This is a genomic window from Bifidobacterium sp. W8104, assembly GCF_016100735.1.
GTDB lineage: Bacteria > Actinomycetota > Actinomycetes > Actinomycetales > Bifidobacteriaceae > Bombiscardovia > Bombiscardovia choladohabitans.
Genome location: NZ_JACFRW010000001.1, coordinates 1,357,198 through 1,470,715, shown reverse-complemented (window position 1 = coordinate 1,470,715; position 113,518 = coordinate 1,357,198). Strand labels below are relative to the sequence as shown.

General features: G+C 61.2%; 111 protein-coding genes and 6 tRNA genes (1 of these 117 cut by a window edge). 30 read left to right on the top strand and 87 right to left on the bottom strand.

Annotation, left to right across the window (positions count from 1 at the left end; all coding sequences use genetic code 11):
- Together H3U89_RS05740 and trmB are read right to left on the bottom strand one after the other, a co-directional pair.
- Positions 1–55 carry the start of an elongation factor G gene (locus H3U89_RS05740; RefSeq protein WP_198180361.1) on the bottom strand. 1,967 nt of this gene lie to the left of the window's left edge, so 55 of the gene's 2,022 nt are visible here — the first part of the coding sequence; it begins with the start codon at positions 53–55; its stop codon lies beyond the left edge, outside the window.
- Positions 56–97: 42 nt separating this feature from the next.
- The gene (gene trmB, locus H3U89_RS05735) at positions 98–910 is read right to left on the bottom strand and encodes a tRNA (guanosine(46)-N7)-methyltransferase TrmB (protein WP_198180363.1); all 813 of its coding nucleotides are present in this window, start codon (positions 908–910) and stop codon (positions 98–100) included.
- Positions 911–1,058: 148 nt separating this feature from the next.
- Between trmB and galE the strand changes: the two genes are divergently transcribed.
- The 3 genes from galE to H3U89_RS05720 all read left to right on the top strand — a co-directional run bounded on the left by galE (position 1,059) and on the right by H3U89_RS05720 (position 2,338).
- Complete coding sequence (gene galE / locus H3U89_RS05730; RefSeq protein ID WP_198177371.1) at positions 1,059–2,069, top strand: UDP-glucose 4-epimerase GalE; 1,011 nt, start codon at positions 1,059–1,061, stop codon at positions 2,067–2,069.
- A gap of 72 nt (positions 2,070–2,141) precedes the next feature.
- A tRNA-Asp gene (locus tag H3U89_RS05725) sits at positions 2,142–2,215 on the top strand.
- A 47-nt stretch (positions 2,216–2,262) separates the two neighbouring features.
- Positions 2,263–2,338 (top strand) — tRNA-Phe (locus H3U89_RS05720).
- 67 nt (positions 2,339–2,405) lie between these two features.
- Here H3U89_RS05720 and H3U89_RS05715 read toward each other — a convergent pair.
- From H3U89_RS05715 to H3U89_RS05705, 3 genes are all read right to left on the bottom strand, one after another.
- A complete protein-coding gene (locus H3U89_RS05715; RefSeq protein WP_198180365.1) occupies positions 2,406–2,945 on the bottom strand; it encodes a low molecular weight protein-tyrosine-phosphatase in 540 nt (179 codons plus the stop codon).
- Positions 2,945–3,613, bottom strand: a complete 669-nt coding sequence (locus H3U89_RS05710) for a dihydrofolate reductase (RefSeq protein WP_198180367.1) — start codon at positions 3,611–3,613, stop codon at positions 2,945–2,947. The genes H3U89_RS05715 and H3U89_RS05710 overlap by 1 nt, the downstream gene beginning before the upstream one ends.
- Positions 3,614–3,702: 89 nt before the next feature.
- Positions 3,703–4,578 (bottom strand): thymidylate synthase, encoded by an 876-nt coding sequence (locus tag H3U89_RS05705; RefSeq protein WP_198180369.1) that lies wholly within the window; start codon positions 4,576–4,578, stop codon positions 3,703–3,705.
- A gap of 142 nt (positions 4,579–4,720) precedes the next feature.
- On the opposite strand from H3U89_RS05705, the gene H3U89_RS05700 reads away from it, so the two are divergent.
- The gene (locus H3U89_RS05700; RefSeq protein ID WP_198177367.1) at positions 4,721–5,134 is read left to right on the top strand and encodes an OsmC family protein; all 414 of its coding nucleotides are present in this window, start codon (positions 4,721–4,723) and stop codon (positions 5,132–5,134) included.
- A gap of 72 nt (positions 5,135–5,206) precedes the next feature.
- Here H3U89_RS05700 and H3U89_RS05695 read toward each other — a convergent pair whose 3' ends face one another.
- From H3U89_RS05695 to manA, 4 genes are all read right to left on the bottom strand, one after another.
- Positions 5,207–6,253 (bottom strand): universal stress protein, encoded by a 1,047-nt coding sequence (locus H3U89_RS05695; protein WP_198177366.1) that lies wholly within the window; start codon positions 6,251–6,253, stop codon positions 5,207–5,209.
- 170 nt (positions 6,254–6,423) lie between these two features.
- On the bottom strand, positions 6,424–7,164 hold the full coding sequence (locus H3U89_RS05690; RefSeq protein WP_198180371.1) for a C40 family peptidase: 741 nt from the start codon (positions 7,162–7,164) through the stop codon (positions 6,424–6,426).
- Positions 7,165–7,246: 82 nt separating this feature from the next.
- Positions 7,247–8,158, bottom strand: a complete 912-nt coding sequence (locus tag H3U89_RS05685) for a CHAP domain-containing protein (RefSeq protein ID WP_198177364.1) — start codon at positions 8,156–8,158, stop codon at positions 7,247–7,249.
- 293 nt (positions 8,159–8,451) lie between these two features.
- The gene (gene manA / locus H3U89_RS05680) at positions 8,452–9,837 is read right to left on the bottom strand and encodes a mannose-6-phosphate isomerase, class I (protein WP_198180373.1); all 1,386 of its coding nucleotides are present in this window, start codon (positions 9,835–9,837) and stop codon (positions 8,452–8,454) included.
- A gap of 139 nt (positions 9,838–9,976) precedes the next feature.
- Between manA and H3U89_RS05675 the strand changes: the two genes are divergently transcribed.
- Positions 9,977–10,264, top strand: a complete 288-nt coding sequence (locus tag H3U89_RS05675; RefSeq protein WP_045935671.1) for a hypothetical protein — start codon at positions 9,977–9,979, stop codon at positions 10,262–10,264.
- Here H3U89_RS05675 and H3U89_RS05670 read toward each other — a convergent pair.
- Entirely contained in the window at positions 10,197–11,414 is a 1,218-nt protein-coding gene (locus H3U89_RS05670; protein WP_232345554.1) for a sensor histidine kinase, read from the bottom strand. The genes H3U89_RS05675 and H3U89_RS05670 overlap by 68 nt on opposite strands.
- 201 nt (positions 11,415–11,615) lie before the next feature.
- Between H3U89_RS05670 and phoU the strand changes: the two genes are divergently transcribed.
- Positions 11,616–12,293: a phosphate signaling complex protein PhoU gene (phoU, locus tag H3U89_RS05665; protein WP_198180375.1), complete on the top strand. Its 678-nt coding sequence runs from the start codon at positions 11,616–11,618 to the stop codon at positions 12,291–12,293.
- Positions 12,294–12,485: 192 nt separating this feature from the next.
- Here phoU and H3U89_RS05660 read toward each other — a convergent pair whose 3' ends face one another.
- The 4 genes from H3U89_RS05660 to lysS all read right to left on the bottom strand — a co-directional run bounded on the left by H3U89_RS05660 (position 12,486) and on the right by lysS (position 16,938).
- Positions 12,486–13,226 (bottom strand): phosphoglyceromutase, encoded by a 741-nt coding sequence (locus tag H3U89_RS05660; RefSeq protein WP_024626731.1) that lies wholly within the window; start codon positions 13,224–13,226, stop codon positions 12,486–12,488.
- A gap of 67 nt (positions 13,227–13,293) precedes the next feature.
- The gene (gene menA / locus H3U89_RS05655) at positions 13,294–14,241 is read right to left on the bottom strand and encodes a 1,4-dihydroxy-2-naphthoate octaprenyltransferase (RefSeq protein WP_198180377.1); all 948 of its coding nucleotides are present in this window, start codon (positions 14,239–14,241) and stop codon (positions 13,294–13,296) included.
- Positions 14,242–14,307: 66 nt separating this feature from the next.
- Positions 14,308–15,288, bottom strand: a complete 981-nt coding sequence (gene menA / locus H3U89_RS05650) for a 1,4-dihydroxy-2-naphthoate octaprenyltransferase (RefSeq protein WP_198180379.1) — start codon at positions 15,286–15,288, stop codon at positions 14,308–14,310.
- Between the two features lie 21 nt (positions 15,289–15,309).
- On the bottom strand, positions 15,310–16,938 hold the full coding sequence (gene lysS / locus H3U89_RS05645) for a lysine--tRNA ligase (RefSeq protein ID WP_198180381.1): 1,629 nt from the start codon (positions 16,936–16,938) through the stop codon (positions 15,310–15,312).
- Positions 16,939–17,067: 129 nt separating this feature from the next.
- Here lysS and H3U89_RS05640 point away from each other — a divergent pair.
- Positions 17,068–17,141: transfer RNA gene (locus H3U89_RS05640), tRNA-Pro, on the top strand.
- A gap of 122 nt (positions 17,142–17,263) precedes the next feature.
- Here the strand turns inward: H3U89_RS05640 and H3U89_RS05635 are convergent.
- The 4 genes from H3U89_RS05635 to H3U89_RS05620 form a co-directional block, all read right to left on the bottom strand.
- Positions 17,264–18,163 carry a ribokinase gene (locus H3U89_RS05635; protein ID WP_045935675.1) on the bottom strand — a complete coding sequence of 300 codons (900 nt, stop codon included), beginning with the start codon at positions 18,161–18,163 and terminating at the stop codon, positions 17,264–17,266.
- 176 nt (positions 18,164–18,339) lie between these two features.
- On the bottom strand, positions 18,340–19,023 hold the full coding sequence (gene rpe, locus H3U89_RS05630) for a ribulose-phosphate 3-epimerase (RefSeq protein ID WP_045935676.1): 684 nt from the start codon (positions 19,021–19,023) through the stop codon (positions 18,340–18,342).
- 12 nt (positions 19,024–19,035) lie between these two features.
- Complete coding sequence (locus tag H3U89_RS05625) at positions 19,036–20,037, bottom strand: LacI family DNA-binding transcriptional regulator (RefSeq protein ID WP_198180386.1); 1,002 nt, start codon at positions 20,035–20,037, stop codon at positions 19,036–19,038.
- Positions 20,038–20,152: 115 nt separating this feature from the next.
- Entirely contained in the window at positions 20,153–21,727 is a 1,575-nt protein-coding gene (locus H3U89_RS05620) for a PTS transporter subunit IIC (RefSeq protein ID WP_198180388.1), read from the bottom strand.
- Between the two features lie 404 nt (positions 21,728–22,131).
- On the opposite strand from H3U89_RS05620, the gene H3U89_RS05615 reads away from it, so the two are divergent.
- The 3 genes from H3U89_RS05615 to H3U89_RS05605 are packed head-to-tail and all read left to right on the top strand — an operon-like array spanning position 22,132 to position 26,435.
- The gene (locus H3U89_RS05615; protein ID WP_198180390.1) at positions 22,132–24,165 is read left to right on the top strand and encodes a DUF4037 domain-containing protein; all 2,034 of its coding nucleotides are present in this window, start codon (positions 22,132–22,134) and stop codon (positions 24,163–24,165) included.
- Between the two features lie 12 nt (positions 24,166–24,177).
- Entirely contained in the window at positions 24,178–24,834 is a 657-nt protein-coding gene (locus H3U89_RS05610; RefSeq protein WP_198180392.1) for a DUF4125 family protein, read from the top strand.
- Positions 24,835–24,878: 44 nt separating this feature from the next.
- Positions 24,879–26,435, top strand: a complete 1,557-nt coding sequence (locus tag H3U89_RS05605; RefSeq protein ID WP_198180394.1) for an alpha/beta hydrolase family protein — start codon at positions 24,879–24,881, stop codon at positions 26,433–26,435.
- A gap of 346 nt (positions 26,436–26,781) precedes the next feature.
- On the opposite strand, the gene H3U89_RS05600 is transcribed toward H3U89_RS05605, so the two are convergent.
- Entirely contained in the window at positions 26,782–28,707 is a 1,926-nt protein-coding gene (locus H3U89_RS05600) for a PspC domain-containing protein (RefSeq protein WP_198180396.1), read from the bottom strand.
- Positions 28,708–28,820: 113 nt separating this feature from the next.
- Here H3U89_RS05600 and H3U89_RS05595 point away from each other — a divergent pair, with 113 nt between their 5' ends.
- Together H3U89_RS05595 and H3U89_RS05590 are read left to right on the top strand one after the other, a co-directional pair.
- Positions 28,821–30,134, top strand: coding sequence for an ATP-binding protein (locus H3U89_RS05595; RefSeq protein WP_232340467.1), 1,314 nt, complete (start codon positions 28,821–28,823; stop codon positions 30,132–30,134).
- Positions 30,135–30,233: 99 nt separating this feature from the next.
- Positions 30,234–30,935, top strand: a complete 702-nt coding sequence (locus H3U89_RS05590; RefSeq protein ID WP_198177349.1) for a LuxR C-terminal-related transcriptional regulator — start codon at positions 30,234–30,236, stop codon at positions 30,933–30,935.
- Between the two features lie 8 nt (positions 30,936–30,943).
- Here H3U89_RS05590 and H3U89_RS05585 read toward each other — a convergent pair whose 3' ends face one another.
- Entirely contained in the window at positions 30,944–31,663 is a 720-nt protein-coding gene (locus H3U89_RS05585; RefSeq protein WP_198180398.1) for a hypothetical protein, read from the bottom strand.
- A 105-nt stretch (positions 31,664–31,768) separates the two neighbouring features.
- Here H3U89_RS05585 and H3U89_RS05580 point away from each other — a divergent pair, with 105 nt between their 5' ends.
- The gene (locus tag H3U89_RS05580) at positions 31,769–32,446 is read left to right on the top strand and encodes a Type 1 glutamine amidotransferase-like domain-containing protein (protein ID WP_198180400.1); all 678 of its coding nucleotides are present in this window, start codon (positions 31,769–31,771) and stop codon (positions 32,444–32,446) included.
- Positions 32,447–32,474: 28 nt separating this feature from the next.
- Here the strand turns inward: H3U89_RS05580 and H3U89_RS05575 are convergent, their stop codons facing one another.
- From H3U89_RS05575 to H3U89_RS05545, 7 genes are all read right to left on the bottom strand, one after another.
- A complete protein-coding gene (locus H3U89_RS05575) occupies positions 32,475–34,034 on the bottom strand; it encodes a ClC family H(+)/Cl(-) exchange transporter (RefSeq protein WP_232345746.1) in 1,560 nt (519 codons plus the stop codon).
- A gap of 127 nt (positions 34,035–34,161) precedes the next feature.
- Positions 34,162–34,761: a YbaK/EbsC family protein gene (locus H3U89_RS05570; RefSeq protein WP_198180404.1), complete on the bottom strand. Its 600-nt coding sequence runs from the start codon at positions 34,759–34,761 to the stop codon at positions 34,162–34,164.
- Positions 34,762–34,771: 10 nt separating this feature from the next.
- On the bottom strand, positions 34,772–35,269 hold the full coding sequence (locus H3U89_RS05565) for a hypothetical protein (RefSeq protein ID WP_198177344.1): 498 nt from the start codon (positions 35,267–35,269) through the stop codon (positions 34,772–34,774).
- 180 nt (positions 35,270–35,449) lie between these two features.
- Positions 35,450–35,534 (bottom strand) — tRNA-Ser (locus tag H3U89_RS05560).
- 93 nt (positions 35,535–35,627) lie between these two features.
- Positions 35,628–36,914, bottom strand: a complete 1,287-nt coding sequence (serS, locus tag H3U89_RS05555) for a serine--tRNA ligase (RefSeq protein WP_045935687.1) — start codon at positions 36,912–36,914, stop codon at positions 35,628–35,630.
- A gap of 174 nt (positions 36,915–37,088) precedes the next feature.
- Positions 37,089–37,964 carry an L-serine ammonia-lyase, iron-sulfur-dependent, subunit alpha gene (gene sdaAA, locus H3U89_RS05550; protein ID WP_045935688.1) on the bottom strand — a complete coding sequence of 292 codons (876 nt, stop codon included), beginning with the start codon at positions 37,962–37,964 and terminating at the stop codon, positions 37,089–37,091.
- Between the two features lie 12 nt (positions 37,965–37,976).
- Positions 37,977–38,654, bottom strand: coding sequence for a serine dehydratase beta chain (locus tag H3U89_RS05545; protein WP_045935689.1), 678 nt, complete (start codon positions 38,652–38,654; stop codon positions 37,977–37,979).
- Between the two features lie 220 nt (positions 38,655–38,874).
- Here H3U89_RS05545 and H3U89_RS05540 point away from each other — a divergent pair, with 220 nt between their 5' ends.
- From H3U89_RS05540 to rpiA, 4 genes are all read left to right on the top strand, one after another.
- On the top strand, positions 38,875–39,969 hold the full coding sequence (locus H3U89_RS05540; RefSeq protein ID WP_198180406.1) for a diacylglycerol/lipid kinase family protein: 1,095 nt from the start codon (positions 38,875–38,877) through the stop codon (positions 39,967–39,969).
- A gap of 62 nt (positions 39,970–40,031) precedes the next feature.
- Positions 40,032–41,705, top strand: coding sequence for a phosphoglucomutase (alpha-D-glucose-1,6-bisphosphate-dependent) (pgm, locus tag H3U89_RS05535; protein WP_198180409.1), 1,674 nt, complete (start codon positions 40,032–40,034; stop codon positions 41,703–41,705).
- 89 nt (positions 41,706–41,794) lie between these two features.
- Positions 41,795–42,790: a ribonuclease H family protein gene (locus tag H3U89_RS05530; protein WP_198180411.1), complete on the top strand. Its 996-nt coding sequence runs from the start codon at positions 41,795–41,797 to the stop codon at positions 42,788–42,790.
- Positions 42,791–42,897: 107 nt separating this feature from the next.
- On the top strand, positions 42,898–43,596 hold the full coding sequence (gene rpiA, locus H3U89_RS05525; protein WP_198180413.1) for a ribose-5-phosphate isomerase RpiA: 699 nt from the start codon (positions 42,898–42,900) through the stop codon (positions 43,594–43,596).
- Positions 43,597–43,731: 135 nt separating this feature from the next.
- Here the strand turns inward: rpiA and H3U89_RS05520 are convergent, their stop codons facing one another.
- Both H3U89_RS05520 and H3U89_RS05515 read right to left on the bottom strand, forming a co-directional pair.
- Entirely contained in the window at positions 43,732–43,821 is a 90-nt protein-coding gene (locus H3U89_RS05520) for a 30S ribosomal protein bS22 (protein ID WP_004268639.1), read from the bottom strand.
- 67 nt (positions 43,822–43,888) lie between these two features.
- On the bottom strand, positions 43,889–44,539 hold the full coding sequence (locus tag H3U89_RS05515; protein ID WP_198177336.1) for a hypothetical protein: 651 nt from the start codon (positions 44,537–44,539) through the stop codon (positions 43,889–43,891).
- 90 nt (positions 44,540–44,629) lie between these two features.
- On the opposite strand from H3U89_RS05515, the gene radA reads away from it, so the two are divergent.
- From radA to H3U89_RS05495, 4 genes are all read left to right on the top strand, one after another.
- Entirely contained in the window at positions 44,630–46,039 is a 1,410-nt protein-coding gene (gene radA, locus H3U89_RS05510) for a DNA repair protein RadA (protein ID WP_198180415.1), read from the top strand.
- A 124-nt stretch (positions 46,040–46,163) separates the two neighbouring features.
- Positions 46,164–47,027 (top strand): ABC transporter substrate-binding protein, encoded by an 864-nt coding sequence (locus tag H3U89_RS05505; protein ID WP_198180417.1) that lies wholly within the window; start codon positions 46,164–46,166, stop codon positions 47,025–47,027.
- A gap of 25 nt (positions 47,028–47,052) precedes the next feature.
- On the top strand, positions 47,053–47,910 hold the full coding sequence (locus H3U89_RS05500) for an amino acid ABC transporter permease (protein ID WP_198177333.1): 858 nt from the start codon (positions 47,053–47,055) through the stop codon (positions 47,908–47,910).
- Positions 47,907–48,674: an amino acid ABC transporter ATP-binding protein gene (locus H3U89_RS05495; RefSeq protein WP_198180419.1), complete on the top strand. Its 768-nt coding sequence runs from the start codon at positions 47,907–47,909 to the stop codon at positions 48,672–48,674. The genes H3U89_RS05500 and H3U89_RS05495 overlap by 4 nt, the downstream gene beginning before the upstream one ends.
- 21 nt (positions 48,675–48,695) lie before the next feature.
- On the opposite strand, the gene ribF is transcribed toward H3U89_RS05495, so the two are convergent.
- The 5 genes from ribF to nusA all read right to left on the bottom strand — a co-directional run bounded on the left by ribF (position 48,696) and on the right by nusA (position 55,637).
- Positions 48,696–49,829, bottom strand: coding sequence for a bifunctional riboflavin kinase/FMN adenylyltransferase (ribF, locus tag H3U89_RS05490; RefSeq protein WP_198180421.1), 1,134 nt, complete (start codon positions 49,827–49,829; stop codon positions 48,696–48,698).
- Positions 49,830–49,948: 119 nt separating this feature from the next.
- Positions 49,949–51,052 carry a tRNA pseudouridine(55) synthase TruB gene (truB, locus tag H3U89_RS05485; RefSeq protein WP_415873564.1) on the bottom strand — a complete coding sequence of 368 codons (1,104 nt, stop codon included), beginning with the start codon at positions 51,050–51,052 and terminating at the stop codon, positions 49,949–49,951.
- Positions 50,991–51,494, bottom strand: coding sequence for a 30S ribosome-binding factor RbfA (gene rbfA / locus H3U89_RS05480; RefSeq protein ID WP_198180423.1), 504 nt, complete (start codon positions 51,492–51,494; stop codon positions 50,991–50,993). The genes truB and rbfA overlap by 62 nt, the downstream gene beginning before the upstream one ends.
- A gap of 129 nt (positions 51,495–51,623) precedes the next feature.
- A complete protein-coding gene (infB, locus tag H3U89_RS05475; protein WP_198180425.1) occupies positions 51,624–54,395 on the bottom strand; it encodes a translation initiation factor IF-2 in 2,772 nt (923 codons plus the stop codon).
- 183 nt (positions 54,396–54,578) lie between these two features.
- Complete coding sequence (gene nusA, locus H3U89_RS05470; RefSeq protein ID WP_198177329.1) at positions 54,579–55,637, bottom strand: transcription termination factor NusA; 1,059 nt, start codon at positions 55,635–55,637, stop codon at positions 54,579–54,581.
- 140 nt (positions 55,638–55,777) lie between these two features.
- Between nusA and H3U89_RS05465 the strand changes: the two genes are divergently transcribed.
- Entirely contained in the window at positions 55,778–56,590 is an 813-nt protein-coding gene (locus tag H3U89_RS05465) for a hypothetical protein (protein ID WP_198180427.1), read from the top strand.
- 251 nt (positions 56,591–56,841) lie between these two features.
- Positions 56,842–56,991 (top strand): hypothetical protein, encoded by a 150-nt coding sequence (locus H3U89_RS05460; protein ID WP_198180429.1) that lies wholly within the window; start codon positions 56,842–56,844, stop codon positions 56,989–56,991.
- A gap of 183 nt (positions 56,992–57,174) precedes the next feature.
- Here the strand turns inward: H3U89_RS05460 and H3U89_RS05455 are convergent.
- From H3U89_RS05455 to H3U89_RS05415, 9 genes are all read right to left on the bottom strand, one after another.
- Positions 57,175–57,260 (bottom strand) — tRNA-Ser (locus H3U89_RS05455).
- Positions 57,261–57,368: 108 nt separating this feature from the next.
- Complete coding sequence (locus H3U89_RS05450) at positions 57,369–58,331, bottom strand: tRNA pseudouridine synthase A (protein WP_232345552.1); 963 nt, start codon at positions 58,329–58,331, stop codon at positions 57,369–57,371.
- Positions 58,332–58,409: 78 nt separating this feature from the next.
- Positions 58,410–59,054 carry a 50S ribosomal protein L17 gene (gene rplQ / locus H3U89_RS05445; protein WP_198180430.1) on the bottom strand — a complete coding sequence of 215 codons (645 nt, stop codon included), beginning with the start codon at positions 59,052–59,054 and terminating at the stop codon, positions 58,410–58,412.
- Positions 59,055–59,180: 126 nt separating this feature from the next.
- On the bottom strand, positions 59,181–60,176 hold the full coding sequence (locus H3U89_RS05440; RefSeq protein WP_015022327.1) for a DNA-directed RNA polymerase subunit alpha: 996 nt from the start codon (positions 60,174–60,176) through the stop codon (positions 59,181–59,183).
- Between the two features lie 75 nt (positions 60,177–60,251).
- The gene (gene rpsK / locus H3U89_RS05435; protein WP_015022328.1) at positions 60,252–60,650 is read right to left on the bottom strand and encodes a 30S ribosomal protein S11; all 399 of its coding nucleotides are present in this window, start codon (positions 60,648–60,650) and stop codon (positions 60,252–60,254) included.
- Between the two features lie 80 nt (positions 60,651–60,730).
- Positions 60,731–61,108 (bottom strand): 30S ribosomal protein S13, encoded by a 378-nt coding sequence (gene rpsM / locus H3U89_RS05430; protein ID WP_015022329.1) that lies wholly within the window; start codon positions 61,106–61,108, stop codon positions 60,731–60,733.
- 132 nt (positions 61,109–61,240) lie between these two features.
- A complete protein-coding gene (gene rpmJ, locus H3U89_RS05425) occupies positions 61,241–61,354 on the bottom strand; it encodes a 50S ribosomal protein L36 (protein ID WP_015022330.1) in 114 nt (37 codons plus the stop codon).
- 25 nt (positions 61,355–61,379) lie between these two features.
- On the bottom strand, positions 61,380–61,598 hold the full coding sequence (infA, locus tag H3U89_RS05420) for a translation initiation factor IF-1 (protein WP_015022331.1): 219 nt from the start codon (positions 61,596–61,598) through the stop codon (positions 61,380–61,382).
- Positions 61,599–61,782: 184 nt separating this feature from the next.
- Positions 61,783–62,244, bottom strand: a complete 462-nt coding sequence (locus tag H3U89_RS05415) for an Hsp20/alpha crystallin family protein (protein ID WP_045935704.1) — start codon at positions 62,242–62,244, stop codon at positions 61,783–61,785.
- Between the two features lie 384 nt (positions 62,245–62,628).
- Between H3U89_RS05415 and gdhA the strand changes: the two genes are divergently transcribed.
- Positions 62,629–63,975 carry an NADP-specific glutamate dehydrogenase gene (gdhA, locus tag H3U89_RS05410; RefSeq protein WP_024626778.1) on the top strand — a complete coding sequence of 449 codons (1,347 nt, stop codon included), beginning with the start codon at positions 62,629–62,631 and terminating at the stop codon, positions 63,973–63,975.
- 89 nt (positions 63,976–64,064) lie between these two features.
- On the opposite strand, the gene H3U89_RS05405 is transcribed toward gdhA, so the two are convergent.
- The 31 genes from H3U89_RS05405 to H3U89_RS05255 all read right to left on the bottom strand — a co-directional run bounded on the left by H3U89_RS05405 (position 64,065) and on the right by H3U89_RS05255 (position 91,707).
- Positions 64,065–66,743 carry a glycoside hydrolase family 2 TIM barrel-domain containing protein gene (locus H3U89_RS05405; protein WP_198180431.1) on the bottom strand — a complete coding sequence of 893 codons (2,679 nt, stop codon included), beginning with the start codon at positions 66,741–66,743 and terminating at the stop codon, positions 64,065–64,067.
- The gene (locus H3U89_RS05400) at positions 66,740–70,105 is read right to left on the bottom strand and encodes a DUF5107 domain-containing protein (RefSeq protein WP_198180432.1); all 3,366 of its coding nucleotides are present in this window, start codon (positions 70,103–70,105) and stop codon (positions 66,740–66,742) included. Before H3U89_RS05400 ends, H3U89_RS05405 begins: the two co-directional genes overlap by 4 nt.
- A gap of 284 nt (positions 70,106–70,389) precedes the next feature.
- Positions 70,390–72,402 (bottom strand): ABC transporter ATP-binding protein, encoded by a 2,013-nt coding sequence (locus H3U89_RS05395; RefSeq protein ID WP_198180433.1) that lies wholly within the window; start codon positions 72,400–72,402, stop codon positions 70,390–70,392.
- Positions 72,395–74,200 (bottom strand): ABC transporter ATP-binding protein, encoded by a 1,806-nt coding sequence (locus H3U89_RS05390; RefSeq protein WP_415873565.1) that lies wholly within the window; start codon positions 74,198–74,200, stop codon positions 72,395–72,397. The genes H3U89_RS05395 and H3U89_RS05390 overlap by 8 nt, the downstream gene beginning before the upstream one ends.
- A 333-nt stretch (positions 74,201–74,533) precedes the next feature.
- Positions 74,534–75,106 (bottom strand): adenylate kinase, encoded by a 573-nt coding sequence (locus H3U89_RS05385; protein ID WP_198180435.1) that lies wholly within the window; start codon positions 75,104–75,106, stop codon positions 74,534–74,536.
- 246 nt (positions 75,107–75,352) lie between these two features.
- Positions 75,353–76,681 carry a preprotein translocase subunit SecY gene (secY, locus tag H3U89_RS05380; protein WP_198177319.1) on the bottom strand — a complete coding sequence of 443 codons (1,329 nt, stop codon included), beginning with the start codon at positions 76,679–76,681 and terminating at the stop codon, positions 75,353–75,355.
- 184 nt (positions 76,682–76,865) lie between these two features.
- Positions 76,866–77,330: a 50S ribosomal protein L15 gene (gene rplO, locus H3U89_RS05375; RefSeq protein ID WP_045935711.1), complete on the bottom strand. Its 465-nt coding sequence runs from the start codon at positions 77,328–77,330 to the stop codon at positions 76,866–76,868.
- Positions 77,331–77,332: 2 nt separating this feature from the next.
- A complete protein-coding gene (gene rpmD, locus H3U89_RS05370) occupies positions 77,333–77,518 on the bottom strand; it encodes a 50S ribosomal protein L30 (RefSeq protein ID WP_015022341.1) in 186 nt (61 codons plus the stop codon).
- Positions 77,518–78,279: a 30S ribosomal protein S5 gene (rpsE, locus tag H3U89_RS05365; RefSeq protein WP_024626785.1), complete on the bottom strand. Its 762-nt coding sequence runs from the start codon at positions 78,277–78,279 to the stop codon at positions 77,518–77,520. The genes rpmD and rpsE overlap by 1 nt, the downstream gene beginning before the upstream one ends.
- Entirely contained in the window at positions 78,276–78,647 is a 372-nt protein-coding gene (gene rplR / locus H3U89_RS05360; protein WP_029678064.1) for a 50S ribosomal protein L18, read from the bottom strand. Before rplR ends, rpsE begins: the two co-directional genes overlap by 4 nt.
- Before the next feature lies 1 nt (position 78,648).
- Positions 78,649–79,188, bottom strand: coding sequence for a 50S ribosomal protein L6 (gene rplF, locus H3U89_RS05355; RefSeq protein ID WP_198180436.1), 540 nt, complete (start codon positions 79,186–79,188; stop codon positions 78,649–78,651).
- Between the two features lie 16 nt (positions 79,189–79,204).
- Positions 79,205–79,603: a 30S ribosomal protein S8 gene (gene rpsH, locus H3U89_RS05350; protein WP_024626787.1), complete on the bottom strand. Its 399-nt coding sequence runs from the start codon at positions 79,601–79,603 to the stop codon at positions 79,205–79,207.
- A gap of 80 nt (positions 79,604–79,683) precedes the next feature.
- Positions 79,684–79,869: a type Z 30S ribosomal protein S14 gene (locus H3U89_RS05345; protein ID WP_015022346.1), complete on the bottom strand. Its 186-nt coding sequence runs from the start codon at positions 79,867–79,869 to the stop codon at positions 79,684–79,686.
- Position 79,870: 1 nt separating this feature from the next.
- On the bottom strand, positions 79,871–80,443 hold the full coding sequence (gene rplE, locus H3U89_RS05340; RefSeq protein WP_024626788.1) for a 50S ribosomal protein L5: 573 nt from the start codon (positions 80,441–80,443) through the stop codon (positions 79,871–79,873).
- Complete coding sequence (rplX, locus tag H3U89_RS05335) at positions 80,440–80,775, bottom strand: 50S ribosomal protein L24 (RefSeq protein WP_015022348.1); 336 nt, start codon at positions 80,773–80,775, stop codon at positions 80,440–80,442. The genes rplE and rplX overlap by 4 nt, the downstream gene beginning before the upstream one ends.
- Before the next feature lies 1 nt (position 80,776).
- Positions 80,777–81,145, bottom strand: a complete 369-nt coding sequence (gene rplN / locus H3U89_RS05330; protein WP_015022349.1) for a 50S ribosomal protein L14 — start codon at positions 81,143–81,145, stop codon at positions 80,777–80,779.
- A gap of 79 nt (positions 81,146–81,224) precedes the next feature.
- Positions 81,225–81,491 (bottom strand): 30S ribosomal protein S17, encoded by a 267-nt coding sequence (gene rpsQ, locus H3U89_RS05325; protein WP_015022350.1) that lies wholly within the window; start codon positions 81,489–81,491, stop codon positions 81,225–81,227.
- Positions 81,492–81,493: 2 nt separating this feature from the next.
- The gene (gene rpmC, locus H3U89_RS05320) at positions 81,494–81,757 is read right to left on the bottom strand and encodes a 50S ribosomal protein L29 (protein WP_015022351.1); all 264 of its coding nucleotides are present in this window, start codon (positions 81,755–81,757) and stop codon (positions 81,494–81,496) included.
- Positions 81,757–82,176: a 50S ribosomal protein L16 gene (gene rplP, locus H3U89_RS05315; protein WP_015022352.1), complete on the bottom strand. Its 420-nt coding sequence runs from the start codon at positions 82,174–82,176 to the stop codon at positions 81,757–81,759. Before rplP ends, rpmC begins: the two co-directional genes overlap by 1 nt.
- Positions 82,177–82,179: 3 nt before the next feature.
- The gene (gene rpsC, locus H3U89_RS05310) at positions 82,180–83,025 is read right to left on the bottom strand and encodes a 30S ribosomal protein S3 (protein ID WP_198180438.1); all 846 of its coding nucleotides are present in this window, start codon (positions 83,023–83,025) and stop codon (positions 82,180–82,182) included.
- The gene (gene rplV / locus H3U89_RS05305; RefSeq protein ID WP_024626790.1) at positions 83,025–83,384 is read right to left on the bottom strand and encodes a 50S ribosomal protein L22; all 360 of its coding nucleotides are present in this window, start codon (positions 83,382–83,384) and stop codon (positions 83,025–83,027) included. The genes rpsC and rplV overlap by 1 nt, the downstream gene beginning before the upstream one ends.
- 21 nt (positions 83,385–83,405) lie before the next feature.
- Positions 83,406–83,684, bottom strand: coding sequence for a 30S ribosomal protein S19 (gene rpsS / locus H3U89_RS05300; protein WP_015022355.1), 279 nt, complete (start codon positions 83,682–83,684; stop codon positions 83,406–83,408).
- A gap of 15 nt (positions 83,685–83,699) precedes the next feature.
- Complete coding sequence (rplB, locus tag H3U89_RS05295; RefSeq protein WP_015022356.1) at positions 83,700–84,530, bottom strand: 50S ribosomal protein L2; 831 nt, start codon at positions 84,528–84,530, stop codon at positions 83,700–83,702.
- Between the two features lie 35 nt (positions 84,531–84,565).
- Complete coding sequence (gene rplW / locus H3U89_RS05290) at positions 84,566–84,868, bottom strand: 50S ribosomal protein L23 (protein ID WP_015022357.1); 303 nt, start codon at positions 84,866–84,868, stop codon at positions 84,566–84,568.
- Between the two features lie 5 nt (positions 84,869–84,873).
- Positions 84,874–85,548 (bottom strand): 50S ribosomal protein L4, encoded by a 675-nt coding sequence (rplD, locus tag H3U89_RS05285; RefSeq protein WP_198177317.1) that lies wholly within the window; start codon positions 85,546–85,548, stop codon positions 84,874–84,876.
- A 4-nt stretch (positions 85,549–85,552) separates the two neighbouring features.
- Positions 85,553–86,206, bottom strand: a complete 654-nt coding sequence (gene rplC, locus H3U89_RS05280; RefSeq protein ID WP_015022359.1) for a 50S ribosomal protein L3 — start codon at positions 86,204–86,206, stop codon at positions 85,553–85,555.
- Positions 86,207–86,222: 16 nt separating this feature from the next.
- Positions 86,223–86,531 carry a 30S ribosomal protein S10 gene (gene rpsJ, locus H3U89_RS05275; RefSeq protein ID WP_006295278.1) on the bottom strand — a complete coding sequence of 103 codons (309 nt, stop codon included), beginning with the start codon at positions 86,529–86,531 and terminating at the stop codon, positions 86,223–86,225.
- Positions 86,532–86,816: 285 nt separating this feature from the next.
- On the bottom strand, positions 86,817–89,582 hold the full coding sequence (gene adhE, locus H3U89_RS05270; protein ID WP_232345550.1) for a bifunctional acetaldehyde-CoA/alcohol dehydrogenase: 2,766 nt from the start codon (positions 89,580–89,582) through the stop codon (positions 86,817–86,819).
- Positions 89,583–89,909: 327 nt separating this feature from the next.
- Positions 89,910–90,401: a 30S ribosomal protein S9 gene (rpsI, locus tag H3U89_RS05265; RefSeq protein ID WP_015022361.1), complete on the bottom strand. Its 492-nt coding sequence runs from the start codon at positions 90,399–90,401 to the stop codon at positions 89,910–89,912.
- Between the two features lie 20 nt (positions 90,402–90,421).
- Positions 90,422–90,871, bottom strand: coding sequence for a 50S ribosomal protein L13 (gene rplM / locus H3U89_RS05260; protein WP_198180442.1), 450 nt, complete (start codon positions 90,869–90,871; stop codon positions 90,422–90,424).
- A gap of 203 nt (positions 90,872–91,074) precedes the next feature.
- A complete protein-coding gene (locus tag H3U89_RS05255) occupies positions 91,075–91,707 on the bottom strand; it encodes an AbrB family transcriptional regulator (protein WP_198180443.1) in 633 nt (210 codons plus the stop codon).
- 108 nt (positions 91,708–91,815) lie between these two features.
- Between H3U89_RS05255 and H3U89_RS05250 the strand changes: the two genes are divergently transcribed.
- Positions 91,816–92,478, top strand: a complete 663-nt coding sequence (locus tag H3U89_RS05250; protein WP_198180444.1) for an IMPACT family protein — start codon at positions 91,816–91,818, stop codon at positions 92,476–92,478.
- 130 nt (positions 92,479–92,608) lie between these two features.
- Here the strand turns inward: H3U89_RS05250 and H3U89_RS05245 are convergent.
- Positions 92,609–92,695, bottom strand: a tRNA-Ser gene (locus tag H3U89_RS05245).
- Positions 92,696–92,921: 226 nt separating this feature from the next.
- Between H3U89_RS05245 and dinB the strand changes: the two genes are divergently transcribed.
- Positions 92,922–94,193: a DNA polymerase IV gene (gene dinB / locus H3U89_RS05240; protein WP_198180448.1), complete on the top strand. Its 1,272-nt coding sequence runs from the start codon at positions 92,922–92,924 to the stop codon at positions 94,191–94,193.
- On the opposite strand, the gene dapC is transcribed toward dinB, so the two are convergent.
- The 7 genes from dapC to H3U89_RS05205 all read right to left on the bottom strand — a co-directional run bounded on the left by dapC (position 94,177) and on the right by H3U89_RS05205 (position 103,312).
- Entirely contained in the window at positions 94,177–95,343 is a 1,167-nt protein-coding gene (dapC, locus tag H3U89_RS05235; protein WP_198180450.1) for a succinyldiaminopimelate transaminase, read from the bottom strand. The two genes, dinB and dapC, sit on opposite strands and share 17 nt — an antisense overlap.
- A 70-nt stretch (positions 95,344–95,413) precedes the next feature.
- On the bottom strand, positions 95,414–95,731 hold the full coding sequence (gene fdxA / locus H3U89_RS05230; RefSeq protein WP_015022367.1) for a ferredoxin: 318 nt from the start codon (positions 95,729–95,731) through the stop codon (positions 95,414–95,416).
- A gap of 57 nt (positions 95,732–95,788) precedes the next feature.
- Positions 95,789–97,312 carry an amino acid permease gene (locus tag H3U89_RS05225; protein ID WP_045935721.1) on the bottom strand — a complete coding sequence of 508 codons (1,524 nt, stop codon included), beginning with the start codon at positions 97,310–97,312 and terminating at the stop codon, positions 95,789–95,791.
- 216 nt (positions 97,313–97,528) lie between these two features.
- Positions 97,529–99,145 (bottom strand): UxaA family hydrolase, encoded by a 1,617-nt coding sequence (locus tag H3U89_RS05220; protein WP_232345548.1) that lies wholly within the window; start codon positions 99,143–99,145, stop codon positions 97,529–97,531.
- 495 nt (positions 99,146–99,640) lie between these two features.
- On the bottom strand, positions 99,641–101,083 hold the full coding sequence (gene uxaC, locus H3U89_RS05215; RefSeq protein ID WP_232345546.1) for a glucuronate isomerase: 1,443 nt from the start codon (positions 101,081–101,083) through the stop codon (positions 99,641–99,643).
- A 154-nt stretch (positions 101,084–101,237) separates the two neighbouring features.
- On the bottom strand, positions 101,238–102,248 hold the full coding sequence (locus tag H3U89_RS05210) for a LacI family DNA-binding transcriptional regulator (protein WP_154312782.1): 1,011 nt from the start codon (positions 102,246–102,248) through the stop codon (positions 101,238–101,240).
- A complete protein-coding gene (locus tag H3U89_RS05205; RefSeq protein ID WP_198180461.1) occupies positions 102,245–103,312 on the bottom strand; it encodes a LacI family DNA-binding transcriptional regulator in 1,068 nt (355 codons plus the stop codon). Before H3U89_RS05205 ends, H3U89_RS05210 begins: the two co-directional genes overlap by 4 nt.
- Positions 103,313–103,556: 244 nt before the next feature.
- Here H3U89_RS05205 and H3U89_RS05200 point away from each other — a divergent pair, with 244 nt between their 5' ends.
- Positions 103,557–105,200: a mannitol dehydrogenase family protein gene (locus H3U89_RS05200; RefSeq protein WP_198202416.1), complete on the top strand. Its 1,644-nt coding sequence runs from the start codon at positions 103,557–103,559 to the stop codon at positions 105,198–105,200.
- 81 nt (positions 105,201–105,281) lie between these two features.
- Positions 105,282–106,409 carry a mannonate dehydratase gene (locus H3U89_RS05195; protein ID WP_198180463.1) on the top strand — a complete coding sequence of 376 codons (1,128 nt, stop codon included), beginning with the start codon at positions 105,282–105,284 and terminating at the stop codon, positions 106,407–106,409.
- Positions 106,410–106,659: 250 nt separating this feature from the next.
- Here H3U89_RS05195 and H3U89_RS05190 read toward each other — a convergent pair whose 3' ends face one another.
- The 3 genes from H3U89_RS05190 to H3U89_RS05180 form a co-directional block, all read right to left on the bottom strand.
- Entirely contained in the window at positions 106,660–108,186 is a 1,527-nt protein-coding gene (locus H3U89_RS05190) for a tagaturonate reductase (protein WP_332460547.1), read from the bottom strand.
- A gap of 92 nt (positions 108,187–108,278) precedes the next feature.
- On the bottom strand, positions 108,279–108,944 hold the full coding sequence (eda, locus tag H3U89_RS05185; protein ID WP_198180464.1) for a bifunctional 4-hydroxy-2-oxoglutarate aldolase/2-dehydro-3-deoxy-phosphogluconate aldolase: 666 nt from the start codon (positions 108,942–108,944) through the stop codon (positions 108,279–108,281).
- A gap of 92 nt (positions 108,945–109,036) precedes the next feature.
- Positions 109,037–110,041: a sugar kinase gene (locus tag H3U89_RS05180; protein WP_198180465.1), complete on the bottom strand. Its 1,005-nt coding sequence runs from the start codon at positions 110,039–110,041 to the stop codon at positions 109,037–109,039.
- Positions 110,042–110,053: 12 nt separating this feature from the next.
- Between H3U89_RS05180 and H3U89_RS05175 the strand changes: the two genes are divergently transcribed.
- Positions 110,054–110,248, top strand: coding sequence for a hypothetical protein (locus H3U89_RS05175; RefSeq protein WP_198180466.1), 195 nt, complete (start codon positions 110,054–110,056; stop codon positions 110,246–110,248).
- A 31-nt stretch (positions 110,249–110,279) separates the two neighbouring features.
- On the opposite strand, the gene H3U89_RS05170 is transcribed toward H3U89_RS05175, so the two are convergent.
- Positions 110,280–111,512, bottom strand: coding sequence for an FAD-binding protein (locus H3U89_RS05170; RefSeq protein ID WP_198180468.1), 1,233 nt, complete (start codon positions 111,510–111,512; stop codon positions 110,280–110,282).
- Between the two features lie 313 nt (positions 111,513–111,825).
- Here H3U89_RS05170 and H3U89_RS05165 point away from each other — a divergent pair, with 313 nt between their 5' ends.
- On the top strand, positions 111,826–113,157 hold the full coding sequence (locus tag H3U89_RS05165) for an O-acetylhomoserine aminocarboxypropyltransferase/cysteine synthase family protein (protein ID WP_198180470.1): 1,332 nt from the start codon (positions 111,826–111,828) through the stop codon (positions 113,155–113,157).
- Between the two features lie 164 nt (positions 113,158–113,321).
- On the opposite strand, the gene rpmG is transcribed toward H3U89_RS05165, so the two are convergent.
- A complete protein-coding gene (gene rpmG, locus H3U89_RS05160) occupies positions 113,322–113,489 on the bottom strand; it encodes a 50S ribosomal protein L33 (protein ID WP_015022386.1) in 168 nt (55 codons plus the stop codon).
- Positions 113,490–113,518: the final 29 nt, after the last annotated feature.

Sequence of the window (113,518 nt, the reverse complement as noted above, 5' to 3'; positions counted from 1 at the left end):
TGGTCTTGCCGGCGTCCACATGGGCCAGCATCCCCACCACTATCCTCTTGACCATCGGGGCCTCCCTCGCTCTTCATGCCTATGCGCAACTCTACGGTCAGTCTGCCGAAACCTGATAAGTCAGGTCGTGAATGGCCCGGCCGGCCCGAATCCCCTTGCGCTCGAAGTTGGTTACGATTCTGCCTTCGAACCGCTCCGACTCCATGAACATGGCATGAGGCAGGGATTTGGCCTGATCAGCCGTCCCCTTGCCGACATGCCGGGTGGGCAGACTGACTGGCAAAGTGCCCAGGTTTGTGAATTTCGGATTGCCATCCATCACCTCATGCACATGCAGGGCATAATCCTCGATGTCGGTTGCGATTCGCCAGATGCCGCCTGGCACCAAGCACTTCGCCAGATCTCCAGCCAGAGCCGGCTGGACCAGACGACGCTTGTGGTGCTTCATCTTGGGCCAGGGGTCGGGGAAGAAGGTCCAGACTTCGTCAATCAGTCCAGGATCCATCAGGGCCAGAAGGTCCGGGGCGTTGACCTGGGCAAGCCGCAGATTATCCAAGTCGGATTTACCGGCCATCAGCATGGTATGGGCCAACCCCGGCTGATAGACTTCCAGGGCCAGGTAGTTCCGATCGGGGTGCTCCCGGGCGCTGGCCACGACGTTCTCTCCCTGGCCGGATCCGATCTCGACGATCAGCGGCGCATCCCGTCCCCAAGCCGACCTGACCATTGCTGCATCACAACGCAGATCCCCGGCAACCGTCAATGAACCCTCAGCCTGGCCCAAATCGAGCAGGTATCTGGGGGAATACTGAGCCCAAGCCCTCGCCAGCCGGCCGTTCAGCTTCTCGGACCGCCTCACATAGGAGACGATTGACCTCATGGGGGCCTTGCTCTGTCTTTCTGCACTCATCACAGCTCATATATATCCTAGGAAGCGGATACAAGCGGGTACAAGAGTCACATGTGCCCGTGATATACTCAATCTAGAACAAAAAACAACAAAAGATTGCAAAACCGAACAAGCTCGTACGTCCGGTTTCAACAGGAAAGGCATGCAGATGTCAGTTTTGGTTACAGGCGGCTGCGGATACATCGGCGCCCATGTGGTCCACGCCCTGCAGGAGGCCGGCAAGGAGGTCGTCGTGGTCGACGACCTCAGCTATGGCAAGCCCAGCCGGATCGGTGATGCCCGTCTCTACGGCGCCGACGTGGCCGCACCGGGGGCCGACCAGCGTCTGGCTGAGATCATCAAGGAAAACAAGGTCGACTCGGTCATCCACTTCGCAGCACGCAAGCAGGTGGGCGAATCGGTGGAGAAGCCCATCTGGTACTACCGGCAGAATCTGAACGGCATGATCAACGTCCTGTCGGCCATGGCAAAGACCGACGCCAAGAAGCTGGTCTTCTCCAGCTCTGCCGCAACCTACGGCGAGCCTCCGGTCGACGTGGTCCCCGAGGACGTGCAGCCCATGGTCCCCATCAACCCCTACGGCCAGACCAAGCTGGTCGGCGAGTGGATGGCCCGGGCCTGCGAGCAGCCTTACGGCATCCGCTTCTGCGCCCTGCGCTACTTCAACGTGGCCGGCTGCGGGCCGGTCAGCCTGGAGGACCCGGCTGTCCTCAACCTGATCCCCATGCTCTTCGACAGGCTGCGGCAGGGCAAGGCACCCGCCATCTTCGGCGACGACTACCCCACCCCCGACGGCACCTGCGTGCGCGACTACATCCACGTCTCCGATCTGGCAGACGCCCACATCGCCGCCCTGGACTATCTGGACCGCGACCAGCGCCGCTACGATGCCTTCAACGTAGGCACTGGCCAGGGCACATCCGTTCGCCAGATCGTGAACGAGGTCAAGAAAGTGACGGGTCTGCCCTTCACCGAGGCCATCAAGCCCCGCCGCGCCGGCGACCCGCCGCACCTGATCGGCGACCCCACCCGGATCAACACCGAGATGGGCTGGCATGCCAAGTATGGCGTCGAAGAGATCGTCGAATCAGCTTGGAAGGCATGGCAGGCCAACCCCGCCCACCACATCGACACCGATGGCTGGCAGCAGCAGGACTAGGCAGCGACGCGCCGGGGCTTGCATTCCTCCGGCGCTCATGTAAACTTTCCTCTTGGCTGTTCGAGCAGCCTCGGCTCCGTAGCTCAGTTGGTTAGAGCGCCGCCCTGTCACGGCGGAGGTCACCGGTTCAAGTCCGGCCGGAGTCGCTGGGAATGGTCTGGCCCGGTTTGTCCGGGTCTTTTCGACTGTTCATGGCTCTGTAGCTCAGTTGGTAGAGCGAGCGACTGAAAATCGCTAGGTCAACGGTTCGATCCCGCTCGGAGCCACCAACCATTAAGCCCCTGAGATTCGTGAGGAATCCAGGGGCTTAATTGATATTTGCCATTCATCCATCGTTCAGAACAGTTGACGCACCACCCAGTCGACGATGTAAGGCGCAGTGTGCTCGATCTGATCGATGGCCACCTCGAACTCACGGGGGCCACCATACCAGGGGTCCACCAGGTCGATTTGGCTCTCCCGGCCCGGCGCCGGCCTGGGCAGATCCGGGTCGAAGCTACGGTACAGATGAACGGCGGATCGCTTGCCTGAGGGCAGCAGACGCAGCAGGGCGCGCATATGGTCGGCCGTCATGGGCAGCAGCAGGTCGGCGTCTTCGGCCTCCTCCCGGGTGATCCGGTGGGCGAAGTGGTCGGGCGGCACCTCATAGCCCCGCTCGCGCAGCACCTTCTGGGCACGCCGATCTATGGGGTTGCCGAATTCCTCGTCGCTGACCCCGCTGGATTCCACCCTGACCTGGTCCTCATCCAGTCCGCGATCTTGGAAGAACTTGCGCAGGATGACCTCAGCCATGGGTGACCGGCAGATGTTGCCGGTGCAGACGGTCATGACGTTGTAGGGAGCCCGTGAGGCCTTTCCTTCAGAATCCTGACCCATCAACGCACCTTCCCATAGGTGACGTACCGGAACCGCGGGATGGCAGCCGCCTGGTCTGGTTTGGCCGGGGTCATCCACCGGGTCTTATCACGCACCTGCCAGAACCGCTTGTTGACCAGCTCCTCCATATCGGGCACAAAGACGTCGGCCGGAGTCTGCAGGTCCAGGTCGGTCACGTAGGCCGCATCCGCCAACGGAAAGAAGGTGCTGAAGACCCCTGCCCCGCCGATGACCCATATTTCACTGCGATCCATCCCATCGTCGGGAATGGCTTCCTGCCTGGCCAGCTCCAGAGCATCGTCGGCCGCAGATACCACGGTAGCGCCGGGTGCATGGAACCCTGGGTCGCTGGACAGAATGATGTTGTCCCTCTTGGGCAGGGGCCGCTCCCCCATGGACACCCAGGTCCGCCGCCCCATGATGACAGGATGGGATACGGTCAGCTCCTTGAAGTGCCGCATGTCCTCGCTCAAATGCCAAGGCAGGGCATTGTGGTAACCGATGGCGCCGCGCCGGCCGTCAGTGGCCCGCGCCTGCGCCCAGATCATATTGACCGATGAGCGGCGGCCTATCTCTTCTTCCTGATGCCGCCATTCCTCATCGCCTAGAAGCCCGGCCTGACCGGGCTCGGGTTCGTGATAGCCGCTGCGACTATTGTCATGCTCCATCTGTTGTGTTCACTCCTCATGGTGAGTAGATATACGAGTACATTCTAATCTTCGGATTCGACGGTGCCCGTATTCGGCCCAGCGCACCATCAGACCGCCACCGGGGCCTTGATGGCGGGATGGCACTGATAGTCCACCACCTCGAAGTCTTCGTACTGGTAGGAGAAGATGGAGTCGGCCTTGCGGATGCGCATGGTCGGGTAAGGATAAGGTTTGCGCGACAGCTGCTCCAGAACCTGCTCCACATGGTTGTCGTAGATGTGGCAGTCGCCGCCGGTCCAGACGAACTCCCCAGGCTCAAGATCGGCCTGCTGGGCCATCATCAGGGTCAGCAGGGCGTAGGAGGCGATGTTGAAAGGCACCCCCAGGAACATGTCGCAGGAGCGCTGATAGAGCTGGCAACTCAGCCTGCCATCGGCCACATAGAACTGGAAGAGCGCATGACAGGGCGGCAGGGCCATGCTGTCAATCTGGGCTGGATTCCAAGCGGTGACTATCATTCGACGGGAGTCCGGGTGGGTGCGTATCAGATCCAGCACCTTGGCGATCTGGTCGATGGTGTGATGGGGGTCCTCTGGGGTCGGAGCGGGCCAGCTGCGCCACTGGACCCCATAGACCGGACCCAGATCCCCGGTTTCCGGGTCGGCCCATTCATCCCAGATATGCACGCGGTTCTCCTGCAGCCAACGCACATTCTGCGATCCCTTCAGGAACCAAAGCAGCTCGTAGGCGATGCCGCGGAAGTAGACCTTCTTGGTGGTGATCAACGGGAAGGAATGCGACAGGTCGAAGCGCATCTGCCGCCCGAACAGGGATATGGTCCCTGTGCCCGTCCTGTCGGACTTCAGGGTGCCCTCGCGCAGGATGGTGCGCACCAGGTCCTCGTAGGGGGTGGGGATGTCAGAGTCGGGACGCTCGGGGATGCGTGTGCGAATACGTTGCAGTTCTTCGGAAGTCAAGGCCATGCGGCCATACTATCAAGTCCTCGGTCAGCTGAGCGCGCCCCGGTGACGAATCGCCGAGTCCGGGTTAGATTGGAGGAGCAGGTCCGGCCACAGGGTCGGATCCGAATGACGCACCCAGCCGGGTGTGGACAAGGAGGAACAGATGGGCAAGAGACTTTGGGTCGAACGCGACGAGGACGGCACCTGGAACGCCTATGGCGACAACGGTGCCCACATCACCTTCGGCAAGGGCGAGGATCAGTTCAACCCCGGCGACCTGATGAAGATCGCTCTGGCCGCCTGCGGAGCCCTTTCCAGTCAATTCGCCGTGGAGAGCGCCCTGGGCAAGGGCAAGGGGGCGAAAATCGTGGTGGACGGCACCTATGACGCCGACGATGACGCTTACCTGAGCTTCGACGAGCAGGTGGACGTCGATGCCACTTCGGCCAGGCTGGCCCAGGATGATGCAGACAAGCTGGAGGAGCGGGTCCGTCGCCATATCGCCAAGTCCTGCACCGTGGCACACACCTATCAGCGGGAGACCCCGGTAAGGATCTCCGTCAAGGTTCGCCACTGATCCGACAGGACAAGAAGAGAGGAGCGGGGACCCCCAGGTTCATGGAACTTCGTGGGTCCCCGCCCCTTGCCCTTACTCCTTGTGTTCGGGGTCGATGGTCGACTCCAGGTCAGCCAGCTGCTCGGGCTTGGCCGAATCCACAGAGACCTGCTCCACGCCGGTGATCTCAGCCACGTCAGTGCTTTCAGCCGCCTCGGCTGCGGCCTTGAGCCCGGACTCCTCGGCCTCCACGTACTTGCGCGGCACCACGTAGACAGGACTGACGGCATGCTGCAGGAGCCCCTGGCTGGTCGATCCCAGCAGGAGCCCGGTGAAGCCGCCGCGGCCACGCGAACCGACCACAACCACGTCGTGTGTCTTGCTGGCCTGGGTCAGGGCCTCCACAGCCGACCCCGGCACCACGGTCTTGTTGATGCGCAGATCGGGATAGGTCTTCATGAGCGGAGTGATTCGGGTATTGAGGTCATCCAGGTAGGAGTCCATGACGCTGCGCTCCTCGGCCGAACCCGTGCCGGTCAGTCCGGAGATATTGGGCACTGCCGACATGACATCCAGTTCTGCATTCCAGCTGTCGGCGAAGGCGGCGGCGATCTGCAGGGCCTTGAGCCCCCACTTGGACTCGTCGGAACCCACGGCGACCCGCTTGATGTCGTTGCTCAGATGCATCAGTTTGCCGTCGTCGTCGGTATAAGGAACGACCACGATAGGGCAGTAGGCATAGGCGGGCAGGCTGGAGCTTGTGGTGCCCAGCAAACGCTCAGCCAGGCCGCCCTTACCCCGGTTTCCGATGACAATCAACCGGTAGTTGCGGCTCAGTTCCACGAAGACCGATGAAGGATCCCCTGTCACAATCAGTGTGGCTGCACCGACACCTTGCTCATCGGCGATGGCCTTGGCCTTGGAGAGAATCTCCTGGGCGTCGTTGTGAGCCGCAACGTCGTCTCCCATGGTGGTGTAGGTCGCATCGAAGGAGACGGCCGCATACGAGGGAAGGGAATATGCGCAGACGATTTGCAGGGTCAACCCTGCATGCTTAGCGTAGTTGGCGGCCCACCACGCCGCCTTGTAGCTGGCATCCGAGCCATCGACGCCTACCAGAACAGCCTTGTCGTTGCTCATCCGACGACCTCCTTTGAACTTGGCGATGACAAACCGACACCGCTCTTTCTGTCAGAATATCGCATGCAGTCCTGATCAATAAGTTGGCAAGGGCCAACACGCGAGGAACTTCGACGCTGAATATGCAAAACGCCCCCGTAGGGGCGTTGAGCCTGCACAACAACTATGCCTTAGACCAGACGACGATACTCGAAATCCCGATAAAGCTTCTGAACTGTTACGGTCCGACCGGGACGCGGGGCATGAATCATGCGGCCACCGCCGACATAAATGCCCACATGACTACCATCAGAGGTCACCAGCAGGTCGCCAGGAGCAGGATCCGTGACCGGTACACCCACTGAACGTTGCGCATCGGCCGTGCGGGGCAGGCTGATGCCGAAGTGGGCGAACACATACTGGGTGAATCCAGAGCAGTCGAAGCCCTTGGCTGGATCGGTCCCGCCAAACACATAAGGAATCCCCTGGAACTGAAGGGCGTAGTTGACCACATCGGCACCCGTGCCGGAGACCGGCGCATCAACGACTGTGCTGGCGGTGCTGGCACGAGCAGCCGAACGACTGACCTGCTGTGCGGACTGACGCTGGCTGGATGCAGCCTGGGCCTGCTCCTGCGCCTGCTCCTGGGCCTGCTGGGCCCTGGCTTCAGCATCCTTCTCGGCCTGAGACTTGGTGGCAGGAACGTTCAAAGACTCAATGCCACCCCAGCTGCTGTCCTTTTCGACGGTGGTAGCCGTCGACTCGGTCAACAGGTCGGCACGCACCTTGCTGCCGGGGGTGAATGAACGCGACGAAGTAACTACGGCTTCACTGCCGTCACTGGCCTGGGCCACGGCGGGTATACCGATGGAAAGCATGCCACAGATTGTGGCAGCTGCCATCATGCTCACATACTTGCGTGTTTTTTTCATCGGGCACAATTCTATCACGTATCGGGAACAAGAACTAGCTATCTGAGGACATGATCCGCACAGCCAGGAATCAGTACCGGATTCAGTAGTGGATGTAGCTGAAAGCGTGCACATTGGACAGGGTGCGAGAGTAGGTCTTTCCGTTCATGACTGCACCACATTCTGAGGTGACGATAGAGCCGTCGGGATTGATCTTCTCAACGATGGCCACATGGCCGTAAGTGGAATCCGAACCCTCCTGGCCGGCCTGGAAGACCACGATGTCACCGACATTGCGCGGCGTGTTGTCCACCCAATAGCCCAGGGAGCGGGCAGAGCCGGACCAATCCTTGGCATTGCCCATGTGTGAGCCCACCGGCAGACCCAGCTGGTGACGCCGGACGTAGGCCCACCAGGTGCACTGGCTGAACTCGTAGACATTGCCCGCATCCCCAGTGGCATGGTTGGGATTGAACCCTGAAGGCAGGACCGATCGGTTGGCATCCATCAGCACAGCCACGACCGGATTGTTGGCCAGGGATTTGGACATCTGTCCGGCATCGAGTTCGGATTCGCCCAGCTCCCAGCTGCCCTCATTGCGTTGAGAAGCCGTCGGCAGGGGCTGACGGTAATCAGAGCGGGAGACCCTTGCACCACCATTTGCGTCAGAGGAGCCGGCAGAGGAGGAGGGGGTGACCAAATTGATTGCGACACTGTCGGCCAAAGGCAGGGACCAGTCGTTGCGAGCCTGATTGACCGCCATAGAGGAAGCGGCAGCACCGACCAGGACAGTCAGGGCCGAACCGGTCATGATATGGGAGCGACGGGCTGAGGCCTTGGCCGCCAGACGAATGGAACGACGGGTTCGAGGGGCCACCTCGTTGAGCTTGGCCGCCAGGGCATCATCAAGACCCTCAATGCCCTCTGCCTGGGTTACGCCTGACGATCGGCCGGTCGACCAACTGCCGACACCTGCGCCTCGCTTGGCCGAAGCCCTGTGCGCAGCATGCTTCATCTAGAATCACTCCCGTTTATGTTCCGACGCGACTTTCGTGCCGTATCACGAACCATCACAAGGGAACACCATAACGCAAGTGAGAACCCGGGCCAAATGACCTGGATTGTCCATACTGGTGTACTCAAGCATGGCTTCGGTGGTCGCTCATCTTCGACAACCACGGAATACGCTAGGATTATACGGACATGAGGCGGACATGAGCAAACCGGCATGCGTGCCGACCGCCACGGCGTGTCCCCCGGTTTTGAACCCCGCCTGGTCCACCCTGAGCGAACCAGGCTCACACGAGGTCAAACCGGGGTCGAAGCCAGGAGGAAGGACCCGCCAGCCTCGACGGAATCTTCAGGCATGGTGATGTCGACACGACCATCCTCGGAGGGAATGAAGAGGGCCTGTCCCTGGTCCAGCAGGCAGGATTGGTCGGCGGCCGCACAACGGATCCGCCCATCAGTGCAGACGATGATGCGCGGTCCCCTGCGGGGAATCATCAGGTGGCGAGGCCCCAGACGCTCTATCAGATCCCCATAGCGCTGCTGAAGCCTGTTGAGCAGGGGCCAGGTGGCGCCGCCCTCCTCCACATGCCCGTAGACCAGCATGTACTCGTTGATCTTGGGCCGGTAGGTCACCATATTGTGCATGATCAGGGTGGCGATCATGGAGCTGGACGGATCGATGGGGGCTGAAGGCTGGCAGTCCAGGCTACGCAGGAGGTTGGGAATGTCCCGATGCTTGGGGGTCATGCCGGCCCTGAGCACATTGTCGGAGTTGGTCATGATCTCTGCCGCAGTGCCATGGATGTATGCATGAGGAGTCCCGGCGGGGATATAGACAGAATCACCTTCCTCCAGGTCCACGGGATTGAGCATGAGCAAGCAGAGCACGGCGGGGTCATCCGGAAAGGCCCGGGCCGCACACAGGGCATGGTCCAGCACAGATCCCGCCCGCCTGGAACGCAGCCGCCCGGCAGCGGCCTCCAAGGCTTCCTCCAGGCCTCGGGCCGCCTCTGGCTCGGCAGTCACGGCGGCGTGGAAGGCCCGGAAGATACGTCGGCGGGAATCCGGCCAGATCAAGGAGGAGACCGGCATCATGGCATCAGCAGAGGCGAAGCGTGCCGGAGGGACCCCTAGGTGGAAGGTGCGGGCGGTCAGCGCCTCGGTCATCAGCTCGGCCAGGGGGTGATCCACGGCGCGCAGGAGGGTCAGCTGCGTGGAGATGGTTGCGAAGCCCACACAGGCCTGGAAGGGCTCCAGGGCCACCACCATCTCGTTCTTGGCCAGACTGTCATGAAAGGAGCGGCTGGGATCGTCGTCAGCCACCCCCAGGGCATTCTCACGGTTGAAGCCGGCGCGAGCCTCAAAATCCAGCGGATGCACCTGCAGGGACAGAGGGATGCGGGCCGAGATGATCTTGAACAGATAGGGCAGGGTGGGGCCGAAGAGGCGGGAGTCGCGCTCACCCAGCATTGCCATGGGATTGCGACGAATGGCCTCGGTCAGCGGTATGAGCGACCCGTCGGGCAGGGTCAGGGGCGAGGGGGATTCGGCGTGCCCACTGAACCACATCTCCGCCAAGGTATCCCCCTGGCATCCCTCCGGCTCATGCAAATGGAACATGCGCTGCAGTCGGTCATGTGAGCCCCAGGCGTAGTGCTTCTCCACAGCTTGGATCGGATACACGCACTCCCCTTTCCACGGGAAATCCCTCCATGGGCCGGTGCATACGAACCCACCAATCTCCGTCATAATATGACACGGGCCGAAGCCTGGGCAAGGCGTGGGGGTCACCGCATGTCATTGCAAACGGTACAGTGGGGGTATGAAGCTGGCTCCCATTTTCGACCCGGATGCCCGAAGGCCATCGCCTCGGCCCGTGCAGGTGGACCTGCGACGCATCTTCCTGTTCGGTACCGGTGCCTGGATTCTGGCTCTGGTCGTGGTGGGCATCCTGGCCCTGACCGGGATGACGGTCACCAAGCCCCTGATTGTCTGCCTGTCCGGGGTTGGCGTGGGCATTCTGCTGATGATCTGGGAGCACTTCAATCGTTGGGATTATCGCCGTCTTGCCCAGCAACCGGACCCTGAGCCAGAGGAAGCATCAGTGTGAAGGTGCTCCCCTCTCCCGGCGCGCTCCAGACAGTGACCGAGCCATGGTGGGTCAGAGCGACATGCTTGACGATGGCCAGCCCCAGACCGATGCCTACGGCAGTCTCTTCATTCTGGTTGTCGGCCCGGTAGAAGCGCTCGAAGATCCTGCCCTGGTCGGCCTTGGATATGCCTCTGCCGTGGTCGACCACCCTGATGATTCCGTAGCGCCCATCCTTGGAGGGCTGTGCCACCAGGGAGACGGTAGAGCCCGAAGACGAATAGGAGACAGCGTTCTCCACCAGCTTGGCCAGGGCCACTCTGATCTGTTGCCCGTCGCCATGAATCGTCAGTGGCTGGTCGCATCGCCAGCGCAGGGTCACATGGGCCTGGTCGGCTCTATCCTGCTCATCCCGTACCACTGCACGTATCTGCTCAGCCACATCAAGCACGTTCTCCCTGCTGGGTTTGATCCGCTCTTGAGCCCGGATCAGCAGAAGAAGATCCTTGAGCACATGCCCCAGATATGCGCTGTAACGCTGGACCGAGGAGGCATCCTTGGAGACGCTGCGCAGGTGGCTGCGAAGCAGTTCCGGATCATCCCCCTCCAGGTGGGAGGTGGTTTTCAGCTGCGCCGCCAGCTCCTCCAGTGCCTGGACCGGCTTGAGCATCTGCTCGGATACATTGGTCATGAAGGCGTCCCTGGTCCGAACAAACCTGACCGAATCGCTCACATCATCGATAAGCACCACCACCAGGGACTGGTCGATGCGACCCAGGGTGACCTTGAGCCAGTTCCTCCTGGACACCGCCTGGGCCTGGCTAATATCCCAATCATCGGATTCCCTGCTCTCAGCTGCGGCATCCAGAGCGAATTCGGTAGGCGTTCTAGTGATCAGGTTAAAGCTGCGTCGACCGCCCGAGCGGCGCACCTGCGCGATGGCTTCGATGATCCTCGGATTGGAGATCTCGTCGTTGCTGACGATTCCCAGCCTGTAGGCATCCGGGCTGGAGCGGACAACCTCGTCATCGCCATCGACCACAACCGTAGCGGCGGGGATCAGCGCCAACAAGGCCTGGGTCGAGCCCTCCAAAGCCTCGCCATCAGCCTGTTCGCCATCCCTGCTTCGGTTGCCCACAAGGCTGCGTAGGCGGTCCATGAACCGTCTCATAAGGACTTCCCTCCAGTCCGGCGCCGACCCCGGACACTGCTACATCAACCAAGTCTTATCGGCCGTTCCGGCTTTATTCTCGCATATCCGACAGTGATTGGCGCTCCAAAGGCCCGACATTCTTCGGGTCTGACTTTTTCTTGCCATCCTGGTCACATAGACTGGAGTCATATCGTTGACCGAGGCCGAAAGGGAAGAACAATGCGTGTGATTTTCAACGAGGAGCTGGGGCTGGTGGCCGACGATCTGGATCGGATGGCCGCCAAGGTTCGCGATGCCATCAAGAAAGCCGGGCGATCCCTGATGGACTGCGACGTGGAGACGGCCCAGGAGGTCATCGATGGGGATGCTGAGATAGACAACCTCCAGGCCAGCATCATCGATCAATGCATCAGGCTCCTGGCCAAGCAGAGCCCCGTGGCCACTGATCTGCGAGTCGTGGTCTCCACGTTGAGCCTGTCGGCGACCTTTGAACGCATGGGGGACCTGGCCAGGCACATCGCCGAGACCGCAAGGCGCTCCTATCCCGAACCGACCCTGCCCGACGAGGTCATCCCCCTGTTCAAACAGATGCAGGACTTTCTGGATGTCATGGCCGATCGTCTGGTCGAGATGCTCTCCGACAGGGACACGACCATAGCCGAACAGATCATCGTCAGCGATGACCAGATGGACAAGCTCCATCAGCAGACATTCGGCTATGCCCTCTCAGACGACTGGAAGGGAACCAGACAGCAGCTGATCGACCTGGTCCTGGTGGCACGGTTCATGGAGCGTCTGGGAGACCATGGCGTTTCGGCGGCCCGGCGCGTGGTCTACATCGTCTCGGGCTTCGACCCCTCCAAGGATCCCAAGGATCTCGACCTCGATCTGGACTGAACGGACGGCAACCGTGCGGCCCGTCACCTGACCGTCAGTCAGGTGACGGGCCGTTTTTTACTTCTCCAACGGCCAGGAATAAATACGAAAGGCGGTGCCTTCCACAAAGGGGGAAGACACCGCCCAATCAGCTTGGGATACTCTGCATCCAAAGCCCGATTCACATCATCGGATAGATCTATCCGAGGAATCTCACTTCTGGCCCTGGGCCGCCACAGCAGCAGCACCGGCTGCGGCTGCCTCCGGATCCAGGTACTCGCCGCGAGGCTTGATGGGCTTGAAGTTCTCGTCCAGCTCGTAGACCAGTGGGATGGCCGTGGGGATGTTGACCTTGGCGATCTCATCCTCAGTCAGGTTGTCGAGCATCTTGACGATGGCCCTCAGGGAGTTGCCGTGGGCGGCAATCAGGACGGTCTTGCCGGTCTTGAGCTCAGGAACAATATCGCTCTCCCAGTAGGGGGTGACGCGCTTGACCACGTTGGCCAGCGCTTCGGCGCGGGGCACAGGGGCTCCGGCATACCGAGGGTCATGGGACTGCGAGTATTCGTCGTCAGGATCGATCTCGGGCGGCGGGGTGGCATAGGAACGACGCCAGAGCATGAACTTCTCGTCGCCGTACTTCTCGCGGATCTCGGTCTTGTTCTTGCCCTGCAGAGCCCCGTAGTGACGCTCGTTCAGCCTCCAGTCGCGCTTGACGGGGATCCAAAGGCGGTCAGCCTCGTCCAGGGCGATGTTGGCGGTGTTGATGGCGCGGCGCAGCAGCGAGGTGAAGACGATGTCGGGCAGAACACCCTTATCCTTGAGCAGCTTGCCGCCCTTACGGGCCTCCTGCTCGCCCTGCTCGGTCAGCGGGACGTCCACCCAGCCGGTGAACTGATTGGTGTTGTTCCATGCGCTCTGGCCGTGCCTGAGCAATACTAGTTTGTAGGTCATAGTGAAAATTCTAAGACCTAAGAGGGACTGTTTGGCGGACCTACGGCTCCCCCTGTAGAGCGGCCACTCAGAGCAGGCAGACACCCAGCCAGCAGAACCCTGTCAGCAGATCCGTATAGCCCGATAGCGCGAACGCCCTGCTGAACCGGTTCCGACAGCTGGCTACTGTGGTGGCGATGGCCAGGGCCAGGACGGGCAGCAGGCAGAGCAGGCGGGGCCAGGCGTCCGCAAGGGAGCCGTCGGACAGGGACCACGACTCGAACACGCCCAGAATCACAGCCAGGGCATAGCAGGACCCCATCAGAATCAGCGTGCCTTTGGCTCCGATGAATGAAGACAGCGTGTACTTGCCGGCCAGAGGATCCGCATCGATGTCCCGATAGTTGTTGATCTCCAGAACAGGAATGCAGATAAGACCGCCAACCAAAGCGCCGATGAAGCCATGGCGGTCGATGCCGCCGGTCTCCAGGTACTGGGTGGCCAGCACGCCCACCAGGCCGAAGAAGATCATGATGCTCAGCTCGCCCATGGCCCTATAGCCGTAAGGGTGTTTGCCTCCCGTGTAAAACCAGGCTCCCAGCAGACAGAAGATGCCAACCAGGATCATCCACCAGTGGCCGGTCACCCAGCAGAGGATCAGTCCGGACAGGCAGGCCATAAGGATGTTGAGATAGGCGGACAGCAGGACCTTGCGAGGTTCCACACCACCGGCCACCCCACGTCTAGGCAGATCGGGCACCGAGCCGTCAGCGCCGGCGCCCGAAAGGCTGCTCCGGCCTTCGTCAGTACCTCTGATGCCGTCAAAGTAGTCATTGGCCAGATTGCAGGTGCTGTGGATGAACACAGCCGTCAGACAGCATAGGAGGGCGATCAGCCAGAAGCGCGCATCCGGACCCAGCCCTTGGTTGAACAGCTGCCGGAGGGACACCGCCGTGCCGATCAGCACCGGCGTGGGCGAGCAGAGCAGGGCCGAGGGCCGCAGTGCGTCCTTGTATTCCCGAAGTGTGATGAACATGATTGCCTGATTATCCACCAAATCGCTCGAAAGTCGGACTGCCTTCTTATGAGGGTATCAGGATTTTCACAGCTGCAGGAGCAGGCCCGCCGACCAGCATAGGGCGGAGACCAGGGTACCCTTGCCTGCCATGCCGAAGGCCTTGGGCACCTGGCCACGGGCAAAGGCTCGACAGATCAGCAGAAAGACAGCGGCCACAGGCAGGAGGACCAGCACAAGAGGGAAGCCGGGCAGGCCACGCCTCATGACAGCCGGAACGAACTGGATCAGACCCAGAACCAGGCTCAGGATGTAGACCAGGTAAATGGAAATAGCCGCTGCGCGCGCCCCCACCAGAACCGCATATGTGTGCTTGCCGGATCGGCGGTCGTCATCCAGGTCCCGGTAATTGTTGAGCATGAGCAGGCCCACGGCATTGAGCCCGCAGACGCAGGCACCCAGGATGCCGGCGGTATCAACCCTATTAATGAGAAAATACTGGGTGCCCAGGGTGGCCACCAGACCGAAGAAGATGAATACGCTGACCTCGCCCAGCCCGTGGTAGCCATATGGATGCGGGCCACCCACGTAACACCAGCCGGCGACCAGGCAGCAGACCCCGACCAGGATCATCCACCAGTGACCGGTCAATGCCATGACGGCCAGACCCATCAGACAGGTGAAGGCCGCCGAGATCATGGTGGCGTACAGCACCTTCCTGGGTGGCACGCCGGCGGCCACCAGACGTCTGGGCCTGCCGGAAGCGGCCTCCTCGCCTCCACGGCCGGAGTCGGTGCCGCGAACACCATCGGCGTAGTCGTTGGCGAAGTTGGCTGCGATCTGCATGGACAGGGCGAGCAGGACCAACAAGACCACGATCAGAGCCAGCCGTCCCGGCGTGGCCGCCTTCAGGGCAGGGTCGGCAGGCGTGGGCGAGCAGGAGCTGGTGCACTGTTCCAACAGCCGTGACCGCTCCAGGAGTGCAGCCGAAGCGCCCACGCAGACAGGCGCCACCGATGCAGGCAGCGTCCTGGGACGCATACCATCCATCCAAAGCCTGATATTCATGACCGTCCCTCCCCTGTTATCTCAGACCAGCGGCTTGACCAGGGGGAAGGTGATGGTCTCGCGGATGGATGCACCGGTAAGGGCGATCAGCAGACGATCGATGCCCATGCCCATGCCGCCTGCGGGAGGCATGCCCACCCCCAGGGCCTCAAGGAAGTCCTCGTCAATGTCCATGGCCTCGACATCGCCGCGGCTGGCCATCTTGGCCTGCTCGACGAACCGCTGCCGCTGGACCACCGGATCGTTGAGCTCCGAATAGCCCGTGGCCAGCTCGAACCCGCGCACGTAAAGGTCCCACTTCTCGACCACGCCCGGCTTGGTGCGGTGGGCCTTGACCAGGGGCGAGGTCTCGACCGGGAAATCACGCACGAAGGTCGGCTCATACAGCTTGTCCTGCCAGAAGTGCTCCCAGAGGTGCTCGACCAGCTTGCCGTGGTTCTCGGCCGGCTCCTCCTCCAGGCCCAGTTTGTCAGCAATGGTCCGAAGATGGTCCACGCTGGTCTGCGGGGTGATCTCCTCGCCCAGGGATTCAGAAAGGGACTCATACATGCTGATCTGACGCCAATCGCCGCCGAAGTCGTATTGGCTGCCATCCTTCAGGGTCACCTTCAGCGATCCCGACGTGGCCAGTGCAGCCTTCTGGATCAACTCCTTGGTCAGCTGCCCGATGGTGTCATAGGTGCCGTAGGCCTGATAGGCCTCCAGCATGGTGAACTCCGGGGCATGGGTGGCATCCACGCCCTCATTGCGGAAGTCGCGGTTGATCTCGAAGACCCGCTCAATGCCGCCGACCAGGCAGCGCTTGAGGAAGAGCTCAGGGGCGATGCGCAGGTAGAGGTCAATGTCGAAGGCGTTCATATGCGTGGTGAATGGCCGGGCCGCGGCGCCGCCATGCACGGTCTGAAGCATGGGGGTCTCGACCTCCATGAAGTCGTGGTCCTCGAAGGTACGCCTCAGGGAGGAGACGGCCTTGGAACGGCGGCGGACCATGGCCCGCACATCCTCATCGGCGATCATGGCCAGGTAGGGCTTGCGGGTGCGCTGTTCCTCGGTCAGTTCCTTGTGAAGGGCGGGCAGGGGCTGCAGGGCCTTGGCCGCGATGTTCCACTCAGTAGCGAAGACGGAGAGTTCCCCGGTCTTGGAGGCGACCACACGGCCACGCAGGTAGAGGTGGTCGCCCAAGTCGACCAGCTGCTTGAAGCGCTTGAGAGAATCAGCGCCGATCTCACGCTTGGAAACCATGCCCTGGATGCGCGTGCCGTCGCCTGCCGCCAGCTGGACGAAGCAGAGGCCGCCGCCGTTGCGCAGGAAGAGGACCCTGCCAGCGATGCCAACCACATCCTCGGTCTCCTGGCCAGGCTCAAGGCGGTCCTGATACTTACGGCGCACATCCTCAATGCGATCGGTCACATCCAGATGGACCGGATAGGGCTCAATGCCCTCCTTGAGCATGAGAGCCCTCTTGGCCACACGCATGCGCACCTGTTCGGGATGGCCTTCAGCGCTGTCCGTCAGGTTGCCGGGATCAATGGCGTCATCCAACTGGGCGCCCTGATCGATCTTCTCCGTGATGGCCATATCCTGGTCGAGCAGCGCCTGAGCACGCTCGACCGTAGTCAGACGAGGGGTTTCTTCCGATGAGTCATTCATAAACTGCTATTTTACGCATGAGCCGGTACTTGGCCCCGGGTACCCGCCGACCGGCAAGCGGTTGAACGGTCGCGCCGCGCAGACGATGGCGTTTGGCCGACGGTACGTGTATTATATAGAACGTTGTCACGGGGTATAGCGCAGCTTGGTAGCGCGCTTCGTTCGGGACGAAGAGGCCGGGGGTTCAAATCCCCCTACCCCGACAAATGCGATAAGAGGCCGGCAGATAATGCCGGCCTCTTCCTTATCCCTCTTAATTTTCTTACCGCATTTTTCACTGCGCGTGATTACTCGTCAAACTGCATGCAGCTGTGCTTGGCTTCGGTCAGCTCATATCGGCCAAGGTGGGGAAGACCTGATGGTTGCCCACACGACTGACCTTGATGGCGGCCGCCTTGTTGGCAAAATTCACCGCCTTCAGAAAATCCCCATGCTGGGCATAGTTGACCGCAAGGGCGCCGGCAAAGACATCACCGGCACAGACGGAGTCCAGTGCGTGGACCTTGACTGAGTCGATTTCGTAGATCTCCCCCTCATGCAAAACCACGCTCCCATCGGCACCCAGCTTGACGATGACGGTCTTCGGCCCCATGCCGGCTATGGCTTTGGCAGCCTTGACCGCCTCCACCTTGTCGGTCACATGAATACCGGTGATCCGCTCGGTCTCCTGCTGGTTGGGCGTGACACAATCAGCATATGCGAGGGCCTCGGGGAAGAAACCATCCGCCGGAGCTGGGTCGAGGATGATATACATGCCCTTGCGTCTGCCGGCTTTCAGGGCCGCCAAGACGGACTCGCGACTGGTCTCCAGCTGCATAAGCAGAACCGGAGCCTCCATCTGATCCAAGGCTGTATCCACTTCTGCGGCCGTGATGGTGTCATTGGCGCCAAGCGTTCCCACCATGGTGTTCTCGGAGGTCTGATCGACCTGGACGATGAATGTTCCGGTCCCCTCATTGCCATTGCGCATGACGAACTGGGTATCGACTCCCCAATCGCTTAAATTGTCAAGCATCTGCTTGCCTGCGCCGTCCTCACCGACCGCGCCCAGCATGGCCACCTTGCCTCCCAACTTGGCTGCAGCCACGGCCTGATTCGAACCCTTCCCGCCCGGCAGCATGGTGATGCTCCTTGCTGTAGCCGTATCCCCGCGTCTGGGATAGCTGGTCACCAGGGCCTTGACATCCAGATTGATGCTGCCCAGTACTATGACGTCATAATGCATGATAATCTCCTCAAAATTGGTATGAATTTGCCGCTATCAGGCAAGGCTTCGCCTCACGCAGCGGCTCTCGGCCTTAGCGTGTGATGTGTTTTACAACTGGTTTGGGCTCAGTCGGCAAGCATGCTGATGCGCAATAATCGGCTCATCAGTAACCGATCGAGAACAAGAAACGGATGTCAGACCTCTTGCGGGCCCACCGCCTCCTTGAAGAGTTCGCGCGTGGCGCGGACATTCTCAGCCAGGCTGCGGCCTTCGCGGAATATGGCGCTGGTGCCTCCGATGAATCTGGTGGCTCCTCTGCGCACGCATTCAGGAATGGTCTGCCGGCCGATGTTCCCATCCACCTCAATGGGGATATTCATGCCTCTGTTGCGGATTCGATCGGCCAAATCACTGATTTTGCCGTACATGGGCTCGATGAATCGCTGCCCTGCGAAGCCGGGATTGACCGTCATCAGAATCACATAATCCGTGACGTCGTATACGTAGTCCAACACGTCCAGCGGCGTAGCCGGGCTGATGGCCACACCGGCCTTGAGACCTGCCTTATGGATTGCCGTCAGAGTCCCCTGCAGGTTTCTGGTGGACTCTGCATGAATGGCGATTCCGGAAGCCCCGGCCAGAGCGAACATGTCAATATAGCGTTCCGGCCGCTCCACCATCATGTGCAGATCCAGCGGCTTGTCGGTAATGGCCCGCACCTTGTGTACGAAGTCGGGACCAAGGGTGAAGTTCGGAACGAACGATCCGTCCATCACATCGATATGGTAGAAATCAACACCCGCCGCATCGAGCTCCCTGACATCACGTTCCAGATTGCCCAGATCGGCGCACATGAGCGATGGCCCTATTTCCAGCATTACATCTCCTATTTACGCGCCCCTTGTCTGTGAGCTGTCACGAATGACAAGGTGCGGTTCGATTGAACGTTTCTGCGGCTTCCCTTTGCTGGACACTATGCTTTCGAACAAATCCATGATCTGCTCGCCTATGTCCTCGGGAAGCTGATTGACCGTGCTCAGACGCGGCACGGAATATTCAGCCAGTTCAATGTCGTCATAGCCAAAGACCCGCATATCCTGGGGTATCCGGATTCCCAGGTCGGTACAGGCCCTCATGGCTCCGATGGCCATAATGTCATCAGAGCAGAAGATGCCATCCACGGACCCTGGGTGATCCTCAAGGAAACCCTTTGCTGCCTGGTACCCTCCGGCCAGGGAGAAGGAAGTCGTCAGTTTGGCAACCGGCTTGGCCCCTGCCTCGGTGATCGCCTTCAGGTACCCGGCATACCGATCCTCAGAGCTTTTTTCCTGCCCAGGTCCTGATATGAACATGAGATGACTGCAGGAACCCTGTTGGATCAGATACCTGGTGGCCTTGTACCCTCCCGCTCGGTGGTCCACATATAAGGCCGAATACGGATGGGAGAAGCATGCCCGATCCATCGTGAGCGTGAAGATGCCTTGGTTGTTGAGCTTGGTCAGATCCTCCTCATCAACGAACAAGGAGCTGATGATGGCACCGCGGACTCGGATGCCCTCCATAAACCGCAGATAATAATCGACCTTATCGCGTTCATCCCTGCTGTTGCATAGATATATATGGAGTCCCCGCCGGTCTGCGGCCTGTTCTATCCTCCCTGACAAATCAGCAAAGTAGGGATTGCCCAGGTCGGGAACCAAGAGAGCGACCAAATCCGATGACTGCTCGGACAGGGTCCTTGCCACGAAGTTCGGCTGATATCCAAGCTTTTTGACTATGGCGTTGACCTTGCTTATTGTCGCATCGCTGGCCCCTCCTTTCTTGTTGAGAATGCGCGACACGGTTGCTGTGGAAACACCGCTCAGCTCCGCAATATCCCTAATCGTCACCATCAGTCGATCCTTATATCTTTGCGATGGAGGGCCCTGCATGGGATGGATTCCCTGGGCCTAACCGGTTACTTCAGGTTAAACCGGAGACGTGATTTCAGCGAGGTTTCCAGGACTTCTATAGACCGGAGGCATCACCCCCGATTCCAGCTCCTTCCGGCTCGCCCGAGCGCTTGCCGGCAGGAGGCAAAGAAGGTGATGAAGATTCCTCGGCTGCGGCTACTCCACTCTGTGCGAAAACCGAACCAGCCCCAGAGGCGGCATCGAGCTGGTCAACAGCAACCGAACCGACACTGATTCCTGCTGCCGCCTCCCTGCGAAGCCTCCTGATATACCAGGCGAAAAGTGCAATGTAAGCCAACAGAGCCAGCAGAGCCAGACCGATGGTTTTCAGATCGAGGGTACGAACCGCATTGCCGATCAGCATGGCCAGCATCTTCTCCAGCGGATCTGAATCCACGGCCGAGAACATCTCGTTCTTGCCCAGCCCGGCGGGGAAGACTCCCATAGCCTTCGAAGTCTGGGTCAGGAAGGGCGATATCAGGCTTGCGGCCCAAAGGAAGAGGGGAATCATGATGGTTCCTATCAGGGTCATTCTCACCACCTTGCCCCTGGCTCCGATAAGGAGCGAGGGCGCCAGTACGGTGAGGATAATCCCTCCGAGAGGCAATACCGAATTGCCGGGAAGGATCATGGCAATCAGGAGCAGGATGGGCGCCAGGATATTGGCCACAGCCCAGAGCTCGGCCCGGGAGGCCAGGATGGGCCAATCAATGGCGATATACAGCTTGCGCCCCTTCATGCGACGCTCCATGAAAGAGGTGACCCCCTGGGATAGGGGACCGATAGCGGGAGCGAACCAGTCCCCTACGACTCCGAATAGCTCCAGGCAGACACCGGAGGAGAATGCCAGTGCGCAGATATGGGCGGCATCCTGGCGACCCAGAAGACCCACGAATACGCCCAAATATGCGCCTATGGCCCCCTTGCTTCCCAGAAATCCGATCTTCTTGTTCAGGGTCTCGGCATCGAAGTCGAATCGATCGATGAAAGGCAGGACCTTGCTGATCAGACGGTCGAGGAGGACAACCACTGGAGTCACAAGCAGGGCAGGGTGTGCCGTGGTGGTGATGTTGTCCTGATCATAGCCAAGCAGATCATCAATGGTGGGCTTCATGGCATCAGCGTTGAAGAGCATCAAGGCGTAGATGAAGACCACGAAAACGGACATGAGGAAGAAGTTCCCGCCGGCACTCCAGTTGATGAGAAGGCCGAGTATGGATACATTCCAGATGTTGAACAGATCGACGTTCAGGGTGTTGGTGAGTTTCAAGGCCAGCATGACCAGGTTGGTCACGATGCAGATAAGAGCGAAATAGAGCGTGTACAACGAGCTCCAGGTGATGACGGCGATAGGTGCCCATCCCAGATCCGTGACCGACAGCTGAAGGCCGGTATAACGCACGAAAGCCTTGAGAGCCGGACTGAAGGTGTTGGTCAACAGCCCAATGACCGCACTCATGCCGGTCAGGGCCATGGCCATTCTCAAACCGCCTTCAAACGCCTTGGACAGTTTGACGCCGAAGGCCAGCGACAACAGGGTGATGATGAAGAACATCATGGCCGCGCCGCCCAGACCTATGAACCAATTGAAACCATGGTCCAGGGCCTGCACAACTGAATCGAGATTCATGGTGCTGCAATACCTCCTTGTACGACAACGATTGCGTAACCGGTTACTCAAAGTCTTATACCATTCGTCGCGATCGTGCAAGCAGCTGCTTGGTAAAAATGCCAATCACGACAGGCTCTGCACTTGATTTTTCATTGTCATTGCAATGTTTTATGGATATTCAGGAAATCGCGACACCATTTGGACAAACCGTCGTTTCCGCCTTTGACGTCATTGCTTATCCCGCTAGATTACGAAACCGATTACTCTTCGTCCACGGATAACCGATGTCACTGACTGTGAGCAAGCCGACCCGGACCCGCAGTTCCCCGCAGAAGTTCAAGCCGTAGAATGGATATGAATAATCGACGCATCGTATGATCGCGTGCATCACGATTCCATCATTGATGACGAGCGGAGGCCACATGGACGAGGTCGGTTGGCAGGACAGCAAGCCGAAAGAGCCTCAACAGTCCTACATGCAACCGGACGGCAGCTTCGGCACCCAAGCCTTCCTGGACGGACTGGATGCCATCTTCAACGCCGGCAAGGCCCGTGATCAGGCCGAACCCTACCTGCAGCAGGCGCTGGTGGATGCGGAGAATGCGGGCGACGACGCCGGGCTACTGACCGTGCTGAACGAAACCATGGGCTTCTACCGGTCCCAGGGACGCCACCAGGAGAATATGTGGATGATCCAGCGCGCCATCGAACTGGCCTCGCGCATGCGCATCGAGGGGTCCGAGGCCTGGACGACCACCCTGATCAATGCAGCCACAGGTCTGCGGGCGGCCAAGAAGTACGACCAGGCCGAAGACCTCTACCGGCAGGCGCTTGCCTCCGCAGCCAAAACCCTTGGGCCCAAGGACCGGCGGCTGGCCGCCCTGCACAACAACCTGTCCATGCTCTACAGCGAAACCGACCGGCCCGACCAGGCCGAACAGGAGCTGCGCCAGGCCATGGACATCCTGGAGACTTCCAGTACTGATCCTTCCCGGGATCTGGATCTGGCCTCCACCCACACCAATCTTGCCCTCCTGCTCATGCAGCGCAAGGACAATCCGCAGGCTCTGCGAGAGGCCTGGGACCAGGCCCGCGCAGCCCTGGACATCTATCGAACCGGCCACCTGGAAAATAGCGCACACTATGCCTCGGCCCTGGCTGGCTTTGCCCAGGTCTGCTACATGACCGGGCGCTTCGGCCAGTCGGCAGACACCTACCGAAGGGCCCTGGCCATCATCGAGGACCGGTACGGCAAGGGCAGCGACTATTACCAGATCACCAAGGCCAATCTGGACCAGGCCCAGGCCGCCGCGGAAGAAGCCGGGGACAAGGACCAATCCAAGCAGGCCGACGAAGCAGCATCCAGCCAGCCGAAAGCCAGCTCAGATCGGACCCCGGCCAGAAATCACAGCAGTGACAACGATCGGCATGGCTCCCATCCGGATATTCAGGGACTGGACCTGGCCAAGGCCTACTGGGAGCAGGTGGGCCGTCCCATGCTGGAGGAACGCTACCCCCAATATCGCGGCCGGATCGCCGTAGGCCTGATGGGCCATGGATCGGACTGCTACGGCTTTGACGATGCCATCTCCCGGGATCATGATTTCGGCCCCGGCTTCTGCCTGTGGCTGACCAGCGAGGATTATCGGGCCATTGGCGATCAGCTGCAGAAGGAATACGAGGCCCTGCCCACCGAATTCATGGGGTTCGGCTCACGAACCGACAGCGTCAGAGCAAAGGGAGCCGACCGCCGCGTGGGTGTCTTCGAGATCGGCGCCTTCTTCGAATCCCTGACCGGCTACCGGCAGGCGCCCCCGGAAGATCACCCCCACGAGTGGCTGCTCCTGGACGAGGCCACGCTGGCGGCGGCCACCAATGGCAGGATCTTCGCGGATCCTCTGGGACAGATGCTGGCCACCCGGCAGGGGTTCAAGGCCATGCCCGACGATGTGCGCTTCTGCCTGATCTCCCGCCGGCTGGGCATGATCGCCCAAGCAGGCCAGTACAACCTGCCGCGGAGCCTGCAGCGTGGCGACGGGGCTGCAGCCATGCTGTCGATCAACGAATTCATCAAGGCCTGCGCCTCCCTGATCTTCCTGATCAACAATCCGCTGACCGTCGGGTATCTGCCCTATTACAAGTGGACCTTCGCGGCCCTGCGGCGGCTGAGCAGACGAATGGCCACCAGGCTGGCCGACCTGACCGAGCAGCTGGAGGACATCCTGCGCCTGGCATCGGCTGCCTGCTACGGAGGGCAAGGCTTTGGCGAGGGCGGCAAGGGAGCCCGGCCGGCCGCCGAACGCGTCACCAAGCTTGTGGAGTCCATCTGCGCAAGAATCGTGGAAGAGTTGCAGGCGGAGGGCTTGACCAACAGCCCGGAAACCTTCCTGGAGTGGCAGCGCCCCTATGTCGAGGCCCACATCTCCAGCGACGATCCGGTTCTGCACAGCATCTGAAAGGAGCCAAGGATGGCTAACGACGAGCAATGTCAGGATGAGGAATCCCTGCGCGAGCGGATCGTCCGCCACGAATGGGAGCAGTTCCAGCAGGTCAACAACGAGGGTGGTCCAGCCAACTGTCAGGGCAACTGGCCCATGTTCCACCAGATGCGTCTGAGCCAGTTTCTGACCTGGCCGCACCCCCTGCTGACCAGCTATGCGGACGACCTGGACCAGGCCGACAAAACGGGGCGCAACCTGTTGACCGAGAAGTACGGGCGGATGATGGAGTCCACAGCCCCGGACCAGTACCACAGCAGCATCGCCCCCTACCTGCCCAGGCTGGGCCTGGAGCGCCAGGAGCGCCAGGAGCGCATCATCGACCGGCAGGTGGCCTGGGCCAAGGACTTTCGCGAGCGATACCCCCGCCTGGGCCAGGAGATGCGGGTCCTGCGCACCAGCGAGGACACGCCGGAGGCCACCTCCTTTGAGACCTATCTGCGTGGCGAACTGGGCACTTATTCGGCACGGACGCTGGATCTTTACCAGTCCATGGTGGACCGGATCGCGGCCCGGGGCGGCAACCTTACCGAGGAAACCATCCTGGCCACGGTGCAAATGAATGGCTTTGAGACCCTGGACGAAGCCGAGCAGGCCCAGGACAGAGCACCTGAACCACAATCATGAGGCCCATCTGACCAACCAGTCGCGCGGTCGGGTAGAGTTGACGGGTGCAAAAGCTGAAACGGGCGGGTTTCACCGCCGCCTCCTTTGTGGTCATCCTGCTGGTCATGCTCCTTTTGGGTCAAGCCATGACGCCGGGCTGGCAGGTGGAACCCTACCGCGACCATCTGCAGGTCCCGACCCGGTCCACTGCCATCGCCTCGAGCCTTGGAGCCACCACCCCTGAGGGCACCCACCCCGTCAGGGAGCGGAAGATCGGCATCACCCTGGATGGCGGGGTTCGCATCCAGGCCATCATCAGAGAGCCAGGCGACCGAAAGGGCACCGGACCAGCCTGCCTGTTCATCCATGGCGCCGGAACAGGCAAATCCTCCGAGGTGTACGGCGACCTGGCTTCAGCCATGGCCTCAGCCGGCATCACCACCCTGGTGCCTGACAAACGTCTGGACACCTACACAACCTTCCACCGCGACTATCAGGCCATGGCCGCCGACTATGGGCGTTCCCTTGACCGTCTGCGCTCCTGGCCCGGTGTGGATCCAACCAAGGTGGGCCTGTACGCCGAGTCCGAGGGCACCTGGATATCGTCCATCATGACCGCCAAGGACCCAAGCATCGCCTTCTCCATCCTCACTTCGCCCCCCGTCTACCCGGGACGACGGCAGATGGCCATGGCGGCCACCAGCTACTTGGATCTGATTGGCGCACCCAAGGGGATCCGCAAGGTGATACCGCGGCTCATGGGCATGGACCTGTCCCTGCTGGGCCTGGAGTACGCCGACTTTCCCTCCCTGCCCTATTTGGATCAGCTGCGGATGCCAGTCATGGTCAACTTCGGCACCATGGATGTCTCCATGCCAGTCGAACAGGGTGCTCGCGAGATCATCCGCAGGGCGCATGAAAGCGGCAACGACAACGTGACCCTGCGCTACTACCCCACCAACCATCAGATCCGCACCGGCAGCAGGCTTGCCAAGGCCGGGTTGCCCCTGGAACCCAGATACACCCATAATCTGGAAGACTGGATCAACGCCGTGGCACTGGGCACCCAGGCCAACCAGTGGTCCACTCCCATGATCGCCGGCAGCCAGCCCCATCAGCTCAATCAAGTGCCCGACCACACGAATACAGGGTTGATACCTTCGCTGACCGCCCTGTTGACCCTGATGGCCAGTGGCCCCATTCTGCTGGCTGCCGCCCTGGTCTCTGCCCTGATTGGAGCCTTGGGCTCACATCTGCGTGCTCGAGGCGATCACGGCCGACAATCAGGTTTCAGCAAAGGCCTGACCGGACGGCTCTGGTCGTTAGGCCTGCTAGCCGCAGGACTTATGACTGGCCTGCTGACCTATGCCTTTACTGTGGTCCGCAAGGCGCTTGGCCTTATGCATCTGTCCTCGATGACGGCATCATGCTGGTCCCTGTTGTCCGTTCTGTGTCTGGTATTCATCCTGCTCCTGGCGAGCACCCTGACCTCTATCTTCAACCGAGCTGACGGCAAGCCGGCTGTCGCCGGGGCTGGCCACTGGCTGACCCTGACCCTGACCCTGCTGGGGTCTCTGGCCATCCTTGGCAGCCTGATCTTCTGGAATATCCTGGTCTTTTGAGATAGAGCGGGTGCGCCTTGCCGATGCCAGCCAGGCTAATACAGACGCGCCAATCAGCACTACGCCCAGGCCGGCAAAAATCAATGGGATAACCCGCTGCCAGGGTACGACTATGGTCAGATCCGTACCGTAACGCAGAAAGACCAATCCTAGAGCCAACATGGTCAGAGCCAAAAGTCCAACCAGGGCGCCAAAAATGATGGTAGGTAGGCTGGGCCCGCTAGGACGGACCGGCTCCGGCGGCTGCATCCGAACCTGGTATATCGGGGGTGGGGATTCAACCGGCATGGCCTTGGTGATGCGTTCCTGACGATCCATCGGCTGGTCTCCATCTGGTTGCTGCGTATCAGTCATCTTCCTGATCCTCCCCAAACTGCCATGGATTGTAGCTGTAATCCCAATAATCATTGATCAAGCCGCTGTAGAGCTGCGCCCGCTTTGGCTGGGTAGCACTCCCCTGGGCTTGCACGGTGACCCGTGCACCGGCCATGAGATTGGCTTCGACAATCAATTCGGGCTCGTCGGGCATATGCCACTGATCCTCCTTGGACGCTCGCAGGGCTTCCTCCCAATCGCGTCGTTCAGCTGATGACGACGTATTGCCCCACCACATCCAGTTTCCTTGTTCCGTCTCGGTTATCCAGTCAGCCGCCCCTGATCCTAAGACCCTGTAGAGGTCGGCGTGTTCCCTATAGGACAAGCTGCATCCCTTAGGTATGAGCAGGCGAACGTCAGCATAGGCCACAGCCAGGCGGACGGTGCCCGTCGGGCAGCCTGAGACTGTGCTCACCGCATCATCCATAATCTGAACACGATGGGTGCCGTGTTCCCGCTCATAACCAGTCAGGTCAATGACGGCACTTCCCTGATCCTGCGGGTCTCCGACCAGCGCGGTGCCGCGGCGATAACGCCTCATGTCCGCACTGTCCGCCCCCAACAAACGCCCGTGGTTATTGCCGTTAACCTGAACTGTGGCGTAGTCGGCCAAGACCCTGCGGTTCTGGGTTTGCTCAATGCCTGGTATGGCCGAACCGGTAGCCAGAATCAGGACAACCAGGCAGGCCATCAAGGCAATGGGGGTCAACCCTCCAGACCTGCGGCCCATCAAGCCCAGGATCAGTATGACCACGCCAAGTGCCAGCGTGACGCCTCCAGCCCAGATTAGAGCGTAGGCCAAGGTCGCATTCAATCCGCGATAGGGGTTCGTGGCCATCCACCAGACCCCTGCTCCGGAGACCAGGATCAGTCCCGACAGAAGACTGACCAGCATAGGTCCGGCGGGACGACGCCTCAGCCGGGGCGGAACCGACGGACCCTGACGGGCTATTCCCGGCCCTGTCGAGAATGACCCGGCTGTGCCATAGCCCGGCCAGGCACTGAATCCATACGACTGATTCTTGTTCCCAGCAGGTTCTGCAGGGCCTTCTGCCCCCGTCCAACCTCCGGGAGCTGCACCAGCGCTGGGATTGCCCCCATCTTGCGTATTATTCGAATCGCTGCCGGCGTTTGCCGAATCCTCTGTCTCAGAGATGGGTCCAGGAGAGGCTACCTCCCCTTGTTGCTCCGAAGTTCCATACGAATCGGAATGCTCTGGCTGATCCTTGAGTCCTTCCGAGCTCGCATCACTTGCTGTCTGTGCATTGCTTCGCGTCCCTGTGTAATCCTGGTATCCCTCATACCCCGAAAAGCTAGGGTACTCAGGCTGATTCGAATACCGCTGCGAACCTGTGCCATTCGGCCGTTCCGAATACTGCGATCCCATCACCCACGGATCGCCCGAAACCGGCCTGCCGGCATCCGGCCCAGCCCAGTACCCTCTTTGATACTCCAGGGCCTTGTTGCGGCTCCACCGGATGAGCAGATACAGGATCAACGCACCCAAAGCCAGGGAAAAGATTCCGACTCCCAGGGAAAAGATTCCGACTCCAGGAATCAGGATTGCCAGCAGCCAGTAAATGATGATGCCCACCATGGAAGCGTGCCAAATCCCGTGAATCAGCTCCTGGGCGATAATGACCCCACGCCGGTCCGGCAAGACGAACCAGGCAAAACCGTAGAAGGCAGCACCGGTGCCGAAGAGAAAGACCGCCAAAATCATCAGCGCTCTGACCAGGGTCACGCTCCAGCCCAGCCGACGGGCCAAGGCTACGCAGACGCCGCCGATCCATCCCTGGTCGCGGATCAGATAGGACTCCCTGCAGGCGCGGAAGAACTTGTCGGACTTCCACCGCCAGCCGTTATCAGGGCCATTGCCGTTCATGTCGCTACTCATGTCTTCATTACAACACCCAGCGAGCGCAAATCTTATGGGGGAACACCCTGATTCAACCCTGATTTCTTCCCCTTACTGCCTTATCGGCACCGTCCGAAAACGATAATGGAAGCATGAACGCAACCATGCAGGAAGAACAAACGCTGAAGGAACCGCCTCCTCTGCACCCTGCGCGCATGCCCCTGATGAGGCCGCACAAGGGCAGGATCCTGTGCGGAGTCTGCAAGGGCGTCAGTTTGCACCTGGGTATCCCCGTCTTCTGGATACGCCTGGTCATGGTTCTCCTGGCTCCCAAAATGATCACCTGCGTGGTCTACTGCTTTCTTTGGTTGACACTTCCCCAGGGCGATCCCACCCAGGGAGTCCAACCGCATGATCCGCGGTCAGCCCCGCTGGCGCCCAGCATCCTTACTGGGCAACCAGGTCAGAAGGAGGATCACAGCATCACTCCCGGGCGGGTAACCAGACTGCTGGCAGGCCTGGGCATCATCCTCCTGCTGACCGCGGTCATTCTGCTCAGCAGCGGTATGCGCCCCGCCTTTGTCGTCCCCTGCCTGCTTTTCTGCGCCGGACTTGTCCTGGCCTGGGTGAGGCCGGAGAACCAAGGAACCGGCTACCACCTGCCGGCCCTGATCGGAAGCCTGGCCCTGATCCTGTCGGCTGCGGTAATCTTCCTGCTGTCCACCCAGGAATTGCATTGGGCGCTGACCCTGATAGTCCTGGCCGGCCTGCTTCTTGTAGGCGTAACCGCGGTGGTCGTGCCCTGGGTCGGCTCAATCATTAGCCAGCTGGGGGATGAACGCGCCATGAAGGAACGCGAGGAGGAGCGGGCCGATATGGCAGCCCATCTGCACGATGGCGTTCTGCAGACCCTGGCCCTGATTCAGCTGCATGCCGACGACCCGCATACCGTCTTCACCCTGGCCCGATCCCAGGAGCGAGATCTGCGTAACTGGCTCTACCAGGAACGCACCCCCTCAGACCGGTCCGTCAGCACCGGGCTGAGCCAGATAGCCGCACAGGTGGAGGACGATTCAGGCAAGCCAATCGAGGTGGTCACCGTGGGGGACGCCATGCCCTGCGCCCAGACCGATGCCCTGCTCAACGCGGCCCGACAGGCCCTGGTCAATGCCGTCACCCACGGCGGTGAACCCATCTCCCTATATTGCGAGGCCCGCAGGAATCAGGTTGAGGTCTACGTGCGCGACCACGGTTCGGGTTTCGATGTGGATGCGATTCCGGCTGACCGTCTGGGAATCCGCGAGTCCATCATCGGCCGGATTCGGCGACGTGGTGGCAGGGTCGAGATCGTCTCCCGTCCTGGTTGGGGCACCGAGGTCAGAATGCACATGCCGCTGTCCGAGGCCAGCCAGCATCAGGAGGGCAAGGTTGGTCAGCGTGAAAAAGGGACCGATGCCCAGCAATGATAGGATGCATGGTGAACCATTCATTCACAGACGCATGCCGGTCCGATCCCACCCACACTTGAGGACCCCGCGTCGGGAAAGGCGGGCTGAACCACGCCCATGACCACGACTGCAGCAGAGCTCCATCAAGCCAAGGATGGGTCCGCAAACATCCGCGTAGCCGTCGTCGACGACCATGAGATGTTCCGCACCGGCGTCATCACCACCCTACAGCCGCATTTTCACATCGTGGGTCAGGCGGCGGACGTGGAATCCTCCATCCTCATGGTCGGGCAGACCCGTCCCGACGTGGTTCTGCTGGATGTGCACGTGCCGGGTGGCCAGGGCGGTGGAGGTGCCGAAATTCTGAGCCGTTCCCATCCCCTCTCCCCCCGGTCGGTCTTTCTGGCCCTTTCCGTATCCGACTCACCCAGGGACGTGGGTTCGGTCATCCGTGCCGGAGCCCGTGGTTACGTGACCAAGACCATCTCCGCCAAGGATCTGGTCTCTTCAATCCGCCAGGTGCACGAAGGATACGCCGTCTTCTCACCCAAGCTGGCCGGATTCGTGCTCTCCGCCTTCCAGGAGGACGAGGTCGCAGATGCCGGCCTGGCAGAAGACGACGAACTGGACCGGCTCTCCGCGCGCGAGCAGGAGGTCATGCGCCTGATCGCCCGGGGCTACACATACCGCGAGGTGGCCTCCGAGCTGTTCATCTCCATAAAGACGGTTGAGACCCACGTCTCCAACGTCCTGCGCAAACTTCAGCTGTCCAACCGGACCGAACTGACCCGCTGGGCCGCAGACCGCCGCATCGTCTGAACGTCCACTCAGCAGGCGATGCCCCGCTGACGAAGATGCTGGCGAAGACTGCTGATGTCCTGGGCAAGAATTCCATCCATGCCTAGCCTGTCAGCTATAGCCACATGTTCAGGGTCCGCATCAACGAAAATCGTATGCCCGGGGCTGATAGCGAATCGGCGTAGGGCCAGACGATAGAAGAGCGGATCGGAGAGGTCCAGATGCTCTTTGGATGAGATGAGCGTGCCTTTCAGCGCAGAGAGCGGCGAAAGGACCTCGGATATCGCTGCGATCAGCTGACTGGTCGTCGCCGCCAGGCCCCAAAGGGTCAGGCCAGCTCGCCGCAGATCCCCCAGCAGCTCCGATGCACCAGGAAGAAGGCCTTTCACTGCCAGGGTGTAGTTTTCCAGACAGACGCGGACCACCCAGGCGACCGCAGGCCCGTGGGTGGTTTCATAGTCGGCCAGTGCCTGCTGCGGGTCCACACCCAGATTGACCTGTCTTCTGACACAGGTGAAGCCCCAAAGGTCCTCCGGGTCCAGCACCATATCGATCACCCCGTCAGGGTACTGCCCGACCAGGGCTCTGCGCGGATCCCAATCCACCAAGGTCCCAGGCAGAGCGAGGAGGATACTTCCGCCGGGGGCTGCGAGATCGGGACGGTCGTCGCTGAATATATCTTCGCCTGACAGGTCGTCCGATACGCCTTGACCGGATCCCTGCTGTAACTCCCGATGCCGCCTTGCCATGCCCCCAGAATAAACATCTGGACCTACAGGGCCTACGGCAGAATCCAGTCGGCACGCGGTCAATCACTATGCGGAGACCAGTGCATAGATATATTGAAGCCAGCAATGGCCGGATCCCACGCTTCCGACCTGCCCAGGGCGGAAGTCCCGCCCGTCACGAAAGGAGCCGTCATGCGTCGGCTGCTGCTCACGTCCTCATTCTCCGCTACCGCTGGCAGGCTGCCCACCTTCCTCGAAGGCTCGCCCAAGAACCATACGGTGGCCTTCATCCCCACGGCCAACCTTCCCCAGCGTTCGGATGGTTATGTCCAGGATGCTCGCCGGGCTTTCACCGACATGGGCTGTCAGATTGACGATCTGGAAGTTTCGACCGCCGATCCGGAGACCATACGCCGGAGCCTGGAGGAGGACGACCTGATTTATCTGTCCGGAGGCAACACCTTCTTCCTGTTGCAGGAGCTGCGTCGCTCAGGCGCTGCGGATCTGATCAGACAGCAGGTGAACCAGGGCAAACCCTATATCGGCGAATCGGCTGGCGCTGTGGTGACCGGTCCCGATATCGGCTTCCTGGATGCCATGGATCCACGCTCGGCCGCCCCGGATCTGGACTCCACTACTGGGCTGGGTCTAGTGGACTTCCGCCTCCTCCCCCACCTTGATTCCGAGCCCTTCGCCGAGGTGACCAGGAAAATTCTGGACCACTACGGCGATGATGGTCCCATGGTGGCCATCAGCAACAGCCAGGCCGTGGCTGTCCACGGGCAGTGCCTGACCATTCTTTAGAGAAAACTCCAGTTTAGAAAAGTACCTGTTAGCGACAGAGGCCTTCCATGACCCGGCGGGCCTGATCCAAGCTATCGCCCGGACAGAGCAGGATGACACCGTCTCCCGCGAGCAGCCGCAGGTCGCCTGCGGGAATCAGCCGATGCTCGCCCCTGCGCAGACCGACCACAGCACATCCGTGCGGCCATGGGACCTGCCCCAGCAGACGACCAGCCGCTGGGCTGCCATGCTCTATGGGGAACTCCACAGTAACCCTGTCAGGAACCTGGACATCTGGAGCATGCCCCCGGCGGTAACGCTCCAGCAGAGCCTCGTATATGGGCTCGACACGCAGCAAATCGGACACCATCAGGGCCGTGAAAGCACATAGGGCCACGGGCAGCATATGAACCAGAGAGCCAGACATCTCCACCGTCAACAGAATGGACGTTATAGGAGCCTTGACCGAGGCCGTCAGGGTGCCTGCCATGGCACAGACCGCGCAGACCGGAATGATTCGAGCGGGCATTCCCAGGGCGGCCGCACCCATCCCGCACAGGGACCCGGTCAGCGTACCGACAGCCAGAATGGGCATGAAGATGCCACCGGGGGCGCCACTGCCGAAGGAACTGGCCGTAAAGAGCATCTTGACCAGGAGCAGAACCAGCAGGTTGACGGCCACCGACCAGGCCACCTCGCGAACGCCTTCCGCCTTGCCAATCAGGTCCTCGCCGCCACCCAGGACGGCAGGCAGCAGCAATCCTACCGGCAGGGCCAGGAATAGGGAGATCACCGGTCCCAGCTTCGAGGGCAGGTGGTTGTAAAGGCTCTGCGCGCCCAGCAGCAGACGGTTCATGGCAGCTCCCACCAGGCCGGCCACCAGCCCAAGGGGGATCATCAGCAGATACTGGGCGATGGTCAGCTGGGGCATAGCGGTGAAGTCCAGGACCGGACGCAGGCCGAAGCGGTTCTTGGCGATGAAATCAGCACTCAGGCAGGCCATGGCCGCCGAAAGAAGAATCATGGGAGAAAAAGACCTGTGGATCTCCTCCAGGGCGAAGACCATCCCCGACAAGGGCGCGTTGAATGCCGCAGACAGACCGGCAGCCGCGCCGGAGGTAACCAGGCAGGTCTCCTCCACACGGTCTCGGCGCAATCCTCGGGAAACGAGCTGGGAACCGGCCGCGCCGATCTGCACCGAGGGCCCTTCGCGCCCCAAAGACAGGCCGAACATGCCGCAGGCCAGACCACCCAGGAACCGTACACCCAGCACAGGCAGGGCAGACATGCGCATGCCGTGGATGACCACGCCCTCCACCTGTGGAATGCCGGAGCCCGAGGCCATAGGAACCCGGTGGACCATCCAGGCCAGGGCCAGTCCTACCAGCAGGGCGGCCAGCAGCCAAGGAAGAATCATCAGGGGCTGGTCACGCATCTGCGCGTAGGCCCATCGAGCGAACCTTGTGCCATAACCGATGCCCTGCCGGTAGAGCACCACCAGCAATCCCACCAGCAACCCGCAACAGGCAGCTCTGAGAGCCACCAGCCACCGGCTGGCTCGACCCGGCCTGGTCGCCTGCACAGGGTCGGAACGATGGGTCTGATCCATCTCATCTGCCGACGGCTTTCTCCAAGACAGGTTCAGCCTCACAGGCCTGCTCCTTCCCTCCTTTGCGCACAACGGTTTCCAGCTTCTCTCAGGGCAGAGACCAGGAGCAATGGCTGAGTCGACGGCTTCAACTCTCAGACATTATGAACACCCGGGATACCAGCTTCCGAGCAAGATCCGCCAGGCAGGAGCCGGGCAAGCAGACGGACACATAGTCAGAGCCCAAAGGCAGTGCTGTCTGTTCGTCTGTTGCCGTCAGATTACCGTCCAGGACGACGGTGTCCACCTGGCCGCGATGGCCCACAAGATCCAGCAGCGAGACCCGACCCGGCACCGTATCCAGACACTGGCGCAGGGTGGCGGCCGAGGCCATGTGCAGCCTTCGGCATCCGACCACTGCCCGCACCTGGCGCAGATCAGGCCGCTCTATGCCCTTGGCCACCAGGAGTATCAGCAGACCTCCAGCATCCTCCAGCAGCAAGAACTTGGAGAGGTTTTCTATAGAAAGCCCCAGCAGGTCAGCAATGCCCAGCTCCATGCCCTGGTCAATGGTGTCCAAGGGCGGGTGTTGAGCGACTCGCCAATTTGTTCTCAAACCATCCAGAAGCTCTCGCACCGGCTGGGGAACCATCCTGTCCCCCGAGCCTAATGACCCCTTATCCATACCGGCTGAGGCGTCAAGCTCTGCTCTGGCTGCAGGATCGGTGCTGCCATTGCCTGGTCTCATGGACGCCTCGTCAGTCGTTGGCCACCTCTGAGTCGGGCTTCAGCTCCTTCTCCTTCTGGCCTATCCGCTTTCTGTCTATGCGATAGTAAGCGTTGAAGAGACCGCCGGAGGTCAGCAGAACGATCAGAAGGACCAGCAGCCATATGTTCTCTTCGGCATCGTATTTCTCAAGCAATTCATAAGAGGAGGAGATCATCTTCAACCAGCCTGCGACCGACACGAAGTACCAGGCGGTCGCCTGGTCGAGGAAGCTCAGCGCCCGTCGACGTTCTGATCTGGTCCTGGTAGCCTGACGGAGAATTTCGTGCCCGCGTTTACGTTCCAGCTGGATCTTGACGATGGGCACCAGCCACCACCAGGGCGAGACCTCATCCCAATTCTTGCTGAGCTGATCAAAGTCGTCCAGGAGCTCCTGATATTCCTGCAGCTCCATCAGCCCCTGGAAGAGTGGGAATGTGAAAAGCAACCAATCTCCGATCAGAGAGACAATGGCGATGAATTGATCCACGACCCGACCTTTCCCTTGCAGAGTCGGCGCCCAAGGGTCGGCTCGCGTGATTACTCATGGCTACCATCCATCATTGTAGGCACCAGGTAGCCACCAGGTTCCAGCCCAAACCGCTCTGCAAACAGGGGATTTCAGCGAATACAGGAATGCCCCGGAATGAGCTCCGGGGCATCCACCAGGCGGACAGGGCGGGATTCGAACCCGCGGTGGCTTGCGCCACAACGGTTTTCAAGACCGTCTCTTTCGGCCGCTCAGACACCTGTCCATAAGACGTGCCGATCAGGCACGTCACTCATCATACGACATCAAGGTTGGTCCAACCACCAGCGGAATGTCGACCAATTTCGGCAGAGGTGGCTCAGGCCTCCCAGGTCTTGGGCTCGATGACCTCCTTGCCGCCCACATAGGAGCGCATGGCCTCAGGGATGACGATGGAGCCATCGGCATTCTGGTGGTTCTCCAGGATGGCGACCAGCCAACGGGTGGTGGCCAGGGTCCCGTTCAGGGTGCTGACAGGACGGGTGGAGCCGTCCTCCAGCCGCTCGCGCTCGTTGAGGCGGCGGGCCTGGTACTCGGTGCAATTGGAGGTTGACGTCAGCTCGCGGTAGCGACCCTGGGTGGGCACCCAGGCCTCGCAGTCGAACTTGCGCGCAGCCGAGGATCCCAGGTCTCCTGCGGCGGTGTCGATGATCCGGTAAGGCACGTCCACCTTGGCCAGCATCTCCTGTTCCATGGCCAGCAACTGCTGGTGTTGGTCGCGGGAGTCCTCCTGCTTGCAGTAGACGAACATCTCCACCTTGTCGAACTGGTGGACGCGGATGATGCCCATGGTGTCCTTGCCGGCGGAGCCAGCCTCCCGCCGGTAGCAGCTGGACCAGCCGCAGTAGCGCAGCGGACCCTTGCTCAGGTCCAGAATCTCGTCCTCGTGCATGCCGGCCAGGGAGACCTCGGAGGTGCCCACCAGATACTGGTCGTCGGGCTCACGCAGGCGATAGATCTCGTCGGCGTGGGCATTGAGGAAGCCGGTGCCGGCCATGACCTCAGGCCGGACCAAGGTGGGGGTGATCGTAGGAATGAATCCATGCTCCATGGCCTGGTCCACGGCCATGGTCAGCATGGCGATCTCCAGCCGGGCCACATCCCCGCGCAGGAAGTAGAAGCGGGATCCGGAGACCTTGACGCCCCTGCGCATATCGATGCCGGCCACGCCCACGCCCAGGTCCAGGTGGTTCTTGGGTTCGAAGCCCTCCTTGGCGAAGTCGCGCGGAGTGCCGATCTTCTTGACCACCACGTAGTCGTCCTCGCCGCCCTCGGGTGCCTCGGGCTCCACTACGTTGCTGAACTTCCACATCAAATCGGTGTACCTGGCGTTGGCCTCGTCGGAGGCTGCCTTGCAGGCGTTCACCTTGTCCGACAGGCTCTTGGTCCGGGCCAGAAGGTCGGCTTTCTCATCAGGAGACGCCGAGCCCATGCGCTTACCGAGCGACTTCTGCTCGGCCCTGTAGCTCTCGTAATCCTGGAGTGCGGCCCTGCGCTCGCTGTCCGCCTTCAGCACTTCGTCGACGAGTTCGACCGATTCGCCGCGTTTGCGCTGTGATTCACGGACAACATCCGGATGTTCCTGAATGAACCTGATATCTAACATATCTGAATTCTATGACTTTCAGGGGACACGAAAACCGGCCCCGCACACCTCTTTCCGGGCCTTATGACCTCTGCTGCAACCGGTCCGGCCGCCGACCCAATCGAAAAGAGCAAGAAGGACGGGAAGACGGACGGGAACCGATCGTCCCTGATATGTATATGCGCCTGGCCCGCATCACTTGCCGAATACAGTCTTACGGAACCGTTTGCCGGTGGGGGTGCCCGCGAGCCCGCCGATGCCGGTCTCCCTCAGCGATGAGGGCATGCTCTCGCCGATGGACTTCATGGCTGCAATGACCTCATCGGGCGGGATCCTGCTGACGCCACCCGACAAGGCGATATCAGCAGCGATCAAAGCGTTGGCAGTGCCGATGGCGTTGCGGTTGACGCAAGGCACCTCCACCAGCCCAGCCACAGGATCGCAGACGAGGCCCAGCAGGTTGCTCATGGCTATGGCGAAGGCCTGGGCACTGGAATTGGGATCGCCCCCTGCACCCTCAACCGCTGCAGCAGCGGCCATGCCGGATGCGCTGCCAACCTCGGCCTGACAGCCACCTGTGGCTCCGGAGATCATCGCCTTATTGGCCGTAACCAGTCCGAAAGCCCCTGCCGTGAACAGGCAACGGATCAGCCCATCGTCATCCAGCCCCAGTCGGTTCCTGAGCACGGTGAGCACTCCGGGCAGGGTCCCGGAGGAGCCGGCCGTAGGGGTAGCACAGATGATGCCCATGGCCGCGTTGACCTCATTGGTAGCCATGGCGGCCTCCACGGCCTGCAGGATGGCATCGCCGCTCAGGCTGGTTCGTGTCTTCCGGTAATGCTCCAGCAGAGCCGCCTGACCACCGCTCAGCCCAGTCTTGGAAAATACGCCATCGCCCTGGGACCCCCTGGCCACGGCAGCCTGCATGACCTGCAGGTTCCTGGCCATTCTCTCCCAGACCTGTTCGCGGGTCTGGTGCGAACGTCGCACCTCCTCGTCAATGGCCACTTCGGATATCGACGAGCCGCGCCCTTCGGCCATACTCACGAGTTCAGCGATCGAAGTGAACATGCGCCATGCCTCCTAGTCGATATAAATCATCCGGGACGAGTGACCCGCGATCTGCCTCTGTTGCTGCGCGGACAGCGGATTGTCCAGGTCGAACTCGTACACCGCCATGCCGGCCGGACCTTCGGGCTCATACCTGGTCTGCTTGGTCACGCCCTCTTCCCGAAGCAGATCGCGTATGCGCTCCAATCGCCGACCGGCGCTCTTTTCGGATTCATCCAGTTCCACCAGCAGGATGGGCAGAAGCCCGGGAGGAGTGATCAGGCAGCCGTCCAAGTTGATGCGCCGTACTTCAATGGTCCCGCCCCCGATGGAGCAAGCCGCGTAAATCACCCGCCCGGCTGGGCCCTGCAAATCCAGGACAGCGGTATTCGGATGGTCGATGGGACTGGGCTCATCCTCCTCGTGGAAGGTCAGATCCATACCCTGCCTGCGGGCGATGCCGATGGCATCAGGCACCCGGGGGTCATCCGGGGCAAAACCCAGCAGGCCACTGATAATGGCATAGTCGGTACCGTGGCCGCTGTGCGTGCGGGCGAAAGAATCATAGTAATGAATATCAGCACGGCTGGGAACGCCCTCCACAAGAGTATGGCCAACTCGCCCAATGGCCACTGCCCCAGCCGTATGCGAGCTGGAGGGGCCAATCATGATGGGACCTATGATGTCGAACACGCTCTTGTACTTATCCATGCCTGCCTCCTCTCTCCATACCCCCTGGCTTTCCCGGACTTCCAGCGCACGAAGCCGTTGCAACTCCAGACCGAGGGGACCACATGAACCGAGTGCCATCTTAACTTCACGGTTTTCACTACTCAATCAGCTCATACTGTCAGCGTGATTGCTGTAGAGGGTTCGTTCACGTCGGACACGCCCAGGGGCTTCGGGTCGGCACGGCGCGCAAAATAGAGTCATGCCAATTCCAGCGGTCGTCATCCTCGCCATCCTGGCTGCGGCGGCCATTGCCGTCACTGCGGTGGTGCTGATCGTCCGCGCCCAAAGACGGCACAAGTTCGCCATGCAGATCCTGGCCCGGGACGACGACCAGCTCAGCTACGCTTTCGTTATCAACCCCTCCAAACCCCAGGCAGCCGCCGCCCGCGAACGCATTCAGCAATACTGCCGGGACAAAGGCATCCGCGAATTCAGCTTCATCGAAACCCAGCTGGATCGGGATGGAAGAGCCTGTGCGCGCATGGCACTGGAGCGTGGGGCCAACGTAGTCGTTGCCGTGGGCGGGGACGGGACAGTACGCACCGTAGCCAGCGCCATGGCCTCCAGTGACCATGTCATGGGCATCATCCCCATCGGTACCGGAAACCTTTTCGCGCGGAACATGGGCATTCCCGTAGGCGATCTGGACGCCGCCCTGGCCGTGGCCACATCGCACGGCTCCACCCAGGTGGATGTGGGCCGTATGGCCCTGCTAGACGCAGAAGGTGAGGAACAAGGCCATGGTCACGCCTTCCTGATCATCGCCGGCATCGGCTTCGACGCCCTGATGATTGACGACACCGACCCCAACCTGAAGAAGACGGTCAGCTGGCTGGCCTACTTCATCAGTGGCGCCAAGCATCTGTTCGCACCCAAGTACACGGCCGACATCGCCATAACCCGGCCCGACCAGGTCACACAGACCAACACCTCAGTGACCTTCCGCACCTTCATGGCCGGCAACTGCGGGGAGATTCCAGGATTCTCCCTGATGCCCGACGCCTCCTACGACGATGGCATCCTGGACTTCGAAATCATCGACACCTCCGCCGGCCTGATCGGCTGGGCCAACCTCTTCGGGGATGTGATGCATCAGACCATCACCCGCAAGTCCAATCAGAGCCCCCTGTCGACCAACTCCACCATCGTCCAGCTGCAGGGAACAAAGGCGGAGATTCGCCTGGAGAAACCAGCCCTGGCTCAGGTGGACGGCGACATTCTGGGCGAGACCTGCCACATAGCACTCAGCGTGGAGCGCCAGGCCCTGGACGTGCGGGTACCCCAGTCCGACTGAGACCGAAACAGCCTGTTGCCCCTCTGTCTGCTTTCTCATGCCGGGGTGGCATGATGGGAGCCATGACAGCACAGAATGCGGGCAAGCCTGCCAGCCCAGAAGATCTGATCAACGTCGACGATCTGATCGGCAGATACTACGATTCCATCCCAGACCCTTCCACGCCCTCCCAGCGGGTGTCCTTCGGCACCTCCGGGCATCGTGGCTCCGCCCTGACCACCTCCTTCAACGAGGCCCACATCGTGGCCATAAGCCAGGCCATAGCCGAACAGCGGGCCAAGGACGGGGTCACCGGACCGCTCTACCTGGGCCGCGACACCCACGCCCTCTCCCTGCCCGCCTGGAAGACGGCCATCGAAGTCCTGACCGCAAACGGGGTACGGGTGCGCATCGATGCCAATGATGACTACACACCCACACCCACCGTATCCCAGGCCATCCTGACGCACAATCGGGCGGCCGACGGCACCCAGCGCTTCTCCGGCAAGGACCTGGCTGACGGCATCGTGGTCACCCCCTCCCACAACCCGCCCACCGACGGCGGATTCAAGTATGACCCGCCCACAGGTGGTCCGGCTCCGGCCGAAACCACCAACGCCATAGCGCAACGGGCCAATGAACTTCTGGGCGACTACAGGCGGGTCAAGCGTATTCCCTTTGAGGATGCCATCAAATCCGAGCTGGTGGAGCGCTTCGACTACCGGGAACACTACGTGGCCGACCTGGGCAATGTCATCGACTTCGACCTGATCAGATCCTCCGGGGTCCGTCTGGGCATCGACCCGCTGGGCGGCGCCTCGGTCAACTACTGGCCGCTGATCAATGAAAAGTACGGCCTGAACATCGGCGTCGTCAACCCGGAGGTGGATCCGACCTGGCGGTTCATGACCATCGACCACGACGGGAAGATTCGCATGGATCCCAGCTCCCCCTATGCCATGAAAGGGCTGGTGGATCGCCTCAACGCCGGGGCCTGGGACTCCTACGATCTGGTGGGCGGCACCGATCCGGATGCTGACCGGCATGGCATCGTCTGCCCTGGGACCGGCGTCATGAACCCCAACCATTACATCGCCGTCTGCGTGGAATACCTCTTCTCCGGTAACCGACCCGGATGGCCCCAGGGCGCCGGCATCGGCAAGACCCTGGTCTCCTCCTCCCTGATCGACCGCGTGGCTGCCTCCATCGGCGCCAGGCTGATCGAGGTGCCCGTGGGATTCAAGTGGTTCGTCGACCCCCTCTTCAAGGGCGAGGTGGCCTTCGGTGGCGAGGAGAGCTCAGGGATGAGCTTCCTGCGCCGGGACGGCCGTGTCTGGACGACCGACAAGGACGGGCTGATCCCCGACCTCCTGGCTGCCGAGATCACAGCCAAGACCGGAAAGAACCCGGCCCAGCTCCACCAGGAGCAGGTGGAGCGCTTCGGCCAGAGCTGGTACAAGCGGGTGGACACCCCAACCACCTTGGAGCAGAAGCAGAAGTTCACCCAGCTGAACGACGACGATGTAACGGCTTCCACCCTGGCCGGCGAGCCCATCACCGCCAAGCTGACCGAGGCCCCGGGCAATGGGGCCAAAATCGGAGGCATCAAGGTGACCACACAGAACAACTGGTTCGCCGCCCGCCCCTCCGGCACCGAGAACATCTACAAGGTCTACGCCGAATCCTTCGTTTCACCTGAAGCCCTGGACCAGGTTCTGGACGACGCCGACCAGGTGGTCGCCAAGGCCCTGGGCTGAACCGCAGACAAGACCACCCGTCTTCCCCCCCCCCCGCATCAGTCATCACTGGCGCGGGGGTTCTCTATTTTTCTGCTTAGACTGGAACCATGACCAATGACAAAAATCTGGTCGTCTCGACCGACGGCAGCGCACTGAGCAATCCCAATGGCCCCATGGGCTGGGCCTGGGCCGATCAGGAGGGCGGCGACGCGGATGCAGGCGGCGCCAGCAACGGCACCAATCAGATCGGCGAACTATGCGCCGTCCTGCAGGCCCTGCGCGCCCACCCAGGCGAGCGCCCTCTGGTCATCGAAACCGACTCACAATACGCCATCAACTGCTCCACCACCTGGGTGCCCGGGTGGAAGAAGAAGGGGTGGAAGAACTCCCAGGGCAAGCCGGTCAAGAATCGCCCGCTTATTGAAGCCATCGACCGGGAGATCCAGGCCCGGCAGGGATCGGTCAGGTTTGTCTGGGTCAAGGGCCATGCCGGCAACACTTTCAATGAGAAAGTGGACACTCTGGCCCGCGGCTACGCCACAGCTGCTGGCAAGGGCAACCGGGAAGGCTGTCTGCCTATCGAAGGCTGGCGTTCACTGTTGGCCTCCCCCTACGCCAAAGGCACGCAGGTACCGCCCGCAGTCAAGGATGAGCTGGACGGAGGGCCCCAAGTTCTGGACGAGCTGGGTCGCAAGAAGGCCCGCCTGGATCAGGAGGAGCAGAAGGACCTGGCCGAAACCGCCGTCGAGTCCGAGGCTGTGGATGCGGAGCAGGCCGAATCTGTGGAAGCAACGGCAGCCGCAGGCAATGGCACACCCGACCCCGACATGGCCGATGGTCAGGAAGACGAAGTCGCGCCGGCTTCCAAGGACACCTCGGACGCCGATACGGTTGACCGGGAGACCAGGAACTCCGGGGCTCGGGGACTGAGAGCCAGCGGCCGCATCCGCATCACGCCGCCCCCATCCGGCAGCAGCATGTTCACGGGACAGGACCTGCATATCGTCGGCAGCATCGATATAGATGCGGACATCGACCCTGACGGCTACGTGACCATCCAGGAGGCGCCTTTCCGCCTGCACGCCATCGAAGTGGAGGATTGAGCGGCTCCTGGACCGTCAGGGGCCATCGTCTACACTGGAGTGAACCTGAACCAACAAGACCCGCAGACATCAGCTGTTGAGCGCATGGCGGGCATGAAGGAGCGTGTATGGACAAGACCGAGCAGGACAGACTGAAGAAGGCCGCCGGCATCGAAGCAGCCAAGCTGGTCGAGAATGGCATGACCGCCGGGCTGGGCACCGGATCCACGGTCCGGTTCTTCGTGGATGAACTGGGACGGCGCGTCAAGGAAGAGGGCTTGGAGTTCACCGGCGTGACCACCTCCCGGAGGACCAAGGAACAGGCTGAAGGCTACGGAATCCGCATCGTCGACATCGACCAGGTGGACCACATCGATGTCACCATCGACGGGGCCGACGAGGTCGACAAGGACTTCAATGGCATCAAGGGCGGCGGCGCTGCCCTGCTCTGGGAGAAAATCGTGGCCGTCAACTCCCGAAGGATCGTCTGGATCGTGGACGAGTCCAAGGTGGTCGACACCATCGGCCGCTTCCCCCTGCCAGTGGAGGTCATCCCCTTCGGCGAGCGCCACGTTCTGGATCGCTTCAAGGAGCGCGGCTATCACCCGGTCCTGCGGATGGACGGCCAGGGGCAACCGGTTCTGACCGACGAGCACAACCACATCATTGATCTGCATCTGGATCGAATTGATCACCCGCAGGATCTGGCCCAGGACCTGATCACCACCGTGGGCGTCGTGGAACACGGCCTCTTCCTCAACATGGTCGACACGGTCATCGTGGGCGATCCCAACGGACCCCGGGTAATGACCAACGCCAACAAGTAATCGTCAGCGAACCTCTTGCCTCCCGGCTGGAAGCTTCCGACTGCCCAAGACGACCGGCGATGATATACATGAAGCCCCCCGCGTCCATTCGATGCGGGGGGCTTCGTCGGCCCTGATGGGCCAGAAGTCATAAAGTTACTTGCGCTGGTGACGAGTCTTGCGCAGCAGTTTGCGGTGCTTCTTCTTGCTCATCCGCTTGCGGCGCTTCTTGATGACAGAACCCATCCGAGCCTCCGATCCTTAGTTACCTGGAAGTGTCCAACTTGCTTATCGTACACCGCTTACGGGACGACTAGAGCGGGAAGGCCTTGTAGAAGGCCTCCAGCGCAGTCCGCTGGCCCTGGGCACGGAAGACCACGGTATCATTCTGCCAAATGACCAGCACCTTGTGCTCGTCGTCGCCATCCGCCTTCTCCAGGTAGGATCCGGTGACCGTGCCGCCGCTGCGAACATTGCCCGCGGCCAGCTCCTTGCCGGACATGCCCGTGGACTGGCTGTCATAGAGCGCCTTGGCATCCTCGCTCCTGGACCACTGAGCCAGGTGAAGGGTCACATCCCCGCCCGACCTGCCGGTGGAATAGACCAGGTTGTACTCCTCGATAGGCGTACGGGTGCTCCACTCGCTGTCAGAATCCGCTTTGACACGGGCGAACTCTCCCACCGTATCGGGCATGGCCTTGAGCAGCTCGGAAGCCGAGCCGGGCAGGGGCACCGCCGTGGCCTTGGGGCTGCTGGCTTGCGAGGGTTGTGAGGATGTGGAGGCCGGGACCTGGGCAGTGGGCTCTTGGCTGCGCACCGCCCAATGAGGCCAGACAAAGGCCGATAGGAGCACCAGGACCACCACCGCCGCCAGGGCGATGACCAGACCGATCCGTCGACGGCGTTGCCTGGCATGCGCGGAGGAGTCGGAGGAGGACACGGGTGCAGAAGGATTGTCAGCCATGCCTCCATTCTCTCATGGGCAGGGTGTCGGCACTGCGAAGATGCCGTAAAAGCCTGGTTCCTCGTCCCTGAATCCCGATAGCGTGCAGGTATGGCCAAGACGACGACGCAATACGTGTGCACGGAGTGCGGGTGGACCGGCGGCAAGTGGTTCGGACGCTGCCCGGAATGCGGCCAGTGGGGAACCATCGAGGAATTCCATGAAGCCCGTGTCGTAGGTGCAGGCGGGGGGCTGTCCGCATCCGGCGGCAGCCATACGGCACCTGCTCCCCCGAAGAACGGCCTGGCCCGGCCCATCACACGGGTGGGCACGGACCAGGTGAAGCGCATTCCCACAGGATTCGAGGAGTTCGACCGGGTCCTGGGCGGGGGCATCGTACCCGGGTCGGTCATCCTCTTGGCCGGCGAGCCAGGCATAGGCAAGTCCACCCTCCTGCTGGAGACCGCCGGCCGAGTGGCCGACCGGGGCGGCCAGGGAGGCAAGGTGCTCTACATATCGGGCGAGGAGTCCCAGGCCCAGGTGCGGATGCGGGCCAGTCGGGTGGGAGCGCTCAAGGATTCGCTGTTGCTGGCTTCGACGACCGACCTGGCCACGGTGCTCGGGCTGATTGAGCGCGAGAAGCCGGCACTGGCCATTGTGGACTCCGCCCAGACCATCGTCTCCAGCCAGGTCGACGGCATCTCCGGGGGTTCCACCCAGGTACGCGAGGTGGCCATCAGCCTGATAGACATGGCCAAATCACACGACATCCCCATCCTCCTGGTCGGCCACGTGACCAAGGACGGCTCCATTGCCGGGCCCCGGACCCTGGAGCATCTGGTCGATGTGGTCTGCCAGTTCGAGGGCGACTCCCAGACCGCACTGCGCCTGCTGAGAGCCGTCAAAAACCGTTTCGGCCCCACCGACGAGGTCGGATGCTTCGACATGGGCGAGCAGGGCATCGAGGAGGTCAGCGACCCCACAGGGCTCTTCCTTTCCACGACCGGACAGGAGGTGGAGGGCACCTGCGTGACCTTCACCTTGGACGGCCACCGCAGCCTGCCCATCGAGATCCAGGCCCTGGTCACGTCATCTGTTCTGCCCACGCCCAGACGCAACACCAACGGGATCGACGCCAACCGTCTGGCCATGCTGGCCGCGGTGCTCTACCGTCACGGCCGCGTCAACCTGCTGACACGGGACCTGTATGTGTCCACCATCGCCGGCGGGCTGGCCAAGGAACCCGGATGTGACCTGGCCATCGTGGCCGCGCTGGCCAGTGCAGCCAAGTCCCGGCCCATCCTGCGCACGACCTGTGCCATGGGCGAGATTTCGCTGACCGGGCAGGTCAGGCCTGTGCCTCAGCTCAACCACCGTCTGCAGGAGGCCGCCCGTCTGGGATTCACCCGGGCGCTGGTCCCGCCCGACCGGCATTCAGGAGGCCGAAAACCCATCCAGGGACTGGAGGTGGTCGAAGTCACCTATCTGGCCGAGGCCCTGGAGGCTCTGGGACTGGTCTGAACCCGGTGGCAGCTGGTCCCCTACCGCACCCTATGGCACCCGCCTGCCGACTCGTTAACCTGCCGGACTAGGATGGAGTCGCTGGAAGACCGACACCCATCACCATCGCGAGGAGCAGATCAGTATGACCATCTTCACCAGGAAAACCATACGCAGGCTGACGGCGGCCGCACTCACGACAGTCACGCTCATGGCCGGCGCGGCCTGTGGCTCCTCATCGAGCAACAGCGGGCAGTCGGCAGACAAGCAGGACATGACCCAGCAGACCATCAATCCCGGCACCCTGACCATTGCCACCGGGGACCCGGCCTACGCCCCCTACGTGCAGGACAACAAGCCCGAATCCGGCAAGGGATACGAGGCGGCCGTGGCCTATGCAGTGGCAGAGAAAATGGGCTTCGACAAGGCGCACGTCACCTGGACCAGGACCACCTTCGACGCCGCCATCGCCCCGGGAAGCAAGGACTACGACCTGAACATCCAGCAGTTCTCCATCACCCCGGAGCGTCGGCAGGCTGTGGACTTCACTCCCAGCTACTACAACTCCACCCAGTCTCTGGTGGTCAGAAACGACTCCCCATACGCCTCCGCCACCTCCCTTGCCCAGATCAAGGACGCCAAGATAGGAGCCATGGTCGGCTCCACCTCCTACGAGATGGCCCACAAGCTGGTCAAGCCCGACATCGACACCTTCAACGACGACGTGGCCTCATCCCAGGCCTTGGACGCCAATCAGATCGACGCGCTTGTGGTGGACACCCCCTCGGCCGTGACCATGGTCGATTCCAAGCAGGTCAAGAACGCCAGGATCCTCGGGCAGATCAAGGGCTCGCAGGACCCGGAGGGCATGGGCATAGTCCTGCCCAAGGGCTCCAAGCTGACCCCGGCTGCCTCCAAGGCCGTCACCGCCCTGAAGAAGGATGGGACCTTGGACAAGCTGCAGAAGCAGTGGCTGCACGTATACACCTCCCTGCCTATCCTGGGCTGAGAGAAGAAAGGAAACCTTGTCGTTCATGGCCACCTCGGCACAGGACGCGGTCAGCGATATCCAACGGGAGCGGGAACGCTACGGCCGTCGACAGAATCTGCGCTCAGTGGGGATCAGCATCGCCAGCACCCTGGTGTTGGCCCTGCTGATTGCTCTGGGGCTGCACGCCTCACCCGGCTGGCCCCGAGTCAAGCAGTCGTTTTTCTCCGGAGCCTACTTCGCCCAAGCCTTCCCCAAGGTCCTCCAGGGACTCTGGCTCAATCTGGAGGTTCTCTTCTTCGCGGTGATCGGCGTGGCCCTGCTGGGCACCCTGCTGGCCATGATCCGCACCAGCCGGAACCCGCTGCTCTTTCCCCTGCGGGTGCTGGCCCAGGTCTACACCACGATCATGAGGGGCATCCCCATGATCGTGGTCCTCTACCTGATCGGCTTCGGCATCCCCGGCCTGGCCATCTTCAACCGGATTCCGGCAGCCCTGCTGGGCACAGTGGCGATCATCCTCTCCTATTCGGCCTACATAGCCGAGGTGCTGAGAGCCGGCTTCCAGGATGTCGGTCCCTCCCAGAGGGCGTCGGCACGCTCACTGGGCCTGACCTCGGGGCAGACCATGCGTCTGGTAGTCATTCCCCAGGCCCTGCGCAAGGTGGCTCCGGCACTGATGAACGACTTCATCTCCATGCAGAAGGACGTGGGGCTGATTTCGGTTCTGGGTGCCGTCGACGCGGTCAGGGCGGCCCAGATCATCGTGGCCACCTCCTACAACTTCACCCCTTACGTGGTGGCCTCGGTGCTCTTCATCGCCACTTCGGTCCCGTTCATTCTTCTCAACGACTGGTATTCCAACCGGCTGCGCAAGCGCGAACAGAGCGGAGGCATGGTATGAGCGAACAGGCAGGCGCCAATCAGAACCAGCCGGTGCTCCGTCTGGAGGATGTGCGCAAGACCTACCCGGGGGGCAACAAGGTCCTGCGCGACATCTCCATGACCATCATGCCCCATGAGACCGTGGCCCTGCTGGGCCCGTCCGGGTCCGGCAAGTCCACCCTGATGAAGTGCATCAACCTGCTGGAGACCGTCAACGACGGCAGAATCTGGCTGGGTGGCACCGACATCACCGATCCCAGGATCAACCAGGATGCCTGCCGGGCCAGAATCGGCGTGGTCTTCCAGCAGTTCAACCTCTTCCCGCACATGAACGTTCTGAAAAACGTGACGCTGGGAGCCATCAAGGTCCACGGCATGCCCAAGGACCAGGCCAGGGAGCGGGCCCTGGAACTGTTGGACCGGATCGGCATGAGGAAGAAGGCCGGAGCATACCCCGACCAGCTCTCCGGCGGCCAGCAGCAGCGGGTGGCCATCGTCCGAGCCCTGATGACCGACCCGGAGCTGCTCCTGCTGGATGAGATCACCTCAGCCCTGGACCCCATGCTTGTGGGCGAGGTACTGGCCATGGTCTCGGAGCTGACCGCCGGCGGCACCACCATCCTCATGGCCACCCACGAAATGAGTTTCGCCCATCACGCAGCCAACCGGGTGGTTCTGCTGCTGGACGGTGTCATTGCTGAGAACGGAACTCCGCAAGAGGTCATGGACGAGTCGGAGAATCCGCGCACCAGGGAGTTCTTCAGCCACTTCCGAGGGCTGTGACTTCCCAAGTACCTTCAGCTTTCAGTTGGCGGAAAACGCTCTTCCTGCAGCCTTGGTCAGTTCCAGGGTGCGATCGGCATCCAAGGCCAGCTGTCGTTTGAGGGGTTCCTCGCCAGCATACCGTTTCTGACCGCGCAGACGGCTGAGGAACTCCACTCGTACCCGGTGACCGTACAGGTCCACCCAATCCGGCCGGACGGCATTGGCCTCCAGGATTCTCGGCATCTGCTCTCCCGGAGCCAGGAAGGTCTCCTTGGTGCCGATGGAGATGGCAGCAGGCATCCGCCAGGGCGAACCCTGAGCCAGCCGACCCTCCCGGCCCTCCGGCGTCGCCATCGGATCCGTAGACAGTCCCAGGTCGACCAGCCAGCCTGCATAGACTCCATCCGCGGGCATCATCCCCTGGCTGTCGGGAGCGAGATTGGCAGTCGGAAATCCCAAGCGGCGGCCCCGCTGCTCCCCGTGGACCACCGTGCCTTGAACCATGTGCGGCCGACCCAGAATTTCCATGGCCGCATCCACATCGCCGTCCAGAATCAACCGCCGAAGGTGGGAACTGCTCCAGGCTCGCACCCGACGTCGCTCCAGACCGTCAGCGTCAGGCAGGGTGCAGTCGCCTGGGCCCTGGTCGTCCACAACTTCCAGGTTGAACAGTCCAGTGACCGCCAGATCACCTATGGCCTCGATGTCACCGACCCGCCCTGCGCCCATCTGCGCATCGCGGCCCAGGACCAGCGTCCGCATGGCCAGTTGCTCGGTAACCTGCTTGAGGAAGAACCTATAGGACTTGGCTGCAAAGGCCAGCGTGTATCGCACTACCACAACCTGATCCAGCCCCAGCTGGGCCATGAGTCGCAGACGCTCCTCCAGAGGCATGATCTGATCAGGGTCATGGCGAATCAGGTCCAGGGACGGCTCAGTCATGTCATGGCTGTCGGCGTAGCTATGAATCAGTTTGGGACTGGGGTCGAATACCAGAGCCATAGGCCGGTCCTGGCCCTTGGCAGCCAGCTCCACCACCCGGCGCAGGAGGGCCTGATGCCCCCGATGCACACCATCGAAGACACCGATGGCAATCACGCTGGACCGGGCCCCCAAGGTTCCCGGCCACCTGACAATGCCCGACTCATCCGGGCTGACCTGGCTGACCTTCATCCGCTTCCCATCACTTAGCCATGACGGCACCCGTACCCGGGCGCCGAAAATTCCTTAAGCACTGTATTCCCACAGTCGCGCCCTGGCAAGACCCTGAGACCAAACCCGAACCGGCACACTCAGGCCCCGGGGTGAAAGACCACATCCGGCTTGGCCCCACCTCGTGAACTGGGCACCAGGATAGCGGCCAGCCGCTGCCTGTCCTCTGGCCCGGCCAGGGCGGCCGTAGGTCCGGCGACAGGCAGATCCAAGAATCCTCCGTTAGCCACTCTGGCGGCCTGGTCGGCATCCAGGTTCAGGACAGGCATGCTCATACGTGCCGCCTGCGCCAGACTCAGGGAGCCATCCAACATCCCCTCCCTGTCGCGGTCAGGGACCATACGACTGCGGACAATCGTCTGACCCTGTCGGTTCCGGTATGTATGGGGGACCACATGACCGCCCACAACCTTAGATTTGAGGTCGGAATCCTCCAGGTCGAACGGACCTACACGTATCCGTCTTAAGGCGGTCAGGTGGCCACCCAAATCCAGCCGCTCGCCCAGGTCGCGAGCCAGGGCCCTGATGTAGGTGCCACTGGAGCAGGTCACCTCCACATCCGCATCGACCACCCTGGCGCCCTGGTCGGGCAGATCCACACGGCGAAAGTCGAGCAGACAGAAGGATGCAATCCGAATGCGGCGAGGTTCCAGCCTGACCTCCTGGCCCGCACGAGCCAGGTCATAGGCCCGCCTGCCCTTGACCTTGATGGCGGAGAAGGCATCGGGCACCTGGTCGATCCAGCCGGTGAAGCAGCGATCAATCAGATCCTGCAGACCCTGGGCTGTCAGCTCGTCCACCCCCTGCGCAGCTCCTGGACGCACCGGGAGCAAATCCCCGTCCGCATCGTCCGTGGTCGTGCCCAGTCCCAGGCGCATGGTGGCCCGGTAGGTTTTGTCATGGCCCACGATGACCGTCAACAACCGCGTGGCCTGGCCGAATCCAAGGACCAGCAGGCCGGTGGCCATGGGATCAAGGGTCCCGGCATGGCCCACGCGACGCATGCCGAGGCCAGAGCGGACGGCGGCCACCACGTCGTGGCTGGTCACACCGCTCGGCTTGTCAACAAGGATAATGCCCGAGGTTGGCTCATCATGGCCAGAATCCGCCAGGTCCGATAGCTCAGCGGTCGGCTTCATCCACATCCTCCGCCGCAGGTTCATCAGGGACGGGGTCGGACTCATCGGTCTCTTCTTCGTCGTCATGCCGATATGGATCGGGATCGCCGGCATAGCTGGCATTGACCCGTGCCTTGGCCATGGCCTCGTCCCGGCGACGGGCTGCAGTCAGCACATCCTCAATCTCGGTAGCCTCGGCAGGCACCTCATCGTAGATGAAGCGCAGCGTAGGCGTCAGCCGCAGACCGGCCCGGGCACCGACCAGGGTGCGCAGCCTGCCGGAGGCCTGCCGCAGGGCTTGCTGGGCTCGCTTGCGTTCCCCGGCCTCGTGTCCGGACCGGCCCAGCTGGGTCCAGTAGATCTTGGCTATCTGTAGATCGTTGGTGACCCGAACCTCAGTGACGGTGACCCCTGCCAGGCGCTTGTCGTGCATCTGGGACTCCAGCGCAGAGGCCACGACCCGTTGTATCAGGGCCGCTATGCGTACAGCGCGGGGATTTCCAGCCATCATGATTCCTTTCTCGAACCGTCCATGACCAATCTTCGCATTCATGGACATCCGCCCCGGCCAGGGAATACCCGGACCGGGGCGGATCGCCACGGACCATCCCACGCGCGGTCGGATGGTCGACAGGCTCTACTTGCGTTCCACTTCCCGCATCTCGTAGGTCTCGATGATGTCGCCCACCTCGATGTCGTTGAAGGAGCCCAGGTTGATGCCAGCCTCGTATCCTTCGGACACCTCGTTGACGTCGTCCTTGAACCGGCGCAGGGAGGAGATCTCCAGGTCGTTGATGGTGACCACCCCGTTGCGGGCGATGCGAGCCTTGGTGCCCCGCTTGACGGTGCCGTCCTGGACCATGACGCCAGCGATGTTGCCGAACTTGGAGGAACGGAAGATCTCACGAATCTCGGAGTGGGAGGTGGTGACCTCCTCGTACTCCGGCTTGAGCATACCCTTGAGTGCAGCCTCGATGTCCTCGATGGCGTTGTAGATGACCGAGTAGTACTTGATCTCCACGCCCTCGCGGTCGGCCAGATCCTGAACCTGCCTGTTGGGACGGACATTGAAGCCGATGATGACGGCCTTGTCGACCGTGGCCAGGTTGACGTCGTTCTGGGTGATGGCGCCCACGCCCCGGTGGATGACCTGGATCCCGACCTCGTCGGAGACCTCGATCTTCATCAGGGAGTCTTCCAGGGCCTCGACCGAGCCGGAGGAGTCGCCCTTGATGACGATGTTGAGCATGTCCACCTCGGACTTGGCGAACTGCTCCTTCAGGCTCTCCAGGGAGACCACCTTGCGGCGCTTGGCCAGCTGAGCGGCGCGGGCCGAAGCCTCGCGCTTCTCGGCGATCTGACGAGCGGTGCGATCGTCGGGCGCGACCAGGAAGAGGTCGCCGGCCGTGGGCACCGAGGTAAGACCGAGCACCTGGACGGGCGTGGAAGGACCGGCCGCATCCATCTGCCGACCGTTCTCGTCCAGCATGGCTCGCACACGGCCATAGGCCGATCCAGCCACAATGGCATCGCCCACATGCAGGGTACCCTGCTGGACCAGCACAGTGGCCACAGCTCCGCGTCCCTTGTCCAGACGGGCCTCGACCGTGGCGCCGCGAGCGTCCATGTCGGGGTTGGCCCGAAGGTCAAGATCGGCGTCGGCGGTCAGCAGTACGGCCTCCAGGAGCTTGTCCACGTTGGTGCCCAGCTTGGCGGAGATGTCGACGAACATGGTGTCGCCGCCATACTCTTCGGATACCAGACCGAATTCGGTCAGCTGGCCACGCACCTTCTGGGGATTGGCTCCCTCGACATCGATCTTGTTGACAGCAACCACGATGGGTACATGGGCGGCCTGGGCATGGTTGATGGCCTCCACGGTCTGCGGCATGACGCCGTCGTCCGCGGCCACCACCAGGACAGCCACATCGGTCAGCTCGGCACCACGGGCACGCATGGCCGTAAAGGCCTCGTGGCCAGGGGTGTCCAGGAAGGTGATCTTGCGATCCTCCCCGTCCAGGGTGACCGTGGCCTGGTAGGCCCCGATGCGCTGGGTGATTCCGCCAGCCTCCTGGGTGGTCGTGTTGGTCTTGCGGATGGTGTCCAGCAGCCGGGTCTTGCCATGGTCGACGTGGCCCATGACCGTGACCACCGGAGGCCTGGGCTGCAGGTTCTTGTCGTCCTGGTCCTCGCGTTCTTCGTCCAGGTTGATGTCGAACTGCTGAAGAAGCTCCTTGTCCTCCTCCTCGGCGGAGACGATGCGGATCTTCCACCCGATCTCGTCGCCCAGAATCTGGAAGGTGGCCTCATCCAGGGACTGGGTGGCCGTAGCCATCTCGCCCAGGTGGAAGAGCACCGTGACCAAGGCAGCGGGGTTGACGTTGATCTTGTCAGCCAGGTCGGCCAGGGTGGCGCCCTGGCGCAGCTTGACGGTACGCCCATTGCCTGCTGGGATGCGCACGCCGCCGATGACGGGTGCCTTCATCTCCTGGAATTCGTGCCTCTTGGCCATCCGGTTCTTGCGGGCCTTGGAGGACTTGCCTCCCTGGCGACCGAATGCTCCAGCAGCGCCGCCGCGACCGCGACCACCACGGCCTGAACCGCCGCGGAAGCCACCTGATGGTGCCGACGAAGCGCCGCCGAAACGACTGCCGCCGCCCTGATGCGTCTGCTGGCCTGGACGGTTATGGCCCCACTGCCCTGGACGGGCGCCCTGCCCGGAACGGCCGCCACGACCGTTACGGAATCCGCCCCGGCCCCTGCGTGAGTCGTTGACGGTGGGCCGGGCCATAGGATGCGGCCTGGGGATATCCGAAGGCATGGGGGCCTTCATCCCCTGCTTGCGGCTGAAAGGATTGTTGCCTGGACGAGGCGTGGATGCTCCCGGCCGTGCACCATGACGCGTCGCCGCAGCATTGGAACCGCCGGGACGACCGTTGTTGCGTGAGCCCTGGGGGCCGGGCCTGCCCATGGCTGAAGGCTTGGGCCCACGGGACTGGTTGCGCGGCTCATGCTCGTTGCGGTTGCCCTGAGGGGCACCAGGCTTGGGGAAGTGGCCACCAGGACGCTGCTGACCCCGTGGCGCCTCGCCGCCGGCCGAGGGCCGACGGTTCTGTCCAGGCTTGGGCCCAGGTGTGGATTGCTGGGTGCCGCCGGACTGCGGGCGGCCATGCTGACCCTGGCCGCTTCCATGATTAGGGTTGCCGGGGCGGGCATTTCGTGCAGCGGCCTGACCGGCGTCGCCCTGTCCCTTCTGAGGGAAAGCGTTCTTGAGTCGACGAACCACAGGGGCCTCGACAGTGGAGGATGCGGACTTGACGAACTCGCCCATGTCCTTCAATTTCGCCAGAACAGTCTTGCTGTCTACGCCAAATTCCTTGGCCAGCTCATACACGCGTGCTTTGGGCACTTACTTTCTCCTTACCGGACCGCGCATATGACCGGCGCGATCACTCTTTCATGACGGCGAACATATCCTGTCTCATCGTGCGACCATGATCGTGTTACCTCGTCTCTGTGCCGGGGCCGACGGCATGAACCTCCGGACTCGGGATACCGGGTCCAGCATACTCGCGTCGTCGGATGTTTGCTCTCAGGCGTCTTCACCAGCAGCCGAAGCCGATTGCGCCTGCAGTTCACGCAGTTTTTGCTGGTGAGCCTCCTCGGACTCGATGCCAATCTTCCATCCGGTCAGCTTGGCGGCAAGACGGGCGTTCTGGCCCTCTTTACCAATGGCCAGGGAGAGCTGGGCATCCTTGATGAAGGCGATGGCCGTGCGGTTGGACTCGCTGACGATCTGCACCTGGCGGACCACGGCCGGAGACAGGGCCGCAGCCACAAATTCGGCGGGATCCTTGGACCAGTCCACAATGTCGATCTTCTCAGGTCCCAGGTTCTCCATGACGGCACGGACGCGAGCGCCGGCAGGACCGATCAGCGCGCCCTTGGGATTGACCCCCTTGGCGTTGGCACGGACCGCGATCTTGGTTCTGGCACCGGCCTCACGGGCAATGGCCATGATGGAGACCGCACCGGAGACCAGCTCGGGCACCTCCCGCTCAAAAAGGCGGCGAACCAGCTCCGGGTGGGAACGTGACACGATGATTTCCGGCCCCTTGAGCCCACGGGAGACATTGACCACGTAGACGCGGATCCGCTGGCCGTGCCGGTAATGCTCTCCAGGCACCTGCTCGCGGCGGGGCAGAATGGCCTCGACATTGTCCACGGCCACATGCACATTGCCGGGATCGCTGGCATCCTGCTGCACGATTCCGGTGATCAGATGGCCCTTCTGGCCCGAGAAAGCTCCGAAGACCCGCTCATCATCGGCCTGTCGGAAAAGCTGACGGATGACCTGGCGGGCCGTGGAGGCTGCCAGCCGATCGAAGTCCTTCGGTGTGTCGTCGTATTCCTCGCCCAGATCATATCCCGGTTCGGGTTCTTCCGGCGTGGGCTCGCGAGCAATCTCGTCCTGCGCCCAGATGGTAAAAGTCCCCGCACGTTCGTCCAGCTCCACACGTGCGTGTTTGGCTGCATGAGGCGACTTCTGGTAGGCAAGAAGAAGAGCCTCGCCCAGTGCTTGATCCAAGGTCTCGGCATCAATCCCTTGTTCGTGTGCCAGCTGATGAATTTCAGCCAGGTCCAGTTCCATGTCAAGACCTCCTATGAAGTTATTCAGACCGTGCTTCTTTTAGTCTGCAATGCCTACTATTCTAGCCTTTCATGCAGACACTGCCGGTTCCTGAACACCAAGGGTGGGCGAGTCGTCGGCCAGCGATCCTGGCAAGACGAATGAGGGCCGGCATCGCAGTTCTTCTGCTGGCTGTCACCATCTCAGGATGCGCGCCCTCGGCGGTGCATGTCAGCCAGCACGACCCTGACAATCTCCGTCCCACAGCCTGTGAGCAGGCATGGACGCGAGCCCGGCAGTCGGAACGACTTCAAAAAGATCAGGCAAACAGCCGGGCCCAGGCCTGGATCCAAGCGGCCCGTGAATGCCCTGCTCGCCTGGACGAAGCCACGGTACACGCAGCCCAGGCTTTGGCAGCCTCCCAGGACGGACAGGCCAATCGTCAAACAGCCACGTTGAGGCTGGTCCAGGCTGCGCAGCAGTTGGATCCACTGGCCAAGGCACTGCCAGTCGAATTGGCTGATCAGGCCATTACAGGTGAAGATCGTTCCGGGTTCGAACTTTCGGTGCTCGCAGCGCGCAAGACGGATGCCGCGTGGATGCTCACCCTGGCCGATGCGCACACTGCGGCTGCGCAGATTCTGGTTGGTCACGCCAAGCACGATCCCCGGCAGGGGGTCTATCCCACCACTGATCTGCTGGCGCACCCGGATGAGTGCATCGACCCCGCCAACGGAATACAGACTCCTACCCCTGCCCTGATCGAGATGGATACGGCCCGGACCCTCCTGGCCGTGGGGAAGAAACTGAACGGCTCCTCGGGCACCATACGAACTGATGCCAGCCAGAACGCGAAAAGCCACCAGCAGGCCACATCGGCCCTGGTCGACATGATCGTAGCCCACATGTCCATGGCCATGAACCTCGGCTACCCGGCCACGTCGTCAGCCCTGCTGCAGGCACCAAAGCACTAACGTCCAGGCCGGGCCACCCCATCCGTAGGTTGCACTGATCGCACTCGCAGGTTTCCTCATATGCATATACGAGCAACCCTGGCAACTCATGCCCAAAACCTGACCAATCGTGAAGATCGACCATCAAATAAAACAGATTCACTATTACTTACTGCGCAAATTTCACAAACATTGAGGGTGGCGTCAAAATCTCAGGTGGTGATATTATAGAACGTGTTCCACAGGAACATTCCCAAGGAACGCAGGGGGGTATGAACCCGTGCAATGCAGGAGGCGACCTGGTGCTGGCCACCACATCGCCTTCTGCATTGGACGGTCTTTTCATCTGCTCGGTATCGCGGCTCATGGCCAAGCCGGACCAAGTAGCCAAAGAGGGCATACGGAGGACCAATCCCGTCTGACAGTCCATAAATCAAACGACGAGTGTCATTTTCTCAGTTCCCCGCAAAAAGCCGGTCTTACATGGACTGCATACCGGCAGCGATTACGAAACTTGATGCTCCAAGTGAGCCACTGCAACTGAGCAAGGCGGCAACAGGATCAAACATAAAAGACCCCGACCGTCGGGCCGGGGCCAATGAGGGCGGTTGAGGCGAGATTCGAACTCGCGGAGGGAGTTGCCCTCACACGCTTTCGAGGCGTGCTCCTTAGACCGCTCGGACACTCAACCATGGTCGTTGCCCGACACTGCCGAACAACAACTTTTCTATTATGCCACAGAGTCCCTACCTGGCAAGCGGCGTGGCGCAGTCAACCGTCACCGCGAACGACCCTGATGTCAAAGTGTACGGCGGGCTCGGATGGCCTGCGCCCGTTCAGCAAGCTGGTCATCAGGCGGGTAGGCCACATGTTCCAGAGTCAGGCCCCGAGCATCTATGGGACCGGTGGAGCCTTCACGCAGGGGGTGGGCCACCTTGTCGGCGAACCATTGCACGGACCGGCGTCCCTGGCCCACCTGAATGCAGGCCGCGACCAACGAGCGGACCATGTTATGGGCAAATGCATCGGCTACAATCCGAAAGACGGTAAGCCCGGACTCCATGAAGTGCGGAAGGTATCCGACCGCACTCCGCCCTGGATCAGCCCCGAACAGATTTATGGTGGGAACCTGGTCCCAGTGTGCTGCCAAGACCTTGCGGATGGTCGTGCCGCCGGGGTTTGGTCTGGCGAAGGACCCGAAGTCATGCAAGCCGATGCACTCCGCTGCAGCCTCGTTCATGGCTTGCAGATCCAGGCTCCCCTCCAGGTCCAGCACATAGCCCCGCATGCGTGGATCCCCCGGCTGACCCCCCTGGCTGACACGGTACAGGTAGGTGCGCTCCAAGGCAGAGAAGCGGGCATCGAAGCCGGTAGGGGCCAATCTGAGACCGAGCAGGACGATGTCAGCAGGCAACAGGTGCCGGAGACGGCGTTCCAGGGCCGAAGCACCATCGACCCCCATATGTCCCCTGCAGGCCTCGAGCACAGTTTCAGGAATATCCAGGTGCGCCACTTGATGAGATGCGTGGACCCCGGTATCGGTCCTTCCCGCCACGACCAGTCTTGGCTCCCAGACGACTTGTCTGTGGGCAATCCCGCCTTGTGATCTACGCACCCCAGTGATCAAGGACAGGGCATGTTCGATGCAGCCCTGGACCGTGCGGAGTCCTGGCTGCCGGGCCCAGCCATGGAAGCCACCTCCGTCGTAGGCCAGATCCATGCGCAGCCTGACAAGGGACATCTTCCCTTCCTGATCCTCCATCAAGACCTCCCTGGCGCCAATGACAAACGGGGCCGGAGAGCCATGCTCCCCGACCCCGTCATCGAATGCAATGACCGATTACTCAGCGGCCTTCTCGACATCCTCGGCCACGTCGGCATCTTCCTCGGCCTGGGCCTCGGTCTGATCCGCCTTGTCAGCGGTCTGCTCCAGATCCTCGGCGGCCTTGTCGGCCTGGGCCACGTCCTGATCGGTTTCATTGGCCTCGACGGCCTGGTCGACAGCGTCCTTGGCAGCGCCTTCGGCGACGGCGGCATCGGTGGCTGCGGCCACCTCGGCGTTGTCGTCCTTGGCGGCCACCTTGGCAGCGGACTCAGCCTCCTTGACGACGGCCTTCTTGGCCGACAGGGGCTCGGTTACCAGCTCGATCACAGCCTGGGGGGAGTTGTCTCCGCGGCGGGGCGCGATCTTGGTGATGCGGGTGTATCCACCCTCACGCTGCTGCATCTGTTCGGCGATCTGGGTGAACAGGATGTGGACCACGGACTTGTCACGGATGACACGCATGACGCGGCGACGGGCGGACAGATCCCCGCGCTTGGCGAAGGTGATCAGCCGCTCGGCCAGCGGACGCAGGCGCTTGGCCTTGGGCAGGGTGGTCGTGATACGGCCGTTGGCGAAGAGGCTTGTGGCCATGTTGGCCAGCATCAGCCGCTCGTGCGCCGGGCTGGAGGCCAGACGTGGGCCCTTGCTAGGTTTTGGCATTGGATTATCTCCTTACGGTCCGGGAGGACAGGTGGGCATACGCCCGAACATCCGACTTCCCGGCATTTCTGTCAGCAGGCGACGGAACCCTTCCCCCTCGCCCGCTCATACGAAGGCTGCTACCCTTCACTCGTCATCAGGCGAGAAGAAGGTGCCTCCCTCGAGATTATTGGTGTCGAAGCCCAGCGGGGAGGCCTTCAGCGACAGCCCCATGCCCTCAAGCTTCTCCTTGACCTCGTCGATCGACTTCATACCGAAGTTGCGGATGTCCAGCAAATCCTGCTCGGTATGCGAGACCAGCTCGCCGATGGTATGGATTCCTTCGCGCTTGAGGCAGTTGTAGGAACGCTGCGTCAGGTTCAGGTCCTCAATCGGCACGGACATCTGCGGATCGGCCTCTTCCACCACAGGCTCGGGTCCGACCTCCACGCCCTCAGCCTGGGTGTTGAGTTCGCGGCAGAGGCCGAAGAGCTCAACCAGGGTCGACCCGGCGGATGCCACCGCGTCACGCGGCGAGATGGCGGGCTTGGTCTCCACATCCAGGATCAGCTTGTCGAAATCCGTGCGCTGCTCGACACGGGTGGCCTCGACCTTGTAGCTGACTTTGAGCACAGGAGAGTAGATGGAATCGACCGGGATGCGGCCAATCTCATCGTTGTCCTGCTTGTTGAGCTGGGCCTGGACGTATCCACGCCCACGCTCCACCGTAAACTCGATCTCCAGCTCTCCATCCTCGGCCAGGGTCGCGATATGCAGATCAGGATTGGCCACGGTGACGCCGGCCGGCGGGGTGATGTCCCCGGCGGTGGCCTCGCCCTTGCCGCTCTTGCGCAAATACATGACCACGGGCTCGTCGTACTCGCTGGTCAGCACGATGCCTTTGATGTTGAGCAGGATCTCAGTGACGTCCTCCTCCACACCTGGCAGCGTGGTGAACTCGTGCAGGGCACCCGAGATGCGGACCGAGGTCACAGCCGCACCGGGTATGGAGCTCAGCAGGGTACGACGCAGGGAGTTGCCCAGGGTGTACCCGAATCCCGGCTCCAGGGGCTCGATTGTGAAACGGGAGCGCTGGGCATTGACGACTTCTTCAGTAAGAGTCGGACGCTGTGCAATAAGCACTGTTGCTATCCTTTCAGCTCCGACCGGTGGTGCACTCACCGGTCTTCGCGGGTGGATTCATGGGTTTTCTAGTGCTCAGACGCGACGGCGCTTGGGAGGACGAACGCCATTGTGTGCCTGTGGGGTCACATCGGAGATGGAACCGACCTCCAGGCCTGCGGACTGCAGGGAGCGGATGGCGGTCTCACGGCCCGAACCCGGGCCCTTGACGAAGACATCCACCTTCTTGACCCCATGCTCCATGGCCTTGCGGGCTGCGGATTCGGCGGCCATGCCCGCTGCGTAAGGAGTGGACTTGCGGGAGCCCTTGAAGCCCACGTCACCACCTGAAGCCCAGGCCACTACAGCACCGGAAGGATCGGTGATGGAGATGATGGTGTTATTGAATGTTGACTTGATATGCGCCTGCCCGACCGGAACCGACTTGCGATCCCGACGACGAGGCTTGCGCGCGGCCTGCTTTGCTGCTGCCATTGATCCTCGTTTCCTTGTCACGAATAACTGATTGCTAGTACGAACCATCGGGGACCCTCATCCCCGCTTCGCATACGGCCTTACTTGGTCGCCTTCTTCTTTCCGGCGACGGTGCGCTTGGGTCCCTTGCGGGTGCGGGCGTTGGTCTTGGTCCGCTGGCCGCGCACAGGCAGGCCCCGGCGGTGGCGCTGGCCCTGGTAGCAATTGATCTGGATCTTACGGCGAATATCAGCGTCGATCTCACGACGCAGATCACCCTCGATCTTGTAGTTTCCCTCGAGGTAATCACGCAGCGTAATGAGCTGCTCGTCCGTGAGATCCTTGACGCGGGTGTCCGGATTCACTCCGGTCGCGGCAAGTGTTTCCTTGGCGCGAGTACGGCCCACACCGAAGATGTAGGTGAGAGCTATCTCTATGCGCTTCTCGTTGGGGATGTCGACTCCGGCAAGACGTGCCATTGCGATTCCTTTTTGTTCTACGCAGGTCGTGCACCGAGTCTTCCGGTCTCCCGGCCCGGGCCTGCGCACCCGGGGTTCAGCCTGTCGGCTGTGACTCAGCGCCTTTGGTGTTCGTTGCCGCTGGGAATCCGCTCAGCCCTGGCGCTGCTTGTGGCGTGGGTTTTTGCAGATCACCATGACGCGGCCGTGACGACGAATCACGCGGCAGTTCTCGCAGATTCTCTTCACACTAGGGCTGACCTTCATGGTTTTCCTTTGCTTGTGTACCTTGTTACTTGTACCGGTACGTAATCCGTCCGCGGTTCAGATCGTAGGGACTCATTTCGAGCACCACCCGATCCTGGGGCAGAATGCGAATGTAATTCTTACGCATCTTGCCGGAAATGGTGGCCAGCACCAGGTGCTTGTTCTCGAGCTCGACGCGGAACATCGCATTGGGGAGGGCCTCGACCACACGCCCTTCCACCTCGATCACACCATCTTTTGCCATAAGCCTTCTATCCGATCCTCGGCCGGTTACACAGCGCGCCGAAAGACACGCCAAATGGCAAGTATAGCATTGATGGGCCCAAAATTGGGCAATAGCGTGTTGACACGACAAAAGGGCCGTCTGAACGGCTGTCGCTCAATCAGTATAGCAGTCGTTCAGACGGTCCGATAAGGACCCGAATTCCTCAGTCCTCGATGGCGATGTTCTGCGTGTTGTCAGCCGGCTCGATGCTGGTCTTGGGCAGGGTCACCTCAAGGGTGCCGTTGGCATAGTGGGCATGAATGTCCTCCTGACGGACCTTGTCGCCCACATAGAAGCTGCGGGAGCAGGACCCGGTGTAGCGCTCACGCCGAATCCACCGTCCCTGGTCGTCCTTGTCGCCCTGGTCACTGTTCTTCTGGGCGGAGACAATCAGGTAGCCGTCCTCCAGACGCAGACCGATGTCCTTCTTGTCGAAGCCGGGCATGTCGATGGAGAGCTGGTACTGTCCGTCCTTCTCACGTACATCCGTGTTCATCAGGGGGCTGTTCAGCGCGTTCTTGGCGCCCTGACCCTGCCGACGCCCGTCACGCCAGTTGTTGAAGAAGGGATCGTCGAAGAAGTCGCCGAAGATCGAATTGTTCATCAATGCGGGAAACATAGCCATAATCGCATCTCCTGATTCTGTAAGTCAATAGTTTTCGCAGACCGGAACCCCAGGCGGACATCCTGACCTGTCCTCCCGGGCTCCCTGCCCTTCACTTTGTCCAAACCGCAGGCCTCGGGTTCCATGCCCGATGTTCACCCAAGGAATAAAAGTTGAGTCATAGAGACTCAACTTTCGCTAGCAGCCTTGATTGCTCATCCTTGCTCTCTCATTCTTCGGGCCTTGAACGACCACATGTCAGACATTAGGGGCCAAAATTCTTGTGACGTAACTTTGAGGCATTTACCATAGAATAAGATTCCGCCAGCCCCCGTAGGCTCTTGAGGGCGGACCCAATCGTGTGTGGACCGGACGGACCGGCCATTCCTAGTCAAAGGAGCTCAGATGCTCACCAACGAATACATCAAGCGCGTCTACCAGCAGGTTGAGAAGCGCGACGGCGACCAGCCGGAATTCCTGCAGGCTGTGCGTGAAGTTTTCTCCAGCCTGGAGCCCGTGGTGGAGCGGCATCCCGAGTATGAGGCCAACGGCGTGCTGGAGCGCCTGGTCGAGCCCGAGCGTGCGGTCAAGTTCCGTGTGGCCTGGACCGATGACCAGGGCCATGTCCAGGTCAACCGCGGCTACCGGATCCAATTCAATTCGGCCATCGGCCCATACAAGGGCGGCCTGCGCTTCCACCCGACCGTGACCGAGTCGGTCATCAAGTTCCTGGGCTTCGAACAGATTCTGAAGAATTCGCTGACCGGGCTGCCCATGGGCGGCGCCAAGGGCGGGTCCGACTTCGACCCCAAGGGCCGTTCGGATGCCGAGGTCATGCGTTTCTGCCAGGCCTTCATGACCGAGCTGCAGCGCCACATCGGGCAATTCACCGATGTGCCGGCCGGCGACATCAACGTGGGATCGCGCGAGATCGGCTACCTGTTCGGCCAGTACAAGAGAATACGCGACGAATACTCGGGCGTGCTGACCGGCAAGGACCTGACCTTCGGCGGCTCCCTGGCCAGGACCGAGGCCACGGGATACGGCCTGTGCTACTACACCCAGGAAGCCCTGCAGACGCTGCGCAAGGATTCCTTCCAGGGCAAGACCGTCGTCATCTCCGGTTCGGGCAACGTGGCCATCTTCGCCACCGAAAAGGCCCAACAACTGGGTGCCAAGGTGGTGACGGCATCTGACTCCAACGGATACGTCTACGATCCCAACGGGATTGACCTCGACGTCGTCAAGGACATCAAGCTGGGTCACCGCGGCCGAATTCGCGAGTATGCGGACCGCGTGGACTCCGCTGAGTACCACGAGGGCTGCAAGGGTGTCTGGACCGTACCCTGCGACATCGCCCTGCCCTGCGCCACACAGAACGAAATCGACGAGGAATCCGCAAAGACCCTGGTCGCCAACGGATGCACCGTGGTCTGCGAGGGTGCCAACATGCCCTCCACCCCCGAGGCCATCCAGGTCTACCAGGATAACAAGGTGCTCTACGGGCCCGCCAAGGCGGCCAATGCCGGCGGCGTGGCAGTCTCCGGTCTGGAGATGAGCCAGAATTCGCTGCGCCTGCAGTGGACCTTCGACGAGGTGGACCAGCGGCTCAAGGACATTATGACCGGGATCTTCCAGAAGTCCTACCAGGCCTCCAAGGAATACGGGCATGAGGGCGACCTGATGCTGGGCGCCAATGTGGCCGGCTTCACCAAGGTGGCCGATGCCATGGTGGCCCAAGGCATCCTCTGAGATAGGACTCAGCCCATCCGGACAGAAGGGGCCCGACCTGCAGAAATTGCGGGTCGGACCCCTTATTGCACTTTGGCGGACAGCGGGACTCAGGCGACCAGCTGGTCGATGACCTCGGGATCGATCCGTTGGCGCGGGTTGAAGTCCTCGGAGCCCAGATACCGATAGATGCTGGACTGAAGGGCCCGAGCCTCCGGATATTCGGTCAGATTCTGCAGGCCCATGGAGGAGAGCAGAAGCCGACCCCTGCCGCAACGGCATTCCAGCAGCTGCGTCATGGGTCGCAGGTAGGCGTAGCTGTCCATCTCGGTGATGATGGACTGGTAGCGCTCGGGCAGGATGATGGCCCGCTGGGTGGCCATGGGCCACCACTGCCAGTCAGTGTGCGAGTCGGTCGGAAAATCTGCGAAAACAGGGTGGTCGGACTGAATGAGCTGCCCCATGGTGCCGCTCTGTTCCTTGAACGTTCCCACCGACCAGAAGTCCGTGGAGAAGTGAGCCTGAACGGATCTGGGCAGGGACTGGGGTGTGGAATCGGGACTCAGATAGACCGTGCCCCCCTGATCCAGGACCCGACGCGCCTGCCGGTCGAACCTCCTGGCCTCGTACAGACCGTCCGGCCGGTCAGGCTGGCTGTCCTGGTAGACCCAGACCGGATAGACGTTGGTCACACCGTCGAGCTCCAGACTCAGACGGCAGCGTTGGTTGCCTCCAACTCCGTCCAGAGGTAGTTCGAAGGCCCCCAGTTCGGTCAGCTTGCCCACCGGACATGTGACCTGACGGAAGACACGCTCCTGATCAACCCCCCGGCCCTGCAACCGCAGCCGCAGATCACCCTGCAGCGTACGTCGGCCGTAGTTGGCCACCTTGACCGTCCCTGAGAGCTTCTCCCGGCTGGTATAGGCGTAGCGGTCCATGACTGCCAGCGGCAACTGGTCGGTGAAGAAGGACCGGAAGCGTTCAGGGCGGGCGAAGGGAAAGCGCTTGGGGTGTAGATGGGCATCCATCATGCCCACCAAAGCCGTGCCTTGTCCGGGGAAGTCCTGAAGACCCAGCAGCGATAGCCCGGACATGGAGGGGGTTCGCAGGACGGACTCCACCTCCTCCCGGTAGCAGATCCGCGACAGTTCGCCTGTAGCGGCCACCCAGTCCAACCAGGTACGCCGGTCTAGGCCCGATTCACGAACCCTGTCACGGATCATTTCGTAATTGTCAGGACGGGTGACCCCGGTGAACTCTTCAATCTCCCGGAAGTCAGGCAGCACCTCATACTGCCCTACCTCGAATCCATAGACCGGCACCTCGCACTCTTTGCGGACTTCCTGCATGGAGTCCTCGAAATTGTGGGCAGTGCCCGGATGAACCGCGTTGGTGGACCCACGCATGTTGGCAAAGCAGCAGCGCAGGTCGTGGCCCTTATAAGACTCAGAAGTGTAGACCTCGTTGCAGCCGTCGCTGCCAAGTTGGCCATAGTGCGGGTTGGAGGAATTGGCATAGAGTCGGGTATCGTCAATGCTCCGGGCATCCTCAATCAGCTGAGCCATGCGCTGGTGACCGGCCGCATCCGCCCACAGCTCGTTGCCCAGGGTGAGCATGACGAAGGAGGGATGGTTGGCCAGGAAGAGCAGTGTCTGCTCCAGTTCGGTGCGATAGTAGCGATAACTGACATCCTCCTGGAAGGCATGATGGCAGTCCCAGTGCGAAAGCTCGGGCTGCATCATCATCCCCATCCGGTCCGCCGCGATGAAGGCTGCCTCAGGAGGGCAGTGTGAATGGAATCGGACCACATTCACTCCGTATGACCGGTAGGCCTTCAGAATATGGATCCAGGAGCCCACGTCCATGGGCGGGAAGCCGGTCTGCGGAAACTCAGCGCAATTGGCCTCGCCACGCAGGAAGAAGGCCCTCCCGTTCAGCGCCAGTCTCCCCTGCTGATCGGCCGAGAAGTCGCGGATGCCGAAATCCGTGCTGACCCGCGAGAGCACCCTGGCTCCGTCAGGCGTCAGGAGTTCAACTGTTATGCAGTGCAGACAGCCCTGGTATTCGTCCCAGCGATTCGCCCGGGCATCAAGCTGCAGATCGGACCAGGTCAGTGTTCGCCGCCCGGGTTCCAGGTCCGCAGCGACCTCCAGAGGCTGGGCCAGCGCATCGGAAGAGAGCCTCAGGCGACCATGGAATCCTTGTCCCGAATCCACATCGGCCTCTACGGTCAGCGCATCACCATGGGGGTAGGCACGAACCCTGTCTATAAAGGTATCCTCCTCCACACGCAGGTCGATGTTCCCCAGAAGCCCGTTCCAGTTGGTCTGGGTGTGGTCAGTGGCGGTCGAGGAATCCAGGATGGCGTCGTGGGGCATGCCCTGGTAGGCGTTGTCGGAATCCACCTGCAGCAGGTCATCGCCCTTCAGCAGCCCAGTCAGCTCGAAGACATGCGGCGTGTTCAAGGTCTGGGGGCGATAGGGCTCAGCCGGATGTTCGCCGACCCTGACCTCCAGGCGGCGAGCGCGCTCCACCTCGAAGAAGATCCTCCGCCCCGGCTGTGGGGTCCATCGGATCTGCCGGGACAGCCTGACCGTCCCTTCAAAGGTATGCCGCCTGGTCAGCCGAGAACCGATGGGGCCGGGCTTGTCACTGCCATAGTTGGCGGACAGCTCCTGATCATCATGTCCGAGTCCGTTGGTGTCCAACGTGCCTGGCAGCAGGACGGTCCCCTGCAGCTCAGACGGGGACTCAACCCACCAGGCTCCGGTCAATGCCACCTTGGTCATGCTTTCCTCCCGGTAAGAATTGCCCTGTGGTCCAATTCATCAGTGAACAGCCCGGCCTGAATATGGCCGGCATCCAGTTCCAGCACCTGCTTCAGGCACTCCCGAGCCTGATCGATCTGCCCTGTGCCGATGCGCGCCAGGGCCATCAGGTAGAGGCAGTGGACCCGGTTCATACGGGTATAGTCCGCATCGAAGGTCAGGAAGTCGGGCAGGGAGACCGCGAAGTAGTCCTTTTCCACGTGGTCGTCCAAGTGCTGCTCGCCGAAGTCCAGCAGCCGGTAGTAGCAGGCGTTGGCCGGACCCTGCTCGCCCAGGGCCTGATGGGCCAGCCCCTGGAAGAGGACCATCTCAGCGGGTTGGTCGTTGTAGTAGAGCGACTCCCCCACCTGCCCCGAGCCCAGGCAGGCCAGACGGAACTCCTGATTCGCAGCTTCCTGGTCACCTGCTGATCGTCTGACCAGCCCAAGGTAGTAGTGCAGATCGTTGTCCTTCTGACCTTCCAGTTTGCCTTCGCCCAGGTTCTCCGGATAGGTCATGGCTCGCTCCAGCAGATCAGCAGCGCGGTCCCAGTCCTTGGCCGCCATGGCGTCTTTGGCCATCAGTTTCAGGGAGATTCTGTATTGGGCGGTGATCTTGCCCTCGCCGCCCTCCCAGGGATGGAAGTGCCGGCCGCTCATCAGCCGATAGGCCCGTTCGTAGCCGCCAGTCTGATTGAGCAGACTCAGGTATTCGATGTACAGATCGTCCCTGCGGGCCACAACCTCCGGATGCTGCTCGAATTCTTTCAGTCGCCGGGCAAAGCTCCAGCCCATCAGCCTGTGGAGCTGATCCCGCTCCAGAAAGACCCGGGCATCTTCGGGATCCAACCGGCAGGCGGTCTCGATTGCCTGATCGGCGGCCTGCCAATCGTGTCTCTTGTTGCCATAGGCGATGGCCAGGTTGCGGTGGACGGTGGCGAAGTCGGGGTCCAGTTGCCGGGAGTGCTCCCAGAGCTTGATGGCCCGGTCCGTCAGAGACTTGTCGTAGTAGAGGCAGCCCAGATAATAGGCTGCCTTGGGACCGTCGACCAGGGTCATGGCCGTGCGCAGGGGGGCGATATCATCCAAGGAATTGGGGAAGCAGTAGTCCGAAGGCGCGGCCTCAGCGGCTTGGAAGGCCTGAAGGGCCTGATCCTTCCGACCCAGCAGGTGCAGATACCAGCCTTGATAATACCGGACCATGGGCTGCTGCTGATCGGCCTGGCCCAGCAGCTGCAGCGCCTCCTCATAGGCGCCGAATGCCGCATAGTCTCGTGCCGTCCGCAGCAGGTTGAGGTAATCCCCGCGCATCAGGCTGGACAGCTCGTCCGGATCACCGCCTGCCAAGACCCGCTCGTAGCCGGATACGAAGTCGAACCGATCCAGGGCAAGATTCTCGCGGACCACTTGGTCCGCCTGATCCTGCCTGCCCAGCCGACGCAGCAGATAGGCCTTGAGCCCACGAGCCCTGATGTTGTCGGTGTTGCGGGTCAGGGCACGCTGGACGAAGTCCAGAGCCTGCTCCAGCTGGCCGCGACATGCCGTGATGCAGGCCAGGCAGAAGAAGGCCCGTTCCTTTTGCGCATCATCCCAGGTGGCCTTGTAGAAGGCGTCGTAGGCCTGGTCCATTCGTCCCTGATAGCTCAAGGCGAGGCCCAGATTGTAATGGGCCTCGGAATCATAGGGTTGGCTGTTACGCCAGGTCAACCGCCTGATGGCCGTGAGGAAGTGCCGCTCGGCTCCGGCGAAGTCGCCGCGTCGAAGCAGGAGTCGGCCGTAGGCGTTGTTGATGCGGGCATCGCCCGGGTCACGCTTGAGCCCCTCCAGGTAGTAGGGATCAGGCCGGTAGGTGGCGTGGCGGTACTGTTCCAGGTGCAGACCGGTCAGCAGCAGTTCCTCGTTGGTGGCGATACGTTCCGGCCGATCGGCGGCCTGTGCCGGCTCGGGAATCCTTCCGCCGGCGGGCGGCTGTGGACGATAACTGACCAGAAGCCGTCCTTGAGCGTCCTCCACCCGGGCTGTCAGTGCAGTGGCCGGACGATCACCTGTCTCGAATTCGGCCCTGACCTGATTGTCGGGGCCGAGGGTGCCCTGCCACTGGTAGAGGATGGATCCGTCATCTGCAGCGACCTGGACACGCGCATCCTTTTGAACCCGTGTGGCGTAGACGGTGACTCGCCCCTGCCCGGCCTTCAGTCCCTGGGCCTCGATCCCCTCATGCTCTCCGCCAGCTCCGAAGGTCTGCTCGGGGCCGACCTCCAGGTTCAGGGCCGCATCCACGCTGGCGTTCTTGACCAGCCCCACCTGCTTGTAGGGCATGAAGTACTGGGTGAAGGTCTTGCCCTCGTAGGGCTTGAGCCAGGTGAAGTCCGGCTGGTTGTCGGTGAAGACCCCGGTCATCAGCTCCACGTAGGGGCCGTCGGCATCGGTCAGATTGCGATCCCAGGCGTGGCCGAAGTCCCCGCAGCCCCAGGTCCACTGCTTCTTGCCCGGGGAGATGTGATGGTCAGCCACATGCAGAATGCCCGCCTGCCGGGAGAAATCGTAGCCGCCGACGAAGTCATAGTCCGAATGGGCAGCCATATAGGAGGTGGGCACCGGCACGTTCTTGTAGCGGCTGATATCCACTCCCTGGGAATAGTCGTGCTTGTAGTAGGTCCCCGTGGCGATGGGATAGCGGGAGACGTCGCGCTTGCCGTGGTCCATGACCGCAGTGACATCTGGCGGCATGACGGTCCTGGTGTGCTCGTTGACCGCCACGGCCGGGTTGGCCCACCAGAGGAAGGACTGCGGCAAAGGCGTGCCGTTGTAGAGCCGGGCCGAGATTTCGATGACGCTGAGCCCGGGATGCAGGGCGATGGTCGTGGTGACCTGGGTGCCGTATATGCGGTCGGTATCATGGCAGACCACCGCCTTGCCACCGTCCGGTAGGTCCTTGAGCGTGCAGTCCACCGGGAGGAAGGTGCTGGGCCGGTGGTGCTGCGGCCAATTGAACTCTATGCCGCCGGAAATCCAAGGGCCGGTCAGGCCCACCAGGGCAGGTTTGATGACCCGGTTGCGGTAGACGAAGTCATAGTCGTTGGTCTTGTCCCGGGCATACTGGATGCGTCCGCCCAGCTCAGGCAGGACGGTCACCTCCAGGTATTCGTTCTCCAGAATGACCGCCTTGTAGTCCTGATCCTTGCATTCATCCGAGATGGTCTCGATGACCGGGTAGGGATAGACCCGACCCGAAGAACCCTGGTAGACTCGATTTTCAATAAATTGCGGATTCTTGTCCGGTTTTCCGATCCCGTAGGTTGGAATCGTCAGCTCTGTGACTTTCACTGTGACGCCCATGGTCATCAGCCCCTTGTCTGCTCAGCAAAACTGTATATATTTGCTCTCAGTCTATAGTCGGAATCGGCCCTCAGAACTGCATAAATTGTTTGAAAATATTAAAAAATTGCTACTGAGTCCTATGACTGACCGGCACTTGTTCAGCTCGGGGCGACAGCTGAGAATGGACGGAGGCATACACATGAAAGGGGGTCGGCCCATCAAGGACCGACCCCCTAGGCTGGCATTCGCCTTGCGCCGGGTCATACCTTTCGGCGCCCTCCTTTGACCTTCGGCAATCCCGGAGAACCCTACTCCAGTTCCAGGGCTCCGGTGTAGAGCTGGTAGTACTCGCCATGTTTGGCTATCAGCTCATCGTGATTGCCGCGCTCGATGATTCGCCCGTGGTCCAGGACCATGATCACATCGGAGTTGCGAACCGTGGAGAGCCTATGGGCGATGACGAAGACCGTCCTGCCGCGCATCAGCGCGTCCATGCCCTGCTGGACCACCTCCTCGGTTCGGGTGTCGATTGAGGAAGTGGCTTCGTCCAGAATCATGGCCGGAGGATCCGCCACCGCCGCCCTGGCAATGGAAATCAGCTGGCGCTGACCCTGGGACAATCCGCTTCCATCACCTTCAAGAACGGTCTGGTAGCCCTGGGGAAGCATGCGGATGAAGCTGTCGGCGTTGGTCATCCTGGCAGCTTCGATGCACTCCTCGTCCGTGGCGTCCAGGCGCCCATAGCGGATGTTGTCCAGGACGGTGCCCGTGAAGAGGTTGACATCCTGAAGGACGATGCCCAGGGAGCGGCGGAGGTCAGGCTTGCAGATATTCCTCACATCGATCCCGTCATAGAGGATCTGCCCCTGCTGGATGTCGTAGAAACGGTTGATCAGGTTGGTGATTGTGGTCTTGCCGGCACCGGTGGCACCGACCAGCGCCACCTTCTGCCCGGGCTTGGCGAACCAGGTGATATCGTGCAGGACAGGCTTGCTCGGGTCGTATCCGAAGCTGACATCGGTGAATCGCACATCCCCCTGGAGGAGGGTGTATCTCCCGTCAGGGGAGGTGACGGCCTGATCCTTGGCCTTCAGGGCCACATCACGGGCATCACCGGGAAGCTTTATGGCGGCCTCCAACGAGCGCCTGCCGTCGTCATCCGCCTCGCGCTTCCAGGCCCAGTGCCCTGTTTCGTGATCGACGGGGGTCATGGTCCGGCCGTCCGAGGCCAGTTCGACACTGACCAATCTGACCGTACCCTGGTCGGACTCGGCAGGCTGGTCCATCAGGTCGAAGATCCGGGAGGCGCCGGCCAGGGCCATCATGACCATGTTGAATTGCATGGAGACCTGGCCGATGGGGTTGATGAAGGAGCGGGAAAGGGTAAGGAGGGAGACGATGGTTCCCAGGGTCAGCGGCCCCGCCCCTGTCAGTCCTACATTGCCCATGCCCGCAATGCCGGCCAGCCCACCGACGATGGCCAGGATGACATAGAGCAGGTAGCCCATGTTGCCCACGACCGGCATGGTGACATTGCCGTAGGTGTTGGCCTGGGCCGAGGCCTGGAAGAGCTTCTCGTTCCTCTCCGCGAAGACCTTGGCGGTGGCATCCTCATGGTTGAAGACCTTGACGACCTTCTGCCCGTTGACGGCCTCTTCGACGAAGGCGTTCACCTGGCCCAGATAGCGCTGCTGGTGAACGAAGTACCGGCCGCTTCGGGTGACCAGAACCCGGACCACCACAATCAGGACCGCCGCGAAGACCAGGGTCAGGACGGTGAAGGGAATGGAGAGCCAAAGCATGGAGATCAGGGCCGCCAGAGCGGACAGGACCGAGGAGACCATCTGCGGGAAGGACTGGGATATGGCCTGCCGGAGGGTATCCGTGTCGTTGGTGTAGCGGCTCATGGTGTCGCCGTGCTCATGGGTGTCGAAGAAGCCGATGGGCAGTTCCTGCTGGTGGGCGAACATCTGGTCGCGGATCGTCTTCAGGGTGCCCTGCTCGACCTTGACGATCAGCCAGTTCCAGAACCAGGAGCAGAAGGTCCCCACCGCATAAAGGCAACCCATCAGAATCAGGGTTCTCATCAGCGGTCCCCAGTCAGGGTTGTCGGCCCCGACCAGCGGCAGGATGTAGTTGTCGATCAGCGGCTGGAGGAAGAAGGCCGATGCCGCCTGAGCCCCGGCGCTGATGATGATGCAGACAACTATTACCGCCAGCTGCCAGCGGTAGGCCAGCAAGTAGCTCAGGATGCGACGGGTCGTTCCCGGCGCGGCCTTGTCCAGGCGGGGCTTGCGGTCCTTGAATGATCCGTCACTCATGGTCCTTGTCCTCCTCGCTCTGGTTCCTGGTCTGTGATTCGTAGATGGATCGGTATTCCTGACATGTTCCCAGGAGCTCCTGGTGGGTGCCCTTGTCGAGAATCCTGCCCTCTTCCAGGACCACGATCATGTCGGCATCCTCTACAGAGGCCAGACGCTGGGAGATGATGATCTTGGTGGTGTCGGGAATCTCCTGACTGAAGGCCCGGCGGATCAGCTGGTCGGTCTTGGTGTCCACGGCGCTGGTCGAGTCATCCAGAATCAGGATGTCAGGCTTCTTCAGAAGGGCCCGTGCTATGCACAGACGCTGTCGCTGGCCGCCGGAGAGGTTGGTGCCGCCCTCGTCCAGGTAGGTCTGATACCCGTCAGGAAACTCCCGCACGAAATCGTCGGCCTGGGCCAGGGTACAGGCTCGCACCAGCTCGTCGTCCGTGGCCTCAGGGTTGCCCCAGCGCAGATTCTCGGCGATGGTCCCGGTGAAGAGGACATTCTTCTGGAGCACCATGGCCACCTGATCGCGCAGGACGGTCAGGTCGTACTGACGCACATCCACCCCGCCCACCTGGAGGGACCCCTCTGTCACGTCATAGAGACGAGGAATGAGCTGAACCAGACTGGACTTGGAGGAGCCGGTCCCGCCCACGATGCCTAGGGTGGAGCCCGAGGGAACGTCCAGATTGATATGGCTCAGAACGGGGCGTTCGGACCGGTCCGAGTAACGGAAGGTCACATCCTGGAAGCTGATGGATCCATCGGCCACCTTCATGATCGGATTGGCGGGATCATGCACGGTGCTGACCTCGTTCAGCACCTGGCAGATACGCTCGGCGGAAGCCTGGGAGATGACCACCATGACCACGATCATGGAGACCATGTTCATGGCCATCATGATCTGGATGGCATAGGTGACCAGGGCGGTCAGATCGCCCGTGGTCAGCCCCAGGGCGGCGTTGTTCCCCGAGGCCACAATCTGGGAGGCGCCCATCCAGGATATGACCAGCAGAGAGGCGTAGATGCAGAAGTTCAACAGCGCCGGGTTCAGGCTCATGATCCGCTCGGCCTTGCAGAAGGCCCGGTAGATGGCCAAAGAAATCCCGTTGAATTTGCGCTCTTCGTAGTCCTCCCGGTTGTAGGACTTGACCACCCTGATGCCCTGGAGGTTCTCGTCCACCACATTGTTGAGGTGGTCGTAGGTGTGGAAGACGCGCTCGAAGATGGGGTGAACCAGCAGGGACAGGCCTATCAGCCCGAAGCCCAGGATGGGGATGGCAATCAGGAAGACCAGTGATATGGGCCTGGAGATCCTATAAGAAAAGAGCCAGGCCACGATGACCATGATCGGCGCCCTGACCCCGACCCTGATGACCATCTGATAGGCATTCTGCAGGTTGGTCACATCAGTGGTCAGCCTGGTGATGATGGATCCGGTGGAGAAGCGGTCGATGTTGGTGAAACTGAAGGACTGCACCTTGTCGAACAGATCGCTGCGGACATTCTTGGCCAGGCCGGAAGAGGCGATGGCCGCATACCGTCCGGACATGAACCCGGAGAAAAGCGAGACGGCGGAGCAGGCCAACAATATCAGCCCGAACTTGAAGATGGCCGGCATGGACCTTCCCGAGACCCCTTGGTCGATCAGGGAGGCCATGATGGTCGGAATCACAATCTCCAGAACGCTTTCAAGAAAAACGAAGGCCGGAGCCAGAAAGCTCGCCTTCCGGTATTCGCGCAGGGAGCGCAGGATGGTTCGGATGGTATGCTTCGGACGCGCTGGTTCCTGTTTTTCCGATCTGACCACGGATGCAGTAGACCCCTTCAAGTGGACCTCTTCTGTTTCTGTACTGATTTCTCTATCTTTTACGGCCAATCACCGACATGCAATACCCTCGAAAGAGGGTCTGAATGCACCTAGGCTATCATCCTGTCCGCCAGGGTTGGGCGGACGGGTGCGGATTTCCGCCCTCCACAAAAAGAAGCTGTCACGCCCCTTGGGGTCATGCAGCTTCTTTGCTCCAGTTGGTCTTGCCAGCGGGTCCTGCCTGTGTGCTCCGAACAGGCATGCGTGGCCCTGCTCATTGACCGGAATCGTTGATTGAGCCAGTGACAGACCCCTCGCCTGACAGGCTATGAATCAGCGCTTGTCCAACCGGGCGATAATCTCCTTGGAGATCTGGTCGACCTCACCCTGGCCATCCACTGCGACCAGAAGGCCACGGGACTTATAGGTGTTCAGCAGGGGGGCAGTCTCCTTGGCATAGATATCCAGACGCTTGGCGATGGCCTCGGGGGTATCGTCTGCCCGCCCCTCTTCCCTTGCCCGCTTGGCGATGCGCTGCATGAGCACGTCATGGTCGGCATCCAGGGCCACCACAGCCGTCAGCGGAGTGCCAAGCTCCTGGAGCATCTTGTCCAGCGCCTCGACCTGGGAGGCCGAACGGGGGTAGCCGTCCAGAATCCAGCCCTGGGCTGCGTCGTCCATGCCCAGGCGGTCCTTGACGATCTTGTTGGTCAGCTCGTCTGGAACCAGCTCACCCTTGTCGGTGTAGGCCTTGGCCTGCTTGCCCAGTTCGGTTCCATTCTTGAGGTTATAGCGGAAGATGTCGCCGGTGGAAATGGCCGGAATCCCGTAATACTTGCTGAGCAAGGCCGCCTGCGTGCCCTTGCCAACACCTTGAGGTCCCATGATCAACAGTCGCTGTGCCATTCCCTATCCTTTGCTCGATATTCTTTTGCTCTTAGCTCTCCGGCCCCAGACGGCCTTGGCCGTCTTAACCGCGCAGAACCCTCATTTACGTATGCTAGCGGCTACCTGGCCCAATACAGGCAGCACCCACTAAACCCATGCAAACAGTTTTCCTGACACATAAAGGCCGACCCCTGCCACCAAGGGCCGGGGCCGGACCTTCAAACTGTTTAGCCTGAAATCACTCACGGGTGTTCGGCAGAAGAGTCAGCCTTCCTTGTGCTCACCCTCCAGCAGGAAACCGGTGTACTGGAACTGCTCGGTCTGGGCCCTGGCCTGTCGCAGGGTATCCAGGCCCACACCGGCGATAATCAGGATGGTGGTGCCGCCGAAGGGCAGCTTGGAGTTGATCTTCAGCAGCATGATCAGCACCGTGGGAATCAGAGCGACGAAGAGCAGATAGATGGCGCCAACCGTGTTCAGCCGATTCATCACGTATGACAGGTACCGGCTGGTGGCCCGTCCGGCTCTGATGCCCGGAATAAAGCCGCCATACTCTTTCATGTTGTCGGCCGTCTCATCAGGGTTGAAGGTGATGGAGGTGTAAAAGAAGCAGAAGAAGACAATCATGACCGAGTAGAGCACGATGTACCAGACCGAGGTCGTGTTGGCCATGTTGGCATCGATCCACTTGACCCAGCTCTGATCGGAATTGCCGAACTGGGCAATTAGGGTGGGTATAGCCAAAATCGAGGAAGCGAAGATCGGGGGAATCACGCCTGACATGTTGATCTTGAGCGGCAGATAGGTGGAGGATCCGCCGTACATCTTGCGGCCAATCATCCTACGGGTGTACTGGACGGGAATACGGCGCTGAGCCAGTTCCACGTAGTCGACCAGAATCAGAATGACCAGGAGGACGGTCACGACAATGCCGAACTTGACCCAGTCGCCGTCCTTGCCGTTGGTCCCCCAACCGATGTTCCAGAGCTGGGGCAGGAAGCCGGAGCAGATGGAGATGAAGATCAGGACGGACATGCCGTTACCGATGCCCTTGTCGGTGATCAGTTCGGCCATCCACATAATCAGACCGGTGCCGCCGGTCATGATCAGAACCATGACCCCCATATTCCACCAGGAGCTATCAGGGATGACATGCTGTTGGCAGGCACCACCGAAGAGCGCACCCTGGTTGGCCGTAACCAGAATGGTCGTGGACTGCAGCACCGCCAAACCAATGGTCAGATACCTGGTGTACTCGGTCAACTTGGCCTCGCCTGACTGGCCCTCCTTGTGCAGAGCCTCGAAGCGAGGAATGACCACGCGCAGCAGCTGTACCACGATGGATGCAGTGATGTAGGGCATGATGCCCAGTGCGAAGATGGACAGCTGCAGCAGAGCTCCGCCGGAGAACAGGTTCACCAGGCCGATGAAGTCCTCATTGCCAGCCGTGGTGATGCACTTCTGCACGGCGGGATAATCCACGCCTGGGGTAGGTATGAACGACCCGATGCGATAGATGATGATGATGCCAAGGACGAAGAAGATTTTCTTCCTCAACTCCTTGGTCTTGAAGGCCTGGATTAACGTCCTCACCTAAGTTCCCTCCCTACGCGCCCGCGCGTTGGTCCCGGTGCATCGCACCTTCTTGCTCCGACCAGCTTAGCCGATGGCTCCGTCAAACCCGACGGCAACCAGGCCGGAAACGAGTTCCGGCCCCCGCCCGCTTGGAGCGGGGAGGGCCGGAATCATCTGCCTTGCGGTCTGTCCCCTATGAGTATCAGTCCTCGGAGACGGACCCGCCTGCGGCTTCTATCTTGCTCCTGGCCGAGGCCGAGGCCTTGACGCCTTTGAGGGTGAAAGCGGCCTTGACGTCACCATCACCCAGGACCTTGACGGGGTGGCCCTTGCGGACCGCTCCCTTGTTGACCAGATCCTCGACGGTGACCTCGCCACCCTTGGGGAAGAGCCCTTCCAGAGCACCCAGGTTGACCACCTGGTACTCCTTCTTGAAGGGGCTCCTGAATCCGCGCAGCTTGGGCAGCCGCATGTACAGGGGCAGCTGGCCGCCTTCAAAGCCCGGACGGACCTGGTAGCGGGCCTTGGTGCCCTTGGTGCCACGACCGGAGGTCTTGCCCTTGGACCCCTCGCCACGACCCACACGGATGCGGTCGCGCTTGGCGCCCGGAGCCGGACGCAGGTCGTGCATCTGCAGGATGGTGGGCTCTTGCTTGTCGCTGGCCATAATCAGTCTGCCTCCTCTACGTTCACCAGGTGGCGGACCTTGTCGGCCATCCCCCGGTAGACGGGGGTGTCCTCACGCAGGACTGACTGGCCGATCTTGTGAAGGCCCAGAGACCTGACGTTCTCCTTCTGGCGGTCGGTGGCATGAGCCACGCCCTTGACCAGGGTGATCTTGATCTGCTTGGTCATCACTCACCTGCCTTCGACTGCTCGTCAGCCTTGGCCTTGGCCTCTTCGCGCTCCTTGCGCTCGTCGGCGATTCCGGCGGCACGTGCGCGCAGGAGGGAGTCGGGGGCGACCTCCTCCAGAGGCAGACCACGGCGTGCCGCGATCTCCTCGGGCTCCTCCAGCTGCTTCAGGGCAGCTACAGTGGCCCGTACCATGTTGACGGCGGTGGCCGATCCCATGGACTTGCTCAGGATGTCGGTGATGCCGGCGCACTCCAGGACGGCGCGGACCGGACCACCGGCAATAACGCCGGTGCCGGGGGCTGCAGGCCTCAGGAGAACCGTGCCGGCCGCGTCGTGGCCGATCACCGGGTGGGTGACGGTGCCGCGGATGCGGGGGACGGTGAACATATGCTTCTTGGCATCCAGCTGGCCCTTGGAGATGGCTGCGGGGACCTCACGGGACTTGCCGTAGCCGACGCCCACGGTGCCCTTGCCATCGCCCACAACCACCAGAGCCGCGAAGCTGAAGGTACGGCCTCCCTTGTGGACCTTGGAGACTCGGTTGATGGTCACGACCCTGTCGAGCATGTCGTCACGCTCGTCGCGGTCACGACGACCACGACGGCCATCCCTACGGCCGTCACGGGAACCGCCCCGACGACCGCCGCGGCGATCATCGTTCCGGTCGTTCCGGTCCCTTCTGCCACCCTGGCTGGACTGAGCGTTTGTGGAATCTTCAGTCACCTGGGTTGTTTCCTTTGTCGTTTCGTTGTCGCTCACAGTGCCAAACCTCCCTCACGGGCGCCTTCCGCAACCGCTGCGACCCTTCCGTGGTACTTGTTGCCACCACGGTCGAAGACCACGGTGGTGATGCCGGCCTTCTTGGCCTTGGCCGCGATCTGCTCGCCCACCTTGCGGGCAGCCTCGGTCTTGGTGCCCTTGAAGGAGCCGTAGTCCGAAGCCATGGTCGACTCGCTGACCAGGGTGACGCCCCTGGTGTCGTCGACAATCTGGGCGATCATGTTGCGGTTGGTCCGTGTGACCACCAGACGGGGACGCTCTGCCGTGCCGGAGACGCGCTTGCGCAGACGGGCATGGCGGCGCAGACGGGCGATCTTCTTGCCTTTGCCTAGTATCGAGACCGTCATATCACTTACCAGCCTTTCCAGCCTTGCGCAGGATGTGCTCGTCGGCGTACTTGATGCCCTTGCCCTTGTAAGGTTCGGGCGCACGCAGGGCGCGGATGTTGGCCGCGGCCTGGCCTACAGCCTGCTTGTCGATGCCGGAGACGACCACTTCGTTGGCGTTCGGCGTCTCGAAGGTGATGCCCTCCGGGGGGTCGACAGTGATGGTGTGCGAGTAGCCCAGCGAGAACTCCAGGGACTTGCCCTTGGCGACCACGCGGTAGCCGGTGCCGACGATCTGCAGGTGCTTGCTGTAGCCCTTGGAGACGCCTTCGACCATGGAAGCCACGATTGAGCGGCTGAGCCCATGCTTGGCCTTGGTGGTGCGGTCCTCGTCGGCGGGGGTCATGATGATCTCATTGCCCTCGACCTTGCCGGTGATGCCCTCAGGCAGCGTGTATCCGTCCGAGCCCTTGGGGCCCTTGGCGGTGAATTCCTGGCCATTGAAGGCCACCTCCACACCTGCCGGAACGGCGATGGGGAGCTTACCAATATGCGATGCCATGTTCAGCTCTCCTTTCTCACCATACGTAGGCGACGATTTCGCCGCCGATGCCCCTGTCGAGGCATTCCTTCTGGGTCATCAGTCCCGAGCTGGTCGAGATGATGGCGATTCCCAGCCCGCCCAGGGGCATGGGCAGGGAATCCGACTTGGCGTACCGGCGCAGACCGGGCTTGGAGACGCGCTTGATTCCCTGGATGGACTGGCGTCCATCGGGACCGTACTTGAGCGTGATCTCCAGATCCTGCCCGACGCGCGCTTCCTTGGCGCGGTAATCGGCGATGAAACCTTCGCGCTTGAGGATCTGCGCGATGTTCGCCTTGAACTTGGAGTACGGCATATCGACTGTTTCATGCTTGGCCGCACTCGCATTACGCAGACGTGTCAGCATGTCTGCGATGGGATCTGTCATTGTCATGTGGGCTTATGCCCTTCCTCGCCGTGGTTTCCGCCGCCGGGCAGCAAACTGCCGCGACCGCGGACCTTCAGCGTCGATCTTTACCAACTGGACTTCGTCACACCCGGCAGCTCGCCGCGATGGGCCTTCTCACGAAGGCAGATGCGGCACAGGCCGAACTTGCGATAGACGGAATGGGGACGACCGCAGACCTGGCAGCGCGTGTATCCACGCACCTTGAACTTCGGCTTGCGTGCCGCCTTGTTTCTCAGAGCGGTTTTTGCCATATCAGTTCTCCTTGAAGGGGAAGCCCAGCTGCTTGAGCAGCGCCCGGGCCTCCTGATCGTTCTTGGTGGAGGTCACCACGGTGATATCCATACCACGCTGGTGATCGATCTGATCGGGATCGATCTCGTGGAACATGGACTGCTCCGTGAGACCGAAGTTGTAGTTGCCCTGGCCGTCGAACTGACGGTCGCTGATTCCGCGGAAGTCGCGGATACGGGGCAGAGCCAGGGTGAGCAGTCGATCCAGGAACTCCCACATACGCACGCCGCGCAGGGTGGCGAAAGCTCCGATGGCCTGTCCCTCACGCAGGTGGAACTGCGCCACGGACTTCTTGGCCTTGGTGATCTTGGGCTTCTGGCCGGTGATGGCCGTCAGGTCCTTGACCGCGCCCTCGATCAGCTTGGAGTCACGTGCCGCTGCCCCCACGCCCATGGAGACCACAACCTTCTCGATCCTGGGCACCTGCATGGGGTTGGAGAACTTGAACTCCTTCTCCAGCTCGGGCACGATGCTCTCACGGTACTGCTGCAGCAAACGAGGGACTGCCGGTGCTTCAACGGTGGTATCGCTCATGACAGCTCCTTGCCTGACTTCTTGGCGAAGCGGGTGCGCACGACCTTGACCTTGCCGTCACGCGCCTCCTCCTTGATGTTCACGCCGATGCGGGTCGGCTTCTTGGTCTCTGGGTCGATGACCATCACGTTGGAGCGATGGATGGGCGCCTCGGTCGGGACGATGCCCGACTCCTGACCCTGCTGGGTGGCCCGCACATGCTTCTTGACAATCTGGATACCCTCGACGATCAGGCGGTCATTGGGCAGAATCCGCAGAACCTTGCCCTCCTTGCCGCGATCCTTGCCGCGGATGACCTTGACCTGGTCGCCTGTCTTGATCTTGGCTACCACTTCAGATCACCTCCGGTGCCAGGGACACGATCTTCATGAAGCGCTTGTCGCGCAGCTCACGACCGACCGGTCCGAAGATACGAGTGCCGCGGGGCTCACGACCTGTGCCGAGGATGACCGCCGCGTTCTCGTCGAACTTGATGTAGGAGCCGTCATGACGACGATGCTCCTTGACCGTACGGACGACGACCGCCTTAACGACCTCGCCCTTCTTGACCGACCCGCCGGGAATGGCATCCTTGACGGTGGCGACGATCACATCGCCAATGCCGGCATAGCGTCGCTTCGACCCGCCGAGCACGCGGATGGCCAGGATCTCCTTGGCACCCGTGTTGTCGGCGACCTGAAGCCGCGATTCCTGCTGAATCATTGATTCTCCTTAGCCGCGCTGGTTCTCCGCAGACACCCCGCGCAAGGGCGGGATGAAATGCGGAGCCTGGCCGAACTTGTTACTTGGCGCGCTCGACGATGGAGTCGAGACGCCAGCGCTTGGTCTTGCTCAGAGGACGGGTCTCCATGATACTCACGAAGTCGCCCACATGGGCCTCGTTCTTCTCATCATGGGCCTTGACCTTGCGGTTGCTGCGGACGACCTTGCCGTACAGGGGGTGGGTCGAACGCTGCTCCAGCTCAACGGTGATGGTCTTGTCCATCTTGTCGGACACGACGTAGCCGCTGCGAACCTTGCGGAAGTTGCGCTCCTGCTTGTCAGCCATGCTTACTTCTCCTCAGCTTTGCTCTCGGCCTTTGCTTCGGCGGGCTCCTGGCTGATGCCCAGCTCGCGCTCACGCAGGACGGTGTACATCCTGGCGATGTCGTGCTTGACGGCCTTGAGGCGGGAGGTGTTCTCCAGCTGACCGGTGGCCGACTGGAAGCGCAGGTTGAACAGCTCTTCCTTGGACTTCTTCAGGAAATCCTCGATCTCCGCATTGGTCTTTTCATTCAGATTCTTGATGGAATACTCGGCTGTTCCGACTGACATCAGATGTCACCGCCTTCACGTGCAATAATCCGGCACTTCATGGGAAGCTTGTCAGTAGCGCGGCGAAGGGCCTCACGGGCCACATCCTCGCTCACGCCGCCGATCTCGAAGAGCACCCGGCCGGGACGGACGTTGGCCACCCAAAACTCGGGTGCACCCTTGCCGGAACCCATTCGGGATCCCAGGGCATGCTTGGTCAGCGGGCGATCCGGGAAGACCGTGATCCAGACGCGGCCGCCACGCTTGATGTACCGGGTCATGGCGATACGGGCCGCCTCGATCTGCCGGTTGGTCAGGTAGGCCGGAGCCAGGGCCTGGATGCCGTAATCGCCGAAAGCGATCTCGTTGCCGCCCTTGGACATGCCCGAACGACCCGGACGATGCTGCTTGCGGTATTTAGTCCTCTTTGGGATAAGCACGGCTCACTCCTTTGCTTCGGTTGCGACGGGGGCCGAAGCGGTCTGCTCCTGAGCCGCCGCCGGCGGCGCGGCCACACCGCTGTTCTGCTTGTCTGCATCCTGCTCGCGGCGGGTGCGTCCCTCGGAGGGACGGACGCCACGACGGGGACGACGATCGCCGCGCCGACCGGGCCGGTTGTTCTGCTGAGCCTGCTGCTCCTCGAACTGACGCTCGGTCATGTCGCCCTTGTAGATCCAGACCTTGACGCCAATGCGGCCGTAGGTGGTCCTGGCCTCGAAGAAGCCGTAGTCGATCAGGGCGCGCAGAGTCTGCAGGGGCACACGGCCCTCACGGTAGAACTCCGAGCGGCTCATCTCGGCTCCACCCAGACGACCGGACAGCTTGATCCTGATGCCCTTGGCACCGGCCCGCATGGCATCCTGCTGAGCCTTGCGCATGGCTCGGCGGAAGGTGACGCGGTTGGTCAGCTGCTCGGCGATGCCCTGAGCGACCAGCTGGGCATCGATGGAGGCGTTCTTGACCTCGAAGATGTTCAGCTGGACCTGCTTGCCGGTAATCTTCTCCAGCTTGGCGCGCACACGCTCGGCCTCGGCTCCGCGACGGCCGATGACGATGCCCGGCCGGGCGGTGTGGATGTCGACGCGCACACGGTCACGGGTCCGCTCGATGACGATCTTGGAGACGCCTGCGCGCTCCAGATCCTTGTTCATCTCCTTGCGGATCTTGTCGTCCTCAAGGACGAAGTCACTGTAACGCTCCCCCGCCTTGTTGGAGTCGGAGTACCACTTGCTGCGGTGCTCCTCGGTGATGCCGAGTCGGTACCCAAACGGGTTGATCTTCTGCCCCATTATCGGGCTCCTTCCTTGTCGGCCACCACGACGGTGATGTGGCTGGTCCGCTTGTTGATGCGGGCCGCACGACCCTGGGCGCGGGCACGGAACCGCTTCAGGGTGGTTCCCTCGTCCACGTAGGTCTCCCGGACCATCAGCTCGTTCTCGCGGAAGGGCTGGTTGGCCTTGTCCGCCTTGACACGAGCGTTGGCGATGGCGCTCTCCAGGCACTTGCGGACCGGAACGGCCGCGTCCTGGGGGGCGAACTTCAGAATGGTCACGGCCTCGGTCGCCTGCTTGCCTCGGATGAGGTCGACGACGCGGCGAGCCTTGCGAGGCGTCACGCGAACGTGACGTGCAATTGCCTTAGCTTCCATGTGTCTCTACTCTCCCTCGCCTCAGCGGCGTGCTTTCTTGTCGTCCTTCACGTGACCCCTGAAGGTCCGTGTGGGGGCGAATTCGCCGAGCTTGTGGCCGACCATGGCCTCGGTGACGAAGACCGGGACATGCTTGCGGCCATCGTGCACAGCGAAAGTGTGCCCGATGAAGTCCGGGGTGATCATGGAACGACGGGACCAGGTCTTGATGACGTTCTTGGTGCCCTTCTCGTTCTGCTCGTCGACTTTCTTCTGCAAGTGGGCGTCGACGAATGGGCCCTTCTTGATGCTACGAGTCATCTTTCCGACACTCCCTTACTTGCGGTTCTTACCATTTGGACGACGACGCACGATCATCTTGTTGGAGGCCTTCTTGGGCCTGCGGGTGCGGACCTCGCCCTTGCCCCAGGGAGACACTGGCGGCTTGCCGCCACGGGTGCGTCCGCCATGCGGGTGGTCGACCGGGTTCATGGATTCACCACGGGTGATGGGCCTGCGTCCCATCCAGCGTGCACGTCCCGCCTTGCCGAGCTGGACGTTGGCGTGGTCATTGTTGCCGACCTCGCCCACCGTTGCGCGGCAACGGGAATCGACATTGCGGATTTCACCGGAGGGCATACGCAGCTGGGCGTAGGCCCCGTCCTTGGCCACCAACTGGACGGCAGCACCGGCCGAGCGGGCGATCTTGGCGCCGCCCAGGGGCCGCAGCTCAATGGCGTGGACGATGGTGCCGGTGGGGATGTTGCGCAGAGGCAGGTTGTTGCCGGGCTTGATGTCGGCCTGGGGACCGGTCTCGATGACGTCACCCTGCTTGATGCCCTGCGGGGCGATGATGTAGCGCTTCTCGCCGTCTGCAAAGTGCAGAAGGGCGATGCGGGCCGAGCGGTTGGGATCGTATTCGATCTCAGCCACCTTGGCGGGCACACCGTCCTTGTCCCAGCGACGGAAGTCGATGAGGCGGTACTGGCGCTTGTGTCCGCCGCCGCGGTGCCGGCTGGTGACGCGGCCATAGGAGTTGCGTCCGCCGGTCTTGCTCAGCTTGCGAACCAGCGACTTCTCGGGCTTGGAGCGCGTGATTTCGGCGAAGTCCGAAACCGAGGCGTTGCGACGGCCCGCGGTCGTCGGCTTGTATGTACGGATAGCCATAATCTAGTTCTTCCTTAACTTTTCTCGGCTAGCCTTCAGTTGTTGGTACCGAAGACATCAATCGACTGGCCCTCGGCCACCTTGACAATGGCGCGCTTCTCGGCGGCGCGACGACCCCAGCCCGTACGGGTCCGGGTCCGCTTGCCCTGCCGATTCAGGGTGTTGACCGATGTGACCTTCACATTGAAGATCTGCTCAATGGCCTGCTTGATGGCGACCTTGTTGGCATCAGGGTCCACCACGAATGTGTACTGGCCGCGGTCCGAGTTGGCATAGCTCTTCTCGGAGACGACCGGACGCAGAATGATGTCGTGTGCTGGCTTGTGAATAGCTGCCATGAAAATCAGGCCTCCTTGACGGTCTCGGACTTGGCGCCGCCCTTGACAGCCAGGAAGGCATCGAAGCCATCCTTGCTGAAGACGACATCCTCGGCCGTGACCACATCGTAGGTGTTGAGCTGATCGGCGAAGAGGACATGAACGGTGGGCAGGTTCCTCACGGAGAGCCACTCGTTGATGTTCTCACGGGACAGCACGACAGTGGTGAATCTGTTGTCGACCAGGGGCAGCAGGGCTGCCTTGGCGGCCTTGGTGGACGGGGTCTCGCCAATGCCGAAGTCGACCACGTGCACGCGTCCGGCGTTGACCCTGTCGGACAGGACGTAGCGCAGGGCTGCGGCCTTCATCTTCTTGGGGGTGCGCTGGGAGTAATCGCGTGGCTGCGGGCCGTGGACAATGGCGCCACCGGTCCACTGGGGAGCGCGGATGGAGCCCTGACGAGCACGTCCGGTGCCCTTCTGCTTCCAAGGCTTGCGGCCGCCGCCGGAGACGGTGGACCGGGTCTTGACCGAGTGTGTGCCCTGGCGGGCTGCAGCCAGCTGGGCGACGACAACCTGGTGGATCAGCGGCACGTGCGAGCGGACATCCTCCTCGGCAATGCCGAAGATCTGCTCGGGTGCTTCCACGGTCCCGGTGTTCTTGCCCTGGGCGTCGGTGATGTTCAGAGTCAACTTAGCCATGGTTTCAGGCTCCCTTCACTGCCGAACGAACCAGGACGATGGCGCCGCGGGGCCCGGGCAGGGCACCCTTGATGGCGATGACGCCCTTCTCGGCATCTGCGGAGACGATGGTCAGATTCTGGACGGTCGAGGTGTCGTGACCCATGCGGCCGGCCATCCGCTTGCCCTTGAGGATGCGGCTGGGCGTTGCGCATGCGCCCACTGAACCGGGACGGCGCTCGTTCTTGTGCGAGCCGTGGGTGCGGCGGTAGGACTTGAAGCCCCAACGCTTGATGGTGCCGGCAAAGCCCTTGCCCTTGGTGGTGCCGGTCACGTCGACCTCGCTGCCCTCGGGCAGCAGGTCCAGGCCCAGCTCCTGGCCGGGCTGATAGCTGTCAGCATCGGCGGTGCGGACCTCGACCAGGTGACGACGCGGGGTCACTCCGGCCTTGGCGAAGTGGCCAGCCAGCGGCTTGGTCACCTTGGTGGGGTCGATCTGCCCGTAGCCGATCTGGATGGCCTGGTAGCCGTCCTTCTCCTGGTTCTTGACCGCGGTCACCACGTTGGTGGACACGTCCACCAGGGTCACCGGGACGAAGAAGCCGTTCTCATCCCAGACCTGGGACATGCCCAGCTTGCGGCCCAGGAGAGCCTTGCGGTTCCTCTGCTCTTCAGCCATGCGGTTTCCTCCTCCCCTACAGCTTGATCTCAATGTTGACGTCCGCCGGCAGATCGATGTGCATCAGCGAATCCACGGCCTTGGGCGTGGGATCCACGATGTCGATCAGGCGCTTGTGGGTGCGCATCTCGAAGTGCTCGCGGGAGTCCTTGTACTTATGAGGAGAACGGATGACGACATACACGTTCTTCTCAGTCGGCAGCGGAACGGGGCCAACCACAGTTGCGCCCGCGTTCGTCACCGTCTCGACGATCTTCTTCGCCGATTGGTCGATGACCTCATGGTCATAGGACTTTAGCCTGATGCGGATTTTCTGTCCCGCCATTGCCGTCCGCCCTTTCTAGCGATCTATGAACTGATTACCCAGTCTGTTTCGAGGGCACGGAACGACGGCCACAGGAGACATTCCTCCCGACAGGCCTCAGCCGGATCCATGCGCAGCCGTGGAAAATCCCGTGGGGATGGGACTCCTCGCTGCACCCGCTATTGTGATTGACAAAATGCGAGCCCAAAACAGGCAACTTTCTTATTAAAGCACGAGGGTTCCCCTAGAAGAATCCGGGCGTGTCGCGCCGCTCCCAGGGGAACCCTCGGCTCAATTCCGGTCCTGTCAGGCCCGCTGGGAGGCCTCCTGGACCACATCCTCGCCCTGGCGGGCAACCCTCATCCGGTGGCCCTCCTCCTGGCTGAGCCCATAGTAGGCGGCCACAGCTATGTCCTTCATGTCCTCAATCAGCGGAATGCGGGGGTTTGCCGGCGTGCACTGGTCCTCATAGGCCCGCATGCCGATTTGATCCAAGGACTGCCAGTAGAGGTCCTCGTCCACTCCGGCTGCCTGGAAGGAGGCATCCATGCCCAGGCGCTCGTCCCTGTAGGATTCCACGGCACGTGCCAAGAGCTCCACACCCTCCTCGGGAGTAGCGGATTCGATGCCCAGCACGTGGGCCATCTGTCTGTAGCGCTCCGGGGCCACATACTCGCTGTACTTGGGCCAGCTGGTCGGCTCGTCCGGGATCCGCCCGTTGTAGCGGATCACATAGGGCAGGAGGATGGAGTTGGCCCGCCCATGGGCCACATGGCAGAGGGCTCCGATGGTATGCGCCATGCCGTGGCACATGCCCAGGAAGGCCGAGCCGAAGGCCATGCCAGCCATGGTCGCCGCATTGTGCATCTTCTCCTGGGCCCGCACCTTGGCCTCGCCGCCGGCGGTGCCCACGGCAGACTCCAGGTTGTCCCAGATCAGCTTGGCGGCGTGCAGGGCCATGGCGTCCGTGTAGTCATTGGCATAGACCGAAACGAAGGCCTCCATGCAGTGGGTCAGGGCATCGAAGCCCGAGTCACAGGCCAGCCTCTTGGGCTGGGTGCGGGCCAGTACCGGATCCACGATGGCCACGCTGGGGGTCAGGGCGTAGTCGGTGATGGGGTACTTGTATCCGGTCTTATGGTCGGTGATGACCGCGAATGGGGTGACCTCCGAACCCGTGCCCGAAGAGGTGGGAATGCAGACTAGCCTGGCCTTGGTGCCCAGGGGCGGAATCTTGAAGGCCCGCTTGCGGATGTCGAAGAACTTCTCCCGAACATCGGCGAAGGAGATCTCCGGATGCTCATAGAGCAGCCACATGATCTTGGCCGCATCCATGGGGCTGCCGCCTCCCACGGCGATGATGGTGTCGGGACCGAACTCATCGCGCATCATGGCCGCGCCACGCTCCACCGTCTCGACGCTGGGCTCCGGCTCTACGTAGTCGATGATGCGGAAGGTGACCGGCTGGGACCTGGCCCGCAGCTGATCGATGATCTTGTCGACGATCCCCAGCTGCTCCATGACCTTGTCGCAGACGATGACGGCCCGGCGGATGCCGAACATGTCGCGCAGGTAGCGGACGGAGTTGGGCTCGAAGTAGGTCTTGGGGGGCACCTTGAACCACTGCATGTTGTTGTTCCTCCGCGCGATCCGCTTGATATTGATCAGATTGACCGCCTGGACGTTGCCCGAGACCGAGTTGCCGCCGTAGGAGCCGCAACCCAGGGTCAGGGAAGGGGCGATGGCATTGTAGATGTCGCCGATGCCGCCCAGGGAGCTGGGCTGGTTCCAGACGATCCGGCAGGCATGCATGCGCTGTCCATACTCACGCACCAGCCTCTCATCGTCGGTGTGGATGGCCGCCGTATGTCCGGCACCATAACGCAGCATCTGCTGGCAGAGGGTGAAGCCCTCCTCCTTGTTACTGGCCTTGAGCACGGCCTGAACCGGTGCCAGTTTCTCCAGGGTCAGGGGTTCCATGGGGCCGACCTGGTCGCATTGGGCGGCCAGAATGGTCACATCCTCGGGTATCTTGAAGCCGGCCCGGCGGGCGATGAACTGGGGGGACTTGCCCGGAACCTCGGAGTTGAGCCTGGGAGCGGGCGCATCGGCACCGGCATGGGCCCGCACGCCGAACATGTACTCCTCCAGCTTGACCTTCTCCTCGGGGTTGACGAAGTAAGCCTTGCGCCTCTTCATCTCCTCGATCACCCGGCCATACACATCCTGATGGGCGATGATGGCCTGTTCTGTAGCGCAGATCATGCCGTAGTCAAAATGCTTGGACAGGATCAGGTCGTTGACGGCCCGGGGCACGTTGACCCTGCGGTCCACATATGCCGGGGCATTGCCGGCACCTACGCCCAATGCCGGCTTGCCCGAGGAATAGGCGGCCTTGACCATGCCGGTGCCCCCGGTGGCCAGAATGGTGGCTACCCCGGGGTGCTGCATGAGGGCCCCGGTGGCTTCGACCGAGGGGTGCTCGATCCACTGGATGCAATCGCGCGGAGCGCCCGCCTCGATGGCTGCGTCGCGGACGATCCGGGCCGCCTCCACCGAGCAGCGCTGTGCGTAGGGGTGGAATCCGAAGACGATGGGGCAGCGGGTCTTCAGGGCCAGCAGCGACTTGAAGATGGCTGTCGAGGTGGGGTTGGTCACCGGGGTCACGCCGGCTACAACTCCCACCGGCTCGGCCACCTCGATGATGCCGTCCACATCGTTCTCGCTGATGATGCCCACGGTGCGCTGCCTGGCCAGGTAATTGGTCACATGCTCGCAGGCAAAGATGTTCTTGGTGGCCTTGTCCTCCACCAGGCCGCGCCCGGTCTCCTCCACGGCCATCTGCGCCAGGGGCAAGTGCTTGTTCAGGGCCGCGATCGAGGCCTTGGCCACGATCCGATCCACCTGTTCCTGGTCGAGCTCCTCAAAGGCACGTAAAGCCGACTGCGCACGGACGACCAGGTCATCCACCTCCCTGCGTGCCTGCTCACTGCTGTCGGCCCGAGCGCCTTCCCTGCCAGCTCCCGGCTCCTTCACTTGATGCTCATGCTTCTGCTTCTGCGTTCCAGCCAAGATATTGGCCCTCCTCATGTTCCGCGGATGCCGATGAGGGCCGGCAGAAAGTCTCAGACGGTCCCAGACCGTACCGGTCCACGAAAGACATCCGTCATAACGTGACGAAAGTCACAATATAGACCAGAGGGGGCACCATTGAGCCCCAGGATGAGCGAACGTTCGCTTGACGCGTGTCGTGTGGGAATTCGTGGCTTTCCTGGTCATTTTCCGCACCGCAACGTGCGTTTTGGCGTTCGCTTCAGACTGGGCCGTCCAGTCATGAATCCGGGCATGAAAAATCCCCAAGGTCCGTGAGGACCTTGGGGATGGAAGAAGCTGCGAACGTCAGCGCTTGGAGAACTGCGGAGCGCGACGGGCCTTGTGCAGACCGGCCTTCTTGCGCTCCACCACGCGGGCGTCACGGGTCAGGAACCCGGCCTTCTTCAGGGCAGGACGGTTGGCGTCCCGATCGATGGCGTTCAGGGCGCGTGCAACGCCCAGACGGACTGCGCCGGCCTGGCCGGTCACGCCACCGCCCTCGACGCGCACAACCACGTCGAACTTGTTCTCGAGCTTCAGCAGCACGATGGGCGAGTTGACCTCGCGCTGGTGCAGCTTGCTGGGGAAGTACTCCTCCAGGGTGTGCCCGTTGATGCTCCACTTGCCGGAGCCCGGGATCAGACGGACACGGGCGACTGCCTCCTTGCGGCGGCCGGTGCCATAGCCCGGCTCGATTGCGGAGGTGCCGGTGCCTGCACCGGCGTTGGTCTCGGAAGTGTAGGAAGCGCTGGTCTCCTCGGCCTCAAGAACCGCGGAGCTGTTGTTGTTGTCAGCCATGGTGATTATCTCCTCTGGTCCTACTTGGCCTGCTGGGCGACCTGATGGATCTTGTACTCAATGGGCTGCTGCGAGGTGTGAGGATGCTCCTCGCCTGCGAAGACGCGCAGCCTGGTCAGCTGGACCTTGGCCAGCTTGTTCTTGGGCAGCATGCCCTTGACCGCCGTCATGATGATGCGCTCGGGGTTGTGCTCCATCAACTGCCCGTAGGAGTCGCGGCGCAGACCGCCTGGACGGCCGGAGTGGGTGTAGAGCACCTTGTCGCTCTTGTTGCCCGTCAGCACCATCTTGGACGCGTTGATGACGATGACGTTGTTGCCGGAGTCGGCATAGGGCGCATAGGTGGGCTTGTTCTTGCCGCGCAGCAGATCGGCCACCTGGGATGCCAGACGTCCCAGCACCACACCGGAGGCGTCGACGATATACCAGTCATGTGTCAGATCGGCTGGTTTCGGGGTGAAAGTCTTCACGATTCAACCTTTTCCTTGCATTGTGTTTCGGGCTCTCCGCGCCGCATGCTGCCATGCCGGCCGAAAGCCGTGTATTCCGTGGGCTCCCTTAAAGTCCTAGACGGCGAGTGGGAAAAGCGCTTTGAGGACCCCTTAGGGAAACACAACAATCCATTATTGTAACGCCTGAGTGCCGTTCGTCAAAATTCGCGTCGGCCCCGGTCTCAGCGGGAGGCTGCTGCCCGTGCCACCTGCCCGTCCGGGTCCTTGCGCAGGGCGTCAAGGGTGGCCTGCCCGGTGTTGGGATTCAGGGCCACGGCCCGGCGCACCATGGCAGCCAGCACATGGGGGGCATCCTGCTCATCGCGAGTGCCCAGAGCCCCCAGGAAGTCCAGGGTGTCAGCGTCGGTGCGCTCGTCCTGGGCGCCCTCCAGACGCATCTTCCAGGATGTCATGGGGTTGGTCAGCGCAGCAGCCCTGACTCCGGCATCCTCGTCCTTGGTGAGCAGACCGGCCAGCCAGTTTTTGTCGTCCTTGTTGGCGGCCACCGCCCGACGGACCTCCGTGCTGGAATCCTGGGAGAGCTTGACCAGGATATTGGGGAAGGGCATGGTCTTCGCCAGGTAGATCCTGTCCTCCACCGGCGTGTGCTCGTTGCCGGCCACGGCCTCCAGCAGTGCCGTAAAGCGGGAGAAGGCGGCCTGATCGGACTTGTCGGGCAGGGGACTGCGGGCGAATTCGTGCAGCTCGGCCGTATCCGTGGAGTGCCTGAGCCTTTCATAGAAAACGGTCAGGGCCTCGTGGGGCTTGCCGGTTGACGGTGATTCGGTTTCCGGTGGGTCCTGGGGATTGGTCATGCAGCCAGCTTAGGTCGTCTCCTTGATAACGGACTCGGCCAGGGATCCCCTCTAGCATGGAGATGACGAGGGAACCGAGGAGACAAGAGGCATAGGAGGCAAGCCGATTTGCTCACCATACTGGATACGCCGCAGAAACCGGCCACAGGCTCTCTGATCGAGCGCAAGTCCGAATTCATCGGCCAGGCCTGCCATGTGGAGGATCAGGAGACGGCCATGGCCTTCGTCCAGGAGGTCCGCTTGCAGCACCCCAAGGCCCGGCACGTGTGCCACTGCGCGATCTGGGGACCCGAGGGCCGCACCAGCGAGCGCATGAGCGATGACGGGGAGCCCTCCGGAACGGCCGGCAAGCCCATACTTGAGGTCATGCGTCGGCAGGGGCTGACCGACTGCGTCCTGACTGTGACCCGGTACTTCGGGGGAATCCTTCTCGGGTCAGGGGGGTTGATCCGGGCCTATTCCTCGGCAGCCTCCCTTGCGCTCAAGGCGGCGAGATCGGCACGCGTGCTCCCGACGCAGCGCTTCACAATCACTGTGGACTACCCGGAGTACGATCCCCTGCGCCGTCTGATCCGCACCTCTGGTGGGCACGTGGAGACCGAAGACTTCACCGATAGGGTCCGATTGACCTACGATCTGGAGCCTGCAGAGGCGCCGGCCTTTCATGGCCGACTGGACGACCTTCTGCAGGGCCGGGCCCAGCCCAGTGCACTGGGCGAAGGCAGCAGGCTGATTCCCCTGTCTGGGAGCCAGGCTTCACCCGCCTTGTAACAGCCAAGGCGAACCATACAGCCGTCGCCTGGTTGCGGTGTATATCCTCCCGGGCAGGCTCATACCAAGCACCGATTGATAATGAATAAGACCGGCAATCGTATAAAGTCAGCGATCACCGGTCATCAGGCGGAGACGAGGAGATTCGAACTCCTGGACCGCTTGCGCAGTCAACACCTTAGCAGGGTGCCCCTTTCGGCCACTCAGGCACGTCTCCATACATGTTCCCGAGACGGGACCTCAGCCCCAGAGTTTCGAGAACAAAACAATAGAATACCATGATTGACCGACCTGACTCGCCGGGGCGACAGGAAGCGGCAGGGCAGGGCACGGAACCGTTCACTTTTATGGATAAAAACCATAAAAACGAACCTTCTCCGAGAATTGATGCCTGAGAATAATTTATCGCATTTTCCTCCGGGACCCTCTTCTATCATGGAGCCATGAGTACAGCGCCAAGGCTTGCAGCCGCCAAGAAGGACTGGGGGCATGACGAGAGCGGCTGCACAGTGCTGCACATTGACATGGACGCCTTCTACGCCTCCTGCGAAGTAGCCCGGCACCCGCAACTGCAGGGCCGACCGGTCGTCATCGGCACTGGACGCCGTGCAGTGGTCTCCGCGGCCAGCTATGAGGCCAGGGCTTTCGGCATCAATTCGGCCATGCCCTTGGCACGCGCCAGGCGACTGTGCCCTCAAGGGATCTTCCTCCCGGTTGACATGACCTATTACCGGGGCATCTCACGACGGATATTTGATACGGTTTTCTCACAGATCACCGATCAGATCGAGCAAGTCTCGGTGGATGAATGCTACATGGATGTGTCAGGAGCGCTCATACGCTGGGGCAAGCCCACAGCCATAGCCCGGTGGATCCGAGCCAGCGTGGCCCGTCAGTTCCACGTCACCTGCTCAGTAGGCATCGCTACCAACAAGTTGGTGGCCAAAATGGCCTCGACCAACGCCAAGCCCGACGGAATGCTGTTGATTCCCGAGGCCAGGCAGGCCGAGTTCGTCCAGCTGATGCCCCTGCGCGGCATTCCCGGCATCGGCCCCGCCCTGGAGAAGCGGCTCAACGACTGGGCCGTCAAGGATGTGGCTGATCTGGCCACCATGAGCGAGCGCGACCTGACTCGGGCCACAGGCTCGAGCCTTACAGCTAGGAAGCTGGCACAGGCCTCCCACGGGCTGGACGACGATCCGGTCCAGCCACGAGCACCTGAGAAATCCCTGGGCGCGGAACGTACCTTCCTGCACGACACCACCAGCATGAAGCAGGTCTGCGACCTCCTGCGCGTCTGCAGCAACGAGGTGGCCACCGGACTGCGAGCGCATGACCTGGTCGCCCGGACCATCACCGTCAAACTGCGCTTTGATGATCTGCGCTATATGACCAAGGCCCATACCTTGGAAACACCGGTCAACTCAGCAAATCGGATCTATCCTCAGGCGGTCGGACTGCTCAAGGCCATGTTGGGGCTGCCCGAGGGCGCGCCCATGGACACCCCCCTGCCCCGGCTGATCCGCTTAGCCGGTGTCAGCGCATCCGGTCTGAGCCGGGTGGAGGATACCCCAATCCAGCCATCCTTGGATGACATCATGCGCGAGAGCAAACGTCACACCGGCAGCGAGGCCCAGCGTCTGGATCAGGCAGAGGCCACCATGGACTCCATCAGGAGCCGCTACGGCAAGGGTTCAGTCAGCATGGGTCTTTAGGGCCGGTACGCAAACGCTCCAGGGCCAGCTCCAGCTGCTCGTCAGATATGGTGGACGAGAATCGCAAACGGCGACCATCCCCGTAGAACTCCCCAGGACTGGCCAGGATCCCCATACGGGACAGGTCAGCCATATCCGCCCAGCAATCACCCGAACGGGCTTGCGTCCAGATATAAAGGCCGCCTTGGGGCATGACGGCCTCATACCCGTAAGCCCTCAGAGCTTGAGCCAAGGCTCGCAGGCGACGGGCGTAGACCTCCCGCTGGGCCAGCACGGCCTCTCCATCGTCCAGAGCGGCCCGCATGGCCCGCTGCACCGGACCTGGCACAATCAGTCCCACCTGTTTGCGGTAGGCGGTCATGGCCTCCACCAATTGGGCGTCTCCGGCCACGAGGGCTGCCCTATAGCCGGCCATGTTGGACTGCTTGCTCAGCGAGTACAGGCAAAGTATCCCGCTGGCAACGCCGCCACAAACTTCCGATTCCAGGATGCAGGGCGAGGCGGGGATCTGCGCATTCCGCCCGACTCGATCCGGCTCTGACCAATCCAGCAGGGCATAGCACTCGTCGCTCAGGACCGTGGCCCCTATCGAACGGGCCGCCCGCACGATCTTGGCCAACCCGGCTCGGTCGATGATCCGCCCACTGGGGTTGCCTGGCGAATTGATCCATATTGCTCGCACACCGGGCAGGTTCATCCATGAATCCGTATCAGCAGGATCGTCCACGGTCGTCACCTGGGCCCCGGCCAGCTGGGTTCCGATGGCATAGGTGGGATAGGATACCCTCGGCTGCACCACCCGGTCCCCCGGCCCCAGATGCAGGAGGGAGGCCATGAGTGCCACCGCCTCCTTGGACCCGACCGTGGGCACCAGATCCGCGCCAATGGCATCCGGATCGACCCCGCGGCGACGACGGAACCAGTCGGTCGCGGCCTGCCTCAGTGGACCATCGCCAGCAGTTTTTGGATATCCTCGTGCCTGGCCATCATCCGCAGCCGCAGCCAAGGCCTCCTTGACCGACCTGGGCACAGGATCCACCGGCGAACCCACCGAGAGGTCAACCAGACCGCCGGGGCACTGCTCAGCACGCCGCCGGTAGGGGTCAATCCTTGACCAGTCGTAGGGGGATCGGAAAGAGTGAAAACCCATGGCCCGCCTTTCTCTTATGAATAAGCCGCGGTGGGTTGGCTCCCATCCGCGGCTCGTCAGCCTTAATCGACTACTTGTTGGGTGGCAGGGCTGCCACACCCTCCGGATCGTGATCGTAGGGGCCGACCGCAGCAGCGCCGCCGGCATCCCCCACCTGGGCGAAGAAATCAGTCGCCGCGTCCTTGTACCAGGTCCACTCCTCGGGCAGGTCGTCCTCGTAGAAGATGGCCTCCACCGGGCAGACCGGCTCGCAGGCGCCGCAGTCCACGCACTCGTTGGGGTTGATATAGAGCGAGCGGACGCCCTCGTAGATGCAGTCCACCGGGCATTCGTCCACGCAGGCCTTGTCCTTGACGTCCACGCAAGGCTGAGCGATGACGTAGGTCATGGGTTACCTCCTGAGTATGCGAGTATTCACTCTACACTGCAGCGCCGACGCTCCAGGTCAGTCCAGACCGGCCTGGGTGGCCTCGGATATCTTCCCGCTGAGCTGATGCCGACCGAGCAGGGAGTGCCGGTAGGAATAGCAGAAGTAGATGGCCAGGCCTGCTGCCAACCAGACCACGAATCGAATCCAGGTCAGCACGGTCAGGTTGAGCATGAGCCAGAGGCAGGCCAGGGCGATCAGAATGGGAACCCAGGGGTTGCCGGGCATCTTGAAGGACCGGGGCAGGTCCGGCCGGCGCTTGCGCATGATGGGCAGGGAGATGGCCACCAGCAGGAAAGCCGAGAGCGTGCCGATGTTGACCATGTCGGACAGGACGTCTATGGGGAAGCAGGAAGCCACCACGGCCACCACGATGCCGCCCAGGATCTGGATGCGGGCAGGCGTGCCATGACGGCCGGTGCGGGACAGGGCACGGGGAAGAAGCCCGTCGCGGCTCATGGCGAAGACAATGCGGGTCAGCCCCAGCAGGAGCACCATGACCACGGTGGTCAGCCCTACCACGATGCCGAAGGAGATGATCTTGGCAGCCCAGGGAGCGCCGACCATCTCGAAGCCGGTGGCCAAGGAGGGGTTCTTGGCCTTGGCCAGGTCCTTGTAGGAGACCATGCCGGTGGTGACGATGGCGACCAGGATGTACAGGGTGATGACGATCAGCATGCCCAGGCCGATTCCACGGGGAATGGTCTTGTGGGGCTCCTTGGCCTCCTCGGAGGTGGTGGCGACGATATCGAAGCCCACGAAGGCGAAGAAGACCAGGGCAGCGCCTGAGAGGATGCCGGGGACACCGTAGATGGTGGGCTGCATGCCTGAGACCCACTGCCAGAGCGGCTGGCCCATGATTCCCGGTACGCTGGCGCCCGGAACGGCCGAAGCCGGCTCGGAAGGCGGGATGAAGGGCCTATAGTTGTCCAACTTGACGTAGAAGAAGCCGACCACGATGACGAAGACCACGATGCCGATCTTGAGGACGGTCAAGGCGCCGTCGAAACGGGCCGAGAGCTTGGTGCCCAGGACCAGAAGGACCGTGAAGAGGGTGACGACCGCCAGCGGGGCCAGGTCCACGTCCAGGCCGCCCACATGGAAGCTGGAACTGAATGAGGTGCCGCCCATCAGATGGATGAAGTCATTCAGGTAGACGCCCCAGTACTTGGAGATGACCGAGGCTGCCATGAGCATCTCCAAAATCAGGTCCCAGCCGATGATCCAGGCCACCAGTTCGCCCATGGTGTTGTAGGTGAAGGTGTAGGCCGAACCTGAAACAGGGATCATGGAGGCAAACTCCGCGTAGCACATGACGGCTGCCGCGCAGACGATGCCTGCAATGACGAAGGAGATGATGACGGCCGGGCCCGCATGGAAGGCCGCAGCCTGGGCACCCACCGAGAAAATACCGGCGCCCACGGCCACTGCGACGGCCATGATGGCCAGGTCCCAGGTGGTCAGCGTCCGCTTGAGCGACCTGCCCTCCTCCCCGGTCTCCGCCAGGGTCTGTTCAACCGATTTCTTCCTGAATAATTCCATTCTGCTCCCAATCGTGACGTATTGTGCCGTAAGCTCCTCCGGCCCATCACTATAGGAGATGGGAATACACAAGTCCGGACTTTGCCCATTTCGGGATATTACCCGTTGACAAGTCTTCCGGAATCGGCAACTCGATCAAGGCACAAGTATCCGCCAATATACAACAAGGCACCCCAGCTATTTCGGCCAGGGTGCCCACTTGGTGAAACCCGCACTCTATTCAGTCGGACCATCCTTGAAGATGGCAATGTCCTGCATGCCGTTACGCTCATTGCAGGTCTGCTCGCCATTGACCACTGAAAGGACTTTATTACGAAAATCGTTGAAAACCTGATCTCCGGGCTCATCCAGAAGACGGCCGGCATCGAAGTCAATCCAACGATGCTTCTTGGTGGCCAGAGGCGTATTGGTGGCTACTTTCATTGTAGGCACGAAAGTTCCGAAGGGAGTGCCCCGGCCTGTAGTGAAGAGGACTACCTGCGCTCCGGCCGCGGCCATTCCCGTACTGGAGACAAGGTCGTTGCCTGGCGTCTGCAGCAGAGAGAGCCCAGGTCTAGAGATATGGTCGCCATAGTTGAGCACATCCTCGACCTCACAACGACCGCCTTTGCGGATGCAGCCCAAGGATTTATCCTCCAGAGTCGTGATTCCGCCCTCCTTGTTGCCTGGAGAGGGATTGTCGGATATAACTTCGCCGTATTTCCGGAAGAATCCTTTGAAATTGTTGATAAGGTCGACGATGTCATGGAAGACCCGCTCGTCGCGTGCCTGACTCATCAGGACCTGCTCGGCCCCGAACATTTCAGGGACCTCGGCCAGAACCACGGAACCGCCCTGGGTAACCACCCATTCAGCGAACCGACCGACCAGCGGGTTGGCCGTGATGCCTGACATTCCATCGGACCCGCCGCACTTGACGCTGACCTTGAGTTCGGACATGGGCACCTCTTCACGGTGATCGCCTTTGGCGGCCTCGTTAATTTGGTCCAGGAGGGCATCGGCCTCATCCAGCTCGTCCTCCACCTCCTGGCATATGATCCAACGAACCCGGTTCGTGTCATACTCGCCCAGGGTGCTCAGCATGTCCTCCATCTGATTGTTCTCACACCCCAGACCGACAAGGAGTACACCCCCAGCATTGGGATGGGTGGCGATGTCCTGAAGACAACGCCTGGTGTAGACCAGATCGCCGCCAAGTTGGGAGCATCCATAAGGATGACGCGCCACGATCACCGAGTCAAAAGACCCGTTGCCGGGATGGCGGGCTGAAAAAGATCGTGCCATGGCGTTGCACAGACTATTGATGCAGCCTACGGTTGGGACGATATAGAGGTCGTTGCGGATGCCCACCTTGCCTGTAGCGCGTCGATATCCTTGGAAAGTCCCGGTCGGACTGCCCGGCTTGACAGTGTCGGTAACCGGCTGATAACGGTAGTTCAGATCGGCGCCCAGGTTGGTGTCCACATTGTGGGTGTGGACCCATTGTCCTGTAGTGATAGCCTCCTTGGCATGGCCGATGGCATAGCCATACTTGATGACGTCCTCACCCTCGGCAATGTCCTGAAGCGCGAGTTTGTGTCCGCGAGGAATTCGGTCAAGCACCGTCACCTCGCCACGACCCTCTACCACGACCCTTTCGCCGGGCTCCAGATTTCTGGCAGCGACGGCCACCATATCCGTAGGATTAAGCAGAATCGTATCCTGACCGGTCCGCGCCGGTATATCATTGATGTAGTTATGTTTCAAACCAGCGGCTTTGCCGTCACCACAGGTGGAGACGAATCCTGTGGAGCCGCCCTCTGGAATCATGCAATGCTTCTTTGCGTCACTCATATTGTCAAGCTAACAAGTCCTCTATGATACCAGTCACTTTGTTGCCAGCCTTTGCACAGAAAAAGGCCCCGGACCCCCTCCTCTAAGGCTGGGTCCGCGGGCCATATTTGACTAGCGTTCCGACTTGAGATGCCGGTTAATCCCAATGAGAGCCGCCTGCCCCATGAGGATTCCCGCAAGAGAAGCCAGAAGGCACCGTCCTCATGCATAGCAAGCAGACCATGCTGAGGCTGATCCTTGACCTTGAAGGAGAGCTTGGCCCCACCCTCGCTCTGTGTTTATAAGGCACCAGAGTCACGTTCGGAATAACGCCTAGCTCAGTGGAACCCTGACCATCCACGGTAATCGGCGTGGCCGGTGAGGGCGTAGGCGAGACAAAGTCAGGAAAGGCCGTAGACCCGAGAGCCATTTTGCCCAAGACCCTTGTTACCCCCGAATCGAGCTGTCCACCGCCAAACCGTATAGCGCAAGTCTACCCTGCCGACTACTCGGGCCTTAGCCCTCAAAGAGGGCCAGAGCGTTCTCATAGGAGACCGCACGCACCAGAGGAGCCAGATACTCCTTGTCATCAGGTATGATGCCTTGGGCGGCCCAGTCGCCCAAGAGCCCGCAGAGCACCCTGCGGAAGAGTTCATGCCTGGGGAAGGACAGGAAGCTGCGGGAGTCCGTGGTCATTCCTACCGCATTGCCCAGGAGTGAGGTTTCAGCCAGAACTTCGAGCTGCCGACGCATCCCGGTGACGGTGTCGTTGAACCACCAGGCATTGCCCAACTGAAGCTGGCCCCTGTCATCGCCTCCGAAGCAGCCTAAATCAGTGGCTATGGCCATGTAGTCGTTGGGATTGAGGGAATAGACGATGGTTCTGGGCAAAATGTTCGAACTCTGCGCTTGGTCAAGAAGGGCGGCAAGGGGGGCGGCAACCGAGTTGTCAGCCATGGAATCGTAACCCGTGTCGGCTCCAAGCTTCTGGAAAGCCGTCGAGTTGTTGTTGCGACTGGCCTGAAGGTGCAGCTGCATGGTCCAGCCCTTATCCTTGTATATTCGCATCAATTCAAGAAGGACGGCCGCACGGTATTGGGCCTGTTCCTGCCTGTCCAGGCCCAGTCCGGCCTTGGCCTTGCTGAAAATGGCATCCAAATTCTCAGCAGTCGCCGGAGCGAACTCCACCACATCGACAGCATGGTCGGAGAGTCTGGAACCATGCCGGTGGAAGTAATCCACCCGATCACGCAGAGCGTCGACAAGCCCGCTGAAGTCATTGATCGGCTTGCCACAGACCGACTCCATTGTGCCGATCCAATCGCCATACCCTTTGGCGGTCGGATTCAGAGCCGCATCCGGACGGAAGGCGGGAACCATCCTAAAGGGCTCCCCCTCCTTGGCGAATCGATCGTGGTACTCCAGATTATCCTCAGGGGAATCCGTGGTGCAGACAATCTTGACATTCATGCGACGCAGAAGTGCTCTTCGCGAGAAGTCCGGGGTGGCCAGCAGCTCGTTGGTCTGATCAAAGATGGACCTGGCGGTCTTGGTGGTCAGGGGTTCGTAGATGCCGAAGTACCTCCGCAGCTCCATGTGGGTCCATAGATAGACCGGGCTGCCCACAGCCTGTTCCATGGTCCGGGCGTAAGCCATGAATTTGTCCCAAGGGTGGCCGTCCCCGGTGATCAGCCGTTCCGGAACACCATTGGCCCTCTCCAGTCGCCATTTATAGTGGTCTCCATAATTGTGTCCATCTGTCAGCCAGGCATCGACGATATTATCGAAGTTGGGGTCCTCATAGATCTCCTTGGCGTGCAGATGGCAGTGATAATCCACCAGGGGAAGATTCTCAGCCACGTCATGGAACAACTCCCGAGACAACCGCGTCCCGAGAAGAAAATCGTCATCCAGGAAAGCCACTACAAACTCCTTAATCAAAAACAGCAAGTCCGGCATTCGAATTTCCGCGATGCTCAGAATTCTCCTGTACAGACCAACAGACAGGCGAAACAGTCACACAATCGGAACTCACATATGCTATTGGTCAGCCTATGCATGCCTGCAAAGGGACGGTCTCGATGTTGCCATGATTTGTCGGAACCTTCCTTGATCAGGAACCTGATGTAGCCTTACCTGTGCTTTCCCGGACGATCAGGTGGGAGGGAATCGTGATGCTCTGCGCCGGATTAGTTCGGCCATTCAGCCGATCCAGAAGGATGCCGGCTGCTGTCTTTCCCAGTTTCGGCGGGGTGTTACCCACGCTGGACAATGGCGGATCGCTTACCTGTGCCATAGTGTCGTTGTCGAATCCAATGATCACATAGTCGTCCGGACAGCGAATACCCTGACGACGCATAGCAGCCATGAAACCCAAGGCCATCAGGTCATTGTGAGCAATGACGGCGCCCGTAGGATCATTCAGATACTGCTTCGCCAAGGCATACCCACCGACGAAGGTGGGAAGACCCGGCCAAATTCGTCTAACAGTCACTCCGCGCTTACGGAACTCTTCGTAAGTGTGATTCCACCTGACTCCCACAGACCATGACGCAGAAGGGCCATCGAGATAGGTCACTCGTGAAAAACCCATGGAAACCAACAGTTCAGCGGCCTGGCGGATACCAGTGCCAATATCGATGACCACACTGGGCACCCCACGCACAGTCCGGTTGACCACGACGATGGGCCTGGTCTGAGCGCACTTGCGGATCATGGCATCAGGCATTCTCGATGAGGTCAGAATTACCCCGTCCACATAGGCGGCGATCCTATTGAAGGCCTGCCGCTCCCTACTGGCACTTTCCTCTGATTCCGCGACGATAAGGGCAAATCCAGCCAGATTGAACTCGTGTTGTACGGAACGGATGATGTCGGAGAAGAACTGATTGGTGATGTCCGGAACGATGATGGCGATCATGCCCTGCAGCGTCCTGGACGGAACCGTATCGACCGGCTCCGTATAGTACCCCAGTGCGTCGGCTGCGGCGAATATCCGCTTGGACGTGGCCGCACTGACCCTATCAGGCCGAGCGAATGCTCTTGATACCGTGGAGGGGGAGACGTCGGCCATGTCAGCCACCTCTCTGATTGTCACACGCCTGGAACGGTCATGACCGCTCATGGCCGAGATTCCTTCTCTGCCTCGTTTAGGCCCAAAGGCTTGCTCGACCTGGCACCCGTGCTCTGTCTGATGACCAGACGGGCTGGAACCGTCGGGGCTACAGACAGGTCGGTTCCGGAAAGACGCCGCATAAGGAGGTCGGCAGCCCCCCGCCCAAGGACTGAAAGGGACATATGAATGGTGGTCAGAGGCGGACTGCTCACCATGGACATGGTGTCGTTGTCGAACCCGATGACGGAGATATCACGAGGGCACTCGCAACCAAGCCTCCTGAGGGCCACGATCAGGCCGATTGCCATCAGATCATTATGGGCGATGACCGCACCTGTGGGGTCGTCCATATACTTCTCTGCGAAGGAATAGCCTCCGTAAAAGGTAGGAGCGCAAGGCAGCGAACGCTTGACGCTCATCCCCTTGGCGTCGCATTCATTGAAGATATGCCGCCACCGGATACCTCCTGACCATGAGGCTGCCGGACCATCCAAATAGGTGAGACTCCGATAGCCCAATGAGTACAGGTAGTCGACCGCTTGGCAGGCCCCCTTGGCCACGTCGATGCTAATGCTGGATACACCCCTGACGTCACGATTGACGCTGACCAGGGGACGCAGCTGGGCGCACTTGCGGATCATGGCATCGGGCATCCTTGGGGAGACCAGGATGATTCCCGAGACCACGGGGGCGACCGTATCGACGATCGTTCGCTCCCTGGTGATGGACTCCCGGGTATCAAGAATCAGGGTTTCAAAGCGGAAGCGCTCACACTCGTCCTGGATGCTGCGAATGACGCCGGTGAAAAACTGATTGCCCAGGTCAGGCACAATGACCGCTACCAGCCCCCTGCCCTGCGAACCTGACCGGCTGTCGACGATATCGCTGTGATAGCCCAGTGCATCAGCGACCTTCTGAACCATTCGAGCCGTCGAAATACTGACCCGATCCGGGCGCGAGAAGGTACGCGAGACCGTTGAAGGTGATACTCCAGCCTGGCGAGCCACATCATATATGGTGATACGGCGGTTGTCCGTGGAGGAATCACTACCCGAATCTGCTCCGGTCTTCATCTATATGTATCAGCCTTCCTTCGTATGCCCCATATCGCATGAAATGCACGCCAACGGCGCCGAGCACTCCTAACATCCAAGTATAAGTGACTTCCCGGTCCCACAGCAGCCAACAGCAGTTTGATGAGAAACAAATTGCAACTCCGAAAGCATACGGGCACTGACTTGGTAGGTTCGGAAGCAGGATGGGCAAGCGTTTACGCCTGGTCTCCGCGATATGTTTTTTTGATAAAGGAAGGCACTGATGCTTCACCTTAGTGACGATATACATAATGAGTCCGCAGCCTGGCAGAAGGCTGGCGTGACTCTGCCAACCTACGACATCGAAGCCATGCGCCAGACCACCAAGCGCTCGCCTACCTGGGTTCATTTCGGGGCCGGCAATCTCTTCAGGGCGGTTCACGCCCCCATTGCCCAAAAACTTCTGGATTCAGGCGCCACCGACCGAGGCATATTGGTGGCCGAATCCTTCGACCCCGCCATTGTCGATCAGGCCTACACTCCCTTCGACGACCGCTATCTTCAGGTCATCCTGAAAGCAGACGGATCCATGAAAACCTCCCTGGTCACCTCCGTTGCGGGCGCCTACCCGCTGGGCGAGGATCCGAAGCCCCTACGTGATCTGAGGCTGGTCTTCCGCAATCCCAGCCTGCAGATGGTCACCACGACCATCACCGAAAAAGGCTATGCCCTGGTCGACTCCCAAGGTCGGCCGCTGCCGTGGATCGCTCCGGAATTCGAGGGCGGACCTGATAAAGCCAAGAGCGCCATCGCAGTCATCACAGCCCTCCTGCTGGAGCGCTACCAGGCCGGTGCCCTTCCACTGGCCCTGGTCAGCACCGACAACTTCTCACGAAACGGGGAGCGGTTCGGCCAAGCCGTCAGACAGATGGCTGACGAGTGGATAGGAAGGGGCCTGGCCAAAAAAGGCTTCGGCGACTACCTCAGAGACAAGAACAAGATCACCTTCCCGCTGACCATGATCGACAGAATCACTCCCAACCCCGACAAGGAGGTGGGTCGCCGCCTCAAGGCTCTGGGCATCGCCGACGCGGAACCTTTCAGGACCAGGGGCGGAACCGCCATGGCCTCCTATACCAACACCGAGGAAACCTGGTATTGGGTGGTCGAGGACGACTTCCCCGCAGGCCGCCCGCCTCTGGAGAAAGCAGGGGTCTACATGGCCGACAAGGATACAGTCAACGCCGCCGACCAGATGAAGGTCACCACCTGCCTGAACCCCCTGCACACGGCCCTGGCCATCTTCGGGATGCTCCTAGGGTATCCGACCATGTCAAAGACCATCGCCGACCCGGACCTCAAGGCCTTGGTCACCCGCCTGGGGTATGTGGAAGGACTGCCTGTGGTCGAGGACCCGGGCATCTTCTCCCCCAAGGAGTTCCTCCGCCAGGTCATCGAGATCAGGGTTCCCAATCCCGGCCTGCCCGATACGCCGGCGCGCATCTGCGCCGACACCTCCCAGAAGATTCCGGTCAGATACGGAATCACCATCAGCAAGTACATCCAAGCCAAGGACCTTGACACCGCCGATCTGGAAGCCATCCCACTAATCATCGCCGCCTGGCTGCGGCTGCTGATCGGTTCGGACGGCAATGGAACCGACGATGCCGGACGGCCGGTCAAGCTGAGCCCAGACCCGCGCCTGGAGGAGCTTCAACGGATTCTGGTTGACATCCCACTCAATGGGTCAGCCAAGAAGGAGACTCTGACGACGACCATCAAGTCCATCCTGGCCGATACCTCCATCTTCGGAACCGATCTGAACGCCACCCCGCTGGCCGACAAAATCGAGACCTTCCTGACCGCCATGTGCCAGGGCAATGGCGCTGTAGCAAGCACCCTTCACAAGGCTGCAAGCGCCTGGTGACATCGGCAGTCCGCTGACTGGACAAGGCAGGCAATGATCGGGTCCGCCCGATTCGAATATCGAATATAAGGAGAGAGCATTATGCACATGGGATTCCGCTGGTATGGCCAGGGCAACGACACCATCAGCCTGGATGATATTCGTCAGATTCCTGGGGTGGAGACCATCGTCTGGTCCCTGCACCACAAACAGGCGGGCGAGGTTTGGCAGCCGGACGAAATTGAAGATGCCATGGCTACAATTACCGAGTTGTCTGCCAGGGATCGGGCGGCAGGCATAACCAAGACCTTCAACGCCGATGTGGTTGAGTCTGTCAACGTCCACGAATCCATCAAGACCGGTTCGACAGTCCTCGGGATCAGCCGTGACCAGGCCATTGACGCCTACATCGAGACCGTAGCCAACCTGGGCAAGGCCGGGGTCAAAGTCGTCACCTACAATTTCATGCCGGTCTTCGACTGGCTGCGCACGGAGATGTTCCACCCCTGCCCAGACGGGTCCACCGCCCTCTACTACAACCAGCACCAGGTGGACCAGCTCAGTCCGCAGGGAATCATCGACGAAACCCTGAAGGGGGCCGGATCCCTGACTGTGCCCGGCTGGGAACCTGAACGGCTTGCCCATCTGCCTGAACTGATGGAAGCTTATCAGGGAATGGACCACGAGCAGATGTACGCCAACTACAAGTACTTCCTGGATGCCGTGATCCCCACCTGCGAGCGCTACGGGGTCAAGCTGGCCGTCCACCCCGACGACCCTGCCTTCGACCTGTTCGGCTGGCCGCGCGTGGTCTCCAGCAAGGAGGGGATCCGACGAGTGCTGGACCTGAATCCCAGCCCCTGCAACGGACTGTGCCTGTGCCTGGGATCCTTCTCATCCAGACGGGGTAACGACGCCGTGGATGCAGTCAAAACCTTCATGGACAGGATCTACTTCAGCCACGTGCGCAACATCCGTTTCACCGACGAGCAGGGCTCATTCTACGAGGTAGGTCACCGCGCAAGCGAGGGCAACGTGGATACCGTCGGCATCATGAAAGCCTACGCCGAGGCCAATTACCAGGGCTACATCCGCCCCGACCACGGACGGCATTTATGGAGCGAGAACACGGAAGCCGGCAGACCACGGCCAGGCTACGGCCTCTATGACCGCGCCATGGGCATCCAGTATCTGCTTGGAGTCTGGGACGCTTACCGCTACAACCGTTGATGAAGCAAAATCAAGTATGGTCCCCTTGTCATGCTCTTTGGCAAGGGGACCCTTTATTCTCTCATTGCCGCCATTTTCGTAGCTTATTGCTTGGTCTCATCGGTCAAGACGAACCTAACCTGAAGGTGAAGCAGAAGGAATCCCAAACAATAAGGAAGTGTCTGATGCCGGTCTGGGTCAATCGCAAACCCGACCTGGTATCAGACACTTATTCAGTGTTCCCGTCAGGACCACGCCCGGTGGGAAGTTTTCAACCTTGGAAAGCCAACATATTGCAAACGTGAGAATCAAATTGCCTTGAAGCAACTGACCCCTCGTTTGCACTATTGGCCCATGCCAATCGGTCAATCAGGGGCTGGACACCCCGGTCGGCCAAATCGTCCAGGTTCTTCTGTACAGCTTCCGCTAGTCCAGCAATCCCGGTCAGGTCATGACCCCAAACGGAAGCATCAGCAAGAATCCGATTGACAAAATCCTCCTGATCGGCAGCCTCGCGGAAGGCATCGATGACCTTTTGATCATCCCGAATCTTTACAGCATCACCGGCCTTGCCACCATAAATCCACAAGAGGCAGGACAGCGCCAGGACAATCCGTTCCGGAAGCCCACACCCCTGCTCTACGTTGGCCATAACCAGCGGGAGAAGTCGGGAGACGAATTTGGAGACCGAGTTCAGCCCTATGGAATCCAAGGAATGCTGGACAAAGGGGTTGTCGAACCGCTCGCGAACCGCAGCAGCGAAGTTCTCCAGCTCCTCCTTGGGCAGAGTCTGGACGGGGATGATCTCCTCCTCCATCTCACGGGTAATGAAAGAGCGCATGGTCTTATCGCCCATGACCTGTCCTACAGTCCTGAAGCCGGCCAGCCGAGCCACCTGGGCCATGGTGGTATGAGGACCATTGAGCAGATAAACCTTGCGCTCACGGTAGGGCTGTACAGCATCACAGGTCACCAGATCGATTCCTGCCTTTCGCGCGGGAAGCAGCTCATCAACCTTGCGCTGGGCGGTCTGGTCACCAGATACGACCCAGAGCAGGAAGGGCTCGGCCTTGACCATGTTCTGGTCCTCGTAGCCCAGCTTCTCCCAAAGCTCCTGGGCATCGTCGCGCGGATAGCCTGGGACTATCCGATCCACGAGAGTGGATACAAAAGTGTTCTCCCGATCAAGCCATTCGATGAAGTCCTTACCCCACCCGAACCGTTCAGTGACATTTATCAGGGCACGATGCAGAGCCGGACCGTTGTCGGCGATAAGCTCGCAGGGCATAATCAGGAAGCCTGGCATGGACCTGTCGAACCTACGCTTGAGCAGATGAGCCAACTTTGCCGGATATCCCGCTGGTGGCTGGTCTGTGACCTTATCCCCATCGTTGACAGCAATGCCTGCTTCGGTGGTATTGGAGATGATGATCTGCGTATCAGGATCATCGGCCAGAGCCAGAAACCCATCCCAGTCCTTATAGGGGTCGACTGTCTTCCCGATGGAGTCAATCAGCTCATGGCTGCGGACAGGCTTTCCATCTTTGAGACCTTCCAGAATGACTGTATAAAGCCGCTCCTGGTCCTCCAAGACTTGGACTCTTCCGTTTTCAAGAGGCTGGACAACTGCAACATTCCCCCCGAACAAGCCCTTGTTGTTGAGCCGCTGGACTATCCAATCAACGAATGCTCTGAGGAAATTTCCCTCACCGAACTGGATGATCTTGATGGGTCGTTGAGCTGCCCCTGTACTGGTCAGCCCCAGATGCACAGCTACTGCTTCCTGTAGTCTTTCCACGATGCTTCCTTTTTCGTACTCTTGCATCCCGCCCATACGGGAGATCCAGCCGGATCATTGAGCCGGCGACCGATGACCAGCCCTGGAGACACTCAGCCTTGCACCACCTGCCTGGCCTGCGCACAGGCATCAGCAACGGCTTTCCAATCGCCTTGGCGCTGGGCCTGGGACGGTACAGGGAAACTCCCGCCCACAGCAAAGACGTTGGGCAGGTCGATGTATTCACGAGCGTTCCCGAACCCAACTCCTCCGGTGGGCAGGAAGCTCATCTCGGCAAAGGGACCAGAGAGTGCCTTCAAGGTCTTAATGCCACCATAAGCCTCGGCTGGGAAGAACTTAGTGAAACGCAGCCCAAGATCGTAGGCTTTCTCAATGTCGCTGGGAGTCGCCGTTCCAGGCAAGACCGGTATCCGAGAGCCCAGGCACCAGTCGACCACAGCATCGCTGAATGCCGGGGAAACGATACCCTTGCAACCTGCCTCCACTGCCTGGCGTGCCTGGTCGACCGTGTGCACGGTTCCTGCCACCAAGGTCACCTCAGGCACCTGGTCGTGAATAGCCCGCATCCCGTCCAAGGCGGCAGCCGATCGGAAAGTGACCTCTGCGATGGGCACTCCACCGGCAGCCAGGGCCCTGGCCAAAGGAACCGCCTCCTCAGGTGAATGCAGGGTCACCAGAGGAACCACTTTGATTGTTCTGATCAGATCAATCAATCCAATCCGCTCCTCTGGTACATCCGCCTTGTCAAACTCGCTCATGCCTACTTCCTTCTCTTGTGGAATTGAACTTGTTGAATCGAATCCATCGCCTGTCCATGGAGGACTTCTGATCGTCACCCAGATAAAATGGCTCAGCCAACCTGTCTGACCACCGCCCGCTGGTGTCGGGCAATAAAGTCATTCAACCGGGCCTTGTCGGGCAAGCCTTCGTTGTCGGATACCACCTGGGTCTGCATGGCGCCAACGGCACACCCGCGCTCCAAGGCTTCGGACATGCGTCGGCCTTCAAGCAGGGCCGACAAGACACCGGCTGCGAAACCGTCGCCGGCACCGACTGTGTCCACCACCGCATCAACCTTGAAACCAGGAACATAGACACCATCGTGACCGTCCGTCGCGTAGGCTCCATCGGGCCCGTCCTTGACCACCGCATAACGGGCGCCGTTGTCAATGAAGGCCTGGCCGATATCGCGGACATTGTCCAGCCCGAACAGATGCCTGCCTTCGGAAATGCCTGGAAGGACCAGATCAGCCTTGGCGCTCAAGGACAGAAGCGTCTGCTTCATTTGCTTGTCGCTCTTCCAGAGAGCCGGACGTTCATTGGGGTCGAAGGAAACGAAAATGTGATTGGCCCGTGACATCTCAACCAGCGCTTTGCTGGCTTCCAGGGCACTTTCCGAAAGCGCCGGAAGGATTCCGGTCATATGCATCAGCGAGATTCCGCTGCAGTCGATGGCCTTGACATCGGCCGGACCCAAGGCAGAAGCCGCTGATCCCTTACGAAAGTAATAAGTCTTGGGGTCTCCCTGATCTACCTTGGACTTCATCATAAAGCCAGTGGAACGAGTGGCATCCTTGCCGACCAAGGAGGTGTCCAAGTCGTTCTGCCGCATGAAGTACAGAATCCGTTCGCCTATTGGATCCTGACCTATGCGAGTCATATAGACCGGATGCTGGCCCAATCGCTCCAGGCCAATGGCCACGTTGAGCTCCGCACCTGCCACCGAGGCGCTGAAAGATCCGACCTCGCTACAGGGCCCCTCCTCGCCTGCAGCGAAGAGCCCCATACCCTCGCCGACCAGGAGGACCTTGCCGGGACGGACGCCGCTGACCGCTATGTCGTGGGAAACCGCCATACCATTCCTTCCATGACCAGGACCGATGGATCCGACAGGTCTGTTTCAACCAGCGACAACGCAGGTGACGGTCCGATTCGTCCATTGATGTTTTCAAGCTATGTGATAGAGCGGTGGCGGAGGAATATGTTGCCAGCTGTTGCTTATCCCGGCATTTTTATGAACGCTTTTTTAAAAAAAGACCCCCAGATCTTTGCGTCGATCTGAGGGTCGGAAGAAACGGAGCTTGGAGCAGGGGTTACCAGGCCAAGTCGATACCCGGGGTGACAGGTTCGGGAATCAGGCGGATGCCGAAGATGGAATCCACGCCTTTCTGTATGGCACGGGCCAAGGCCACCATGTCGTCGGAGCCGGCGCCTCCCCGGTTGGTCAAGGCCAGCGTGTGCACGTCGGACAGGGCTGCAGCCGACCCATCCTCCAAGGAGAAGCCCTTGTGGAAGCCTGAATGATCAATCAGCCAAGCCGCCGAGGTCTTGACCAATGCCGAGCCCTCGACAGGATAGCGCGGGGCATCAGCCGGCAGGGCATTCGCGGCCTCACGACTGATGATCGGATTGGTGAAGAAACTGCCGCAGCTATGGCGGTCAAGCAGCACCCGCTCGCCCCTGGGGCTATGAAGGTCATCCTGGACCGCCTCCAGAGCCTCTTCCAGGTCGGAGGTTCGACGGCATGATCCCATCCAGTCGGTCAGGTACCTGTAAGGATCCTCCAGCATCCCCTTGCCTGCTCTGACGGTCAGAACCGCCTGTCGAATCCGCTCCAGGGGAAGTGTTGCTCCTGGCTCCACGCCCAGGGCCTTGGCAAGCTGGGCCGAACCCACCTGAGTGGCGGACCCGTGTCGCAGAACCAGGGTGACAGAAAGCACCACGTAGCGGGGCGTGGGGAAGAACCGTGCATCGGGCACAGCCGGCGCCTGGTACATGGTCTGCTTGAGCAGGGAGGTCCTGTATCCGAAATCCAGATCTGATGCCTGCAGATAGGCGGTGACCTTGTCCTGGCGATCCCATACCTCGACCGAGTCGACAAGACGCCCGACCTCCTGGCCATAGGCGCCGATGTTCTGGACCACCGAGGCCCCGACAGTCCCAGGGATGCCGGATAGACCCTCCACCCCGATCAGGTGCATGCGCACGCAGTAGGAGACCAGGTCATCCCAGTTGGTCCCAGCAGTGGCATTGATGTGAACGACGGGAAGGCCACCCTCAGGCGGAGCCACCTCGTCAGGCACGCTGATGTCCTGACGGGTGTCACGCACAACCACGCCGGGAAAGTCCTGATCAGAGGCAAGCAGGTTGGATCCCCCGCCGATCAGGCAGAGGGGCAGCCCCTTGGAATCAGCCCCCTCCACAGCCTCGATCAGCCCGACCCTGTCATGCGGCTGAGCAAAGGTTGCAATACGTCCTCCCACACCCATGGTGGTGATATCAGCAAATGTCGGAGTTGAGATGTTGACCGTGACTGCTTCTGGCATGTCTTTCACTGTATCATCGCAGGTGACAGGTCTGATCTGGGGCCTTTCTTGCCTACCGGCCCTCTGATCTGATGGCTCGATCCGCCTTCTCGACCGACTGGCTCGATTCGGCGAATTACAATACAACCACACACAGGTAGGTTCTCTTGATTTGACTCCAGTCAGCCGATGCATACCGACAAGGACGGCGGAGGCTGAATAACCTCTTATAAGGAACGGCTATAGAGGCACCGTTGTCTCGGCATCCGAAAACGGGTTTGATGATTCGTGAAGCACGCGGGCATCCAGGCCACATTCAGAGGAGTGGACCGTCATGAGCAAAGGATTTGCGACAAAAGCCGTCCATGACGGCTATGACTGTCAAAGCCAAGGCGGAGGGGCAGCCAGCGTGCCCATCTACCAGTCGGCCGCCTTTGACATGGTCACCGCAGACCGAGGAGACGCCCTGGCCGCCGGCGCAATTCAAGGATTCTCTTACTCACGCCTGGCCAACCCCACGGTCAAGGTCCTGGAGGACCGCCTGGCCAGCCTGGAGGGTGGCAAGGGGGCCGTGGCCATGGCCTCAGGGATGGCAGCCGTGTCATCGGCCCTCATGTGCGCAGCCGAGGGCGGTGGAAGACTGATCTCCCCGGTCGATCTTTATGGAACCTCTGTGGATGCCATGAAGACCTTCTTCCCCAACTTCGGCATCGAGACGGATTTCGTGGATGACATCAACGACCTTGATGCCGTGGAATCCCTGATCCAGGACAACACCAGGGCCATCTTCGCCGAGTCCGTGGCCAATCCGTCCACAGCCATAGCCGACATCCCTGGCCTGGCCGAACTGGCCCACCGGCATGGACTGGCCCTGATCATCGACAATACGGTGCCCACGCCATACCTGCTTAACCCGATCGACTTCGGCGCCGACATCGTCGTGCATTCGACCACCAAGGGGATCAGCGGCCATGGCAATGCCCTGGGCGGGGCCATCGTGGATGCGGGACGGTTCGACTGGGGCAACGGCCGCTTTCCGCAGATGAGCCAGCCCGAACTGATCATCAGCGACGAGCGGCACGGGTCCATGGTCAGCTTTCTGGATGCCTTCGGCAGGATGGCCTTCCTGCACAGGGTCCATACCAAGTACCTGCACACCTTCGGGGCGGTCATGAGCCCCTTCACCGCCTACCTGCAGCTGACCGGACTTGAGACTCTGGCCCAGCGGGTCGCCACCGAGGTGAAGACGACAGAAGCCCTGGCCCGCCACCTACTGACCGTTCCCCAGGTGGAGCAGGTCAACTATTCAGGCATTCCCGAGGGCCGGCACCAGGGCGATGCCGACCAGCAGGACCGCCTGGCCTCGACCCTGCTGCCCAAGGGCGTCGGCACGATCCTCTCCTTCAAGGTCCAGGGAGGCTATGAGCAGGTCAAGCGCATCGTGGACTCGGTACGTCTCATGAGCTACATGCCCAACATCGGCGACTGCCGCACCCTGATTGTGGACCCGGCCAGGATCACCCACAGGGAGGTTCCAAGCCCCTACCGCCTCAGCGCCGGTGTGGGCGACGATCTGATTCGAATCTCCGTGGGCCTGGAGAACCCGGGCGACCTGATCGCCGACCTGGATCAGGCCTTTGCAGCCGCCTACCAGAGCAATCTCTAGAGACTGCGCCCCTCCCCTACAGCACAAAACCTATTCCGCCCCAACGCTATCCCCAGGTAGCGCGGGGCAGGCATATGCACGGATTTACATACAGAAGAACCGTTGTATAAAAAAGAACCCGACCAAATGGTCGGGTCCTGATGAAGCCAAAAGACGGGAAGAACTCAGCGGGTCTCCCGGTGCAGGGTATGCTTGCCGCAACGGGGGCAGAACTTCTTGAGCTCCAGACGGTCAGGAGTGTTACGACGGTTCTTGGTCGTAATGTAATTACGCTCCTTGCACACGGTGCACGCCAGCGTAATGCCAGGACGGATATCTGCGGCTTTTGCCATGGTTCACCTCTATAGTCGTTGCACGACCG

Excerpts from the sequence above, each read along its gene's own strand:
- rpsQ (WP_015022350.1), bottom strand. The coding sequence starts at position 81,491 with ATGGCTGACAAGCAGGAGCGCAACTTCCGCAAGGTTCGCAGCGGCTAC.
- H3U89_RS05685 (WP_198177364.1), bottom strand. The coding sequence starts at position 8,158 with ATGAAGCATGCTGCGCACAGGGCTTCGGCCAAGCGAGGCGCAGGTGTC.
- rbfA (WP_198180423.1), bottom strand. The coding sequence starts at position 51,494 with ATGGCTGGAAATCCCCGCGCTGTACGCATAGCGGCCCTGATACAACGG.
- H3U89_RS05580 (WP_198180400.1), top strand. The coding sequence starts at position 31,769 with ATGGCCGGATCCCACGCTTCCGACCTGCCCAGGGCGGAAGTCCCGCCC.
- H3U89_RS05170 (WP_198180468.1), bottom strand. The coding sequence starts at position 111,512 with ATGCCAGAAGCAGTCACGGTCAACATCTCAACTCCGACATTTGCTGAT.
- H3U89_RS05225 (WP_045935721.1), bottom strand. The coding sequence starts at position 97,312 with ATGGAATTATTCAGGAAGAAATCGGTTGAACAGACCCTGGCGGAGACC.
- H3U89_RS05585 (WP_198180398.1), bottom strand. The coding sequence starts at position 31,663 with ATGGCAAGGCGGCATCGGGAGTTACAGCAGGGATCCGGTCAAGGCGTA.
- H3U89_RS05635 (WP_045935675.1), bottom strand. The coding sequence starts at position 18,163 with ATGCATTATGACGTCATAGTACTGGGCAGCATCAATCTGGATGTCAAG.
- H3U89_RS05450 (WP_232345552.1), bottom strand. The coding sequence starts at position 58,331 with ATGGAGGATCAGGAAGGGAAGATGTCCCTTGTCAGGCTGCGCATGGAT.
- trmB (WP_198180363.1), bottom strand. The coding sequence starts at position 910 with ATGAGTGCAGAAAGACAGAGCAAGGCCCCCATGAGGTCAATCGTCTCC.
- rpsJ (WP_006295278.1), bottom strand. The coding sequence starts at position 86,531 with ATGGCGGGACAGAAAATCCGCATCAGGCTAAAGTCCTATGACCATGAG.
- H3U89_RS05520 (WP_004268639.1), bottom strand. The coding sequence starts at position 43,821 with ATGGGTTCTGTCATCAAGAAGCGCCGCAAGCGGATGAGCAAGAAGAAG.
- pgm (WP_198180409.1), top strand. The coding sequence starts at position 40,032 with ATGACAGCACAGAATGCGGGCAAGCCTGCCAGCCCAGAAGATCTGATC.
- H3U89_RS05205 (WP_198180461.1), bottom strand. The coding sequence starts at position 103,312 with ATGAAGACCGGAGCAGATTCGGGTAGTGATTCCTCCACGGACAACCGC.
- H3U89_RS05595 (WP_232340467.1), top strand. The coding sequence starts at position 28,821 with ATGAACGCAACCATGCAGGAAGAACAAACGCTGAAGGAACCGCCTCCT.
- sdaAA (WP_045935688.1), bottom strand. The coding sequence starts at position 37,964 with ATGTTCACTTCGATCGCTGAACTCGTGAGTATGGCCGAAGGGCGCGGC.
- H3U89_RS05570 (WP_198180404.1), bottom strand. The coding sequence starts at position 34,761 with ATGAGACCAGGCAATGGCAGCACCGATCCTGCAGCCAGAGCAGAGCTT.
- H3U89_RS05615 (WP_198180390.1), top strand. The coding sequence starts at position 22,132 with ATGGACGAGGTCGGTTGGCAGGACAGCAAGCCGAAAGAGCCTCAACAG.
- rpsK (WP_015022328.1), bottom strand. The coding sequence starts at position 60,650 with ATGGCAGCAGCAAAGCAGGCCGCGCGCAAGCCTCGTCGTCGGGATCGC.
- serS (WP_045935687.1), bottom strand. The coding sequence starts at position 36,914 with ATGTTAGATATCAGGTTCATTCAGGAACATCCGGATGTTGTCCGTGAA.
- rpmJ (WP_015022330.1), bottom strand. The coding sequence starts at position 61,354 with ATGAAGGTCAGCCCTAGTGTGAAGAGAATCTGCGAGAACTGCCGCGTG.
- rplV (WP_024626790.1), bottom strand. The coding sequence starts at position 83,384 with ATGGAAGCTAAGGCAATTGCACGTCACGTTCGCGTGACGCCTCGCAAG.
- H3U89_RS05600 (WP_198180396.1), bottom strand. The coding sequence starts at position 28,707 with ATGAGTAGCGACATGAACGGCAATGGCCCTGATAACGGCTGGCGGTGG.
- rpmG (WP_015022386.1), bottom strand. The coding sequence starts at position 113,489 with ATGGCAAAAGCCGCAGATATCCGTCCTGGCATTACGCTGGCGTGCACC.
- H3U89_RS05255 (WP_198180443.1), bottom strand. The coding sequence starts at position 91,707 with ATGACCAATCCCCAGGACCCACCGGAAACCGAATCACCGTCAACCGGC.
- H3U89_RS05220 (WP_232345548.1), bottom strand. The coding sequence starts at position 99,145 with ATGAGTGACGCAAAGAAGCATTGCATGATTCCAGAGGGCGGCTCCACA.
- H3U89_RS05500 (WP_198177333.1), top strand. The coding sequence starts at position 47,053 with ATGGCCACCTCGGCACAGGACGCGGTCAGCGATATCCAACGGGAGCGG.
- H3U89_RS05695 (WP_198177366.1), bottom strand. The coding sequence starts at position 6,253 with ATGAGCAACGACAAGGCTGTTCTGGTAGGCGTCGATGGCTCGGATGCC.
- H3U89_RS05395 (WP_198180433.1), bottom strand. The coding sequence starts at position 72,402 with ATGAGTGACGGATCATTCAAGGACCGCAAGCCCCGCCTGGACAAGGCC.
- H3U89_RS05405 (WP_198180431.1), bottom strand. The coding sequence starts at position 66,743 with ATGACCAAGGTGGCATTGACCGGAGCCTGGTGGGTTGAGTCCCCGTCT.
- H3U89_RS05575 (WP_232345746.1), bottom strand. The coding sequence starts at position 34,034 with ATGGATCAGACCCATCGTTCCGACCCTGTGCAGGCGACCAGGCCGGGT.
- H3U89_RS05675 (WP_045935671.1), top strand. The coding sequence starts at position 9,977 with ATGAAGCTGGCTCCCATTTTCGACCCGGATGCCCGAAGGCCATCGCCT.
- H3U89_RS05175 (WP_198180466.1), top strand. The coding sequence starts at position 110,054 with ATGACCAGGACCGATGGATCCGACAGGTCTGTTTCAACCAGCGACAAC.
- H3U89_RS05400 (WP_198180432.1), bottom strand. The coding sequence starts at position 70,105 with ATGACCATGGGCGTCACAGTGAAAGTCACAGAGCTGACGATTCCAACC.
- H3U89_RS05700 (WP_198177367.1), top strand. The coding sequence starts at position 4,721 with ATGGGCAAGAGACTTTGGGTCGAACGCGACGAGGACGGCACCTGGAAC.
- H3U89_RS05715 (WP_198180365.1), bottom strand. The coding sequence starts at position 2,945 with ATGGGTCAGGATTCTGAAGGAAAGGCCTCACGGGCTCCCTACAACGTC.
- H3U89_RS05180 (WP_198180465.1), bottom strand. The coding sequence starts at position 110,041 with ATGGCGGTTTCCCACGACATAGCGGTCAGCGGCGTCCGTCCCGGCAAG.
- rplO (WP_045935711.1), bottom strand. The coding sequence starts at position 77,330 with ATGGCCAGCGACAAGCAAGAGCCCACCATCCTGCAGATGCACGACCTG.
- galE (WP_198177371.1), top strand. The coding sequence starts at position 1,059 with ATGTCAGTTTTGGTTACAGGCGGCTGCGGATACATCGGCGCCCATGTG.
- rplW (WP_015022357.1), bottom strand. The coding sequence starts at position 84,868 with ATGGCAGCTATTCACAAGCCAGCACACGACATCATTCTGCGTCCGGTC.
- H3U89_RS05465 (WP_198180427.1), top strand. The coding sequence starts at position 55,778 with ATGAGGGCCGGCATCGCAGTTCTTCTGCTGGCTGTCACCATCTCAGGA.
- H3U89_RS05165 (WP_198180470.1), top strand. The coding sequence starts at position 111,826 with ATGAGCAAAGGATTTGCGACAAAAGCCGTCCATGACGGCTATGACTGT.
- menA (WP_198180377.1), bottom strand. The coding sequence starts at position 14,241 with ATGTTCATCACACTTCGGGAATACAAGGACGCACTGCGGCCCTCGGCC.
- rpsI (WP_015022361.1), bottom strand. The coding sequence starts at position 90,401 with ATGGCTGACAACAACAACAGCTCCGCGGTTCTTGAGGCCGAGGAGACC.
- eda (WP_198180464.1), bottom strand. The coding sequence starts at position 108,944 with ATGAGCGAGTTTGACAAGGCGGATGTACCAGAGGAGCGGATTGGATTG.
- H3U89_RS05625 (WP_198180386.1), bottom strand. The coding sequence starts at position 20,037 with ATGGTGACGATTAGGGATATTGCGGAGCTGAGCGGTGTTTCCACAGCA.
- nusA (WP_198177329.1), bottom strand. The coding sequence starts at position 55,637 with ATGGAACTGGACCTGGCTGAAATTCATCAGCTGGCACACGAACAAGGG.
- rplB (WP_015022356.1), bottom strand. The coding sequence starts at position 84,530 with ATGGCTATCCGTACATACAAGCCGACGACCGCGGGCCGTCGCAACGCC.
- H3U89_RS05495 (WP_198180419.1), top strand. The coding sequence starts at position 47,907 with ATGAGCGAACAGGCAGGCGCCAATCAGAACCAGCCGGTGCTCCGTCTG.
- H3U89_RS05200 (WP_198202416.1), top strand. The coding sequence starts at position 103,557 with ATGCTTCACCTTAGTGACGATATACATAATGAGTCCGCAGCCTGGCAG.
- H3U89_RS05670 (WP_232345554.1), bottom strand. The coding sequence starts at position 11,414 with ATGAGACGGTTCATGGACCGCCTACGCAGCCTTGTGGGCAACCGAAGC.
- rpmD (WP_015022341.1), bottom strand. The coding sequence starts at position 77,518 with ATGACCAAGCAGATCAAGATCACCCTGGTCAAGGGCGTGGCTCATGCC.
- H3U89_RS05460 (WP_198180429.1), top strand. The coding sequence starts at position 56,842 with ATGAACCCGTGCAATGCAGGAGGCGACCTGGTGCTGGCCACCACATCG.
- rpmC (WP_015022351.1), bottom strand. The coding sequence starts at position 81,757 with ATGTCAGTCGGAACAGCCGAGTATTCCATCAAGAATCTGAATGAAAAG.
- H3U89_RS05590 (WP_198177349.1), top strand. The coding sequence starts at position 30,234 with ATGACCACGACTGCAGCAGAGCTCCATCAAGCCAAGGATGGGTCCGCA.
- rplF (WP_198180436.1), bottom strand. The coding sequence starts at position 79,188 with ATGGCATCGCATATTGGTAAGCTCCCCATCGCCGTTCCGGCAGGTGTG.
- menA (WP_198180379.1), bottom strand. The coding sequence starts at position 15,288 with ATGAATATCAGGCTTTGGATGGATGGTATGCGTCCCAGGACGCTGCCT.
- truB (WP_415873564.1), bottom strand. The coding sequence starts at position 51,052 with ATGAGTCCGACCCCGTCCCTGATGAACCTGCGGCGGAGGATGTGGATG.
- fdxA (WP_015022367.1), bottom strand. The coding sequence starts at position 95,731 with ATGACCTACGTCATCGCTCAGCCTTGCGTGGACGTCAAGGACAAGGCC.
- H3U89_RS05195 (WP_198180463.1), top strand. The coding sequence starts at position 105,282 with ATGCACATGGGATTCCGCTGGTATGGCCAGGGCAACGACACCATCAGC.
- H3U89_RS05515 (WP_198177336.1), bottom strand. The coding sequence starts at position 44,539 with ATGGCTGACAATCCTTCTGCACCCGTGTCCTCCTCCGACTCCTCCGCG.
- phoU (WP_198180375.1), top strand. The coding sequence starts at position 11,616 with ATGCGTGTGATTTTCAACGAGGAGCTGGGGCTGGTGGCCGACGATCTG.
- rpsH (WP_024626787.1), bottom strand. The coding sequence starts at position 79,603 with ATGACAATGACAGATCCCATCGCAGACATGCTGACACGTCTGCGTAAT.
- rplE (WP_024626788.1), bottom strand. The coding sequence starts at position 80,443 with ATGAGCGATACCACCGTTGAAGCACCGGCAGTCCCTCGTTTGCTGCAG.
- dapC (WP_198180450.1), bottom strand. The coding sequence starts at position 95,343 with ATGGGTTTTCACTCTTTCCGATCCCCCTACGACTGGTCAAGGATTGAC.
- H3U89_RS05620 (WP_198180388.1), bottom strand. The coding sequence starts at position 21,727 with ATGAATCTCGATTCAGTTGTGCAGGCCCTGGACCATGGTTTCAATTGG.
- rplR (WP_029678064.1), bottom strand. The coding sequence starts at position 78,647 with ATGACGGTCTCGATACTAGGCAAAGGCAAGAAGATCGCCCGTCTGCGC.
- H3U89_RS05540 (WP_198180406.1), top strand. The coding sequence starts at position 38,875 with ATGCCAATTCCAGCGGTCGTCATCCTCGCCATCCTGGCTGCGGCGGCC.
- H3U89_RS05610 (WP_198180392.1), top strand. The coding sequence starts at position 24,178 with ATGGCTAACGACGAGCAATGTCAGGATGAGGAATCCCTGCGCGAGCGG.
- uxaC (WP_232345546.1), bottom strand. The coding sequence starts at position 101,083 with ATGCCGGACTTGCTGTTTTTGATTAAGGAGTTTGTAGTGGCTTTCCTG.
- rplD (WP_198177317.1), bottom strand. The coding sequence starts at position 85,548 with ATGGCTAAGTTGACTCTGAACATCACCGACGCCCAGGGCAAGAACACC.
- H3U89_RS05505 (WP_198180417.1), top strand. The coding sequence starts at position 46,164 with ATGACCATCTTCACCAGGAAAACCATACGCAGGCTGACGGCGGCCGCA.
- H3U89_RS05530 (WP_198180411.1), top strand. The coding sequence starts at position 41,795 with ATGACCAATGACAAAAATCTGGTCGTCTCGACCGACGGCAGCGCACTG.
- gdhA (WP_024626778.1), top strand. The coding sequence starts at position 62,629 with ATGCTCACCAACGAATACATCAAGCGCGTCTACCAGCAGGTTGAGAAG.
- rpe (WP_045935676.1), bottom strand. The coding sequence starts at position 19,023 with ATGCTGGAAATAGGGCCATCGCTCATGTGCGCCGATCTGGGCAATCTG.
- infA (WP_015022331.1), bottom strand. The coding sequence starts at position 61,598 with ATGGCAAAAGATGGTGTGATCGAGGTGGAAGGGCGTGTGGTCGAGGCC.
- H3U89_RS05545 (WP_045935689.1), bottom strand. The coding sequence starts at position 38,654 with ATGGATAAGTACAAGAGCGTGTTCGACATCATAGGTCCCATCATGATT.
- rplN (WP_015022349.1), bottom strand. The coding sequence starts at position 81,145 with ATGATTCAGCAGGAATCGCGGCTTCAGGTCGCCGACAACACGGGTGCC.
- H3U89_RS05385 (WP_198180435.1), bottom strand. The coding sequence starts at position 75,106 with ATGGCACAGCGACTGTTGATCATGGGACCTCAAGGTGTTGGCAAGGGC.
- rplQ (WP_198180430.1), bottom strand. The coding sequence starts at position 59,054 with ATGCCAAAACCTAGCAAGGGCCCACGTCTGGCCTCCAGCCCGGCGCAC.
- H3U89_RS05660 (WP_024626731.1), bottom strand. The coding sequence starts at position 13,226 with ATGACCTACAAACTAGTATTGCTCAGGCACGGCCAGAGCGCATGGAAC.
- rpiA (WP_198180413.1), top strand. The coding sequence starts at position 42,898 with ATGGACAAGACCGAGCAGGACAGACTGAAGAAGGCCGCCGGCATCGAA.
- ribF (WP_198180421.1), bottom strand. The coding sequence starts at position 49,829 with ATGAAGGTCAGCCAGGTCAGCCCGGATGAGTCGGGCATTGTCAGGTGG.
- dinB (WP_198180448.1), top strand. The coding sequence starts at position 92,922 with ATGAGTACAGCGCCAAGGCTTGCAGCCGCCAAGAAGGACTGGGGGCAT.
- H3U89_RS05710 (WP_198180367.1), bottom strand. The coding sequence starts at position 3,613 with ATGGAGCATGACAATAGTCGCAGCGGCTATCACGAACCCGAGCCCGGT.
- rpsM (WP_015022329.1), bottom strand. The coding sequence starts at position 61,108 with ATGGCACGTCTTGCCGGAGTCGACATCCCCAACGAGAAGCGCATAGAG.
- H3U89_RS05415 (WP_045935704.1), bottom strand. The coding sequence starts at position 62,244 with ATGGCTATGTTTCCCGCATTGATGAACAATTCGATCTTCGGCGACTTC.
- rpsS (WP_015022355.1), bottom strand. The coding sequence starts at position 83,684 with ATGACTCGTAGCATCAAGAAGGGCCCATTCGTCGACGCCCACTTGCAG.
- H3U89_RS05345 (WP_015022346.1), bottom strand. The coding sequence starts at position 79,869 with ATGGCAAAAACCGCTCTGAGAAACAAGGCGGCACGCAAGCCGAAGTTC.
- lysS (WP_198180381.1), bottom strand. The coding sequence starts at position 16,938 with ATGAATGACTCATCGGAAGAAACCCCTCGTCTGACTACGGTCGAGCGT.
- rplC (WP_015022359.1), bottom strand. The coding sequence starts at position 86,206 with ATGGCTGAAGAGCAGAGGAACCGCAAGGCTCTCCTGGGCCGCAAGCTG.
- H3U89_RS05210 (WP_154312782.1), bottom strand. The coding sequence starts at position 102,248 with ATGAGCGGTCATGACCGTTCCAGGCGTGTGACAATCAGAGAGGTGGCT.
- rpsC (WP_198180438.1), bottom strand. The coding sequence starts at position 83,025 with ATGGGGCAGAAGATCAACCCGTTTGGGTACCGACTCGGCATCACCGAG.
- H3U89_RS05705 (WP_198180369.1), bottom strand. The coding sequence starts at position 4,578 with ATGGCCTTGACTTCCGAAGAACTGCAACGTATTCGCACACGCATCCCC.
- H3U89_RS05690 (WP_198180371.1), bottom strand. The coding sequence starts at position 7,164 with ATGAAAAAAACACGCAAGTATGTGAGCATGATGGCAGCTGCCACAATC.
- radA (WP_198180415.1), top strand. The coding sequence starts at position 44,630 with ATGGCCAAGACGACGACGCAATACGTGTGCACGGAGTGCGGGTGGACC.